Here is an 81,802-nt window from a genome sequence, read left to right as displayed (position 1 = left end):
GTCGGGTTGTGGTTGAGGTAGTCACGCCACAGGACTTCGGCGATGTCCGCCATGCCCATAGGGGCCCCCGGGTGGCCGGAATTTGCTTTTTGTACGGCGTCCATGCTGAGTGCGCGGATAGCGTTGGCAAGCTCTTTACGAGAAGACATAACGAAACTCCAGTGCGATTACAGTTGAGCGGCCAACATGTCTTCCAGCTTCTGCTGGTCGACGGCGAACAGGCGAATGCCTTCGGCGAGTTTTTCCACCGCCATGGCGTCCTGATTGTGCAGCCAGCGGAACTCCGCTTCGGCCAGCGGGGCAGGTTGGTGGAAGCCCTCGGTAGACGGGGTCAGCTTGCGTTCGACCGGCTGCTCGCTGTTTTTCAGCTGTTCCAGCAGGTTTGGCGCGATGGTCAGGCGATCGCAGCCGGCCAGCGCCAGAATTTGCTCAACCTTGCGGAAGCTGGCGCCCATGATCACCGTCTGGTAACGATGACGCTTGTAGTATTCATAGATGGTACGCACCGACTTCACGCCCGGATCCTGATCGGCGTCGTAGTCGGCGGCAGGCTGTTTAGCCTGGTACCAGTCATAGATGCGGCCGACGAACGGCGAGATCAGATACACGCCGGCTTCGGCGCAGGCGCGAGCCTGGGCGAAGGAGAACAGCAGCGTCAGGTTGGTGTTGATGCCTTCTTTTTCCAGCTCCTCGGCGGCTTTGATGCCTTCCCAGGTGGAAGCCAGTTTGATCAGGATGCGCGATTTGTCGATGCCTTGTTCTTGGTACATGGCGATCAGTTTGCGCGCTTTGGCGACGCACATGCCGCGGTCGAACGACAGGCGGGCGTCCACTTCGGTGGAGATGCGGCCCGGCACGCTTTTGAGGATCTCGACGCCGATATTGACCGCCAGCTTATCGCTGGCGTTGATCAGCTGGGTTTCCTTGCTGCCGCCCTGGCGGCGGGCATACTCCAACGCTTCGGTGATCAGCGCCTTGTACTGCGGCAGCGCGGCGGCTTTCAGGATCAGCGAAGGGTTGGTGGTGGCGTCCTGGGGTTCGAACTGGCGGATGGATTCGATATCGCCGCTGTCGGCGACCACCGTGGTCAGCTGCTTGAGTGCGTCTAATTGATTCATTGATAAGCTCCTTGACCAAGCTCAATGTAGGGAAATGAGAACCTTTTTCATCATAGGGGGAACACACTGCATCATCGGATCGAGAATGAAAATGCGCTTTTTCTGATTGTTGCGATGGATAATAACAATGAATGCCGAATAAACCCAGGCGGAGCGCGGCTTGCGCGCGACCGCCATCGAGACGGCAGGCGGTTTAACGCCGTCCGGCCGCGTTTTCGTAATAGCCGATCCGCTCGACTTTCGGCGCCGATCCTCCCCCTTCAAACTCCGATTCCAGCCAGGCATCGACGATGGTTTTCGCCAGTTCGGCACCGATGACCCGCGCGCCCAGCGTGATGATCTGAGCATCATTGCTTTTGCGCGCCCGCTGGGCGGAGTAGGTATCGTGACATTGCGCCGCACGAATGCCGGGCACTTTATTGGCCACGATGCTCATACCGATGCCGGTGCCGCACAGCAGGATGCCCCGCCGATGTTTTTCCTCCCGTATCGCCTGCGCGACGCGATAGGCGATATCGGGATAGATCCCCGTTTCTGCGGCGCGATCCGTCGTGTAGTCAATGACGGGGATGTCCCGTTGTTGCAGGTGGGCAACGATCAGATCTTTCAGTTCAATGGCGGCATCATCGGCGCCGATGGCGATAGGCAGCATAGCGGTCTCCTGATTGGTAACGAAAAGGGTGGCGATCCTTGGTGGCGCCACGTTCATTACCGTATCCCTGTTTAATCAAATGTTCAATCTGCGTTCTTTTGTTTTTTGCCTGGATTTTCAGTTTGCCACTGTAAAAGGTGATATCAGTCACTAAAAAAGGGCTTTTAATCGTTATTCACTCTAGTGGAGACGGGTATTTGAGCGATATCACACTTTGATAAGTTCACTGTGGGCAAATTGAATGCATGGCGTTAGTGTTCATTTGTTCTTTGTTTGTATTAATGATCAGAAAGGTTTCCCTACCAGAGGAGAGTGCTATGTGTCAGACCTGCATAACAGAGGCGAAAATGGCGGCCGGTATCCCCGAGATCATGAAGGCGGTTGTGGCGTACGCCCCGAAAGATTACCGCCTGGAACAGGTGCCGGTACCGAAGATCGGCCCGAAAGAGATCCTGGTGAAGATCGAGGCCTGCGGCATCTGCGCCGGTGATGTTAAAGCGTTCGAAGGGGCGCCCAGCTTCTGGGGCGATGAAAAACAACCGGCGTACATCAAGGCGCCGATGATCCCCGGCCACGAATTTATCGGCCATGTCGTGGGGTACGGTGAAGGCGTCGAGGGCTTCAATCTCGGCGATCGCGTGATATCAGAACAAATCGTTCCCTGCTGGCAATGCCGCTTCTGCAACCGCGGTCAGTATTGGATGTGCGAAAAGCATGACCTGTACGGTTTCCAGAAAAACGTCAATGGCGGCATGGCCGAGTACATGAAGTTCACCAAAGAGGCGATTAACTATCATGTGCCGGCCGACCTGCCGATCGAAAAAGCCATTCTGATCGAACCCTATGCTTGCTCCTTCCATGCGGTGCAACGCGCCAATATCAAACTGGGCGATGTCGTGGTGCTGGCCGGCGCCGGCACCCTGGGGCTGGGCATGATCGGGGCCATCAAAAAGTCCGGGCCCTCGAAGCTGGTGGTACTGGATCTGTCCGACGAGCGTCTGGCGCTGGCGAAGCGCTTCGGCGCGGATGTGACGCTGAACCCGACCCGTGACGACGTGCCCGCCGCGGTTAAAGCGATGACCGACGGCTACGGCTGCGACATCTACATCGAGGCGACCGGCGCACAGAAGTCCGTGGAACAGGGCCTGACGCTGATCCGCAAGCTCGGCACCTTCGTCGAATTTTCCGTGTTCAAGGATCCGGTGACCGTCGACTGGAGCATCATCAGCGACCGTAAGGAACTGGACGTGCTCGGTTCGCATCTCGGCCCTTACTGCTATCCGCTGGTGATCGAAGGCATCGCCAATGGCGATCTGCCGACCGAAGGCGTGGTGACGCATACGCTGCCGCTGGAACAGTTCGCCGAGGGCTTCGAGCTGATGAAGCGCGGCATCGGTTCAATCAAAGTGGTGCTTAATCCAAACCTCTGAAACCTGCGTCGTTCCTCGGGTGCGGGCGAGCCTGCGCCTCCATAATCACATGTGCTGGGGTGTTCTATGTTGCATGGACTGATTCATCGCATTGGTCTGTCACCGAAACTGCTGCTGGGCTATGCCGGCGTGTTGGTGTTCATGATGGGCGAAGGGCTGGAACAGGGCTGGCTGTCGCCTTATTTGATTGGCAAAGGGCTGAGCATTCAGGAATCGGCGCTGCTGTTCAGCGTTTATGGCTTTGCGGCCGCCATCGCCGCCTGGTTTTCCGGCGTGTTGGCGGAAATCTTTACCGCCCGGCGGGTGATGTTGGCCGGCCTGCTGCTGTTTCTGTTCGGTTCGGTGTGTTTTTTGACGTTCGGCCTGCCGAGCAACAACCTGGCGATCATGGTGCCGACCTATGCGCTGCGCGGCTTGGGTTATCCGTTGTTCGCCTACGGTTTTCTGGTGTGGGTGGCGTATGAGGCGCCGCCGGAAAGGCTGGGGTCGGCGGTGGGGATTTTCTGGTTCGTCTACAGCGGCGGGCTCAGCGTGCTGGGTGTGCTGTATTCCAGCATCATGCTGCCTTATCTCGGCGAGCTCCACACGCTGTGGAGTGCGCTGATTTTCGTCGTGCTGGGCGCGGTGATTGCGCTGATGCTCAATCGCGACGACGGCGCGGCACAGAGCAGCAACCGTGAAAAGGCGTCGCTGGGTTACGTCTTGAAGGGCATCACCATCGCGTTTGAAAACCCGAAGATCGGCCTGGGCGGCATCGTGCGCACCATTAATACCTCCGCGGCATACGGCTTCGTCGTATTCATGCCCATGTACATGATGGATATGGGGTTCACCCGCACGCATTGGCTGCAGATGTACGCCGCGCTGTGGACGGTCAACATCATTTTCAACCTGATTTTCGGCGTGATCAGCGACGGGCTCGGCTGGCGCAATGTGGTGATGTGGTTTGGCTGCGTCGGCTGTGCCTTGACCACGCTGATGTTCTACTACGTGCCGCAATTCTTCGGCGCCAACTACCTGTTGACCGTTTGCGCCGCCGGGTTGTTCGGCGCCTGCCTGGCGGCGTTCGTGCCGCTGTCGGCCATCATGCCGTCGCTGGCGCCGGACAATAAGGGCGCGGCGATGTCGATTCTCAATCTGGGCGCCGGCCTTAGCACCTTTGTCGGCCCGGCGGTGGTGGGGCTGTTTATCGGCAGCCTCGGCACCGTTGGCGTGATCTGGATCTTTACCGGTTTGTACCTGTTCAGCGGTGTGCTGATGAAATTTGTCACGCTGCCGAAAGAAAGCGCGACGGCGCAGGAAGAACGCGGCGCGAGTTTGGCGAAAATATCCTGACCGAGGGTGAAGTTCACAGTTTTAAGGGGAAATTTATGATTAATCATCAAACTACGGCGCCGCGCGAGCTCTCGCTGCAGGGCAAGGTGGCGCTGATTACCGGCGGCGCTGCGGGGATCGGTCTCGCTATTGCCGAACGCTATCTGCAAAACGGCGCGCGCGTGGCGCTGCTCGATCGGGCGCCGCAGGTTGCGGAAGTGGCGCGACAGCTGGACGCCGAGGCGGCGGTGGGCGTCGTGGCCGACGTCACCGATGCCGCGTCGGTGGAGCGGGCGATAGCGCAGATTGAGGCGCATTTCGGGCGGCTGGACGTGCTGGTCAACAGCGCCGGCATCGTCGCGCTGCATCCGGCCGAGGAGCTGCCGGAAACGGCGTGGGATGCAACCCTGGCGGTCAATCTGAAAGGCGTGTTTCTTACCTGCCAGGCGGTGGGGCGCCGTTTCATTCGCCAGCGCGGCGGCAGCATCATCAATCTCGCCTCGCAGGCCGGGGTGGTGGCTTTGCCTAATCATTTGGCCTATTGCGCCAGCAAGGCGGGCGTAATCGGTCTGACCCAGGTGTTGGCGCTGGAGTGGGGGCCGCACAACGTGCGGGTCAACGCCATTTCGCCCACCGTGGTTTTGACGGAGCTGGGCCGTAAGGCCTGGTCAGGCGAGGTGGCGGAACAAATGAAGCAGAAAATCCCGCTGCGGCGTTTCGCCGAGCCGCAAGATATCGCCGCCAGCGCCCTGTTTTTGGCCGGCGACGCGGCGGCGATGATCACCGGCGCCAACCTGGTGGTCGACGGCGGTTACACCATTCAATAATTTCTTATTCAGGCGACAGAGAGGCCGCGATGAACAGAATCATTAACGATCCCGATCACGTAGTAGAAGACGCCATTCAGGGCTACAGGCTGGCCCACCCGAACTATTATGCCGCCACCGACAATGCGCGGGTGTTGAAATATCCGCCTGCGCCGATCGCCGGCAAAGTGGGCATCGTCACCGGCGGCGGTTCCGGCCACGAGCCGGCGTTCCTGGGGTATGTCGGCAAAAACATGCTGGATGCCGTCGCGATTGGCGAGATTTTCTCATCGCCTACGGCGGGGGCTTTTCTCGACGCCTTCAAGGCGGCGGACAGCGGTGCGGGCGTCGCTTGCCTGTACGGCAACTACGCCGGCGACAACATGAACGTCAAGATGGCGATCAAGAAGGCCACGGCGGCCGGCATACGGGTGAAAACCGTGGTGGCCAACGATGACGTCGCCTCGGCGCCGGCCAGTGAGATCGATAAACGGCGCGGCGTGGCCGGCGAAATTCTGATGTGGAAGGTCGGCGCGGCGGCGGCGGCCAAGGGATACGATCTGGATGGCGTGATCGGCGCGGCGCAAAAGGCCATCGACCGGTGTCGTTCGATCGGCGTCGGCCTCAGTTCCTGCACCATTCCCGCGGTCGGCAAACCCAATTTTCATATCGAAGACGGCAAGATGGAGATCGGCATCGGCCATCACGGCGAGCCGGGCATAGAGGTATCGCCGATCCAATCGGCGTCGGCGATGGCCGGCACCATGCTCGATTTCGTGCTCAACGACATGCCGCTGGAACAGGGGCAGGAGGTGGCGTTGCTGATCTCCGGGCTTGGCGCCACGCCGGTGATGGAGCTGTATATCTATTATGCCGAAATAGAGCGTCGGTTGACGGCGAAAGGCGTGCGGGTGCACCGGCGCTACGTCGGCAATTACTTCACGTCGCTGGAAATGATGGGCGTGACGCTGACGCTGATGACGCTGGATGACGAACTGAAAACGCTGCTGGACATGCCGGCGCAATCTTTAGGCTTAACCCAGGTGGAGTGAATCATGACGGAACAAATTTCAACCCGGTACGGCAGTGAGATCGTTACGGGGCTGATAGAAACCATTGTCAGCAACCGCGAATACCTGAGCGAAATCGACGGCGCCATCGGCGACGGTGACCACGGCATTAATATGTCGAAGGGATTCGCGATGTGCGGCGATGCCATTCGCGGCCGCGAGCTCACGCTGGCGCAGGCGTTCGATGCGGTATCGGATGCGCTGATGGAGGGCATCGGCGGTTCGATGGGGCCGCTGTACGGCAGCCTGTTCATGGGCATGGCGGAGAGCGTCCGTGAGCGCAGCGTGCTGGACAAGCAGGCATTTTTGGCGATGTTGCACGGCGGGTTGCGCGAACTGCAGGACATCAGCAGCGCGGGCGTGGGCGACAAGTGTCTGATGGATACGCTGATACCGGCGGTGGCGGCATTTGAGCAGGCGGTGGGGCGCGGTGACGACTTCGCCGCTGCGCTGGAACAAATGAAAATCGCCGCAGAGCGCGGGCGGGACTCCACCCGCGAGCTGGTGGCGAAAATCGGCCGTGCCAGCCGTCTGGGCGAGCGTTCGCGCGGCGTACTGGACGCCGGCGCGGTATCTTGCTGCCTGCTCTTGACCCGATTGGCGGACGAGGTGGAGCAACGACTGAATACCGTTGCCGCCTGAACGCGTTATACTAGCGGGCATTCAGCCTTGTCGGAGGGGCGTGTATCGTCCCTCCGCCATCATCAACCGGCCTGCCGTGGGGAAACGTCTAACGGATGGAAAAACAAACTGTGTCCCAGGATAACGAACTGCTGACCGAAATCGCCGTTGCTTATTATCAGGATGAGATCACGCAGGAAGAGATCGCCAAAAAGTTCGGCATCTCACGGATCAAAGTCGGCCGTTTGCTCAAGCGCGCCAAGGAAGAAGGCATCGTCGAGATCAACGTGCGTTATCACCCGGTATTCAGCACCCGGCTGGAACAGCAGATGATGGAACGTTTTCCCATCAGCCGCGCGTTGATCGCGCTCGACCATCAGGACGAAGAGGAACAGCGTCGGCAGGTGGCGGCGCTGGTATCCAATTATCTGGCGATGTCGCTGAAAGACGATATGGTGTTGGCGGTCGGCCAGGGACGCAACGTGGCGGCGATCGCCGATCATGTCGGCAGTGTGGCGGAACGCAACTGCAAGTTCATCTGCGGCATCGGCGGCACCCACCGTCCGGGCGACGCGATCAACGCCGACCATATCAGCCGGCGTCTGGCGAAGAAGTTCGGCGGCAGCAGCGAGACGCTCTATGCGCCGGCCTACGTCGAAAATCGCGCGCTGAAAGACGCCTTCATGCAGAACGGCACGATTAAGGAAACGCTGGATCGTGCGCGTAAGGCCGATGTGGCGTTAGTCGGCATTGGCGACATGAATGAAAACAGTTATATGGTGAAGTTGGGGTGGTTTACGCCGCACGAGATTATCGACGCCAGCCTCAATCAGGGCGTGATCGGCGACATTGCCGGCTATGACTTTTTCAATGCTCAGGGGCAGCATGTCGACACGGTGATGAATGACAGAGTGATCGGGCTGAGCATTGATGAGCTGCGCAAAATCCCTTGCGTGATCGCCATTGCTTCCGAGAATACCAAGGCGTTGGCGATTTTGGGCGCTTTGCGCACCGGCGCCATCGACATTATCGCCACCAGCGCGCTCAATGTGCGCACTATCCTCAACATGTCGCAATAGCGGCACCTGCAAAAAAGGGTTCAGCGCCAGGCTGAACCCTCAACGATCTCCTTATTTGACCGATTATTTGCTCAGGTTGACGTCGATCGCCTGATAGAAGGCGTTAGCGGTGTCGGCTATGTCCCACACGGCAAGGATCACGTGCGAACCGCTGCGATCTGCCGGTATGTTGCACTGGTGGGTGACCTGTGCGGCAGGGATGGCGCCGCCGTCGTTGAACTGGCAGAACGGCGTCAGGTCAAAGGAAGCGCGGGTCAGCGGCTGCGAAGCGTCCCAGTTCGGCTTGGTGATGAAATAGCGCCAGCTGGTGGTGCTGTGACGCGCGGTCAGCTTCCAGGTAAAGGAGTTCGGGCCGGTTTTCAGGTTGAGCTTGTTCCAGCGCGTCGGCGTTTGCTGATCCAGTTCGAAGAAGGTGGACTTGTCGGCGCTGGCGATATGGCCGTCAGCCGGGCCGGCCTGCGGGAAGCCTTTCAGGCCTTCGACGCTCTGCGGTTCATACTGCACGCTGCCGCACTGCGTGTTGAGCTGCAGTTTGCACTGATAGGCGCGGCTGGCCGGCGATTCGACATAACCGTGAGCATTCGCCTGTTGTGAAACGCCGAACATGGCCGCGCTCAGCAGGCCCAGAGAGAGCAGGGTACGGGAAGTTTTGTTCATAAGTCACTCCTGACTGAAATTATGTTGTAAGTTGAGCGTATTTCACCGACAAAATGAGAGACTAATAACGCAATTGGAAATAACCATTTCTGTCGGCTTGTTTTATTTTTACCATTCTGGTTTGGCCGTAGATCGGAATGTTTTACCGACTATTAACGAAAAATATTATGATGACAATCTTTGATCGTTAGGCCGAATTTATTTAACTGTCACAGTGCAAAAGCACGGCGCTATGATGAAATTTATATCAAGTAGTGATGAATAGTATTTAAGATAGCGCTCTCATTTATGAAGTATATTGCTTGTTGCGTTGAGTACCCTTGTTTGATTTGATCGATTTTTGTGCGCCACCACCTTGGGAATTTAGTGTCATTTTTCTTATTTTATTTTAAAGAGGAATTTGTATGACTAGATTATCCCTGGACGCGATTAAAATAATCAGCACCATCAAGAACACCGGATCTTTCTCTATGGCGGCGGAGGCGCTGCATAAAACGCCTTCGGCGATCTCTTATCGGGTTTCCAATATTGAAAGCAAACTCTGCGTGAAACTTTTTCATCGCAATGGCCCCATGATTACCCTGACGGATGAAGGGGAATTTCTCCTGCAGGAAGGCAGTTGGATTTTAAATGCGGTGCAGGATCTGGAAAGCCGGGTGCGCAACATCCCCAAGCTGGACAATAATATCCGCCTGGCGGTAGACACCTTCTTCCCGCTGGAAACGCTGACGCAGGATATCCGCGACTATATTCAACATTGCCCGAACGCCAATATCTCGGTGCAGCGGGAAGCGTTGAACGGCACCTGGGATGCGCTGAAGAACAACCGGGCGGATCTGATCATCGCCATCGGCCAAATTCCCGACAGCGTGCAGGCCAAAACCCTGATGCTCGGCAAGCTCAACTTTGTGCTGTGCGTATCGCCTTCGCACCCGTTCGCGGCGCAGAGAAAGCCGGTATGCAAGAAGCAGCGGTTGAACGACATCGTGGTGGTGATCGCCGACAGCAGCCATGAGCTGCCCAAGCGCAATCACGGCACGCTGCCCTTGCAGCGTCAACTGGTGGTATGCGACGTGGAAAGCAACCTGGCGCTGCTCAAACGCGGCATCGGCCACGCTTTTCTGCCGCCTGCGCTGATCGAAAAGGAACTGGCCAGCGGCGAACTGGTGACGGTGCCGGTGGAGATGCAAAAGGGCGACGAAATGATTTGGCTGGCGTGGCATCCGGCCAGCAAGGGCGCCGGGTTTAACTGGTGGCATGAGCGGCTGACGCGCAAAAGCGATGTCTACAGCCTGATGGGCCGCGAAGTGGTGCGGGATGGCGGTTATCCATGGTGCCACAACTGAAGGAATAGAGACGAAGGGACGCGAAAATCAAACGGTTAACTCAATGAAAACCCCGCAGCATTCGGCTACGGGGTTTTTTTATGGTTTACGCTACGCGGCCCACCTTCAGCCAGGCGCTGTCTGAACCCGGCGCAGAGGTGATGTAACCCCATTTGGTCTGCCAGACGTAACCCTGGTAGGACACCAGCGCGCCCTGTGCGTAAGTGGTGCCCGGCACATAAGCCGGCGCGGTCATGATAGGCAGGTTGCCGGGGCCGACGCCGGTGTAGCGCAGCCCGGTGCCCATATCCAGTTGGCTGTCGTCGTAGTCCGCGGCGTTGAAATAGCGATCCAGCGCGGCCAGCAGATCGCCGTTGCGGTTGTCTTGCCCCAGATGCCAGAACATCACGCCGCCCAGCTGCTGCTGCTTGATGTACTTCGCTTTGTATTTGAAGCTCTCGGCATCGTCATAGGTGACGAACAGCCCGTTCTGCGCATGATACAGATAAGGGGTTTTGGTCTTGTCGTTCCACAACCGCTGATAGCCGTAGTTGCCCTGCAGCATCTGCTCCAACTGGCGATAGGAGGCGATGCGCGGATCCTTGTCGCGCACGCACTCTTCGCAGCCCACCAGCCAGTAGTCGGTGCTCGGATACGGATCTTCGCCCGGCGTGCTGTGGCTGCTGTATTGCCCACCGTTGCCACCGCTGACGCCCTTGAAGGCGCGGCCGTAGAAGGGCACGCCCATGACGATTTTGGCGCTCGGCACGCCTTCCATCATCAGGTGCTGCTGCACGGCGGCGTCGACCGTCAGGCTGAACGGGCTGGGGAAGGCGCGGGTCAGCTCTTCCCAGCTCCAGCCCAGGTTGGCTTCGCGCAGCGCGTTGTAGAAGGTCGGCCCGGCCGCATCGCCGAACAGCGCCGCCTGGTGGTTGGTTACCTTCTCCCAGGGGCCGGCCAGATCGTAGGTCATCAGGTTGATGTAATCGAGCGGCGCGACGATCTGCGCCAGCTTGCTGTAATAGCGCGACAGGAAGAAGGCGCCGCCGGCGCCGGCGATGGTCAACTGATACGGCAACGCCTGGCGGCCGTCCGTGATGGTTTGCTGGTTCAGCAAGGTGCGGATCTCCTGCAGCGCGGCGATGAAACCGTCCACTTCTGCCGCCTGCGGATACTCCCAGTCGATGTCCACGCCGTCGAAGCCGTAATCCTTCATGATGCGCACGCAGGATTGGGCGAACTTGGCGCGCGACGCCGGGGTTTTCACCGCGTTGACGTAGTTGGCGTGCGAGACGCCCAGATCGTTGGAGTAGTACCAGCCGCCGATGGAGAACATGATGCGCAGGCTGGGGTTATGCGCTTTGAGCGCGGTCAAACGGTTGACCACATCGCGCGCCTTGGCGTCGTTGGTGGCCGGATCCCAGGCGCATTCCAGGTTGCTGTTGATATCCAGGAACGAGAAGTTGATGTGCGTCAGCTGTTTGGCTTTGGCCGGCGTAATGTTGGAAACCGGGAACGGCACGATAGAGGTATCGGACTCGGTGTAATTATTGATTTGGTTGGTTGGAATAAAATAATACCCAATAACGGCTTTGCGTGTGGACATAGTATTTCTCCAGAGTGGATGTTTTTATGATGGGGAAGTATTTCCCACCGCCATTAATGTTTATTTTTCGTAAAAACAAAAGTCGAAATAAATCACCATAAGAATGAATTTTTTATTCACTGCCGCCTGTCTTGGCGTTTATGTGTTGTGCCAACGTTCAGCGTGAATGAATTCGACCATAGGGCCTGTATTTATTCATTTGCTTTGTAATAGCATCCTTAACTAGATTCTGATTATCCGATGTCCCACCGGCCGTGATTGGCATTTAATTAAAAATAAAAAGGAGATGAGCTATGTCCAGCATAGAGCCTGACGCTGTTGGCTTAATAGTCCAGCGAGTATGTGAATATCTTCAGCCGGTATTGAACGCCATTCTGGCCGGCGTGATGGCGCTATTACATGGCGCCTACCGCAACGTGGGCATTCGGCGACGCTTATTGAATGCGGCGATGTGCGCGTTATTGGCCTGGACGGTGCGCGATGCGCTGGCGTTGATGGGCCTGGAATTAAAGTGGGCGAATTTGGCCAGCGTACTGATTGGTTTTATGGGGGCGGATTACATCAACGCCTTAATTAAAAAATTCATCGGCAAAAAAACGGGGTTTAAAAATGTTAAATGACATCGAAGAGATTCGCTTTACCGCCCGCAGCGAAGAGAATCTGCGCGGCGTGCACCCGGATCTGGTGCGCGTTATTCGCCTGGCGCTGCGTTATTCGCTGGTGCCGTTTTCCGTCAGCGAGGGGCTGCGCAGCATGGCGCGCCAGCGGGAAATGGTGCGCGCCGGCAACAGCCAAACGCTGCGCAGCCGCCACCTGACCGGGCACGCGGTGGACGTGGTGGCGATGCCGGCGGGCGTGGTCTCCTGGGAGTGGGATTACTACGCGCAAATTGCGGTGGCGGTGCGGCGCGCGGCGCGTGAATGCGGCATCAACGTCGAATGGGGCGGCGAATGGAAGACCCTCAAGGACGGCCCGCACTTCCAGCTGCCGTTTCGGGACTATCCGGCATGAGTGGCTGGCTGCAGAAACTGATGCAGGGCGGGTTGCTGCTGCTGTTGCTGGCGGCCATCTGCCTCGGCGGCTACAGCACGTTGCTGTCGCACCAGTTGGCGTCCGCGCGGCAACAGGCGGCGGAATTGCAAAAAAGCCTGGCGCAGCAGGCGGGGCTGATCGCCACCCTGCAGACCCAGGATGCGCAAAATCGTGCGCTGATGGCGGCGCAGCAGCGGCAGGAACAGCAGCTGCGCCAGCAACACGAGGCTTATCAGAGGAAATACCGTGAAGCGATTAAAAACGATCCCTGCGCCGCTCAGCCTCTGCCTGGCGCTGTGTTTGAGCTCCTGCGCCCGGCCGCCGGCGCCGCAGGCCGTGCCGCTGTTGCCCCCTGAGTCGGTGTTCGCGCCCTGTGAGCAGCCGCAACTGCAGGGGGAGACCTGGGGCGATGCGGTGAGCTATGCCCTGGCGTTACAAACCTCGTTACACATTTGCGCCGGCCAGGTGGAGACGCTCAACGCCTGGCGCGCCACGCTGCCGCCGCGCTGACGGCGGCGTTTCTCTGCTCGTCCCGCAGGCCTTCTTTTTTTACTTTTAAAACGCTCTTTCGACCAAGGTTATGGCGCGCTTCAAAGTTTGTGATGTTTCTCTCACTATACTTCAAGGCTGTGCCCTGTCATTGTAATTGGGCGCCATGGCCCACGGCAGGGCGCAGCCTCAAAGCCTTACCTCAACATAAAAGCAAAAAACAAAGGAATCCATAATGGACGAACAGCTCAAACAGAGTGCCCTTGATTTCCATCAGTTTCCTGTCCCAGGGAAGATCCAGGTTTCCCCTACCAAACCGTTGGCGACTCAGCGCGATCTGGCGCTGGCCTATTCGCCGGGCGTCGCCGCGCCTTGCCTCGAGATCGCCGAAGATCCGCTGGCGGCCTACAAATACACCGCGCGCGGCAACCTGGTGGCGGTGATTTCCAACGGCACGGCGGTACTGGGTCTGGGCAATATCGGCGCGTTGGCCGGTAAGCCGGTGATGGAAGGCAAGGGCGTTTTGTTCAAGAAGTTTTCCGGTATCGATGTATTTGATATCGAAGTGGATGAGCATAACCCTGACAAATTAATCGACATTATCGCCGCGCTGGAACCGACCTTCGGCGGCATCAACCTGGAAGACATCAAGGCGCCGGAGTGTTTCTACATCGAACAGAAACTGCGTGAGCGCATGAAGATCCCGGTGTTCCACGACGACCAGCACGGCACGGCGATCATTACCACCGCCGCGGTGCTCAACGGCCTGCGCGTGGTGAAGAAGAACATCTCCGACGTGCGGCTGGTGGTGTCCGGCGCCGGCGCGGCGTCCATCGCCTGCCTGAACTTGCTGGTGGCGCTGGGGCTGCGTCAGCAGAACATCACCGTCTGCGACTCCAAGGGCGTCATCTATAAAGGCCGCGACGCCAATATGGAACAGACCAAAGCCGCCTACGCCATCGAGGATAACGGCCAGCGCACGTTGGGCGACGCCATCCCGAACGCCGACATCTTCCTCGGCTGCTCCGGCCCGGGCGTGCTGACGCAGGATATGGTGAAAACCATGGCGCGCGATCCGCTGATCATGGCGCTGGCCAACCCGGAACCGGAAATTCTGCCGCCGCTGGCCAAAGCGGTGCGCCCGGACGCCATCATCTGCACCGGCCGTTCCGACTACCCGAACCAGGTGAACAACGTCCTGTGCTTCCCGTTCATTTTCCGCGGCGCGCTGGACGTGGGCGCCACCACCATCAACGAAGAGATGAAGCTGGCCTGCGTGCATGCCATCGCCGATCTGGCGCTGGCGGAACAGAGCGACGTGGTAGCCTCCGCGTATGACGATCAGGATCTCTCCTTCGGGCCGGAATACATCATTCCGAAACCGTTCGATCCGCGTCTGATCGTCAAGATCGCGCCGGCGGTGGCCAAGGCGGCGATGGATTCCGGCGTGGCGACGCGCCCGATCGAAGACTTCGACGCCTATGTGGAGAAGCTGGCGGAGTTCGTCTACAAAACCAACCTGTTCATGAAACCGATCTTCTCGCAGGCGCGCAAAGAGGTGAAGCGGGTGGTGCTGGCGGAAGGCGAGGAAGAACGCGTGCTGCACGCCACGCAGGAGCTGGTGTCGCAGGGGCTGGCTTTCCCGATCCTGGTCGGCCGTCCGAGCGTGATCGAGATGCGCCTGAAAAAGCTGGGCCTGCAGCTGACGCCGGGCAAAGATTTCGAAGTGGTGAACAACGAGTCGGATCCGCGCTTCAACGAATACTGGGGCGAGTACTACCAGATCATGAAACGCCGCGGCGTTTCGCAAGAGCAGGCGCGCCGCGCGGTGATCGGCAACCCGACGCTGATCGCCGCTATCATGCTGCACCGCGGCGAAGCGGATGCGATGATCTGCGGCACCATCGGCAGCTACCACGAGCATTACGACGTGGTGAAGAACGTGTTCGGCTTCCGTGAAGGCGCGCACGTCGCCGGCGCGATGAACGCGCTGCTGCTGCCGAGCGGCAACACCTTTATCGCCGACACCTACGTCAACGACGATCCGACGCCGGAGCAGCTGGCGGAGATCACCCTGATGGCGGCGGAAACCGTGCGCCGCTTCGGTATCGAACCGAAGGTGGCGCTGCTGTCTCACTCCAGCTTCGGCTCGTCTGATTGCCCGGCGGCGCGCAAGATGCGCAAAACGCTGGAGCTGGTGAACGAGCTGGCGCCGGAGCTGGAGATCGACGGCGAAATGCACGGCGACGCCGCGCTGGTGGAAAGCATTCGTCACGATCTGATGCCGGACAGCCCGCTGAAAGGTTCGGCCAACCTGCTGATCATGCCGAACATGGAAGCGGCGCGCATCAGTTACAACCTGCTGCGCGTCTCCTGCTCGGAAGGGGTGACCGTCGGGCCGGTGCTGATGGGGGTCGCCAAGCCGGTGCACATCCTGACGCCGATCGCCTCGGTGCGCCGCATCGTCAACATGGTGGCGCTGGCGGTGGTGGAAGCCCAGACCGAACCGCTGTAAGGCCGGGTTGAATGACTGGCCCCCTGCGCCGTTGGCGCCGGGGGCTTTTTTATGCCTTGCAGCGCGCGGCGATGGCGCGAATATCCTGCGGGGTGGTGCGGCAACAGCCGCCGATCAATTGCGCGCCGAGCGCGCGCCACTCTACCGCCCGATCGGCCAGGCTGCCGTGTTCGCCGCCGCAGGCGTGCCAGGTTTTGCTCACCGCATCGTAATGCTCGCCGGAGTTCGGGTAGACCAGCAGCGGTTTGTCGGTCAGCGCGCTCAGCTGACGCAGCGCCGGGGCGACCTTGTCCAGCGCGATGCAGTTGATGCCGATGGCCAGCACCTGCGGGTTGCCGCGCAGTGCGGACATGACCTCCGTCAGCGGCGTGCCGTCACTGAGGTGTTGGCTGTCGCGCAGAGTGAAGGCGAACCAGGCGCCGAGCGTCGGGAACTCCTGCAGCAGCGTCAGCAGCGCCTGCAGTTCAGCGAACGACGGCAGCGTTTCGCAGGCCAGCAGATCGACGCCGGCGGCGGCCAGCGCGGCGAGGCGCGGGCGGTGGAAGGCAATGAAGTCATCCTGCGCCAGCTGATAGTCGCCGCGGTATTCCGAGCCGTCGGCCAGATAGGCGCCGTACGGGCCTACAGAACCGGCGATCAGCAGCGGCGCGGCCTGCGGGTGTTCGGCCAGATAATCGCGGCGCGCGCGTTGCGCCAGCTGCACGCTTTTGGCGATCAGCGCCAGCGACCGATCCTGATCCAGGCCGCGACGCAAGAAGCCCTGCGGCGTGGCCTGATAGCTGGCGGTGATGGCGCATTGAGCGCCGGCGTTGAAATAATCGAGATGCACCTGATAGATAAGCTCGGGATTTTCAATCAGCACCTTGGCCGACCACAGCGGATCGGTCAGATCGCAGCCGCGCGCTTCCAGTTCGGTGGCCAGCGCGCCGTCCAGGATCAGCGTCGACTGTTCGGCCAGCAGGCGGGCGACGGGGTTGTTAACCGACATGTTGTTCTCCCAAAGCATTTTTTTGCCCGGCGCGCCGGGTCAGGAAATAGGTGAGGTAGCACAGGGCGACGAACGGCAGCCCGCAGTAGAGCGCAATGCGCTGCTCCGGATCGAACGCCAGCCCGATACAGGCCAGCAGGCACAGCGCAAAGCCGAGGATCGGCGTCAATGGATAGCCGGGGGCGCGGTATTTCAGGCCGCTTATCGGCTGGCCGCTGCGCAGATAGGCGCGGCGGAAAGCATAGTGGGCGGCGCAGATGCTCAGCCACACCGCCACCACCGCAAAGCCGGAGATCGCCGACAGGGCGACGAACACCGTGTCCGGCGCGATCACGCTGGTCAGCAGCGCCAGCACGCCGCCGAGCATGCTGAAGGTCAGGGCGTTGATCGGAATGCCGCGCGCATTGACGCGCGCAAAGTAGGCCGGCAGGGTGCGCTGGTGGGCCAGCGACCACAGCATGCGCCCCGAGGCGTACAGGCCGGAGTTGGCGGCCGACAGGATGGCGGTCAGGATCACGAAGTTGAAGATATCGGCGGCGTAAGGCACGCCGATGCGTTCAAACACCAGCACGAACGGGCTTTTGACGATCCCCGCCTGATCCATCGGGATCAACGCCGCCAGCACGAAGACCGTGCCGATAAAGAACAGCATCAGGCGGATCACCGTGGTGCGGATCGCCAGCGGCACGACTTTCTCCGGGTTCTCGGTTTCACCGGCGGCGATGCCGATCAGCTCCGTGCCGGAGAAGGCAAAGTTCACCGCCACCATGGTCATCAGGATCGGCAGCGTGCCGTGCGGCAGCCAGCCGGAAGCGGTCAGGTTGTGCAGGAACGGCGCCGGCGTGCCGTCTTTCATCGGCAGCAGGCCGAACATGGCGGCGCCGCCCAGAATGATGAACGCCAGAATGGTCACCACTTTGATCAGCGAAAACCAGAATTCGCTTTCGGCGAAAAAGCGGGTGGTCACGACGTTAAGCAGGAAAATCGCCGCGCAGAAGATCAGGCACCACAGCCACACCGGCGACTGCGGGAACCAGTACTGCATGCAGAATCCGGCGGCGGTCAGGCTGGAGCCCAGCGCCACCGTCCAGGTGAGCCAATACAGCCAGGCGACGGCATAGCCGGTGGCCGGCCCCAGATAGCGCGAAGCATAGACGTGAAAGGCGCCGGTTTCCGGCATCGCCACCGACAGCTCACCCAGGCACAGCATCACCAGGTACACCACCAGCGCGCCAATCAGGTAGGCCAGCAGCGTGCCGAGCGCGCCGGTGGTGGAGATGATGTAGCCGGTGTTGAAAAACAGCCCGGTGCCGATCACGCCGCCCAGTGACAGCATCACCAGGTGCCGGGCCTTCATGCTGCGTTTGAACTGCCCTGCGGCGGGCGCCGATGCGTGCATAATAATCTATCCGTATAGACGTCTAAATATCTGAATGGCTATTGGTTATACCCGTAATGCCTTTTTAACGCAATGCGCCACCGGCGATCGCCGCGTAAAAAAATCGTTAAGTCGGATCTATATGCAAATGATAATTATTATCTATAATGTCGCCCTTTTCGCTAATGGGGCAACATGATGAGATATCTGATTTTATTGGCGGCCTTGGCGCTCGGCGCCTGCAGCCAAACGCCGGTGAAGGCGCCGGCCAATGACGTCGCGAGTTTGGGGATCATCACCGATCTGCACAGCGGTGCGAGCCTGACGCCGGAGCAGCTGTTGACGCGATTGGCGCAGCAGCTGCGGGTGATCGTCGGGGAAAAACATGACAATCCTTACCACCATCAGATTGAGCAATGGCTGGTGCAGCAATTGCCGCAGCGGCGGCCGCAGGGCAGCGTGCTGATGGAGATGATCAACCCGAACCAGCAGGCGCAGGTGGACAAGGTCAAGCAGTGGCTGCAGAGCGACCCCACAGTGCGTGACGGCCGCGTGGCGGAGCTGATCGCCTGGCAGCCAGGCTGGAAGTGGGAACTGTATGGCGGGGTGACGATGGCGGCGATGCGAGCGCCTTACCCGCTGTGGTCGGCCAACCTGGATCGCAGCGAGATTACGGCGTTCTATCTGCAGCCGCAGTTCCCGGCGGGGCAGCTATCGGCGCAGCCGGCGGTGCGCAAGGCGTTGGAAGAGACCATCCGCACTTCGCACGGCGGCAAGATTGAGGCCGACCAACTGCGCGCGATGTTGGCGATCCAGCAGCAGCGCGATCGGCGCATGGCGGAACGTTTGCTGGCGGCGCCCACGCCCGCGCTGTTGATCGCCGGCGGCTATCACGCCGCCAAATCGGTGGGCGTGCCGCTGCACGTGCGGGATCTGCAACCGGCGGCGGCGCCGACGGTGCTGATGCTGGCGGAGCCGGGCGTACAGGTCGATGCGCACACGGCGGACTACCTGTGGATCACACCATCAGTGAAATGAATACGTTAAGGCAGTGAAAAGGGGTGTTAATTATAGTTGCAAATGATTATCATTAGTAAATGTGATCTGCAATCATTCGCAATTAAGCAAGCTAATGCCCCTATGTTAAGTCAGTCTTATTCCCTTCCGGCCTTTGAGCTGCCGCAGCCGCGCTGGGCGCGCGGCCTGCTGCTCGCCCTGGCGGCGCACGCGGCGTTGGTGCTGCTGTTTTATTGGCCGCAGACGGCGCTGGAGCCGGTGGCGCTGCCGCCGCCGGCGGTGATGATGAGCTGGGCGGCGCAGATTGAAGCGCCGGAAAGCAAACCGCTGCCGCTGGGCGTGCAGCAGGCGGAGTCCGCCGCGGCGCAGCCCGCTGAGCAGCAGCAACAACCGGATCTGCCCAAGCTGGCGCGCGCCGATAAAGCGAAAATCGTGACGGCGGACAAGAAGCGCGCCGAGCACCGCCCCCCGCAAAAAGCGCAGCCGAAGCCGCAGGAACAGGCCAAAGAGACGCGCAACGCCGCCGCGTCCAGCGCCGCCGCGCCGCAGGCGCAGACGCTCTCCCACCACACTGCAGCCCCGATCAACAGCGACGCCAACAGCAGCGCGCAGGCCAAGCTGTCATGGGAGAGCCTGGTGAAAGGCAAGCTGAACCGCATCAAGGAATATCCCCCGGATGCCCGCAACCGCCGGCGCAGCGGCATGCCGCTGGTCAGTTTTAGCGTCGATGCGCAGGGGCGGGTGTCGAACGTGACTCTGCAGATCCGTTCCGGCACCGCGTCGCTGGATCGGGAAGCGGTAGCGGTGGTGTCGCGCGCGCAGCCGTTGCCGCCGCCGCCGCCGGAGATACTGCAGCAGGGGGCCGTCAGGGTGATGATGCCAATCGATTTCAATCTGGCGGAGCTGAATGCCCGCCGTTAATGCCCGCAGGCGCCGCATCGCCGTCGTGCGCCTTTTCAAACTTCGTGAGGGATTATGAATCCGCTGTTATTTACCCCGCGCCGTCGCATCGCGGCCGCGCTCTGGCTTTCTTTAGGCCTCGCCGGCGCCGCGCTGGCGCAACCGCAGCCGCCGTTGGCGGAGCGCGCGCCGAAAGTGCTGACGGCGCACGGCGAGACGCGCACCGACGATTACTACTGGCTGCGCGACGACAGCCGAAAAGAGCCGAAGGTGCTGGACTACCTGAAGGCGGAGAACCGCTACACCGAGCAGATGATGGCACCGTACCAGAAGCTGCGCGCCACGCTGTATCAGGAGATGCTGGGCCGCATGAACCCTGACGATCGTTCGGTGCCGTATCAGCTCAACGGCTATCGCTATCAGGAAAGCTACGCTGCCGGTAAAGATTTCGCGCTGTATCAGCGCCAGGCGCTCACCGCCGACGCGCCGTGGCAAACCTTGCTGGACGCCAATCAGCGCGCGGCCGGCCACGCCTACTATCGCCTGGGGGCGATGGACGTCAGCCAGGACAACCGCCGCCAGGCGGTGGCCGAAGATCTGCAGGGCCGCCGCCAATACCGCATTTCCCTGCGCGAGATAGGCAGCGAACGCTGGTCGCCGGAAACGCTGGAAAACACCTCCGGCAACATGGTGTGGGCCAACGACAACCAAACCCTGTTCTACGTGCGCAACCACCCGCAAACGCTGCTGCCGTACCAGGTCTACCGCCATCAGTACGGTACGCCGCCGGCGGAAGATAAACTGGTGTATCAGGAAAACGATCCGGCGTTCTACCTCAGCCTCGGCCGTTCTTCTTCGCGCGATTACCTGATACTCACCATCAGCGGCAACACCACCTCCGAAGTGCGCCTGATCGACGCCAACCAGCCGCAGCGCGAGCCGCAGCTGTTCACCGCCCGGCAAAACGGCCGCGAGTATTATCTCGATCACTACCGCGGCGAGTTCTATCTGCGTTCCAACCATCAGGATCCGAACTTCGGCCTGTACCGCACGGCGGCGGCGGGCAAACCCTGGCAGACGCTGATTGCGCCGCAGGCGCAGCACGAGCTGGAAAGCTTCAGCCTGTTCCGCGACTGGCTGGTGGTGCAGGAACGCGCCAACGGGCTGGTGCAGCTGCGGCAAATCAGCTGGGACGGCAAAACCGAGCGCGCCATCCCGTTCGACGACGCCAGCTACATGGCCTGGCTGGGCTATAACCCCGAGCCGGACAGCGATCGTTTGCGCTACGGCTATTCGGCGATGACCACGCCGACCCGCACCTATGAGTGGGATCTGAACAAGGGCGAGCGCACCCTGCTCAAGCAACAGGAAGTGAAAGGCGTCGATCCCAGCCTGTATCTCAGCGAACGCATTTGGATCACGGCGCGCGACGGCGTGAAGGTGCCGGTCTCGCTGGTGTATCGCAAATCGCTGTTCAAAAACGGGCATAACCCGCTGTTGGTCTACGGCTATGGCGCTTACGGCATGAGCATGGATCCGGCGTTCAGCGCCAACCGTATCAGCCTGCTGGATCGCGGCTTCGTCTACGCGCTGATCCACGTGCGTGGCGGCGGCGAGTTGGGGCAGAGCTGGTACAAACAGGGCAAGCTGACGCACAAACCGAACAGTTTCAACGATTTCATCGACGCCACCCAGGCGTTGATCAACGGCGGCTACGGCCAACCTGGACGCATCTACGCCATGGGCGGCAGCGCCGGCGGTTTGCTGATGGGGGCGGTGATCAATCAGGCGCCGCAGCTGTACAACGCGGTGGTGGCGCAGGTGCCGTTCGTCGACGTGGTGACCACCATGCTGGATGACAGCATTCCGCTGACCACCGGGGAATACGAGGAGTGGGGCAACCCGCACCAGCCGGCCGCCTATGCGCTGATGAAGTCCTACAGCCCGTACGACAACGTGCGCAAGCAGCATTATCCGAACCTGCTGGTCACCAGCGGTTTGTACGACTCGCAGGTGCAGTATTGGGAGCCGGCCAAATGGGTGGCGAAGCTGCGGCGTTTCAAACAGGGCGATTCGCTGTTGCTGCTCTCCACCGACATGACCGCCGGCCACGGCGGCAAATCGGGCCGCCTGGCGCGGCTGGAAAACGGCGCGCTGGAGTACGCCTTTATTTTGGCGGCGGATCGGCAGACGCAGAAATAACCTTCAGCGCCGCGGCACGCTGCGGCGCAATAAAACAATAACAATCTTTTACCGCGCGTTTCGGCGGGCTTTTTGCTGGGCATTGTCGGCCATCAAACCTTATTGGCTATTTCTGGGGATATATGAAAATCAAAATGATAGCGAGCCTGATCGGTGCGGGACTGGCGCTGTACGGGCCGGCTGCGGCCGCGCAGGAACAGGCGGAAAATAATAAAGGCAGCGTGGCGTTCAGCCCGCTTAACGTCTCGGCCGCCGACGGCGGCAAGAGCAGTGAAAAAGAAGCGTTGGCGAGGCCTGGCGCGTTCAGCTCGCGCGACGAAAACAAAAATCTGGAGTCGGTGGACAGCATTCTGCGCAGCATGCCGGGCACCTATACCCAGATTGACCCCGGCCAGGGATCGGTCAGCGTCAATATTCGCGGCCTGAGCGGCTTCGGCCGGGTTAACACCATGGTCGATGGCATCACGCAGAACTACTACGGCAACTCCCCGAGCGATGCAGCGCACGGCGGCATGCCCACCAGCCAGTTCGGGGCGCTGATCGATCCTAACTTTATCGTCGGTGTCGACGTGGCGCGCGGCAACGCCACCGGTTCCGACGGGGTGAATGCCCTGGCGGGCAGCGCCAATTTCCGCACCATCGGCGTGGATGACGTGGTGTTTTCCGACAACCCCTTCGGCGTGCGCACCAAGTTCTCGGTGGGCAATAACGGCATCGGCCGCAGCGGCATGATCGCCGTGGGCGCCAAAACCGCCGCCTTTGCCGACGGCGGCAGCCTGGGGGCGATGGCGGCGATCAGCGGCAGCTCCATCACCTCCAACTACAAAAACGGCGCCGGTTTCGACAGCGAGATGTTCAACGTCGATCAAACCTACCGCCAGAACCCGAAATCCCAGCTGTTCAAAGTGGACATCAAGCCGGATGCCTTCAACAGCATCGAACTGTCGGCGCGTAGCTACCTGAATAAAATCACCCGCCGGCACATCGACAGCGACGATTTTTACCTCAAATACCACTACGCGCCGTTCTCGGAACTGATCGATTTCAACCTGACCGCCAGCACCAGCCGCGGTGAGCAGAAGTTCATGTCCAACAACATGGCGGGGTTCAGCGACAGCACGGCGAAAAACATTTCCGATGCGCTGGATATCAATAACACCAGCCGTTTCAGCCTGCGGGATATTGATTTCGCCTTCAGCTACGGCGGCAAGCTGGTGCGCAACGAGTATAAGAAAAAGGCATCCGGGCTGGTGACGGATCAGGATCAGGCGGAAAGCATGCCGGTGGGCATTGCCGGCAAACAAGATATCTCCAGCCTGTACAGCGGGTTGCAGGCCAACTACGGCATCTGGCAGGGGAATTTCGACCTGAACTACACCGCCTATCGCCTCTCCGGCTACAAGCCGGCCTGTGATGAGCGCGTAGAGTGCTTCCCGCAGGGCGCCGGCACTATCAACCGCAACGAACACGGCTTCAACCCGTCGGTCATGCTGTCGGCGCAGGTGACGCCGTGGCTGCAGCCGTTCGTCAGCTACAGCAAGTCGATGCGCGGGCCGAATATCCAGGAAGTGTTCTTCGCCAACAGCGGCGGCCAGTCGATGAACCCGTTCCTGAAGGGCGAAAAAGCGGAGACCTGGCAGGGCGGGTTCAACGCCAATGCCCACGATCTGTTGTTCAAGCAGGACAGCTTCCAGCTGAAAGCGGTCTATTTCGAAACCAAGATCAAAAACTACATATCCAGCCAAACCTACCTGGTGTGTAAAAACCGTCAGAAGTGCAACCGTTCGCAGGCGACGCAGGAAGAGTGGGATAACGCGGACATCAACGTCAGCATGACCATGTACAGCAATGCTCCCGATCCGGTCAAAACGCGCGGGGTGGAACTTGAAGCGCTGTACGACGCCGGTTTCGCCTTCACCAAACTGTCGTTAAGCAAGGAGCATACCTCCCAGCCGACCAACCAGGCCAGCAACGTATTCGGCGCGGGCGATATCAGCGAGCTGCCGGAATTTTACTTCACGTTGGACAGCGGGGTGCGCCTGCTGGACGAGAAACTGACGCTGGGCGGGGTGGTGAAATACACCGGCAAGTCGGTACGCCTGTCGCCGGACTCTGATTACGATGAGAATGAGCAGTTGCTGAAAGAGCCGGCGCCGCATATTCCGACCATTATCGATCTGTACGGCACCTATCAGGTGAATCGCAATCTGCTGCTGAAGCTCAGCGTGCAGAACCTGATGGACAGAGACTATTCGGACGCGCTGAACAAGATGAACTCGCTGCCGTCGCAGTCGCAGTATGAGACGCCGACCAACACCGCCCGTGGGCGGACTTATATCTTCGGCGGGGAGGTGCGCTTCTAAACCGCAGCAGAGCAGGGCGCAGTCACTGCGCCCGTTTCGCCTGCAGCAGCCATTTGTCCAGCTCGTTGGCGAACTGCTGGCGGTCGCGCTGGTTCAGGGCGTTCGGGCCGCCGGTCTGAATGCCGCTGGCGCGCAGGGTATCCATAAAATCGCGCATGTTGAGGCGCTCGCGGATGGTGTCCGGCGTATAGCGCTCGCCGCGCGGGTTCAACGCCACCGCCCCTTTCTCTATCACCTCCGCCGCCAGCGGGATGTCGGCGGTGATCACCAGATCGCCCGCTTCGCAGCGGCGCACGATCTCGTCATCGGCCACGTCGAAACCGGCCGCCACCTGCAGCGAACGGATGTACTTCGACGGCGGCGTGCGCAATGGCTGGTTCGCCACCAGCGTGACGGTGATGGCGGTGCGATCGGCGGCGCGGAACAGCACCTCTTTGATCACGTTCGGACAGGCGTCCGCATCGACCCAAATCTGCATCATTTCGGCTCCTGCAGCCAGTCGCGCACCGGCAGGAAGTCGCGCGCCAGCGCCGCTTCCGGGCTGTCGGCCTCCGGCTGGTAGTTATATTCCCAACGCACCAACGGCGGCATCGACATCAGGATGGACTCGGTGCGCCCGCCGGTTTGCAGCCCGAACAGCGTGCCGCGATCCCACACCAGGTTGAACTCCACATAGCGGCCGCGGCGATACAGCTGGAACTGGCGCTCGCGCTCGCCCCAGGTCAAGGCCTTGCGTTTTTCGACGATCGGCAGATAGGCGTCGAGGAAGCCCTGGCCCACCGCGCGGGTGAAGGCGAAACAATGGTCGAAATCAGGGGTGTTCAGATCGTCGTAGAACAGGCCGCCGATGCCGCGCGCTTCGTTGCGGTGCTTGATGAAGAAGTAATCGTCGCACCATTGCTTGTATTTAGGGTAAACCTCGTCGCCGAACGGCGCGCAAAGCTCGGCCGCGGTGCGGTGCCAGTGCACGGCATCCTCTGCGAAACCGTAGAACGGCGTCAGGTCAAAACCGCCGCCGAACCACCACACCGGCGCCTCGCCCGGTTTTTCGGCGATGAAGAAGCGCACGTTGGCGTGGCTGGTGGGTACATAGGGGCTGAGCGGGTGGATAACCAACGAGACGCCCATCGCCTGGAAGCTGCGCCCGGCCAGTTCCGGACGGTGCGCAGTGGCCGAGGCCGGCAGGGTGGCGCCGGAGACGTGCGAGAAGTTGACCCCTGCCTGTTCGAACACCGCGCCGTTGGTCAGCACGCGGCTGCGGCCACCGCCGCCTTCTTCACGCGTCCATTGGTCTTCGGTGAACACGGCGCCGCCGTCGGCCTGGGCGAGCTGCGCGCAGATGTGATCCTGCAGCGCCAGCAGGAAGGATTTTACTTCAGCGATGTTAGGTAAACTCATGCGGGGTCTTTATAGCGTCTGGCTGAACAAGGCGCTGAGTATACTCTTATTCGCCGCTCGCGGCATCAGCGGGGTTTGCGTTGGTGTGCGTCGAAATAGTCGAAGAAGTTGATGATGCCGTCCGCGATGGCGCGGGCGATTTTCTCGCGAAACGCGGTGGTGCCCAGCAGCCGTTCTTCGTTCGGGTTGGTGATGAACGAGGTTTCCACCAGCACCGAGGGGATGGACGGGGATTTCAGCACCGCGAACGCCGCCTGTTCGGTGCTGTCGCTGTGCAGATGGTGCACCGGGCGAATTTGGCCGAGCACGTGGCGGCCGAGCGTCAGGCTGTTGTTGATGGTGTCGGTTTGCACCAGATCGAACAGCACCTGTTGCAGGTAGTTGTCCTGATCCTTGTACTTGCCGCCCGCCACGTCGTCCGCGGCGTTTTCACGGTTTGACAGATAGCGCGCCATGGCGCTGCTGGCGCCGCGGTTGGAGAGGGCGAACACCGAAGCGCCGGAGGCCGACGGGCTGGTGAAACCGTCGGCGTGAATCGAAATGAACAGATCGGCCTGGTGCTGGTGGGCGATCTCCACCCGCTGGAACAGCGGAATGAATTCGTCTTCTTCGCGCGTCAGGCGCGCCTCGACGTGATCGTGCTCATGCAGGAAACGGCGCACGTGGTTGGCGATTTCCAGCACGATATGTTTTTCCTGCGAGCCTTCGTGGCCGACCGCGCCGGAGTCGATGCCGCCGTGGCCGGGATCGATCATCACCCGCTTTTTGCCGCCGGCCGGTTTCGCCGCCGGTTTGCTGTGCTGATTGCGCAGCAGGCCTTCCGCCTTGGCGTTTTGGCTTTTCACGCCGAACAGCGCCACCGCCAGGCCGGAAAGCAAAAGTTGGCGTCGCGTCGGGGAAACGGTAAGCGGTTTAAAATTGAGGAAGGGTTTACCCTGCTTTTTCATGACGCAACGCTCCGTCGACGTTTCTATTTTGCGACGTTATATCGTATTGATAATCATTAATCGACCCGATAACTATTTCCATTTATTACGCTTGTTACCGGCGATTCCCGGGCAAATAGCGCGCTAAATCGCAGTTTGATATTGCGTAAGTGAATAATCACGCGATAATCAGATAAACACCTTAATTAACAGCGGCCAACATCGATGGAAATTCGCGTATTTCGACAAGACGACTTTGAAGAAGTCATTACCCTGTGGGAGCGCTGCGATCTGCTGCGGCCCTGGAACGATCCGGAGATGGACATCGAGCGCAAGCTGAACCACGATCCGGAGCTGTTTCTGGTGGCGGAAGTCGGCGGCGAAGTGGTCGGTTCGGTGATGGGCGGCTATGATGGGCACCGCGGCTCGGCGTATTACCTCGGGGTGCATCCCGACTATCGCGGGCGCGGCATCGCCAATGCGTTGATCAACCGTCTGGAGAAGAAGCTGATCGCCCGCGGCTGCCCGAAAATCCAGATCATGGTGCGCGAAGACAACGACACGGTGGTTGAGATGTACGAGAAGCTCGGCTACGAAATCCAGGGCATCACCAGCCTGGGCAAGCGGCTGATCGAAGATCAGGAATATTGATCGAGCGGCGGACGGCGGTATAGCCCGCCCGCCGCAGCGCATTACGGCAGCTTTTTGACGGTTTTCACGTCCACTTCGAGGCTGTTCCAGTCTTTATCCACTTTACCTTCCAACTGCACCTTGTCTTTCGGCGTAACGGTCTGGCCGTTCCAGCGTTTGCGGTCGATATCGACCGTCAGGGTGCCGGTGGCGTCGCGGAAGGTATAGGTTTCGTCGCCGATGCGCTGTTCGATGTTGCCCTGCAGCATCACCCAGGTGTCGTCGCTCAGCGATTTCACCTTGTCCACGGTGGTCAGCGCCGCGCTGGGGCCGGAGAAACCGCCCTGCGGAGCGGGTTGCGTTTGCGCCTGCGGCGCGGCCGGATCGAGGAACCCGCCTTGTTGCGCCAGTACCGGTGCGCTGCACAGCGCGATCAGAGCGGCCAGAGTCAGTTTTTTCATGTTGCGCTTCCTTATCGTTATCGAAAATCACATCCCGCTGATATCGGGTGCTTGCTTGGTGATAAGGATTAAAACACGCCGATCTTAAGAGCTTCTTAAGCCGACGCATTGAAATTCTCGCTGGCGGCGCCCATCTGTAGCCATAGTCTTTATTCTGTGGCAAGGAACGAGCGTTGAAGCCATTCTCCCCCCGGTTTTCCCCGGACGATTACGATCAGCATGGCGCGCTGCGGCTGCCGCTGGGATTTTGGGCCGTGCTGATTTTGCAGGCGCGCACCTGGCTGTTGTTCGTGATGGCCGGCGTTTCGCGCGAGCAGGGCGAAAGCCTGTTGGCGCTGTTTTATCCGGATACCCAACGTTTTTGGTACGGCATGCTGCTCGGTCTGCCGGCGGCGCTGGCGTTTTTGCTGAGCGGCCGTCGCCACCAATGGCCGCGGCTGTGGCGCGGCTGGCGCTGGGGGCTGGCTGTCTCGCTGCTGGCGTCGCTCGGCGGCTCGCTGTTCAGCCTGTGGCGCCAGGACGGCGATCCGCCGGGGCTGGAGCTGGCGTTGGTGTTGCTCGACGCGCTGGCGCTGAGCTATCTGCTGCTGAATGCGCGCCTGAAAGCCTGTTTCGCGCCGCCGGAGCAGGCCGACTAATTGCCGAGAAGTGCGGCACTTTTCGCATTTTCCGCACTCCAAGCTGGCAACCGTTGGCGTAGTGCGGGCCGTTGTGAGAGGCTGGCATGCAGCAAAACGCCGAGTGCGGCAGGCGCGGGCTACCGCGCCGTGCCATTGATGTCTAAGGAGCTAGAGATGAATATTCGCCCCCTGTTGTTAGGGCTTCCGCTGTTACTGACCGGCTGTTCGAGCATGTCCAATTTCTCCTGGTCCAGTCTGTCGCCGTTCAACTGGTTCGGCAGCAGCCTGGAGGTCGGCGCCAAGGGCGTCGGCAAGCTCAACGCCGGCACGCCGATGTCGGAAAGCGCCATCAATGACGGGCTGGACGGCAACTACCGCCTGCGCGGCGGCATGGCGACCAACAACGGCCAGATCGTCTCTTATTACCAAGCGCTGTCCGGCGACGAAGTGAAACTGGTGATCACCGGCGAACCGAAAGGGCGCCTGCAGCGGGTGGACGTGCTGGATCCGAAAGTGGCGACGGAGTGGGGCAACAAGCTCGGCACGCCGTTCGGCGATATGTACAGCAAGGCGTTCGGCTCCTGTAAGCCGGGCAGCGGCGAAGACGCCGGTAAAGTGGAGTGCGTGGCGGAGCAGAGCAAGTACGTCACCTACATCTTCAGCGGCAAGTGGGCCGGGGCGCAGGATATCATTCCGCCGGACGACACCCTGAAAAGCTGGACGGTCAGCAAAATCATCTGGCACGCCAAGCCGCAGCAGTAATGTGTTCAACGGGCGCCGGTTCGCGGCGCCTGCCTTTTCAAGCCATTACCCCTATTTTCTTTGCGCTGCTGCAAGGCAATCGTCCGCGCTTGCGGTATGATAGCGCGCGTTTGTAACAGGGAACCCGCGCGTCAACCGCCATACCTGTTGCCTGGTTTTGGTATTGAGGATAACAACATGACACAGGTTCAGAGCGGCATTCTGCTGGAGCACTGCCGTTTCGCCATTTTTATGGAAGCCAGCGTACAGGGCGAATTCGCCGACTTGCGCCAGGGCTGCAAGCAGTTTTGTCAGACCCTGAGCGAGCTGCAGCAGCAGTTCCCCGATGCGCGCCTCGGCGCGGTGATCGCTTTCGGTTACGACGTTTGGCACGATCTCTCCAGCGGCCAGGGCGCGAAAGAGTTGAAGCCGTTCACGCCGCTCGGCAAAGGGCTGGCGCCGGCCACCCAGCGCGATATGCTGATCCACATCCAGTCGCTGCGCCACGACGTCAACTTCACGCTGGCGCAGGCGGCGCTGGCGGCGTTCGGCAATGTCATCAAGATTGAAGAAGAAACCCACGGCTTCCGCTGGGTGGAAGAGCGCGATCTGAGCGGCTTCATCGACGGCACCGAAAACCCGCAGGGCGACCAGCGCCCGGCAGTGGCGACGATCGCCGAAGGCGAAGAGGACGCCGGCGGCAGCTATGTGCTGGTGCAACGCTACGAGCACAACCTGCGCCAGTGGCAGCGCTTTACCACCGAACAGCAGGAGCAGATCATCGGCCGCACCAAGCACGACAGCGAAGAGCTGCCGGCCGATCAGCGCCCGGATACTTCGCACGTCAGCCGCGTCGATCTGAAAGAGAACGGCAAGGGCCTGAAAATTTTGCGCCAGAGCCTGCCTTACGGCACCGCCAGCGGCAAGCACGGCCTGTTCTTCATCGCCTATTGTGCGCGCTTGCACAATATCGAGCAGCAGCTGCTGAGCATGTTCGGCGATCTGGACGGCAAACGCGACGCGATGTTGCGCTTCAGCCGTGCGGTGACCGGCAGCTACTACTTTGCGCCATCGCTGACGCGCCTGCTGTCACTTTGACGCCGTCGCCGAAGCCGGCGCGTCCGGCTTCGGTCTGTTTTCCCTTCCCAAAACGCCTCGCATTCCCTGCCTTATAGCGTTTGATGCTTGTAAATCACTAAACGGTATATAAAAGCGTTACAGCTCCGCACCGAGTTATAAATACACTGGTCGTCAATAAGGCGAAAGCCTGAAGGAATGACTCAGTGATAAGGTGCAGAATGAAACAAAACCGGGTTAAAAATCTCGTGCTGAAAGGTTGGCTGGCGGCTGCGCTGTTGGCGAGCGGCGCCGCGTCGGCGGCGGAATTGCTGAACAGCTCTTATGACGTTTCCCGTGAATTGTTCGTCGCGCTGAATCCCGGCTTTGAACAGCAGTGGAATCAACAGCATCCGAACGACAAGCTGACCATCAAACAATCGCACGCCGGCTCGTCGAAGCAGGCGCTGGCGATCCTGCAGGGCCTGCGCGCCGACGTGGTGACCTACAACCAGGTCACCGACGTGCAGATCCTGCACGATCGCGGGCAGCTGATCCCGGCAGACTGGCAGGCGCGCCTGCCGAACAACAGCTCGCCGTTCTATTCCACCATGGCGTTTCTGGTGCGCAAGGACAACCCGAAGGGCATCCACACCTGGAACGATCTGGTGCGTGACGACGTGAAGCTGGTGTTCCCGAACCCGAAAACCTCCGGCAACGGCCGTTACACCTATCTGGCCGCCTGGGGCGCCGCCAGCCAGGCCGACGGCAACGATGCGGCCAAGACCCGCGCCTTCATGACCCGTTTCCTGAAAAACGTGCTGGTGTTCGATACCGGCGGCCGCGGCGCGACCACCACCTTCGTCGAGCGCGGTTTGGGCGACGTGCTGATCAGCTTCGAGTCCGAAGTGAACAACATCCGCAAGCAATACGGTGAAGACAAGTACGAAGTGATCGTGCCGCCGGTCGATATTCTGGCGGAGTTCCCGGTGGCCTGGGTCGACAAAAACGTAGCGCGCAACGGCACCGAGCAGGCGGCCAAAGCCTATCTGAACTACCTCTACAGCCCGGCGGCGCAGCAGGTGATCACCAGTTTCTACTACCGCGTGTATGACCAGAAAGCGATGGCGGCGGCCAAGGGGCAATTCCCGGACACCCAACTGTTCCGCGTGGAAGATCAATTCGGCGGCTGGCCGCAGGTGATGAAAACCCACTTCGCCACCGGCGGCGAGCTGGATCAGCTGTTAGCGGCAGGGCGCAAGTAAATGTTGGCGTTGTCGTCCAGTAAGCGGGTGTTGCCCGGATTTGGCCTCAGCCTCGGCAGCAGCCTGTTTTATACCTGTTTGATCCTGCTGCTGCCGCTCAGTGCGCTGGTGATGCAGCTGGCGCAGATGAGCCTGGCGCAGTACTGGGAAGTGATTTCCAACCCGCAGGTGGTGGCGGCGTACAAAGTGACGCTGCTGGCCGCCGGCGTCGCCAGCCTGTTCAACGCGGTGTTCGGCATGCTGATGGCCTGGATCCTGACGCGCTACCGTTTTCCCGGCCGTTCGCTGCTGGACGGCCTGATCGATCTGCCGTTCGCGCTGCCGACGGCGGTGGCCGGCCTGACGCTGGCCGGTCTGTTTTCCACCACGGGCTGGTACGGTCAGTGGCTGGCGCACTTTGACATTAAGGTCACCTTCACCTGGCTTGGGATCGCGGTGGCGATGGCGTTCACCAGCCTGCCGTTTGTGGTGCGCACCGTGCAGCCGGTTTTGGAAGAGCTGGGGCCGGAATACGAAGAGGCGGCCGAGACTCTGGGCGCCACGCGCTGGCAGAGCTTTCGCCGCGTGGTGTTGCCTGAGGTGGCGCCGGCGCTGCTGGCCGGCACCGCCATTTCCTTTACCCGCAGCCTGGGCGAGTTCGGCGCGGTGATTTTCATCGCCGGCAACATCGCCTGGAAGACGGAAGTGACCTCGCTGATGATTTTTGTGCGTTTGCAGGAGTTCGATTACCCGGCGGCCAGCGCCATCGCCTCGGTGATCCTGGCGGCGTCGCTGCTGCTGCTGTTCAGCATTAACGTCTTGCAAAGCCGCTTCGGCAGACGTTTGGGAGGAGGGCACTGATGGCTGATGTTTCCGCCTTCAACGGCGCCGAGCGCCCGCGCGTCAACTGGGGCAAGTGGACGTTGATCGCCATCGGCACGCTGTTTTCGGTGCTGCTGCTGGTGGTGCCGATGATGTCGATTTTCGCCGAGGCCTTCTCCAAAGGGGTTGGCGCGATGTGGAGCAACTTGCTCGATCCGGACATGCTGCACGCCATCTGGCTGACGGTCTTGATCGCGCTGATCACCGTGCCGTTCAACCTGGTGTTCGGCACGTTGCTGGCGTGGCTGGTGACGCGTTTCACCTTCCCCGGCCGCCAGTTGCTGCTGACGCTGATCGATATCCCGTTCGCCGTCTCACCGGTGGTGGCGGGGCTGATTTATCTGTTGTTTTACGGCAGCAACGGCCTGCTGGGCGGCTGGCTGGATGCGCATAACATCCAGATCATGTTCTCCTGGCCGGGCATGGTGCTGGTGACCATCTTCGTCACCTGTCCTTTCGTGGTGCGCGAGCTGGTGCCGATGATGCTCAGCCAGGGCAGCCAGGAAGACGAGGCCGCCATTCTGCTGGGGGCGTCCGGTTGGCAGATGTTCCGCCGCGTGACGCTGCCCAACATTCGCTGGGCGCTGCTGTACGGCGTGGTGCTGACCAACGCGCGCGCCATCGGCGAGTTCGGCGCGGTGTCGGTGGTGTCCGGTTCGATTCGCGGCGAAACCTACAGCCTGCCGCTGCAGGTCGAGCTGTTGCAGCAGGATTACAACACCGTCGGGGCCTTTACCGCCGCCGCCCTGTTGACCCTGATGGCGATCGTTACCCTATTTTTGAAGAGCGCGCTGCAGTGGCGTCTGGAACGTCAAAACGCGCGTCTCGAGCGGGAGGAAAATCATGAGCATTGAGATTAACGGCATCAACAAGTACTTCGGTCGCACCAAGGTATTGAACGATATCTCGCTCGATATTGCTTCCGGCGAGATGGTGGCGCTGCTCGGGCCATCCGGCTCCGGCAAGACCACGCTGCTGCGCATCATCGCCGGGCTGGAAAGCCAGAGCGGCGGCAAGCTGGGCTTCCACGGCACCGACGTCAGCCACATGCACGCGCGCGACAGGCGCGTGGGCTTCGTGTTTCAGCACTATGCGCTGTTCCGCCACATGACGGTGTTCGATAACATCGCCTTCGGCCTGACCGTGCTGCCGCGCCGCGAGCGGCCGAACGCCGCGGCGATCAAACAGAAAGTCACTCAGTTGCTGGACATGGTGCAGCTTGGCCATTTAGCCAATCGCTACCCGTCGCAGCTGTCCGGCGGACAGAAACAGCGCGTAGCGCTGGCGCGCGCCCTGGCGGTGGAACCGCAGATTCTGCTGCTGGATGAACCGTTCGGCGCGCTGGATGCGCAGGTGCGCAAAGAGCTGCGTCGATGGCTGCGCCAGCTGCATGAAGAGCTGAAGTTCACCAGCGTGTTCGTCACCCACGATCAGGAAGAGGCGATGGAAGTGGCCGACCGCATCGTGGTGATGAGCCAGGGCAATATCGAGCAGGTTGGCTCGCCGGAGGAGATTATGCGCGAGCCGGCCAGCCGCTTCGTGCTGGAGTTTATGGGGGAAGTGAACCGTCTGAACGGCGAAATTCGCGGCTCCCAGCTGTTCGTCGGCGCGCACCAGTGGCCGCTGTCGTTCCAGCCGATGCATCAGGGCAGCGTCGATCTGTTCCTGCGCCCGTGGGAAATGGAAGTGGCGACCGAGAGCAGCGAGCGCTGCCCACTGCCGGTTCAGGTGTTGGAAGTCAGCCCGCGCGGCCATTTCTGGCAGCTGACGGTGCAGCCGATTGGCTGGCACCAGGAACCGATAAGCATAGTGCTGCCGGAAGGTAACGCCACGCCGGTGCGCGGCGGCCGTTATTACGTCGGCAGCCTCAATGCGCGGCTGTATGCCGGCGATCAACTGCTGCAACCTGTTGCGTTAGCCAAAAGCGCCTGATAGGTTTTAGCCAGTCCTTTTCTTTAAGGCAACCCCGGGGTTGCCTTTTTACTTTACGCACACCAACACACAGGCAAAGATCGTGACAACGCTCGAACAATGCATCGGGAATACCCCGCTGGTACAACTGCAACGGCTGGCCGCCCAGGCGGGCAGCGAGGTATGGGTCAAACTGGAAGGCAATAACCCGGCGGGATCGGTGAAGGATCGCGCCGCGTTGGCGATGATCCAGCAGGCGGAGCTGCGCGGTGAGATCAAGCCCGGCGACGTGCTGATCGAGGCTACCAGCGGCAACACCGGCATTGCACTGGCGATGATTGCTGCATTGAAAGGCTATGCGCTGAAGCTACTGATGCCGGAGAACATGAGCCTGGAGCGGCAGGCGGCGATGCGCGCCTACGGTGCGGAACTGATCCTGGTCAGCCGTGAGCAGGGGATGGAAGGGGCGCGCGATCTGGCGCTGGAGATGCAGCGCCAGGGACAGGGCAAGGTGCTGGATCAGTTTAACAATTTCGACAATCCCTATGCCCACTTCACCACCACCGGCCCGGAGATCTGGCGCCAGACCGAAGGGCGCATCACGCACTTCGTTTCCAGCATGGGCACCACCGGCACCATTACCGGCGTGGGCGGTTACCTGAAGAGCCAGAATCCGCAGGTGCAGATCATTGGCCTGCAGCCGGCGGAAGGCAGCAGCATCCCCGGCATTCGCCGTTGGGCGCCCGCTTACCTGCCGGGTATTTTCCGCCCGGAGCTGGTGGATCAGGTGTTGGATATCGAGCAGCGCGATGCCGAGCAGACCATGCGCCAGCTGGCGCAGCGTGAAGGCATTTTCTGCGGCGTCAGCTCCGGCGGTGCGGTGGCCGGCGCCCTGCGCGTCGCGGCGGCTAATCCCGGCAGCGTGGTGGTGGCGATCGTCTGCGATCGCGGCGACCGTTACCTCTCCACCGGCGTGTTCGACTGACCGTTCCTTCCCGGCGGTATGTTCCGTCGGGAGAATCTTTCCCCCTTTCCTTCCGACAGACGGCAGCCTCGCTTGCGTGGTAGCTGCCGCTTGCTCGTGCGCCAATGCCATGACTGAAGTAGAGAAATCGCGCGACAGCGGCCACACTAACGGTGGCGAGACGCCAAGAGCGATGTGTAAGGATTGAGTAAAACCGGCTGCGGGCCGGCGGAATTGGCGGGAAAATAACGAAAATCGGTGAAGGAGCAAGGCATGAAAATTTTACTGGTCGACGATGACCTGGAGCTTGGCACCATGCTGAGCGAATACCTGACGGGCGAAGGCTTCGACGCCACGCTGGTGCTGACCGGCAAGGCGGGGGTAGAGGGCGCGCTGTCGGGCGACTATACCGCGATGATCCTCGACATCATGCTGCCGGACATGAGCGGCATCGACGTGCTGCGCGACGTGCGTAAAAAGAGCCGGCTGCCGATCATCATGCTGACCGCCAAAGGCGACAACATCGATCGGGTGATTGGCCTGGAGATGGGCGCCGACGATTACATGCCCAAACCGTGCTACCCGCGCGAATTGGTGGCGCGTCTGCGCGCGGTGCTGCGCCGTTTCGAAGAGCGGCCGCAAGAGGCGGAGGATGAGGCAGCCATCAGCTTCGGCGAGCTGACGTTGAACCCTTCAACCCGCAGCAGCGAATGGCGCGGTAAGGCGTTTGATCTGACCGCTTCGGAATTCAATCTGTTGGAGCTGTTGCTGCGCGCGCCGGATCGCGTGGTATCGAAGGACGAACTGTCCGAGAAGGGGCTGGGGCGCCCGCGCGAGGCCTATGATCGCAGCGTGGACGTGCATATCAGCAATATCCGCCAGAAGCTGAGCGCGTTGGCCGGCAGTAAGCTCAGCATCGAGACGGTGCGCAGCATCGGCTATCGCATCCGGTAACCTGACATGCGCGGAAGATTGTTCTGGAAAATTTTGCTCGGCTTTTGGCTGACCTTTCTCATCATGACGCAGGCCCTGTGGGTGGCGTTTTCTCTTTATGGCGATCGCTATGTGCCGCCGGAGAACGCCATGGCGCGGCGGGCGATCGGCCTGCAGCTGACCTCCGCCGCCACCCAATTGCGCAGCGGCGGCATGCCGGCGCTGGAAGCGCTGATGCGCGACTGGCCCGAGGATGACAGGCGTCTGCTGTCCGTTACGCCGATGACCCAACCGCCGCCTGAGCCGGAAGAACCGGTGTTTGAAGGGCGACGGATGACGAAAGCGATTTCCGCTTGGGTGCAGACCGGAGAAGGGCAGGGTTACTGGCTGAGTTATAACGTGCGCGGGCTGCGGGAAGAGTATCGGCCGGAGCGGCGTTCCCACTTCTTCAACATTCCTGCGCCGATGTTGTGGGTCGGCGGGCTGGGCGGTTTGCTGTTCAGCGCCGTGCTGGCCTGGAACCTGACCCGGCCGATGCGCCAGCTGCGCGGCGGCCTGGATCGGGTGGCGCAGGGCGATCTGTCGGTGCGGCTGTACCCGAATATGCGGCGGCGTCATGACGAGCTGTCTGACGTGGCGCGCGATTTCGATACCATGGCCGAGCGGCTGGAGCTGCTGGTCAGCGCCCGCGAGCAGTTGCTGCACGACGTCTCGCACGAGCTGCGTTCACCGTTGGCGCGCCTGCAGTTGGCCATCGGTCTGGCGCGGCAGAATGCCGGCAACGTAGAAACCTCGCTCAAGCGCATCGAACATGAGTCGGGGCGGTTGGACAAAATGATCGGCGAACTGCTGGCGCTGTCGCGTACCGAACACAGCAGCTTGCCGGACGAAGAGTATTTCGATCTGTATGGTCTGGTGGACGCGGTGGTGAGCGATGCGCGCTACGAGGCGCAGGTGCCCGGCGTGGATATCGTGCTGCAGGCCGAATCGGACGTGGAGTACACCGTCAAGGGCAATGCGGAGCTGATGCGGCGTGCGGTGGATAACGTCGTGCGTAATGCGCTGCGCTTCTCCAGTCACGGCCAGCGGGTGACGGTGGCGCTGTCGCGCGTCGAGAATCAGTTTCAGATCGCCGTCAGCGATCAGGGGCCGGGCGTCGAGGAGTCGAAGCTGTCGAGCATCTTCGATCCGTTCGTGCGCGTGAAGTCGGCGCTGTCGGGCAAGGGTTACGGCCTGGGGCTGGCGATTACCCGCAAGGTAGTGCTGGCGCACGGCGGCCAGGTTGAGGCGCGTAACGGCGACAAAGAGGGGCTGATCATCACTCTGCGCGTGCCGCGCTGGTCGTCATGACGCAGCGAGATGGGGATACCCCGAAGGGATAAAAAAAACGGCGCCGAGGGCGCCGTTTATCTTGCTCATTCGCGATTACTTCTTGATGCGGATGATCGGGGTTTCGCCAACGGTCACGCTGCCCGACAGTTTGATCAGCTCTTTGATCTCGTCCATGTTGGAGATAACGACCGGCGTCAGGGTAGACTTGGCTTTTTCTTCCAGCAGTGGCAGGTTGAACTCGATAACGACGTCGCCTTTCTTGACGCGCTGGCCTTCTTCGGCGATGCGTTTGAAGCCTTCGCCTTTCAGTTCTACGGTATCGATGCCGAAGTGGACGAACAGCTCAATGCCGCTGTCGGATTCGATAGAGAATGCATGGTTGGTTTCGAAAATCTTGCCGATGGTGCCGTCAACCGGAGCAACCATTTTGTTGCCGGCCGGTTTGATGGCGATACCGTCGCCAACGATTTTTTCAGCGAACACTACGTCCGGCACATCTTCGATATTGACGATTTCGCCAGAAAGGGGAGCGACGATCTCGATAGTGCCCGTGTCTTTCTTGTCATCAGAAACCAGAGATTTCAGTTTATCGAACAAACCCATGATCTTCTCCTAAGCATTAAATTGGGCGGCGTTCCAGTGTCGTGGAAGTTTAGCAGAGCGTTTTTTCTTCGATGAATTTATTGACGCAATTCATCAGGTCTTGTGCCGTTGGCTGTGCCAAGGCCTGCGCTGCCAACGCCTTCACATCTTCGAAATTCGTGTTACGAATAATTTTCTTGATGCGCGGGATTGAAATCGCACTCATGCTGAACTCATCCAGCCCCATGCCCAATAACAACAGTGTAGCACGCTCATCGCCAGCCAGTTCGCCGCACATGCCGGTCCACTTGCCTTCCGCGTGAGATGCATCAATAACCTGTTTGATCAGGCCAAGCACTGATGGGGACATCGGGTTATAGAGATGAGAAATCAGCTCGTTGCCGCGATCTACCGCCAGAGTATACTGGGTTAGATCGTTTGTCCCAATACTAAAGAAGTCGACTTCTTTCGCCAGGTGGTGAGCGATGACCGCCGCAGCCGGTGTTTCCACCATCACGCCCACTTCGATGCTCTCGTCAAACGCCTTGCCTTCTTCGCGCAGCTGCGCCTTCAGCGTCTCGATTTCGCCTTTCAGATCGCGCACTTCTTCCACGGAGATGATCATCGGGAACATGATGCGCAGTTTGCCGAACGCCGAGGCGCGCAGGATAGCGCGCAGCTGGGCGTGCAGGATTTCACGGCGGTCCATCGCAATGCGGATGGCGCGCCAGCCAAGGAACGGGTTCTCTTCCTTCGGCAGGTTCATGTACGGCAGGTCTTTGTCGCCGCCGATGTCCATGGTGCGGACGATCACCGCCTGCGAGCCCATGGCTTCCGCCACGGCTTTATAAGCCTGGAACTGCTCGTCTTCGGTCGGCAGCGAGTCGCGGTCCATGAACAGGAACTCGGTACGATACAGGCCGACGCCTTCCGCGCCGTTGCGCTCTGCACCCGCGACGTCGCGCACGGTGCCGATGTTGGCGCAGACTTCAACCTGATGGCCGTCCAGCGTAATCGCCGGCAGGTCCTTCAGCTTGGCCAGATCGTTTTTCTCGGTGATGTATTGGTTCTGGGCGGCTTTCAGCTGATCGATAACGTCAGCGGTCGGGTTAACGTAAATCTGGTTGTTAACCGCGTCCAGAATCAGGTAGTCGTCGTTTTTCACCTGCTTGGTCACGTCGCTGGTGCCGACGATCGCCGGCAGCTCCAGGGAGCGCGCCATGATGGAGGTGTGGGAGGTGCGGCCGCCGAGATCGGTGATGAAGCCCAGCACTTTGTCCAGGTTCAGCTGCGCGGTCTCGGACGGGGTCAGATCGGTGGCCACCAGGATCACTTCGTCCTGAATGGAGCCCAGATCGACGATAGGCATGCCCAGAATGTTCTGCAGCAGGCGCTTGCCGATGTCGCGCACGTCGGCGGCGCGTTCTTTCAGGTATTCGTCGTCCAGCTCTTCCAGCGCTTTCGCCTGACCTTCGATCACGGTGTAGGCGGCGGCGTCTGCGGAGGCCAGATCGTCTTTGATTAGGGCTATGATTTCCTGCTCAAGCTCTTCGTCTTCCAGCAACATGATGTGGCCTTCGAAGATAGCTTCCTTCTCTTCGCCGAAGGTTTCGCCAGCTTTGGTCTTGATCGCTTCCAGCTGTTCGGACGCTTTCGCGCGGCCGGCCAGAAAACGCGAGACTTCCTGCTCTACTTGATCAGCAGAGATTTTCTTCCGGTTGATGACGATGTCGTCTTCTTTCAGCAAGAGAGCCTTACCAAAAGCGATGCCCGGTGATACTAAAATGCCTGAAATCATAACCCTACCTTACTCTTGACTGGTGTTAACTAAAAAGACGGGCCGATTACTCAAGCTCTGCCATCAGTTTTACCAAGTGCTCAACGGCTTTCTGCTCGTCTTCACCTTCAGCGGAGATGGTCACTACGGTCCCTTGAGTCAGCCCCAGAGTTTGCAGTTTGAACAGGCTTTTAGCGCTGGCGCTTTTGCCGTTGGAGGTCACGGTGATGTCAGACGTGAAGCCTTTGGCTTCTTTAACGAACTGAGCGGCAGGGCGAGTATGCAGACCATTCGGAGCGGTAATAGTAACTTCTTGCTGGAACATTGATGTTTCCCCAACTTATTGGATTAATGTTGTGGAGTTAAAGTTTAGCCCAGGGGGCTGACTTTAACTTGTCTGGTTATAGCGCCTGACTATGGACAGGGGCGAACGTTGATGCAACAGAAAACGACGCGTTAGGCACTTCAGATCAAAAAACTCGGCTTTAGACGTCGTTCCAATCCGCTCCCCATTATGCCCGATTCGCCGCGTCGGCGACAGATGAGTAAATCGATTCAGCCTCGACCGGGCTCGGAGAGTGATTAATTTTGCGCATCGAAATAATGCACCGTTAAATACTAAAGGCGACGGGCAAAAGCAATCTTGGACTGCTATAAAGTTTGATCCAGTCCACAAAAAAGCACCCCACAGGGTGCTTTTTTAGCGATTTGTGCAGTGGCGGAATTACTGCTGCAATTCCTGCTCGGTGAACAGATCGGCGAACAGCGCGGTGCTGAGATAACGTTCGCCGGAAGAGGGCAGGATGACCACGATAGTCTTGTCGGCGAACGCCGGTTCTTCGGCCAGTTTCACCGCCGCCGCGACCGCTGCGCCGGAGGAGATGCCCGCCAGGATGCCTTCTTCGTCCATCAGGCGGCGCGCCATGCTGATGGCTTCGTCGTTGGAGACTTTCTCGACGCGATCCACCAGATCCAGATCGAGGTTGCCCGGAATGAAGCCGGCGCCGATGCCCTGGATCTTGTGCGGGCCCGGCTTCAGTTCTTCACCGGCCAGCGCCTGGCTGATGACCGGCGAGTCGGTCGGCTCTACCGCCACGGTGGTGATGGCTTTGCCTTTGGTGTTCTTGATGTAGCGGCTGACGCCGGTCAGCGTGCCGCCGGTGCCGACGCCGGAGATGAACACGTCGACTTCCCCGTCGGTGTCTTCCCAGATTTCCGGGCCGGTGGTTTTTTCATGGATGGCCGGGTTGGCCGGGTTGCTGAACTGTTGCAGGATCAAGTAACGGTTCGGATCGGTAGCGACGATCTCTTCCGCCTTGGCGATGGCGCCTTTCATGCCTTTCGCCCCTTCGGTCAGCACCAGGTTGGCGCCCAGCGCTTTGAGCAGCTTGCGGCGCTCGATGCTCATGGTTTCCGGCATGGTCAGCGTCAGCTTGTAACCGCGCGCGGCGGCCACGAAGGCCAGCGCGATGCCGGTGTTGCCGCTGGTCGGCTCCACCAGTTCTTTACCGGCGGTCAGCACGCCGCGTTGTTCCGCATCCCAAATCATATTGGCACCGATGCGGCATTTGACGCTGAAGCTCGGGTTGCGTGATTCAACCTTGGCCAGAATGCGTCCGTTGCCGATACGGTTCAGACGAACCAGCGGCGTATGGCCGATTGTTAATGAGTTGTCTTCATATATCTTGCTCATAGCCCGTCCTTTAACTCTATGAAAATGTGGGGAACATCGAAAGCATACGCTAACAGTACCGGCAGGGAAGTAAAGAATTGGTATATCTATATGTTATTAGGAAATAAGTTTTAAGCACAATGATAAGGGCGCGAAATGCGCGCCCTGTCGAAAATTTCCGCGCTGTCGGCGGCAAAAAACGGCGGTTATCGGACGAATTGCGAGCGGTAGCGATCGACCCACATCGCGGTGGCGCCGCAGACGGCGACCGGCAGGATCACCAGATTGAGGATCGGGATCATGGTGAACAGGCTGACCAGCGCGCCGAACTGCAGGTTGTCGGTTTTGTGCTGGCGCAGTGCGCGGCGCATGTCGGCAAAGCTCACCTTGTGGTTGTCGAACGGATAGTCGCAATACTGGATCGCCAGCATCCAGGCGCTGAACAGGAACCACAGCACCGGCGCCACCGTCTGGCCGATACCGGGCACGAAGTACAGCGCCAGCAGCAGCAGCGCGCGTGGCAGGTAATACATCAGCTTGCGCCATTCGCGCGCCATGATGCGCGGCAGATCTTTGGCGATGCCAAGCAGGCCGGTATCCGGCAGCGGTTTGCCGGTCAGGCTGCCTTCGAGCTGTTCGGCCAGCAGGCCGCAGAACGGCGCGGCAATAAGATTGGTGATGGTGCTGAACAGATAGCTGAACACCAGCAGCACCGAAATGACCGCCAGCGGCCACAGCAGGTAGCTCAACCATTGCAGCCAGTCGGGAACGTGGCTCATCATCGCCGGGATCCAGTCGCCGAGGCGGCTGAACAGCCACCAGAAAGCGGAGCCCATCAGCAGCACGTTGACCAGCAACGGCAGGACCACATAGCGTTTAATCCCCGGGCGTGAAATCAGGCGCCAGCCTTCGGCGAAATAGTGAATGCCGCTGGTCGATCGGGGAGAGGGCTGCGTATAGGACATATCTTAAGTTATCTCGTTGTCTGAACAGGCATCATTATCATATAGGGATGATTTTCCACTGGCTAGGGTAGGGTTGGCTGAAAAACCAGCAGAAAAAGGCAGTATAATCATCTTTATTGGCATAAAGTTCAGCACGGACTTGCACTTGTGTGCGCGGGCAAATAGAGTTAAAGAGTGAATGTTTGCCGCGGTGGCAATGTATTGGAACAACAGAGATAGCAATGATGCAGGATTTGCGTCTGATATTAATCGTTGTTGGCGCGATCGCCATAATAGCGCTGTTATTGCACGGTCTGTGGACCAGTCGCAAAGAACGGTCAGCGCTCTTCCGCGATCGCCCAGCCAAACGTTCCCAAAAGGAACGTGAACAAACTCCGATCGACGATCTCGAAGAAGGCGTCGGTGAGGTGCGCGTACGCGCCGCTCACCCGCAAGACGAGCCGTCATTCGGCCATTTCGATGCCGCACGCGAAGAACCTGTGGCCGCGCCGAAGCCCGCTCCGGCGGCTGCGCCTGCGCCCCGCGCCGTTCAGCCGGCCGCTCATCAGACGACGCCTCCGCTGTCTCAGCGGCCGGAGTACGATGACATCCTGCTGAACAACTACGCGCCGGACGAAGAACCGGCCGAACCGCAGCAACCGCAACCGGCCGCGCGCCGTGAGCCGCGCGTCGACGATCTGCCGCATGAACATGAGGCGCCGCAGGGGGCTGAACCGGCATTCCACGCCGAACCGGCCCCTGTGCAGCCCGCGCCGGAAGTGAAGCCGGCGCAGGAGCCTGCGCCACAGCCACAACAGCCGGCGGCTGCGCCAATTCAGGCCAAGCTGAAAGAGACCGTGCTGGTGCTGCACGTCGCGGCCCATCAGGGCGGCGTAATCGGCGGCGAAGTGCTGCTGCAGAGCGTGTTGCAGGCGGGCTTCCAGTTTGGCGAGATGGGCATCTTCCACCGCCATATCAGCCCGGCCGGCAGCGGCCCGGTGCTGTTCAGCCTGGCGAACATGGTCAAGCCGGGGTCGTTCGATCCTGACATGATGTCCGACTTCTCCACGCCGGGCGTGTCGATGTTCATGATGGTGCCGTCTTACGGCGACGCCAATCAGAACTTCAAGCTGATGTTGCAGTCGGCACAGCGCATCGCCGACGACGTGGGCGGCGTGGTGCTGGACGACGAGCGTCGCATGATGACGCCGCAGAAGCTGGAAACCTACAAAGCGCGTATCCGTGAAGTGTTGGAAAACAACGCCTGACCGGGTTGCCGCGCGCACTGAACATCCGTAACAACAAAGCCCCCGCTAGCCGGGGGTTTTTTATCTTTGATGGTGAGCCATGGAATCGATAATCCAACAAATCAATCAACTACGAGCCACACTGCGCCATCATGAATACCAGTATCATGTGCTGGATGCGCCGGAAGTGCCGGATGCGGAATATGACCGCCTGATGCGCGAGCTGCGCGAGCTGGAGAGCGAGCATCCGGAGCTGATCACCGCCGATTCGCCGACCCAGCGCGTGGGCGCGGCGCCGCTGGCGGCGTTCGACCAGGTGCGCCACGAAGTGCCGATGCTGTCGCTGGACAACGTGTTTGACGAAGAGAGCTTCCTGGCGTTTTACAAGCGCGTGCAGGACAGGCTCAAGAGCAGCGATCCGCTGACCTTTTGCTGCGAGCTGAAGCTGGATGGCCTGGCGGTCAGCCTGCTGTACGAAGACGGCGAGCTGGTGCGCGCGGCGACGCGCGGCGACGGCACCACCGGCGAGAACATCACTACCAACGTGCGCACCATTCGCGCCATCCCGCTGCGCCTGACCGGCGACAACATCCCGCGCCGGCTGGAAGTGCGTGGCGAAGTGTTCATGCCGCAGGCCGGTTTCGAACAGATGAACGAAGAAGCCCGGCGCAAAGACGGCAAGGTATTCGCCAACCCGCGCAACGCCGCCGCCGGCTCGCTGCGCCAGCTCGATCCGCGCATTACCGCTAAACGCCCGCTGACCTTCTTCTGCTATGGCGTTGGCCTGCTGGAAGGCGGCGAGCTGCCGCGCAGCCACTTTGAGCGCCTGATGCAGTTCAAGGCCTGGGGCCTGCCGGTCAGCGATCGCGCCCAGCGCCGCACCGGCAGCGAGGAAGTGCTGGCGTTCTATCGCCAGGTCGAGCAGGACCGCGCACAGCTCGGTTTCGATATCGACGGCGTGGTGATCAAGATTGACGATATCGATCTGCAGGAAACGCTGGGCTTCGTGGCGCGTGCGCCGCGCTGGGCGACGGCGTTCAAATTCCCGGCGCAGGAGCAGATCACCGTGGTGCGCGAAGTGGAGTTTCAGGTTGGCCGCACCGGTGCGATTACGCCGGTGGCGCGCCTTGAGCCGGTGCTGGTGGCCGGGGTGACCGTCAGCAACGCGACCTTGCACAACGCTGATGAAATTGAACGCCTGGGGCTGCGCATCGGCGATACGGTGATCGTGCGCCGCGCCGGCGACGTGATCCCGCAGGTGGTGGGGGTGCTGGAAGACCGTCGGCCGCAGGATGCGCGCGAAGTGGTGTTCCCGCTACACTGTCCGGTGTGCGGCTCCGACGTTGAGCGCGTGGAAGGCGAGGCCGTGGCGCGCTGCACCGGCGGGTTGATCTGCGGCGCGCAGCGCAAAGAGGCGTTGAAGCACTTCGTTTCCCGTCGCGCGCTGGACGTCGAGGGCATGGGCGACAAGATCATCGAGCAGCTGGTGGACAAGGAGTACGTGAAGAACCCGGCCGATCTGTTCCGCCTGTCCGCCGGCATTCTGACCGGTCTGGATCGCATGGGGCCGAAATCGGCGCAGAATCTGGTCAACGCGTTGGAAAAATCCAAGCAGACCACCTTCGCCCGTTTCCTGTATGCGCTCGGCATTCGCGAGGTCGGTGAGGCGACCGCCGCCAACCTGGCGGCGCATTTCGGTTCGCTGGAGAAGCTGTTCGCCGCCGATATCGAGGCGTTGAAAGAAGTGCCGGACGTCGGTGAAGTGGTGGCCAAACACACCCGCAACTTCCTCGATGAAGCGCTCAATCAGCAGGTGATCAACGAGCTGGTGGGCGCCGAGATCGGCATTCATTGGCCGGCGCCGGTGGTGGTGGTGGCGGAAGAGATCGACAGCCCGTTCGCCGGCAAAACTGTGGTGCTGACCGGCTCGCTGAGCCAGCTTTCGCGCGACGAGGCCAAAGATCGCCTGACGGCGCTGGGCGCCAAGGTCAGCGGCAGCGTGTCGAAGAAAACCGATCTGGTGATCGCCGGCGAGGCGGCCGGCTCCAAACTGGCGAAGGCGCAGGAGCTGGGTATCGCCGTGATCGACGAAGCGGAAATGATCCGCCTGCTGGGTGACTGATGGAAAAGGAAAACCTGCTGGAGATCGCCAATACCGTGATGCCGTTCGGCAAGTACCAGGGGCGGGTGCTGATCGACCTGCCCGAAGAGTACCTGCTGTGGTTCGCCCGTAAGGGCGAATTCCCCAAAGGCAAGCTCGGCATGCTGATGGAGATGACGCTGGCGATTAAAATCGAAGGGCTTGATCACCTGGTCAAGCCGCTGAAGAAAAGCTGATCTGACGGGCCTCGGCCCGTCTTTTTTTTACCCGCGCGACGTCTGTGCGTTGGGCACCGCCTGTTGCGCCCGTTGCTTGCGCTGGTATCTTTTGGCCAGCACTGCGCAGGTCATCAACTGCACCTGATGAAACACCATCAGCGGCAGCACCATGATCCCCACCGTTGCCGTCGGGAACAGGATATTGGCCATCGGAATGCCGTTCGCCAGGCTCTTCTTCGAGCCGCAAAACACGATGGTGATCTCGTCCGCCTTGCTGAACCCCAGCCAGCGCGCCATGTAGGTATTCACCACCAGCACGATCGCCAGCAGCACGATGCTGCCGCCGACGATAAACGCCAGCGAACCAAGCCCTACCTGATGCCAGATGCCGTGCGTCACCGCTTCGCTGAAGGCGGCGTACACCACCAGCAAAATCGAGGTCTGGTCGGTTTTGCCGATCAGCGGGCGATGGCGCTCGATCCAGCCGCCGATCAGCGGCCGCAGCAGGTGGCCGGCGACGAACGGCACCAGCAGCTGCAGCACGATCGAGCCCACCTGCCGCAGGCTGCCGGTATCGCCGTGCACATTCATCAGTAGGCCGACCAACAGCGGCGACACGAAGATCCCCAGCAGGCTGGAGGCGGAGGCGCTGCACACCGCCGCCGCCACGTTGCCGCCCGCCAGCGAGGTGAAGGCGATGGCCGACTGCACGGTGGCGGGCAGGATGCACAGGTAGATGAAACCGGCGTACAGCTCGGGGCTGACGTCGATCGGCGCCCACCAGGCGAACAGCATACCCAGCGCCGGAAAAATGATGAAGGTGCTGAACATCACCCACAGATGCAGCCGCCAGTTGTTGCTGCCGGCCAGGATGGCCTCGCGCGACAGCTTGGCGCCGTGCATGAAGAACAGCAGGGCGATGGCGGCGATGGTCAGGGCGTTGAGCCAGCCGACGAACTCGCCGCGTGCCGGCAGGAACGACGCCAGCAGTACGGTGGCGATCAGCGTCAGGGTAAAACGATCGGGCAGAAATCTCATGGCGGTGCGCTCAGGGTAGAAAATCGATGGGGCTATTCTCCCGCGCGGGGATATAATAATTAAATTGATTTATTTAATTCATATATGAATAAAACACATGAATTACTCACTCAAACAGCTGCGGGTGTTTGTCGCCATCGCTCGCCACGGCAGTTTCAGCCGCGCCGGTGAGGCGATTGGTCTGACGCAATCGGCGGTCAGCCACAGCGTGAAAGAGCTGGAAGCGGAGGTCGGCGTGCGCCTGCTGGATCGCACCACGCGTGAAGTGGTGTTGACCGATGCCGGCCTGCGGCTGGCCAACCGGGTCGAACGGTTGCTGGACGAGCTGCAGACCACTCTGCTGGATGTGCGCAGCTTTGGCGTACAGCGCAGCGGCACGGTGCGGGTGGCGACGAGCCAGACCATTTCCGCCCATCTGATGCCGCAGTGCATCGCCGCCGGCGAGCGCGAATACCCGGAGATCCGCATCATGCTGCGCGATCAGGCGCAGCAGCAGGTGCTGCACAGCGTGCGCAACGCGGAGGTGGATTTCGGCATCGTGGTTGATCCGGTGCAGGCGGTGGATCTGGAGTGCGAAGCGGTGCTGCATGAACCGTTTCTGCTGCTGTGCCGCGACGATCATCCGTTCGCGGCGCAGCAGGCGGTGCATTGGTCGGCGCTGAACGGTTGCCGCCTGGTGTTGCAGGACTATGCGTCGGGCAGCCGACCGCTGATCGACAGTGCGCTGAGACAGCAGGGCGTGGAGGCGCAGGTAGTGCAGGAAATCGGCCATCCGGCCACGCTGTTCCCGATGGTGGCGGAGGGGATCGGTATCAGCATTTTCCCGGCGTTGGCGCTGCCGTTGCCGGAAGGGGGGCGGCTCCGGGTGCGTCGGCTGGAGCCGGAGATCAACCGCGCGTTGATGCTGGTGCGGCGCAAGAACCGCTCGCTGACGCCGGCGGCGGAGGCCATCTGGCAGGTGGCGCGTCAGCAGGCGGCGCTGCTGCACCAGCGCCGGCAGGAAAACGCGGCATATTGACTCAGATATAGACGTCCACCGCGTTGAGCGGCGTCGGGCGGTTTACGCCGTCGCCGGCTTGCGCCGCGGCTTTTTCCATTTGCTCCTGCTGCTGCTTTTCCATTTCTTCTTTCTGGATACGTGCGATCTCAGCTTGCAACATCTTGATCTGCGCTTCGATCAGCTGTTTCTGCTTTTCGATTTCCTTAGGATCGGCGTCGGAGTCCTTTAGATCCACCAACTTTTGCTGCAGCGACTGAATCTGCCGGTTCAGCGCCTTGATGCGGGCCGAGGCGCGGCTTTCGTTGAGGTTGACCGGTTCGTCATTGCCGTTGGCGCGTTCGTTTTTCTCCATCTTGCCGCCTTGCGGCTGGTTGTTGACCGGTTTGGCCATCAGCAGTTCGCCCTGATGGCCCGGCGCGCTAAACACGTTGCTGACGCCGGGAACGGTATTTTTGATCGGTACGATCATGGTGATGGTGGTCGACATGAATGCTCTCCCTGAGTCTGGATCTCGCTGTTCAGGGTATCGGCAGCGGCGGCTAAATCTTTACCTGCCGCAGGCGCGGCCAACGCTGCAGCCAGCCTTTGTCGAGCACGCGCTGGGCATAGGCCGCGCGATCGCCGTTTTTCGCGTTGAAGGTAATGGTGTCGTCGAACAGCGCCGCGAGCCCGAAGGGGGCCACCAGCGTGATGCTGTCGTCGGCGTTCAGGCGCGCGCCGATCGCCGTTTCCACTTCGGTCCAGAAGCTGATGGCCTCTTCGCTGTCGCGATAAGGCGCCCGGCCGCCGCGCAGGTGCATGCGCGCCTGGTTCTTGACCGACCAAGGTCGCGGCAGCCACTGTTGCAGCCGCGCCTCCAGCATGCGATCGCGCTCAGCGTCCGCACGCTCCGCATCGAAGTGGATCACGTCGATATCGTTGAGCGGCGTGGGCTCCGTATAGCCATGGCGCCGATCCCACACCAGATTGCGCACAAAGCCGGCGCCGAGGCACCAGTCATTCAGGCCGAGCCGGCGCACGGTGCGCAGGGCTGCCATGCGTGCGTTATCTTGTTGCAGCCAGTCGATAATTTGCCGTTGCGGATCCATCACCCCTCCTGTTTTCGCGGCTACTGTAACCCGAAGCGACAACGGGTGAAATGGGGGAAAGCGTGATGGCGGCGATCGCGTGCAAAATAATTTTCTTTTCCCACTGACTACACTTGGTGCAGGGCTTTTATCTCGTCACGCAGGGCAAGGGAGGGGGCTATGTTTCAGGCAACGGTGGGCCAACGCGGCTATCGCTTTGGCGATCTGCGCCAGCTGATGGCGAAAGCATCGCCGGCGCGTTCCGGCGATTATCTGGCGGAGGTGGCGGCGGAGAGCGCCGAAGAGCGCATGGCGGCGCGCATCGCGCTGGCGGATGTGCCGCTCAAGGCGTTCCTGCAGCAGGTGCTGGTGCCGTACGAACAGGACGAGGTGACGCGCCTGATTATCGACAGCCACGACGCCGCCGCCTTTGAGCCCATCTCGCACCTCACGGTCGGCGATTTTCGCGACTGGCTGCTGAGCGAGCAGGCGGACAGCGCCATGCTGGCGCAGGTGGCCGCCGGCATTACGCCGGAGATGGCGGCGGCGGTAAGCAAGATCATGCGCAATCAGGATCTGATCCTGGTGGCGAAGAAATGCCGGGTGGTGACGCGCTTTCGCAATACCATCGGTCTGCCGGGCCACCTCAGCGTGCGGCTGCAGCCCAATCACCCGACCGACAGCCTGCAGGGCATCGCCGCCAGCATGCTGGACGGTCTGTTGTACGGCAGCGGCGACGCGGTGGTCGGCATCAATCCGGCCAGCGACAGCCTGCCGCTGCTGGAAAAGCTCAACTACATGCTGGACGACGTGATCCAGCGCTTCGCCATACCCACCCAATCCTGCGTGCTGACCCACGTGACCAACACGCTGCGGCTGATAGAGCGCGGCGCGCCGGTGGATCTGGTGTTTCAGTCGATCGCCGGCACCGAGGCAGCCAACCGCGGTTTCGGCATCAGCCTGGCGCTGCTGGCGGAGGCGCAGCAGGCGGCGCTGAGCCTCAGGCGCGGCACGCTGGGCGATAACGTGATGTATTTCGAAACCGGGCAGGGCAGTTGCCTGTCGGCCAACGCGCATCACGGCGTCGATCAGCAGACCTGCGAGGCGCGCGCCTATGCGGTGGCGCGCCATTTCTCGCCGCTGCTGATCAACACCGTGGTGGGGTTTATCGGCCCCGAATACCTGTATGACGGCAAACAAATTATCCGCGCCGGGCTGGAGGATCATTTCTGCGGCAAGCTGCTCGGCCTGCCGCTGGGCTGCGACGTCTGCTACACCAACCATGCCGAAGCCGATCAGGACGACATGGACACGCTGCTGACGCTGTTGGCCGCCGCCGGGTTGACGTTCCTGATCGGCGTGCCGGGCGCGGACGACATCATGCTCAATTACCAAAGCACTTCGTTCCACGACGCGCTCTATATCCGTGAACTGCTGGGGCTGAAGCACGCGCCGGAGTTCGCCGCCTGGCTGGCGGCGATGAACATCACCGATGAACGCGGACGGCTGCGCGACGCCGCCGCCAATCACCCGCTATTGCTGGCGCTGCAGGGAGAACGGACATGAGCAAACCGGTTCACGTCAACAGTTGGGACTCGCTGCGCGCCTTTACCGACGCGCGCATCGCGTTGGGGCGCACCGGCGCCAGCCTGCCGACCGACGAGCTGCTGCGCTTCGGCCTGGCCCATGCCCAGGCACGCGACGCGGTGCATCAGCCTTTCGACAGCGAGCGGTTGGCGGCGGATTTGCATCAGGCCGGTTGGCCCTCGCTGGCGGTGCACAGCCAGGCCGCCGACCGCGCCGCCTATCTGCGCCGTCCGGATCTGGGGCGGCGATTGGCGTCGGACAGCCGCAGCCTGCTGCTCGGCTCACCATCGCGCCGAGTCGATCTGCTGCTGGCGGTGGCGGACGGCCTCTCTTCCAAAGCGGTGCACCGCCAGGCGCTGCCGCTGCTGCAGGCGCTTCGGCCCTATCTCGATACGCTGGGGCTGAGCGTCTCACCGGTGGTGTTGGCGCATCAGGCGCGGGTGGCGCTGGGGGATGAGATTGGCGAATGCCTGCAGGCCCGGGCGGTGGCGGTGCTGATCGGCGAACGGCCGGGGCTGTCGTCGCCGGACAGCCTGGGCATTTATTTGACCTGGGAGCCGAATGCGCGCAGAACGGACGCCGAGCGTAACTGCATCTCCAACGTGCGGCCGGAGGGGCTGGATTACCCGCAGGCGGCGTTCCGTCTGGCCTGGCTGCTGGAGCAGGCGTTCCAGCGGCGGCTGAGCGGCATCGAGCTGAAGGACGAGAGCGACAATCCGGCGCTGCACAACCGGGTGACACCGCTTTACCCCCAGCTGGGCGGCTGACCGAGGGTTTGCTGCAGCAGGGCAGTGAAGGCCGCCAGCCGGGCGGACACCTTCGCCATCGGGCGTAGCAGATAGATGCCTTGCTGCTCATGGCGCGGATCTTCGAGCATCTGAACCAGTCGCCCATTCTGCACGTCCGGCCCCACCACCCAGTTGGGCAGGAAGGCAATGCCGAGGCCGAGCAGCGCCGCCTGGCGCTGCGCGGTGAAGTCGTCGCAGCGCAGCGCCATGGTGCAGCGGCTCATCAGCGCCGCGTCGAGGATCTGCGCCCAGCAGGCCGGCTGCTGTTTGTGGTAGCGGGCGATTAGCCGATGCTGCGGCAACGCTTCCAGATCGCTCGGCAGGCCATAGCGGGCGACGTAGGCGGGGCTGGCGCACATCACCCAGCGTTGGGTGGCGATGCGGCTGGCGTACAGCGCGCTGTCCTTCTGCTCGCCGATGCGGAGGGCGGCATCCAGCCGTTCCTGCGTCGGATCGGTCTGGCGTTCGGTCAGATCGAGATCGATAGACAGCTGCGGATAGCGTTCCGCCAGCGTCGGCAGCAGCGGCAGCACATAGGTTTTGCCGAAGGTCGGCAGGCAGCTGATGCGCAGCGTGCCCTGCGGCGTTTCGTTCAGCGCGTTCAGCTCGGCGTGAATGCCGGTAATGTCCGTCATCAGCGCGGCGGCGCGCGTCAGCAGCAGCTCGCCGGCGTCGGTCAGCAGCAGCCCACGGGTGGAGCGGACGAACAGCGTGGCGCCGAGCGCGCTTTCCAGGGCGTCGATATGGCGCACCAGCGAGGAGGGCACCATGCCCAGCCGGCGAGCGGCGGCGGAAAAGCTGCCCAGGCGGGCCACGTCGAGAAAGATCGGCAGATGTTCAACATAACGGGCGTCATTCATTTTTGCATTATATGCAAAAGCGTTTCTTATGAATACCCGCTTCTCTGTCGGCGGCGCTGCGGCTACTCTGGCTGCGGGTTGACGGCGGGCTTCAACGCCGCCGCATCCCGGCCGTATAGAGAGAAAACGCATAAACCTCGCGGCGCTTAGCACTAAATAACAGATGTTTTTCCCAGGCTGCATGAGCCGCCTGCGGAGTTGATTGTCGCTCCAACACCAGATTAACCGTTCAATTTGATATCCGACTCGGCATTAATGATTAGTGAGCCTTTACTTTCACACGTCATGCCGTGGGTTCTGGATATCGGCCGGCCAGCCGTGCCGGTTTTTTTGTCGCCTCAGGCTGAATCGTTCCAACTGATGAACGCGCCTTGGGGGGCATCTTGGCCCACCGTCGGTGGGTCTTTTGAACGCGCAGGATCGCGATCCCGCGCTGGTGGAGGAGTGAGTCATGAACGAAAAACACGGGTGTTCCTGTGCGCGCCATTTGGCGCAGGGTTTTGCCAGGCAGTCGATCAACGCCGGGGAGGGCGAAATCTATCAAATCTCGCTGATGAGCGCGCTCATCGACGGGGTCTACGAGGGTGAAACCACCATTGCCGAGTTGCTCAAACACGGTGATTTCGGCCTCGGCACCTTCAATCACCTGGACGGCGAACTGATCGCTTTCGACCAGGAAATACACCAGCTGCGCGCCGACGGCAGCGCCCGCCCAGCCGGTTTGCAACAGAAAACCCCTTTCGCCGTCGTCACCTTTTTCCAGCCCAGTATCAGCCAGCAGTTCGACCGGCCGATCACCAAGGCGCAGCTGCACCAATGCATCGATGAACAGGTCGCCTCGCCGAACCTGTTTTGCGCGGTGCGGGTTGACGGTGAGTTCAGCCACGTGGAAACCCGCACCGTGCCGCGCCAGGAGCGGCCCTATCGCCCGATGCTGGAAGCGATAGAAGAGCAGCCGACCTTCTCGTTTCATCAACGGCGCGGCACGCTGGTCGGCTTCCGCTCGCCGGATTACATGCAGGGCATCGGCGTCGCCGGCTATCACGAACACTTCGTTACCGACGACCGCAGCGGCGGCGGCCACGTGCTGGACTACCAGCTCGATCATGGCCGCCTGCAGTTCGGCGTCATCACCCGTCTTAATCTTCAGTTGCCGCATGATGCGGATTTCTTGCGCGCCAACCTCTGCCCAGAGGATTTGGATCGCGCGATTCGTTCCGCCGAGGGTTAACCCCGGCGATCGTTTTCTTAGGAGGTGGAACCATGGCACAGGAAAAAACAGGCAATGACTGGCAATGCGGCGCCGACTTGGTGGTGAAAAACCTGGAAGCGCAGGGCGTCAAACACGTTTTCGGCATTCCGGGCGCCAAGATCGACCGGGTGTTCGACTCGCTGGAGGACGCGCCATCGATTGAAACGGTGGTGGTGCGGCATGAGGCCAACGCGGCCTTTATGGCGGCGGCGGTCGGCCGCCTGACCGGCAAGGCCGGGGTGGCGCTGGTCACCTCCGGGCCGGGCAGTTCCAACCTGATCACCGGGCTGGCCACCGCCACCTCGGAGGGGGACGCGGTAGTGGCCTTTGGCGGGGCGGTGAAGCGCGCCGACAGCCTGAAGCAGACGCACCAGAGCATGGATACCGTCAGCATGTTCCGGCCGGTGACCAAGTATTGCGCCGAAGTGCATGCCGGTTCGGCGATTTCCGAGGTGATCGCCAACGCCTTCCGCCGCGCCGAGTTTGGCCGGCCGGGAGCCTCGTTCGTCAGCCTGCCGATGGATATCGTCAATGAACCGGTCAGCGCGCCGGTGTTGGCCGGCTGCCGCTTGCCGCGCATGGGGGCCGCGGCGGCGGACGACATCCAGGCGGCGGTGAAGCTGATCCGCCAGGCCAAATGCCCGGTATTGCTGCTCGGTTTGCAGGCCAGCCGGCCGGAGAACAGCGAAGCGGTGCGCCATCTGCTGTACCGCACCCACATGCCGGTGGTCGGTACCTATCAGGCGGCGGGAGTGATCGACGTCAACCACTTCGCCCGTTTCGCCGGCCGCGTTGGCCTGTTCAACAATCAGCCGGCCGATCAGCTGTTGCAGAAGGCCGATCTGGTGGTGAGCGTCGGCTATGATCCGATCGAATACGATCCCTGCATGTGGAACAGTCATGGGCGGCTGAAACTGGTGCACATCGACGTGCTGCCGGCGGATATAGACACCTGCTATCGGCCGGACGTCGAACTGGTGGGCAACATCAGCGCCACGCTGAACATGATGACCGAAACGTTCAATGAGGCGGTCTGCGTGCCGTCGGAGGTGGAGCTGATCCTCACCGATCTCGGCCGCCAGCGCACAGAACTGGCGGAGCGCGCCGCGCGCCGCGGCGGCATGCCGATCCACCCGCTGCGCATCGTCAAGGAGCTGCAGGACATCGTCAGCGACGACGTGACGCTGTGCGTGGACATGGGTAGCTTCCACATCTGGATCGCCCGCTATCTTTACAGCTTCCGCGCCCGCCAGCTGTTGATCTCCAACGGCCAACAAACCATGGGGGTGGCGCTGCCGTGGGCCATCGGCGCGGCATTGGTGCGCCCCGGCGACAAGGTGGTGTCGATCTCCGGCGACGGCGGCTTCATGCAGTCGAGCATGGAGCTGGAGACCGCGGTGCGGCTGAAAAATAACATCGTGCACGTGATCTGGGTCGATAACGCTTACAACATGGTGGAGATGCAGGAAGTGAACAAATACCAGCGCAAATCCGGCGTGGAGTTCGGGCCGATCGACTTCAAGGCCTATGCGGAATCCTGCGGCGCGGTCGGTTTCGCCGTGCAGTCGGTGGACGATCTGCGGCCGATGCTGCGCAAGGCGATGGCGATCCAGGGGCCGGTGGTGGTGGCCATTCCGGTCGACTACGCCGACAACTATAAGCTGATGGCGCAGATGAACTTCAGCCAGATGATTTAATTTCATCATCGCGTGGTTTCACCGGGGCAGGCCGCTTGCGCGCCTGCCCATTTTTATGCGCGGAATTTGTCCTTTACATCGCTAACTGCATGATTTATTGCTATCCGTTGGGCTGTTTTTTCACCACTGGGGATAGCGCAATGAAAAGAAAAGCAATAACGATCGGGCTGCTGGCGTTGGCGATTGCCGGCGGCGCGCGAGCCAATACGCTGGTCTACTGTTCTGAAGGCTCGCCGGAAGGTTTCAACCCGCAGCTGTTCACCTCCGGCACCACGGTGGATGCCAGTTCGGCGGCGATCTACAACCGGCTGGTGGATTTCAAACCCGGTACCGTCGAGCTACAACCCAGCCTGGCGGAAAGCTGGGAGGTCAGCGAAGACGGCAAGCGCTATACCTTCCACCTGCGCAAGGGCGTGGCATTCCAGAGCAATAAATATTTTACCCCCACCCGCGATTTCAACGCGGATGACGTCATCTTCTCGTTTATGCGCCAGAAGGACGCCAACAACCCGTATCACAAGGTCTCCAACGGTGCCTACACCAACTTCGAGTCGATGGAGTTCGGCACGCTGATTGACCGGATCGTCAAGGTGGATGACCACACCGTGCGCTTTGAGCTCTCCCGCGCCGAGGCGCCGTTCGTTGCCGATCTGGGCATGTACTTCGCCACCATTTTATCGGCGGAATATGCCGACGCGATGCTGAAGGCCGGCACGCCGCAGCGGGTGGACAACGATCCTATCGGCACCGGGCCGTTCCAGCTGGTGCAGTACCAGAAGGACGCAAAAATCCTCTACAAGGCGTTCGACCGCTACTGGGAAGGCAAACCGAAGATCGATCGGCTGGTGTTCTCGATCACGCCGGATGCGACGGTGCGTTACGCCAAATTGCAAAAGAACGAGTGCCAGGTGATGCCGTTCCCCAACCCGGCGGATCTGGCGCGCATGCGGCAGGACGGCAACCTGCAGGTGATGGAAAAATCCGGCCTGAATATCGGCTTCCTGGCGTTCAACACCCAGAAGAAGCCGTTGGATAACGTCAAGGTGCGCCAGGCGTTGGCACTGGCTGTCAACAAGCCGGCGATCATCGACGCGGTGTTCCACGGCGCCGGCCAGCCGGCCAAGAATCTGCTGCCGCCGACCCAATGGGGCAGCAACGCGCAGCTTGAAGATTATCCGTATTCGCCGGAGCGGGCGAAGCAGCTGCTGCAGGAGGCCGGGCTGGGGCAGGGGTTCGATATCGATCTGTGGGCGATGCCGGTGCAGCGGCCCTATAACCCCAACGCCAAGCGGATGGCGGAGATGATCCAGGCCGACTGGGCCAAGATCGGCGTGCGCGCCAAAATCGTCACCTTCGAGTGGGGCGAGTATTTACAGCGGATTAAAAACGGCGAACACCAGACCGCGCTGATGGGCTGGACCACCGCCAACGGCGATCCGGACAACTTCTTCGGCCCGCTGTTCACCTGCGCTTCGCTCGGCGGCTCCAACTCGGCGAAATGGTGCTACAAACCGTTCGACCAGTTGATCCTGCAGGCGCGCGAGGAGAACGATCACGCCAAACGGGTGGCGATGTATCAGCAGGCGCAGGTGGTGATGCACGATCAGATGCCGGCGCTGATGATCGCGCACTCGACCATCTTCGAACCGGTGCGCAAGGAAGTGAAAGGCTACGAGATAGACCCGTTCGGCAAACACATCTTCAAACAGGTGTCGCTGGAGAAATAACCAAGAGGCCGGGGTAACCCGGCCTTTTTCATGCCTGCGGCGCGTCGCAGTGGTAGCGGCCGCGCGGGATCACCAGCGGCGTGTGGGACAGCGGATCGTCGATGATCATGCACGGCATGCCGAACACCCGCTCCACCAGTTCGGCGGTGATGATCTCCGCCGGTTTCCCTTCCGCCACGATCTTGCCGTCGCGCATGGCGATGATGTGATCGGCATAGCGGCAGGCGTGGTTGAGATCGTGCAGCACCGCGATCAGGGTTTGACCGCGCTCGCGGTTGAGCTGGCGGAACAGATCCAGCAGCTCGATCTGGTGCGCGATGTCCAGATAGGTGGTCGGCTCATCCAGCAGCAGCAGCGGCGTTTGCTGCGCCAGCGCCATCGCTACCCAGACGCGCTGACGCTGCCCGCCGGACAGCTCGTCGACGCTGCGATCCGCCAGCTGGTTGACGTTGGTGGCCGCCATGGCGGCTTCCACCGCCTGTTTGTCGGCCTGCGTCCATTGTTTCAGCAGGCTCTGGTGCGGATAGCGGCCGCGCGACACCAGGTCCGTCACGGTGATGCTGTCCGGCGCGATCGAAGTTTGCGGCAGCAGCCCAAGCTCGCGCGCCAGCGCCTTGGTAGCGAAGCTGCTGATGTTCTTGCCGTCCAGCATCACCTCGCCGGCGCTGGGTTTCAGCAGGCGGCACAGGGCGCGCAACAGCGTCGATTTGCCGCAGGCGTTCGGCCCGACAATCACCGTGAAGGCGCCGTCGGGGATCGCCACGCTCAGATCGTCAGCGATGATTTTATTGTCGTAGCCCAGCTTCAGGTGCGAGGCGTGCAGGCGGTGGCTCATGGCATTATCACTCTTCATTATCTGCGGGCCTCTCGGATGAGCAGCCAAATCAGGTACAGGCCGCCGATGCAGACGGTCACAACCCCGACCGGCAGTTGGATCGGCGCGAAAAGATGTTGGGACACCACGTCGGCGCCGAGCAGCAACGCCGCGCCCATCAGCGCCGAGGAGGTCAGGGTGACCGAGGATTGGCCGGCGAGGCGACGGGCGATCTGCGGTGCCGCCAGCGCGATAAAGGAAATCGGCCCGGCGGTGGCGGTGACGGCGGCGGTGAGGGTGACGCCGAACAGCATCAGCCACAGCCGGCTGCCTTCGGCGTTAACGCCCAGCGCGCGCGCCGTGTCATCGCCCATTTCCAGCAGCTGCAGCCGTTTGCCCATCAGCAGCGCGGCGGCGGCCGCCAGCACGATGAACGCCGTGGCGGGCTGGGCTTTTTGCCAGGTCATGCCGTTGAGCGAACCGGCCTGCCACATGGCGGCGTCCATGGCGCGCTCGAGCGAGGCGGTGATGATCAGCCAGGTATTGGTGGAGACCAGCACCGCGCTGATGGCGATGCCGACGATGATCAACCGGAAGCCGGCGATACCTTGCCGCCAGGCCAGCAGATAGATGGCCAGCGCGGCGAGAATGCCGCCGGCCAGCGCGCCGCCGGCGATGTAATAGTAGCCGCCGTTGAACAGGGTGATGGCGATCAGCGCGCCGGTGTAAGCCCCCATGTTAAAGCCGATCACGTCCGGGCTGCCGAGCGGGTTGCGGATAATTGACTGGAAAATGGCGCCGCTCATGCCGAGCGCGGCGCCTAACAACAGCGCCATGGCGATGCGCGGCAAGCGCCATTGGGTGACCACGGTCACCAGGTTTTTCGGCGCCTCGCCGCTGAGCGCGGCAAAAACCTGCTCCAGCGAGAGCTGCAGCGTGCCGTAGCACAGGGCGGCGACGGCCATCGCCAGACACAGCGCCAGCAGCGAAAGATTGACCAACAGCAGGCGCAGCGGCAGGCGCCCGTTGATGACGCCGTCCGGGCGGCCGATATGCAGCGTATGCGGCAGACTCATCACAGACCCCCCAGCGTTTTCTTGCGGCGCACCAGCCAGATCAGCACCGGCGCGCCGATGAAGGCCGCCACGATGGAAACCCGCAGTTCACCGGCCGCCAGCAAGCGGCCGACCACGTCGGCGCACAGCAGTAAAATCGGCGCCAGCAGCATGGAGTAGGGCAGGATCCAGCGCTGGTCGGGGCCGACCCACCAGCGGGCGATATGCGGCACCATCAGGCCGATGAAACTGATTGGGCCGACGGTGGCGGTTGCCGCGCCGCACAGCAGCGTGATGGCGATCACCGCGATCACCTGAGTCAGCACCACGCGCGCGCCGAGTGCGATCGCCAGATCTTCCCCCATACCGATGGTATTCAGCGGCCGGGCGATGAGCAGCGTCAGCAGGCAGCCGAGCAGAATGGCGGGGGCGGTGACCGGCAGCGTGGACAGCGTGCGGATATCCAGCGTGCCGGCCTGCCAGAAGCGGAGTTGGTCAAAGGTTTGCGGATCGATCAGCGACAGCCCGGTGGTGATGCCGAGCAGCACCGCGCCGATAGCCACGCCGGCCAGCGTCAGCCGCACCGGGTTGATGCGCCCGCCCGCCAGCGTGCCGATCAGGTAGACCAGCAGGGTGGTGAGGGCAGCGCCGGCAAAGGCGTAGGCCATGTAGCTTTCGGTGGTGGCGGCGCCGAAAAACATGATGCCGATGACCACGGCGAAGCTGGCGCCGGCGTTGATGCCGAGCACGCCGGGATCGGCCAGCGGGTTGCGCGTCAGCGCCTGAATCAGCGCGCCGGCAGCGCCGAGCGCCATGCCGGCCAGGATGCCCGCCAGCGTACGGGGCACCCGGGCATTGAGAATGATGGTGCTGTCGGAACCGCTCGCGGCACCCTGCAGGCTGAGCCAGACGGTATGGAAAGGAATGGCTTTGGAACCCAGCATCAGGCTGGCCATGATGCACAGCAGCAACAGCGCCAAACCGATACCGAACCCGGCGATGCGTTTGAAGCCACTGGCGTAAGCTGCGTGCGGTGCGGACGAAAGCGTCCGCTCAGTCGGAGTGGGTACGTTCACACCGGTAACTCCTGTATGATTTTTATTCTCATTGTTATTTGCGTTCATGCGGGGGGGCAATAGTAGCACGAGTTTACGCCCGCATGCACCCGCCGGTTGGTGGCAAAGGTGCGTTGACGATGTTAATAACTATTGATATTTCAAATGATTGAATGTGAACGTTCGCCCCGCTTGCGGAAAGTGTCGGCAGGGGGCTGACCTGCCGACGGCGTGATTCAGGGCTTTTTGAACAACCGTTCGATTTGATTCAGCATGTTGGTGGCGCTGTAGTAATCGAGGCGGAAGGTATCGTTGCCGACGGCGTAGACGTGCCGCTGTTCCACCGGCTCCAGATGTTTGAGGAACGGGTTGGTCAGCACCTCTTGCACTTTGCGCTCATTGGTGGCGAACAGGATCAGGGTTTTGCCATTCAGACCTTCGGCCATTTTTTCGCCGGAGATCTGGATGATGTCATGGCGTTTACCCATGCTGGTGTTGCCTTTGGCGCTTTCCGGCGGGGTGGCCAGTTGGAAGCCGAGCTGGGTCAGCAGTTTGCCCTGGGCGGAACCCGGCGTCCACAGCATGGCCTCGCGGCCGTTGTCGGCATACACCAGCGGAGTGGTGGGCTGCGGCGGCAGCGCGATCGCCTGTTTCACTTGCTCCACGCGCTGCTCGAAACGATCTTCCGCCTGTTTGGCGCCGGCTTCATGACCGGTGATCTCGCCGAGCTCGCTGGCCAGCTGTTGCCAGCTTTTATCGCCATAGTCGAGCACCAGAGTCGGCGCAATGGCGGACAGCTGGTCATACAGTTTCAACGCCGAATCACCGCCGGTCGCGGCGACGACGATCAAATCCGGCGCGGCGGCGGCGACGGCTTCGGCATTGGGCTCCACCTGGTACAGCCGCTCGACGTGGCGCTGTTTGGCCACCTCGCTCCACTGGGTAAAGAAACCTTGTTTATCGGCCACCAGGGGATTTGGGCTGGTGGCGGCGCTGGCGACCACCGGGGCGTCGATAGCCAACAGCGTGCCGGTGATGGTGACGCTGGTGGACACGATGCGCTGCGGCGGTTTTTCCAGCGTGAATTTCCCTTTGACGCTGTCGATGGTGCGCGGCCAACTGCCGTCGGCAGCGGGGGCGGACGTTTTCTGTCCGTCGCTCTTGTCGTCCGGGCCGCAGCCGCTGAGCAACAGGCTGGAAGTGGCGATAAATGCAATGAACAGCTGGCGTAAGGATAGGGTCATGAGCGGGCTCTTTCTTTCCTTGAACTAAGGCGTATCAATCCGGCGGCGGATTGGCTGCGTGGTGGATGCCGGCTAATTTACCATTCAAGTCGCCAAAATGATAACCATTCGTATCTCAGCGCGTGGTGAAGGAAAGAATAGAAAGAAGAAGCGGAGGAAGCCGAGTGACAGAAACGAAAAAAGCGCCAAAAGGCGCTTTTTTCTGAATTGGTGGGTCGTGCAGGATTGATTCGGCCTGTGGCCTCACCCTGCGGGCAACGCTGCGCGTTGTCGTATCGCTGCGCGATGCTCGAACCTCTACGGCTATCCGCCTATTTCATAGACGGCCCCTTCGGGCCAGCGCAAGCGCTGTTCAAAAGCATGAATGCTTTTGTCTCATCCTGCACGATTCGGTGAACTCTGTCGGCAAGAAGATGAAGTCGGGAGCAGGTGGCGCAGAAACGAAAAAAGCGCCAAAAGGCGCTTTTTTCTGAATTGGTGGGTCGTGCAGGATTCGAACCTGCGACCAATTGATTAAAAGTCAACTGCTCTACCAACTGAGCTAACGACCCGCAGAAGTGGTGGGTGATGACGGGCTCGAACCGCCGACCCCCTCCGTGTAAAGGAGATGCTCTACCAACTGAGCTAATCACCCACTTCAGGACTTCCAAGTTACTGCTAAACGAGAGAATGATGGTGGGTGATGACGGGCTCGAACCGCCGACCCCCTCCGTGTAAAGGAGATGCTCTACCAACTGAGCTAATCACCCTCATTCGTTCTCATTTTTTCTCAACAAGATGGTGGGCGATGACGGGCTCGAACCGCCGACCCCCTCCGTGTAAAGGAGATGCTCTACCAACTGAGCTAATCGCCCCGTCTTGTTGGAGTCGCATTATAGGGATAGTTCAAAGTGAGTCAACGGTTTTTAAAATGATTTCAATCGTTCGCCGCAAATTTAGGCAGGGCGCGATAATAATCGCCAGCAGCGCCGATTCTTTGCGCGATGCTATGCGAAACTCGCCGCAAAACGCGCGAAATCGACCGGTGCAATATCGTGTCGGCGTTGAGGAATTAGCGCGTGGTGATACAATGTCGTCCACTCTTTTTTCAATTCCGAGCAATCGTCGGCAACCGCCGACACGCGTTGCGTAATAAGGCAGTGAACCCAATGAAAATCAAAACCCGTTTTGCACCGAGCCCGACCGGCTATCTTCACGTCGGCGGCGCGCGTACCGCACTTTATTCCTGGTTGTTCAGCCGCCATGCGGGCGGTGAGTTCGTTCTGCGTATCGAAGATACCGATCTGGAACGTTCTACCCAGGACGCGATCGACGCAATTATGGATGGCATGAACTGGTTGAACCTGGATTGGGATGAAGGCCCGTATTTCCAGACCAAGCGTTTCGATCGCTACAACGCGGTCATCGATGAGATGCTGGAGCAGGGCACGGCCTATAAATGCTATTGCTCCAAGGAACGTCTGGAAGCGCTGCGCGAGAAGCAGATGGAAAACGGCGAGAAGCCGCGTTACGACGGCCACTGCCGCGACAGCCAGTGCAGCCACACCGACGACGAACCGCACGTGGTGCGCTTCCGCAACCCGCAGGAAGGGTCGGTGATCTTCGACGATAAAATTCGCGGCCCGATCGAATTCAGCAACCAGGAGCTGGACGATCTGATCATCCGCCGCACCGACGGTTCGCCAACCTATAACTTCTGCGTCGTCGTCGATGACTGGGACATGGAAATCACCCATGTGATCCGCGGTGAAGACCACATCAACAACACCCCGCGCCAGATCAACATTCTCAAAGCGCTGGGCGCGCCGGTGCCGGAATACGCGCACGTGTCGATGATCCTCGGCGACGACGGTAAAAAGCTGTCCAAACGTCACGGCGCCGTGGGCGTGATGCAGTACCGCGACGACGGCTATCTGCCGCAGGCGCTGCTGAACTACCTGGTGCGTCTGGGCTGGTCCCACGGCGATCAGGAGATCTTCTCCATCGACGAGATGAAAGAGTTCTTCACGCTGGAAGCGATCAACAAATCCGCCAGCGCCTTCAACACCGAGAAGCTGCAGTGGCTGAACCATCACTACATCAACCATATGCCGGCGGAAGAAGTGGCGGTGCATCTGGCATGGCACGTTGAGCAACTGGGCATTGAAACCCGCAACGGGCCGGAACTTAAGGACATCGTCAAGCTGCTGGGCGAGCGCTGCAAGACGCTGAAAGAGATGGCGGAGTCTTGCCGTTACTTCTACGAAGACTTCAGCGAGTTCGACGCCGACGCCGCCAAGAAACACCTGCGTCCGGTTGCGCGTCAGCCGCTGGATGCGGTGCGCGCCAAGCTGGCCGCCATCACCGTCTGGACGCCGGAAAACGTGCATGACGCCATTCAGGGCACGGCGGATGAGCTGGGTGTCGGCATGGGCAAAGTCGGCATGCCGCTGCGCGTCGCGGTGACCGGTGCCGGCCAGTCGCCGGGCATGGACGTGACCGTGCATGCGATCGGCCAGAAGCGTTCGCTGCAGCGCATCGACATGGCGCTGGCTTATATCGCCGAGCGCGAAGCGCAAGCCTGATTCGCTGCTACGCCATAAAGAAAAAGCCCCGAGGAGCAATCCCGGGGCTTTTTTCATGGCGGTTGTCAGGCGTGTTCGCTGGCCGGCAAACCGGGGCGATAGGCGAGGAAATACATCAGCCCGACAAAGCCGGCGCCGCCCAGCGCATTGCCGAGAAATACCGCGACGAAATTAGGCAGGTACTGTTCCCAGACCATGCCGCCGGCGAAGATGGCCGCCGGGATGATGAACATGTTCGCCACCACGTGCTGGAAGCCGATGGCGACAAAAGCCATGACCGGGAACCACATGCCGATCACTTTGCCCGGCACATCCTTGCTGGCGAAGGCTAACCACACCGCCAGGCACACCAGCCAGTTGCAGCCGACGCCGGAGATGAAGGCGTGCAGGAAGTCTGCATCCACTTTGGCCTGCGCGATCGCCAGCGTCTTATGCAAAAACGCGCCTTCGGTCAGGCCCAGCAGGTGGCCGAAAAAGTAGGCGACGGCCACGCTGCCGGCCAGGTTGGCCAGGGTGACCCAAAACCAGTTGCGCAGCACGGCGATGGCGGGGATTTCACGAGCGAACCAGGCCATTGGCAAGGTCATCATGTTGCCGGTCAGCAGTTCGCCGCCGGCCAGAATGGTCAGGATCAGGCCGATCGGGAACACCGCGGCGCCCAACAGCGCGCCGAAAGAGCCCCATTCGGCCGGCAGGGTGCCGATGACGTGAATATCCAGCAGGAAGCCGGTGGCGATAAAGGCGCCGGCGAGAAAGCCCAGAATCAGCAGATTAGCGAGCGGGGCGCGGCTTTTGTTTACCCCGGCCTGAACGGCGAGGGCGGCGATTTCTTTTGGTGAATGCAAAGACATGACGGACTCGGTTTATAGTAATGAAGTTTATGGCGCGGGCAGTCTATGCCGCTCCGGAGTCCGACTCAAGCGCATTTCGCTAACATTCCGTTAATTAAAAATCAACGTGATATGCAGGGTCTTTCGCCATTTTGAGATGTAGCGCGCAAAATGGATGAACTCTGCGCAAAGTGATGATTTTTTGGCGCCAAAGATGCTGATTTGGCGGCTTTTTCAACGCTTGATTCAGTAATTCAATTTAGCCGTTGACAGCTTTGAGCGGGTTTCATATTATGCGCCCCGTTCACAGCACAAAGTGATTGTGGAACGGGGCTATAGCTCAGCTGGGAGAGCGCTTGCATGGCATGCAAGAGGTCGACGGTTCGATCCCGTCTAGCTCCACCAACCTTCTTCTCAGAAAGGTTGAGGATACCGTAACGCCGGTCAAAGTGTACCACTTTTGTGGGGCTATAGCTCAGCTGGGAGAGCGCTTGCATGGCATGCAAGAGGTCGACGGTTCGATCCCGTCTAGCTCCACCACCATTTAAAAAGCCGACCTTAGGGTCGGCTTTTTGCTTTGAGTCATTTAACCTTCGCCGAATGCCGGCCAATAAAAAAGGCGCCCGCAGGCGCCTTGTTATCGCAGTCGGTTCGAGGCTTAGCCCAGCACCAGACCCGCGATGGAAGCGGACAGGATGCTGACCAGCGTAGAGCCGTACACCAGCTTCAGGCCAAAGCGTGACACCACGTTGCCCTGGTGTTCGTTCAGGCCCTTGATCGCACCGGCCACGATGCCGATGGAAGAGAAGTTTGCGAAGGACACCAGGAACACCGACAGGATCCCCAGGCTGCGCGGCGACAGCTCGGCAGAGACTTTCTGCAGTTCCATCATGGCCACGAATTCGTTGGAAACCAGCTTGGTGGCCATGATGCTGCCGACCTGCAGGGCTTCGTGCTTAGGAATGCCCATGATCCAGGCGAACGGATAGAAGAAGTAACCGAGGATTTCCTGGAAGCTCAGGCCGAAAATGGCGCTAAACACACCGTTGAGCGCGGCGATCAGGGCGATGAAGCCAATCAGCATCGCGGCGACGATAATTGCTACTTTGAAGCCCGCCAGGATGTATTCACCCAGCATTTCAAAGAAGCTCTGGCCTTCGTGCAGGTTGCCGAGGTGCAGCTCTTCTTCTTTATTGGTGTCGTACGGGTTGACCAGCGACAGCACGATAAAGGTGCTGAACATGTTCAATACCAGCGCCGCCACCACGAATTTGGCGTCCAGCATGGTCATATAGGCGCCGACGATGGACATGGAAACCGTAGACATCGCGGTCGCCGCCATGGTGTACATGCGCTTTTCCGACATCTTGCCCAGGATATCCTTGTAGGCGATGAAGTTTTCGGATTGCCCCAGGATCAGCGAGCTGACGGCGTTAAACGACTCCAGCTTGCCCATGCCGTTCACTTTCGACAGCACGGTGCCGATAATGCGGATGATGAACGGCAGCACCTTGATGTACTGCAGAATACCGATCAGCGCCGAAATGAAAACGATCGGGCACAGCACCTTCAGGAAGAAGAACGCCAGGCCTTTGTCGCCCATGCCGCCGAACACGAAATCAGTCCCTTGTCCCGCAAACCCGAGCAGTTTGTCAAACAGCGCGGCGAATCCTTTTACGAAGCCCAAACCCGCTTCCGAATGCAGGAAAAAGTAGGCCAGCAGTACTTCGATAACCAGTAGTTGAATAACATAGCGAATGCGGATGCTTTTACGATCGCGGCACACCAACAGGGCCAGGATCGCTACCACCACTATCGCCAACGCAAAGTGCGCAATATGGGACATGTTTGCTCCAAATTTGAGGCAGGCTGAATTTCGGCTGTCATTTTATGTAACGCTACGTTTAAAAACGAGACTTCTATTGCAAATATGGAAAATCATAGTGGGAGTTCTCCTAAAGTGTTGCGCAAAAGCATAAAAAATCAAGATGTTAAAGCAGCAATAGGAAATTCGTATTCTTGTGCTAACCTGTCTTTCAGGGGTATTGCAGCCAAAATCCCATCAGAAAAGCACGGAAATCGGCAAGCTCCGCGCTGAACCCTTCGATAAAACCGTTAATGTTGGCTATTACAGAGATAAGTTTTACCGCTCTAAATGCGCTTGATAATTATTATCATTTATATAGAGTGGAGATAAACGTAATTTCAGTAAGGGTTCAACATATGCTGAACAGTCGCGTGGTTGAAACCACCTCCGGTCGCTCCGCCAGAAAAATCAAACTCTCGCTCATGGGGCCCGCCTTTATCGCCGCTATCGGTTATATCGATCCCGGCAACTTCGCCACCAACATCCAGGCCGGCGCCTCATTCGGCTACAGCCTGCTGTGGGTGGTGGTTTGGGCCAACGTGATGGCGATGCTGATCCAGCTGTTGTCCGCCAAGCTGGGCATCGCCACCGGGAAAAATCTGGCCGAGCATATTCGCGATCGCTTTCCGCGGCCGGCGGTGTGGGCCTATTGGGTACAGGCGGAGATCATCGCCATGGCGACCGATCTGGCTGAGTTTATCGGCGCGGCGATCGGCTTCAAGCTGCTGCTCGGTGTCTCTCTGTTGCAGGGCGCAGTACTGACCGGCATCGCCACCTTTTTAATTCTGATGCTGCAAAAACGCGGGCAAAAGCCGCTGGAGCTGGTGATCGGTGGGCTGTTGTTGTTCGTCGCCGCCGCTTACATCGTCGAGCTGGCGTTCTCCCAGCCGCAGTTGGCGCCGCTGCTGAAGGGGATGGCGCTGCCCGATTTGCCTAACGGCGATGCGGTATTCCTGGCTGCCGGGGTATTGGGCGCCACCATCATGCCGCACGTGATCTATCTGCATTCGTCGCTCACCCAAATCGGCGGCGAGCACGACAAGGCGGAACGCTATGCCGCCACCAAAGTCGACGTCGCCGTGGCTATGACCATCGCCGGTTTCGTTAATCTGGCGATGATGGCCACCGCCGCCGCCGCGTTTCATTTCAGCGGCCACAGCGGCATCGCCGATCTCGACGTGGCTTACCTGACGCTGCAACCGCTGCTCGGGCACGCCGCCGCCACCGTGTTCGGCCTGAGCCTGGTGGCCGCCGGCCTCTCTTCTACCGTGGTGGGCACGCTGGCGGGGCAGGTGGTGATGCAGGGGTTCGTGCGTTTCCATATTCCGCTGTGGCTGCGGCGCGCGGTGACCATGCTGCCGTCGTTTATCGTCATCATGTTGGGAATGGATGCGACGCGCATTCTGGTGCTGAGCCAGGTGCTACTCAGCTTCGGCATTGCGCTGGCGCTGGTGCCGCTGCTGGCTTTCACCGGCAATCGGGCGCTGATGGGGGAAATGGTCAACGGCCCGCTGGTGCAAAATCTGGGCAAGCTGATCGTACTGGTGGTGGTGGGATTGAACGGCTACCTGTTGATCGGCAGCGTGCTGTAAGCGAAAACAGTGCGGGCCGGCGCAACGCCGGCCCGTCGTCGTTAATCGCGGTCGTCATCACCGTGGCGGCGCCAGCGATCGCGGTCATGATCGTGATGGTGCTTTTTCTCTTTCTTCCAGTGGTGCTTATCGTAGTGTTTGTCGTATTTACGATAGCGTCCTTCATGATAGTAATAGTGTTTACGCCAGTAGTCGCCATCGCGCCAGCGATAACCGTCCCAGTAGTAACCGCGACGGCTGCGGTCGCCGAGATAACGGCCCTGATGGCCTTGCCACCAGTCGCGATCCCGCCAATCGTAACCATCCCAATAGCGGCCGCGGTTATCCTGATCGCCGATGCGCAATGAAACGCCCGGCATCAGATCGATGCTGATCCCTTCAGCATGCGCCTGCTGGGCGGCGGGCAGTACCGTCGCCGCCAAAATGGCGGCCAAGAGCAGAGGTTTAAACATGGCTTCTCCTTCCCGCTTGCGCGGCCCGGCCGTTTGTCACTTTATGAAGCGCGTTCATCAGTTTAAAAGCGGCCTTATCGTTATTTTTGCTGCAATATTGGCATCATAGCGCCGGCGTATAGGGTTGAATCTGAGAGCCACTCTGAAAATGATGCAGGAAGTTAAGATTTGAGATTTTTCTGGAGTATCGCCGCTCGATTGAACGGCGGAATTTGTAAGCGATTACAATAAGATGTTCTCGATCTGCGCGAGCTCTTCTTCACTGAAGTGACGATTGGCCAGCATGCCCACCGCGTCTTCTATCTGCGCATTCTTGCTGGCGCCGATCAGCACTGAGGTCACGCGATCGCCGCGCAGCACCCAGGCCAGCGCCATCTGCGACAGCTTCTGCCCGCGTTGCCGCGCCAGCGCATCGAGGCGGCGCACCTTGTCCAGTCGCTCGGCGGTCAACTGCTCCGGCTGCAGGAAGCGGCTGCCGCTGGCGGCGCGGGAATCTTGCGGGATGCCGTGCAGGTAGCGATCGGTCAGCAGGCCACCCGCCAGCGGCGAGAAGGCGATAGATCCGACGCCATGTTCCTCCAGCGTATCCAGCAATGCCGTCTCCGGCCCGCGTTCCAACATCGAATACTTCGGTTGGTGGATCACGCACGGCGTGCCGAGCTGCTGCAGAATGTCGAAGGCCTGTCGCGCGCGCTCGGCCGGGTAGTTGGACAGGCCGACATACAGCGCTTTGCCCTGGCGTACCAGCAGATCCAGCGCCGCCATGGTTTCTTCCAGCGGCGTGTCCGGATCCGGCCGGTGGTGATAAAAGATATCCACATACTCCAACCCCATGCGCTTCAGGCTCTGATCGAGGCTGGCGACCAGGTACTTTTTCGAGCCCCAATCACCGTAGGGGCCGGGCCACATGGTGTAACCGGCTTTGGAGGAGACGATCAGCTCATCGCGCCAGGCCCGCAGATCGGCGTTGAGAATGCGGCCAAAGTTCTCCTCGGCGGCGCCGGGCGGCGGGCCGTAGTTATTGGCCAGATCGAAATGGGTAATGCCGCGATCGAAGGCGCAGCGGATCAGGCCGCGGGCGTTATCGTACAAAGTGGCGTCGCCGAAGTTGTGCCACAGGCCGAGTGAGACGGCGGGCAGCTTCAGCCCGCTGCGGCCGCAGCGCCGGTATTCCATCTCTTGATAACGCGAGGGGGAGGCTGGGTAAGACATAGTTATCCTTGTCGGCGAGAGGTGAAGTGCTTTGAGTGTATACGTTTCCACACCGCGTTGCCGCGGGAGCGATCACGACGCCGGCATGTAACGCCAGGTTGCCGTTCGATGCGGGAGTGGTTGTTCGAAATTTGAACGGCATCTTCGATAATTAAGATAATCGCTCCAGCTGCAGACAGGTGATGATCATGACTCAGACCTATACGGTGGCCGATTATCTGCTCGATCGTCTGGCCCAAATCGGCATCCGTCATTTCTTCGGCGTGCCGGGGGATTACAACCTGCAATTTCTCGATCACGTCCTCGCGCATCCGCAAATCACCTGGGTAGGCTGTGCCAACGAGTTGAACGCCGCCTATGCGGCTGACGGCTATGCGCGCTGCAAACCGGCGGCCGCGCTGCTTACCACCTTCGGCGTGGGGGAGCTGAGCGCGTTGAACGGGGTGGCCGGCAGCTACGCCGAATACCTGCCGGTGATCCACGTGGTCGGCACGCCGGCGCAGCGCGCCCAGCGCGCCGGTGATTTGCTACACCATTCGCTGGGGGATGGCGACTTCACTCATTTCGCCCGGATCGCCAAAGAGGTGACCGTCGCGCAGGCCGACCTGACCGCCGACAACGCCGCGCTGGAGATAGACCGCCTGATCGGCGTCGCCTTGCTGGAGCATCGCCCGGTTTACCTGATGTTGCCCAGCGATGTCGCGCAGGCGCCGCTGCCGAGTAAACCGGCGCCGCTGATGCTGCGCCAGGCCAAACTGTCGCAGAGCGCATTGCAGGCGTTTATCGCCGCGGCGCGCGAAAAGCTGCTGTCGGCACGGCGGGTGTCGCTGCTGGCGGACTTCCTGGCCGATCGCTTCGGCGCCGAAGTGGCGCTGGACGAGTGGCTGCAGGAGGTCGATATGCCGCACGCGACGCTGTTGCTCGGCAAGGGCCTGCTGGACGAGAATCGCGCCGGTTTCGTTGGTACCTACTGCGGCGGCGCCAGCGATCCGGCGGTGAAACAATTGATCGAAAACGCTGATGTGGTGATCAACGTCGGCGTACGCTTGACCGACACCATTACCGCGGGGTTCACGCATCATCTGCCGGTGGAAAAATGCATCGATATTCAACCGTTCGAAGCCTGGGTCGGGCGACAGCGCTTTAGCCGCATTCCGATGCGCGAGGCGGTGCAGGCATTGCACCACCTGAGCCTGTCGCTGGCGTCGCGTTGGCCGTTGCCGCCGATCGTCCGCCCGGCGCTGCCGGAAGGCGATGGGGAAGGGTTGGATCAGCACGCCTTCTGGCGGCAAGTACAGGATTTCCTGCGGCCGGGGGATATCGTGCTGGCCGATCAGGGTACCGCCTGTTTCGGCGCGGCGGCGCTGACGTTGCCGCGTGGCTGCCGCCTGATCGTGCAGTCGCTCTGGGGATCGATCGGCTATACCCTGCCGGCGACGTTCGGCGTGCAGACCGCCGAACCGCAGCGCCGGGCAGTATTGCTGATCGGCGACGGCGCCGCGCAGTTAACCGTGCAGGAACTGGGATCGATGTTGCGCGACGGGCTTAAACCGGTGATCTTCGTACTGAACAATCAGGGATATACCGTTGAGCGCGCGATCCACGGGCCGGAGCAAAGTTATAACGACATCGCGCGCTGGAACTGGACGCAGTTGCCGACGGCGTTGGCCGGTGATCGGCCGGTGAAGGCGTTGCGGGTCAGCAATCCGGACGGATTGCGTCAGGCGCTGCGCGAGGTAGCGGACGACGAGCGGCTGGCCTTCATCGAAGTGATGCTGCCGAAGATGGACATTCCGGAACTCCTCGATACCGTCTCTCGCGCCATTCAGGCGCGCAACGCCGCCGCTTAAGGCAGGGTGTCGCCCAGCAGGCGTTCCAGCATCCAGAACCCCGCCGGGCCCGGCGGGGTCAGTTTGGACCAGACCGCATCTACCGAAATCAGTTTGGGCCAGCCGCGCGGCCGCAGCTGGGTGAGTCTGTCGTGGCCGTATTGCTGCACCAGCCAGTGCGGCAACACCGCCCAACCGAATCCCTGTTCCGCCATCTCCAGCAACAGCAGATAGCTGGGTGCCGACCAGACCAGGCCACCCTGTCTGGCCGCCTCGGCGCCGGTGTAGGTATTCAGGATCAACTGGCGGGTGCTGGACAATTGCTCCGGCGTCGGCGCAGCAACCTGCGCCAGCGGATGCTGATGGGCGACGAACAGCCCCATTTCGGTCTGCTCAGGCAGCCGGGAGAAGGCGATATCCGGCGGATAACTTTTTTGCACTTCCACCATGCCCAAGTGCGCGCGGCCGCTTTGCAGCAGATCGATAACGTCGCCTTCCTCAGCGATCATCCATTCCAGCTCAATCTCCGGGTAGCGCTGTTCGAACAGTTGCATCAACCGATCGTGATGCTTGGGCTGGTAGGTATCGGAAAACACCATGCTCAGGCGCGGTTCAACCTCGCCCGCCAACTGAATGCTCAGGGCGTCGAGGCGTTCGCTGGCGGCGAGGATCGCCTGCACATGTCCCAGCACTTTGCGGCCGGCAGCGGTGAGCACCGGCTGGCGCGCGCCGCGATCGAACAGGGTCAGCGCCAGGTCCGCCTCCAGATTGGCGATGGCGGTGCTGATGGTGGATTGGCTTTTGCGTAATTTGCGCGCGGCGGCGGAAAACGAGCCGAGGGCGGCGGCTTCGACAAACGCGTGCAACGCTTCCGGGGAATAGTGCATAATCTATCTACTTTATCGATGGAACCTATTTTTAATCTACCCAAAAAAGCGATGATAATCACCTGGCTTTCGCAACAACTGTTGAAAAAAAGGTGATGTATGCAACTGCAAAACAAGTCTCTCATTGAACGTATCGTCCACGCCGTCGGTTTCGAGGCCATCGCCGTGATGGTTTGCGCCCCGCTGGGCGCGTGGCTGCTGAACCGTTCAATGGTGCAGGTCGGTGCGTTGGCGGTAATGCTCTCCACCGTCGCGATGCTGTGGAACATGGTTTACAACACGGTGTTCGACCGCCTGTGGCCGGTCAGCCGGGTGGTGCGTAACCTGAAGGTGCGTGCGCTGCACGCCGTTGGCTTTGAAGCCGGTTTTATCCTGATCGGCGTGCCGATCGCCGCCTGGATGCTGAGCATCTCCTGGACGCAGGCGTTTATGCTGGAAATTGGTTTCTTCCTGTTCTTCCTGCCGTACACCATGGCCTATAACTGGCTGTACGACATGCTGCGTCAGCGCTGGTTCGAGGCGCGCCAGCCGATCAATTCCGGCGCCAAATAAGGCGTCGTCAGACCGACGATTCTCAGGTAAGGTCAGAGGATCGTCGGAAATGCTGAGGAAAGAAGGATGAAAGTGTTGGGTCTGCTGGGCGGCATGAGCTGGGAATCCACCATTCCGTATTACCGCACCATCAACGAGCAGGTAAAGGCGCGCCTCGGCGGGCTGCATTCGGCCAAAATCGTGCTCTACAGCGTCGATTTCCAGGAGATTGAGCGCTTGCAGCACCAGGGCGATTGGGACGGCGCCGGCCGGCTGTTGGCCGCCGCCGCGGTGGCTTTGCGCGCCGCCGGCGCCGAAGCTATCGTGATCTGCACTAACACCATGCATAAGGTGGCGGAGGCTGTCGAGCAGGCCAGCGGCCTGCCGCTGATTCACATCGCCGACGCCACGGCGCTGCAGGTGCGGGAAAAAAACATTCGCCGCGTTGGGCTGCTGGGCACGCGCTTTACCATGGAGCAAACCTTTTACCGCGGCCGCCTGCAGGAATTGCACGGCATCGACGTGGTGACGCCGGTCAGTGCCGATCGCGACATCGTACACCGCATCATCTATGACGAGCTGTGCCTCGGTAAAATTCGCGACGCCTCGCGCGACGAGTATCGCCGGATTATCAGCGATCTGGAACAGCAGGGGGCGCAGGGGATTATTTTCGGCTGCACCGAAATAGGCTTGCTGGTGAGCGAGCGGGATGCCTCGGTGCCGGTGTTCGACACCACTGCAATCCACGCTCGCGCCGCCGCGGCGTTCGCGCTGGCCTAATCGTCGTGCGGCGGTTGCCGGCGGTTCACCAGCATCAAGGGTTTGCCCGCCAGCGCCAGCCAGGCAGGCAGCATCACGATGCACAAGATCGGCAGCAGGTGCAGATCCGGCACCACCGCCACCGCCATAAACAGGCTCAGCCAGCCGTCGCGCGTCACTACCAGCACCAGCCCCATGATGGCGCAGGAGACGGTGATCGCCGCCGGCACCGCCGGAACATGCTGGTGCAGCATCAGGCCCAGCGCCGCGCCGACGAACACCGCCGGGAAGATGCGCCCGCCGCGAAAACCGCAGGCGGCCGCGATCACCAGCGCCGCCAGCTTGGTCAGGGTAATGGTCAACAGCGCCGGCACCGAATAGCTGTCGTCCACCGCCAGGCGTTTCATCTCATCCAGCCCCTTGAACAGGGTAATCTCTCCGCCCAACAGCGCCAGCAGCCCCAGCACAAAGCCCCCCAGCCCTAACATCAACACCGGATTCTTCATTGAATGGAACAGGCGGTGAACGTGCGGGAAACACCACAGCGCCACCATGCCGAGCGCGATGGCGATCAGCGCCACGATGGCGCCGCTGAAAATGTCCGGCAGCCGCGTCACGTCGTAGGCATCGAGCTGCAGGGCGAAATTGGGCACGAAGAACATCTGCGTGGTGACCGCGCCGGCGGCGGCAGCCACCAGCGGGGCGAACAGCCGATCCCACAGCGGCGTTTCGTTATTGCCGGCCAGGGTTTGCGAGAAGATCAGCGCGGCGGCGACCGGTGTGCCGAACATTGCGCCGATAGTGCCTGCCGCCGCCAGGATGATCCAGTCCATGCGCGGCACCTTCGGCAGCAGGCGCGCGCCGGCCGCCGCCACCAGCGCGATGTTGATGGCGGTGATCGGGTTCTCCGGCCCCAGACTGACGCCGCCGGCCAGGCCGACAATCAGCGCCAACCCCAACCCCGGCAAGGCGGAGAGTGGCAGCGGCATGCCGATCAGCGATTCCGTCGCCGGATCCGGCCCGGCGTGACCCGGCATATAACGCACGATCAGGCCGACCGCCACGCCGGTCAGCGTCAGCATCGCAACCGGCAACCAGGGCGACTGGGCGTCCAGGCTCAGCGCATCGGGCAGCGTCACCCACAGTAATTGCTGCAATGCGGCGGCAATTTTCATCACCAACAGCAGCACCAGACTGGAAACGGAACCGATAATCAGCGCAGGCAAAGCAAAGGCCAACATGGCATTGGCGCGCGGATGCAGCATGAATAATCCCTTGTCGATGCCTCCCTGCGGGGCAGGGAGAGCGGGTGGTTGGGCAGTGGCCACAGCTTGCCAGACTATCGGCGCGCAGGCACGCATTGATATTGCCCGGCGGCGATGACGGTTAACAGTCGCCGGGGGGCGTTTTTTGCCGCAATTTGTTTCAAATCGCGGCATAGCGGACAAGCTGAAACGTTTTTTGTGATCCGGATCGCTATTGAGGTGCAGATCCGAGGCGGGTGATTGTTGTTTTCGCAGCAGGATTTTACAGTGTGGGCAGCGTTTTATTTTTTATTTTGCGGAGACGAAATCAATGACCTATGCCCTCGTGGGTGATGTTGGCGGCACCAATGCCCGCCTGGCGTTGTGCACTGTTGCGACGGGTGAGATTACCCAGGCGAAAACCTATTCCGGCCTGGAGTTCGACAGCCTGGAGGCGGTGATCCGCCAATACCTGAAAGAGTGCGAGATCGAGGTGCAGGACGCCTGCATCGCGATCGCCTGCCCGGTGACGGAAGACTGGGTCGCGATGACCAATCACAGCTGGGCGTTCTCGATCAAAGAAATGAAGGCCAGCCTGGGGCTGAGTCACCTGGAAGTGATCAACGATTTCACCGCCGTCTCGATGGCGATCCCGATGCTCTCGCCGGACGACGTGCTGCAGTTTGGCGGCGGCGATGCGCAGCCGGGCAAACCGATCGCGGTGTACGGCGCCGGCACCGGGCTGGGCGTCGCCCACCTGGTGCACGTCGATCGCCGCTGGGTCAGCCTGCCGGGCGAAGGCGGCCATGTTGATTTCGCGCCGAACAGCGAAGAAGAAGACATTATTCTGGAGGTGCTGCGCGGTGAAGTGGGGCACGTTTCCGCCGAGCGCGTGCTGTCCGGGCCGGGCCTGGTCAATCTGTATCGCGCCATCGTCAAGGCGGACAACCGCCTGCCGGAGAAACTGGAGCCGAAGGACATCACCGAGCGGGCGCTGGCCGACAGCTGTATCGACTGCCGCCGTGCGCTGTCGCTGTTTTGCGTGATCATGGGGCGCTTCGGCGGCAACCTGGCGCTGAATCTGGGCACCTTTGGCGGCGTGTACATCGCCGGCGGCATCGTGCCGCGCTTTATGGAATTCTTCAAGGCCTCGGGCTTCCGCGCCGCCTTCGAAGACAAAGGGCGTTTCCGTGACTATGTGCGCGACATTCCGGTGTTCATGATAACCCATGGCCAGCCGGGCCTGTTGGGGGCCGGCGCGCATCTGCGCCAGACGCTGGGCATGCGGCTGTAAGCCGCGCGGCGGGGCAATAAAAAAGGGGCGCAACCCGCAGGTTGCGCCCCTTGTCGTTTTCGCGGGGTATCAGGCTTTGGCCAGCTCCGCCGCCTGCGCGGTTTCTTCGCTTTCCATTTCCACCGCTTTCGGCGCTTTGATGAACAGTGTAATCAGCAAAGAAGCGGCGGACAGGACGCCAATCACCATGAAGGTGGCGTGGAAGCCGCCGAAGTATTTGGCGACGAACGAACCGGCCAGCGCGCCCAGGCCGAAGCCCTGATAGATGATGCCGTAGTTCTTGCTGTGGTTCTTCAGGCCGAAGAAGTCGCCGACAATCGCCGGGAACACGGTGATATTGCCGCCGAAGCAGAAGGCCACCGCGCCAACGCAGATGAAGAACAGCGTGTGGTTCAGGGTCATGAAACTCAGCGCGACAATCGCCAGCACGGTAACCAGCATGGTGAAGCTGATGACGCGCATACGGCCTACTTTATCGGACAGTGTCCCCAGGATGATGCGGCCGGCGGTGTTGAAGATGGCGACGGCGGACACGGTGTTGGCGGCGGTGGCCAAATCCATCCCGGCCAGCTGAACGCCCATGTCTTTCACGATGCCAATCAGGTACAGACCGCTCATGCAGGCGGCGAAGAAGATGGTGAACAGCAGGTAGGCTTCTTTGGTGGCCAGCATCTGGCGCACGCTGAAGTCGTTGCCCAGACCATTGGCGCCTGGCTGTGCGGCGCTGGTCGCCAGCACCGGCTCTTTCAGCAACAGGGAACCGACGACGATCAGGCCCATCACGATGGCACCCCAGTAGAAGAAGGCGCCGGAAACGCCGACGTCGGCGATCAGGGCGGCGTTGACGTATTTGAACAGCAGGCTGCCGCTGCCGAAGGCGCCGACGGAGATGCCGGAAATCAGGCCTTTGTTGGCCGGGAACCACTTAATCAGGTTGGACAGGGTGGAGATGTAGGCGATACCGACCGCAAAGCCCACCACCACGCCGGCCAGCAGGTAGATCATGTCGAGCGAGCTGACATGGGCGCTGGCGATCAGGCCCAGGCCGACCAGGATGCCGGAACACAGCGTCAGGTTGCGGATGCCGAAGCGTTCTTGCAGCTTGCCGGCGAACAGCGTGGCGAAAGCCAGGAAGAAGCTGGTGATGGAGAAGGTGGTGGCGACGTCCGCCAGTCCCCAGTGGAACTTGTCGACCAGCGGCTGGTTGAACAGGCTCCAGGTGTAGATGGTGCCCAGACCCATCTGACAGATGATGGTGCCGAGAACGATTAAGCTGCGATTTGCCGGTTTGGTGTTCATGGCCGGTCTCCTTCCAGTGTGTGCGTTGCCGGGCGTGAGCCGCTGGCTGAAATTTGCGGGGTGAATCAGCGTTCCCGCGGTATGGGCTTATTATATGGCCGGCCCCCCCGGCGGACGGCGGATCGGGAATGAGTTGCACCACAGAAGGAATGAAATGCATTTTATACGGCGTGAGTTGCCGTTTTTACGCCTAAAAGCGCGTGAAATGCCGGGAGTAACACGTGATCTACATCAAAGATATCAACGATTTATTGTTAATCGCCGGTGAACGATTGTGGTGAAATTGTGAAGGATGCGTCTGCAAGGCGTAAATCGGCATTGCGCCTATAGAGCGGCGGCGAGCGCGGGACTATGTTATCTGCGATCGGACAAGATCCGCTCTGCAGGAGTCCATGAAATGAAAAAAACGCTGTTGTTACTGGCTGCGCTGCTGGCGCTGCCGCTGGCGAGCCAGGCCGACGTGTCCATCGGCGTGAACGTGCCGGGCCTGTCGTTGCATATCGGCGATCGCGATCATCGCGGCCACTACTGGGACGGCTATCGCTGGCGCGATCCGCGCTGGTGGGCCGATCATCACCGGTATGAACGTTCGCGCGGGTACTATTACGGCCCGCCGCCACGGGTGATTTACTACGGGCCGCCGCGGCGCGACTGGCGAGATCGGCCGCATTACCGCATGCCGCCACCGCCGCCGCCCGGCTATTACTACCGTCCGGGCCCGCGCTGGTAAGCGCTTACAGGCGCATCAGCTTGCGAAATTCTTTCACCTTGCTGCGGCTGACCGGCACTTCAAACTCAAGATCGCTCAGCCGCAGAATGTAGGTATTGTTGAACCAGGGCACGATCTCGCGGATCTTGGCCAGGTTAACGCAGTAAGAGCGGTGACAGCGGAAGAAATGCTCTTCCGGCAGCCGGCCGTAAAACTCGGTGAGGTTCATCGGCATCACGAATTCTTCCCGGCGAGTATAGACCCGCGTCACCTTTTCATCGGCGGCGGCGTAATAGATGTCGTTGATGTCGGTAACGATGATCCGTTCGTCTTTGATCAGGTTGATGCTGTGGCTGCCGCGGCTCGGCGCGCTGGTCGGTTCCGCCGCGCCGGCGGGGCGATGATGCAGCGCCTCCAGTTTTTGCAACATGGTGACGATGCGCGCCTCGTGATAGGGCTTGAGGATATAGTCGAACGCCTCGATCTCGAAGGCTTCCACCGCGTGTTCTTTATAGGCGGTGATGAACACGATCGACGGCCGATGGGCGAACTTGCTGATGTTTTGCGCCAGCAGCACGCCGTCCAGCGACGGGATGTTGATGTCGAGGAAAATGGCGTCGACCTGGTGGGTTTGCAGGTATTTCAGGACGTCGAGGCCATCCTCGAAGGTAGCGACGATATCGATATTGCTGTGTTTCTTGATCAGGTAGCTGAGTTCTTCCTGCGCGAGGAATTCGTCTTCCACGATGATGGCTTTCATGAGGCCTCCCCGACCGGCGGCGCGCTCGGCTCCTGATGCAGCTTGCCGCCGTTTTTGCTGATGTAGAACGCGATTTCGGTGCCCGGCTCCAGGCGGCGGATATGCAACCCTTCACCGTACAGCAGCGACACGCGGTGATGCACGTTGAGCAGGCCGATGTTGTGGCCCGGCATCTCGTTGCGCGCCACCCGGGCGATGGTTTCCTGGTTGATGCCGTGGCCGGTATCCTTCACCGAAATTTTCACCCGATCGCCCTGATCTTTCACCGCGATCACCACCACCCCTTTACCCTTGCAGGGCTGGATGCCGTGCACGATGGCGTTCTCCACCAGCGGCTGGATCAGCAGGCTCGGAATGCGCACCGAGACGTCGTCGTCGATGTCGTAAATCACCGTTAGCTTGGCGCCGAAGCGCGCCTGTTCGATGGCGATATAGTCCTGAATCTGATGCAGTTCCTTACGGATATCGATCAGTTCGTCGTTCAGCTCCAGGTTGTAGCGCAGGTAGCGCGACAGGTTGATGATCAGCTGGCGCGCGGTGTCCGGATTCAGGCGGATAGAGGAAGAGATGGCGTTCAGCGCGTTGAACAGGAAGTGTGGGTTAATCTTGCTCTGCAGCGCGCGCATTTCGGCTTTATCCGCCATCTGGCGCAGATGCTCGATGCGCGAAACCTCCATCTGGGTGGAGATGATCTGCGACAGCCCGACCGCCATCACCTTCAGCGTGTTGGTGATCTGGTGAGCGTGGCAGTAGTAAATTTTCAGCGCGCCGGTCACTTCGCCCTTTTCCCACAGCGGCACCACCAGCTGCGAATGGATCTGCGGCGCGGCCGGGTTTTCCAGGTTGTTTTTGATGATGATTTTGCCGTGGCGAATGCTTTCGCGAGTGACGCGGCTCAGCCCTTCGCGGCCGATCGGGTAGGCTTCGCGCCCCACGCCGACGTAAGCCAGCACCTGATGGGTATCGGTGATCGCCACCGCGTCGGCGCGGATGTCCTGGCGGATGATATCGCAGATGGTGGCCAGCGATTCGCTGTTGATGTTGCGGAAATAGGGCAGCGTCTTGTGGGCGATATCCAGCGCCAGCTTGGCCTGGCGCGCGGCGATCACCTCTTTTTCATCTTCGACGCTCTGCACCAGCAGCACGATCAGGCCGATGCACACCGTGCCGAGGATCATCGGCAGCGCGATCTGCGACACGATGTCGAGCCCAAGCTCGGTCGGCTTGGCCCACAGCACGATCAGCAGCATGGTGAGGGATTCGCACAGCATGCCGCCGACGATGCCGGCGCGCCAGCGCTGCTCTTTTCTCACCTTGAGGTTGATGTAGCCGGCGCTGATGCCGGCGATGATGCTGGTGATAAGGCAGGGCACCGAGGTGATGCCGCCAATGTCGATCAGATAGCGGTGCACCCCGGCGATGATGCCGGTGACGATCCCCACCCAGGGGCCGAACAGGATGCCGCCGGCCATGATGGCGATGACGCGCACGTTGACCAGCGAGCCCTCAACGTTGATGCCGGAGTAGGTGCTGAACAGCGCGAACAGCGAGAAGATCGCCGTGACGATGCCGAGCTCGAGCGGCGTATGGTCTTCTTTTTGCAGCAGTTGGCGGAACAGCCGGGTGCGGGTCAGAAAAAACAGACAGATCAACATCAGCGCGGCGCGATCAAACACCGCCAACAGCATTTCAAAAAAAGGGTGCACGACGGGTTCTCGCTGCGGCCTACGGATGACGGCAGTATACCACAGCGAGAGAGGCCCGTGGCTCAGGCCGGCGGTCAGCGCATGCCGAGCTGCGTTTTGCCCAGCGGCGTCAGCAGATCGGCGGTGGCGCGGCCGTCAAAATCCACTTCGAAGTCGTCGGGAGCGAAGTCCGGCGGCGTTCTGCCGTCGATAAAGCTCGGCAGCTGACGCTGCAGGTAGGCGTCGTTTTTTGCGCAGCCCGGCGCGGCGGCGATGTACATCACGTTGCTGTCGAACTCGCCGTTATGCTCGTTCTCCACCGCGTGGATCACGTCGCAATGCCAAAATACCGTGTCGCCCGGCTCCAGATCGGGAATAGGGGAAATCCCACTTAATAAAAGGGGATGCCATTTTTCCGAGATCGACAGCGCGCGGCCCGGCGCCGCATCGCACAGATCGTCGTCGGCGACGTCGTCCTGCAGCGCGCGCAGCAACACATAGGCCATGGCGTTGGCGATCGGCACCAGGTTCAGCGTGCCGGCGTTGGTGCGTTGCGGCGTCAGCGCCGTCCAGCCCTGGAAGGTGCGGAACATCGAGCAGACTGCCGGGGAGGCAATTTCGCGCACTTCGGTGCGGCCGTCGGCGGCAAAGGGATCGTACTGCTGCCAGTCGCCGGAGAAGACGTGGCGATACACATAGCGGAAATTCTCGTCTAACCAGCGCTCGATGGTGCCGCTGTCGACGTGCGGCGACAGGCCCAGCGACGAGGAGTTCGGCGGGCGGCGGCGGGTGCGATCGGCGTAGGTGGCGACGCGGGTCGGATCGAAATGCTGCTTGCCGTTGCTTTCGGTGGCCCACAGGCTGTTGAGGAACACCTGCACCGCATGCATGCGCGCATCCTGC

77 protein-coding genes and 6 tRNA genes (1 of these 83 cut by a window edge) are annotated in these 81,802 nt (G+C 60.8%); 45 read left to right on the top strand and 38 right to left on the bottom strand.

The window, feature by feature from the left end; all coding sequences use genetic code 11:
- From ACJ8PN_RS20895 to rpiB, 3 genes are all read right to left on the bottom strand, one after another.
- A partial coding sequence (locus ACJ8PN_RS20895) for a hypothetical protein (RefSeq protein ID WP_197665176.1) occupies window positions 1–149 on the bottom strand: 149 nt, incomplete at its 3' end.
- Between the two features lie 18 nt (window positions 150–167).
- Window positions 168–1,118: a transaldolase gene (gene tal, locus ACJ8PN_RS20890; RefSeq protein WP_004936597.1), complete on the bottom strand. Its 951-nt coding sequence runs from the start codon at window positions 1,116–1,118 to the stop codon at window positions 168–170.
- A gap of 193 nt (window positions 1,119–1,311) precedes the next feature.
- On the bottom strand, window positions 1,312–1,770 hold the full coding sequence (rpiB, locus tag ACJ8PN_RS20885) for a ribose 5-phosphate isomerase B (RefSeq protein WP_004936593.1): 459 nt from the start codon (window positions 1,768–1,770) through the stop codon (window positions 1,312–1,314).
- A gap of 317 nt (window positions 1,771–2,087) precedes the next feature.
- Here rpiB and ACJ8PN_RS20880 point away from each other — a divergent pair, with 317 nt between their 5' ends.
- The 6 genes from ACJ8PN_RS20880 to ACJ8PN_RS20855 all read left to right on the top strand — a co-directional run bounded on the left by ACJ8PN_RS20880 (window position 2,088) and on the right by ACJ8PN_RS20855 (window position 8,090).
- Window positions 2,088–3,200 carry an MDR/zinc-dependent alcohol dehydrogenase-like family protein gene (locus ACJ8PN_RS20880; protein ID WP_028127773.1) on the top strand — a complete coding sequence of 371 codons (1,113 nt, stop codon included), beginning with the start codon at window positions 2,088–2,090 and terminating at the stop codon, window positions 3,198–3,200.
- 66 nt (window positions 3,201–3,266) lie between these two features.
- Entirely contained in the window at window positions 3,267–4,535 is a 1,269-nt protein-coding gene (locus ACJ8PN_RS20875; protein WP_442535186.1) for an MFS transporter, read from the top strand.
- 35 nt (window positions 4,536–4,570) lie between these two features.
- On the top strand, window positions 4,571–5,341 hold the full coding sequence (locus tag ACJ8PN_RS20870; protein WP_016926758.1) for an SDR family oxidoreductase: 771 nt from the start codon (window positions 4,571–4,573) through the stop codon (window positions 5,339–5,341).
- A 29-nt stretch (window positions 5,342–5,370) separates the two neighbouring features.
- Complete coding sequence (locus tag ACJ8PN_RS20865) at window positions 5,371–6,372, top strand: dihydroxyacetone kinase subunit DhaK (RefSeq protein WP_004936581.1); 1,002 nt, start codon at window positions 5,371–5,373, stop codon at window positions 6,370–6,372.
- Window positions 6,373–6,375: 3 nt separating this feature from the next.
- Window positions 6,376–7,032 (top strand): dihydroxyacetone kinase subunit DhaL, encoded by a 657-nt coding sequence (gene dhaL / locus ACJ8PN_RS20860; RefSeq protein WP_004936578.1) that lies wholly within the window; start codon window positions 6,376–6,378, stop codon window positions 7,030–7,032.
- Between the two features lie 95 nt (window positions 7,033–7,127).
- Window positions 7,128–8,090, top strand: a complete 963-nt coding sequence (locus ACJ8PN_RS20855) for a sugar-binding transcriptional regulator (RefSeq protein WP_069100658.1) — start codon at window positions 7,128–7,130, stop codon at window positions 8,088–8,090.
- Between the two features lie 63 nt (window positions 8,091–8,153).
- Here the strand turns inward: ACJ8PN_RS20855 and ACJ8PN_RS20850 are convergent, their stop codons facing one another.
- Window positions 8,154–8,747: a lytic polysaccharide monooxygenase gene (locus ACJ8PN_RS20850; RefSeq protein ID WP_004936574.1), complete on the bottom strand. Its 594-nt coding sequence runs from the start codon at window positions 8,745–8,747 to the stop codon at window positions 8,154–8,156.
- 404 nt (window positions 8,748–9,151) lie between these two features.
- On the opposite strand from ACJ8PN_RS20850, the gene ACJ8PN_RS20845 reads away from it, so the two are divergent.
- The gene (locus tag ACJ8PN_RS20845; RefSeq protein ID WP_033645764.1) at window positions 9,152–10,093 is read left to right on the top strand and encodes a LysR family transcriptional regulator; all 942 of its coding nucleotides are present in this window, start codon (window positions 9,152–9,154) and stop codon (window positions 10,091–10,093) included.
- Window positions 10,094–10,178: 85 nt separating this feature from the next.
- Here ACJ8PN_RS20845 and ACJ8PN_RS20840 read toward each other — a convergent pair whose 3' ends face one another.
- A complete protein-coding gene (locus tag ACJ8PN_RS20840; protein WP_060560025.1) occupies window positions 10,179–11,678 on the bottom strand; it encodes a glycosyl hydrolase family 18 protein in 1,500 nt (499 codons plus the stop codon).
- A gap of 293 nt (window positions 11,679–11,971) precedes the next feature.
- Between ACJ8PN_RS20840 and ACJ8PN_RS20835 the strand changes: the two genes are divergently transcribed.
- The 5 genes from ACJ8PN_RS20835 to maeB all read left to right on the top strand — a co-directional run bounded on the left by ACJ8PN_RS20835 (window position 11,972) and on the right by maeB (window position 15,714).
- Complete coding sequence (locus ACJ8PN_RS20835) at window positions 11,972–12,298, top strand: phage holin, lambda family (protein ID WP_004936551.1); 327 nt, start codon at window positions 11,972–11,974, stop codon at window positions 12,296–12,298.
- On the top strand, window positions 12,288–12,689 hold the full coding sequence (locus ACJ8PN_RS20830; protein WP_033643981.1) for a M15 family metallopeptidase: 402 nt from the start codon (window positions 12,288–12,290) through the stop codon (window positions 12,687–12,689). The genes ACJ8PN_RS20835 and ACJ8PN_RS20830 overlap by 11 nt, the downstream gene beginning before the upstream one ends.
- A complete protein-coding gene (locus tag ACJ8PN_RS20825) occupies window positions 12,686–13,066 on the top strand; it encodes a DUF2570 family protein (protein WP_171404111.1) in 381 nt (126 codons plus the stop codon). Before ACJ8PN_RS20830 ends, ACJ8PN_RS20825 begins: the two co-directional genes overlap by 4 nt.
- Window positions 13,047–13,220: an Rz1-like lysis system protein LysC gene (gene lysC / locus ACJ8PN_RS20820; protein ID WP_004936544.1), complete on the top strand. Its 174-nt coding sequence runs from the start codon at window positions 13,047–13,049 to the stop codon at window positions 13,218–13,220. Before ACJ8PN_RS20825 ends, lysC begins: the two co-directional genes overlap by 20 nt.
- Before the next feature lie 214 nt (window positions 13,221–13,434).
- The gene (maeB, locus tag ACJ8PN_RS20815) at window positions 13,435–15,714 is read left to right on the top strand and encodes an NADP-dependent oxaloacetate-decarboxylating malate dehydrogenase (protein WP_016926766.1); all 2,280 of its coding nucleotides are present in this window, start codon (window positions 13,435–13,437) and stop codon (window positions 15,712–15,714) included.
- Between the two features lie 49 nt (window positions 15,715–15,763).
- Here maeB and mmuM read toward each other — a convergent pair whose 3' ends face one another.
- Window positions 15,764–16,702 carry a homocysteine S-methyltransferase gene (gene mmuM / locus ACJ8PN_RS20810; RefSeq protein WP_442535185.1) on the bottom strand — a complete coding sequence of 313 codons (939 nt, stop codon included), beginning with the start codon at window positions 16,700–16,702 and terminating at the stop codon, window positions 15,764–15,766.
- Window positions 16,692–18,101 (bottom strand): S-methylmethionine permease, encoded by a 1,410-nt coding sequence (gene mmuP, locus ACJ8PN_RS20805; protein ID WP_033639696.1) that lies wholly within the window; start codon window positions 18,099–18,101, stop codon window positions 16,692–16,694. Before mmuP ends, mmuM begins: the two co-directional genes overlap by 11 nt.
- A 177-nt stretch (window positions 18,102–18,278) precedes the next feature.
- On the opposite strand from mmuP, the gene ACJ8PN_RS20800 reads away from it, so the two are divergent.
- From ACJ8PN_RS20800 to ACJ8PN_RS20785, 4 genes are all read left to right on the top strand, one after another.
- Complete coding sequence (locus tag ACJ8PN_RS20800; RefSeq protein WP_442535189.1) at window positions 18,279–19,118, top strand: ChaN family lipoprotein; 840 nt, start codon at window positions 18,279–18,281, stop codon at window positions 19,116–19,118.
- Between the two features lie 102 nt (window positions 19,119–19,220).
- Entirely contained in the window at window positions 19,221–20,018 is a 798-nt protein-coding gene (locus ACJ8PN_RS20795; protein WP_171454508.1) for a TonB family protein, read from the top strand.
- A gap of 54 nt (window positions 20,019–20,072) precedes the next feature.
- Window positions 20,073–22,199 (top strand): S9 family peptidase, encoded by a 2,127-nt coding sequence (locus tag ACJ8PN_RS20790; RefSeq protein WP_442535184.1) that lies wholly within the window; start codon window positions 20,073–20,075, stop codon window positions 22,197–22,199.
- Window positions 22,200–22,321: 122 nt separating this feature from the next.
- Window positions 22,322–24,562 (top strand): TonB-dependent receptor domain-containing protein, encoded by a 2,241-nt coding sequence (locus tag ACJ8PN_RS20785; protein ID WP_442535183.1) that lies wholly within the window; start codon window positions 22,322–22,324, stop codon window positions 24,560–24,562.
- Window positions 24,563–24,584: 22 nt separating this feature from the next.
- Here ACJ8PN_RS20785 and ACJ8PN_RS20780 read toward each other — a convergent pair whose 3' ends face one another.
- The 3 genes from ACJ8PN_RS20780 to amiA all read right to left on the bottom strand — a co-directional run bounded on the left by ACJ8PN_RS20780 (window position 24,585) and on the right by amiA (window position 26,907).
- Window positions 24,585–25,040 carry a YaiI/YqxD family protein gene (locus tag ACJ8PN_RS20780; protein WP_442535188.1) on the bottom strand — a complete coding sequence of 152 codons (456 nt, stop codon included), beginning with the start codon at window positions 25,038–25,040 and terminating at the stop codon, window positions 24,585–24,587.
- Window positions 25,040–25,960: an oxygen-dependent coproporphyrinogen oxidase gene (gene hemF, locus ACJ8PN_RS20775; RefSeq protein WP_171454505.1), complete on the bottom strand. Its 921-nt coding sequence runs from the start codon at window positions 25,958–25,960 to the stop codon at window positions 25,040–25,042. The genes ACJ8PN_RS20780 and hemF overlap by 1 nt, the downstream gene beginning before the upstream one ends.
- Window positions 25,961–26,025: 65 nt before the next feature.
- Window positions 26,026–26,907, bottom strand: a complete 882-nt coding sequence (gene amiA / locus ACJ8PN_RS20770) for an N-acetylmuramoyl-L-alanine amidase AmiA (protein ID WP_033632425.1) — start codon at window positions 26,905–26,907, stop codon at window positions 26,026–26,028.
- 204 nt (window positions 26,908–27,111) lie between these two features.
- On the opposite strand from amiA, the gene ACJ8PN_RS20765 reads away from it, so the two are divergent.
- Window positions 27,112–27,537, top strand: coding sequence for a GNAT family acetyltransferase (locus tag ACJ8PN_RS20765; RefSeq protein WP_004936504.1), 426 nt, complete (start codon window positions 27,112–27,114; stop codon window positions 27,535–27,537).
- Between the two features lie 41 nt (window positions 27,538–27,578).
- On the opposite strand, the gene ACJ8PN_RS20760 is transcribed toward ACJ8PN_RS20765, so the two are convergent.
- Window positions 27,579–27,977, bottom strand: a complete 399-nt coding sequence (locus ACJ8PN_RS20760) for a YgiW/YdeI family stress tolerance OB fold protein (protein WP_019453857.1) — start codon at window positions 27,975–27,977, stop codon at window positions 27,579–27,581.
- 173 nt (window positions 27,978–28,150) lie between these two features.
- On the opposite strand from ACJ8PN_RS20760, the gene ACJ8PN_RS20755 reads away from it, so the two are divergent.
- The 10 genes from ACJ8PN_RS20755 to ACJ8PN_RS20710 all read left to right on the top strand — a co-directional run bounded on the left by ACJ8PN_RS20755 (window position 28,151) and on the right by ACJ8PN_RS20710 (window position 37,678).
- Entirely contained in the window at window positions 28,151–28,615 is a 465-nt protein-coding gene (locus ACJ8PN_RS20755) for a DUF2919 domain-containing protein (protein ID WP_171454504.1), read from the top strand.
- Between the two features lie 156 nt (window positions 28,616–28,771).
- Window positions 28,772–29,359: an RpoE-regulated lipoprotein gene (locus ACJ8PN_RS20750; protein ID WP_004936494.1), complete on the top strand. Its 588-nt coding sequence runs from the start codon at window positions 28,772–28,774 to the stop codon at window positions 29,357–29,359.
- A 177-nt stretch (window positions 29,360–29,536) separates the two neighbouring features.
- Window positions 29,537–30,436 (top strand): Dyp-type peroxidase, encoded by a 900-nt coding sequence (locus ACJ8PN_RS20745; protein ID WP_004936493.1) that lies wholly within the window; start codon window positions 29,537–29,539, stop codon window positions 30,434–30,436.
- A 200-nt stretch (window positions 30,437–30,636) separates the two neighbouring features.
- Complete coding sequence (locus ACJ8PN_RS20740) at window positions 30,637–31,659, top strand: sulfate ABC transporter substrate-binding protein (RefSeq protein ID WP_115436372.1); 1,023 nt, start codon at window positions 30,637–30,639, stop codon at window positions 31,657–31,659.
- Complete coding sequence (gene cysT, locus ACJ8PN_RS20735) at window positions 31,660–32,499, top strand: sulfate/thiosulfate ABC transporter permease CysT (RefSeq protein ID WP_004936486.1); 840 nt, start codon at window positions 31,660–31,662, stop codon at window positions 32,497–32,499.
- Entirely contained in the window at window positions 32,499–33,374 is an 876-nt protein-coding gene (cysW, locus tag ACJ8PN_RS20730) for a sulfate/thiosulfate ABC transporter permease CysW (RefSeq protein ID WP_015378675.1), read from the top strand. The genes cysT and cysW overlap by 1 nt, the downstream gene beginning before the upstream one ends.
- Window positions 33,364–34,452 (top strand): sulfate/thiosulfate ABC transporter ATP-binding protein CysA, encoded by a 1,089-nt coding sequence (gene cysA / locus ACJ8PN_RS20725; RefSeq protein ID WP_025303786.1) that lies wholly within the window; start codon window positions 33,364–33,366, stop codon window positions 34,450–34,452. The genes cysW and cysA overlap by 11 nt, the downstream gene beginning before the upstream one ends.
- A gap of 82 nt (window positions 34,453–34,534) precedes the next feature.
- The gene (gene cysM / locus ACJ8PN_RS20720) at window positions 34,535–35,416 is read left to right on the top strand and encodes a cysteine synthase CysM (RefSeq protein WP_004936477.1); all 882 of its coding nucleotides are present in this window, start codon (window positions 34,535–34,537) and stop codon (window positions 35,414–35,416) included.
- Between the two features lie 252 nt (window positions 35,417–35,668).
- Window positions 35,669–36,349 carry a response regulator transcription factor gene (locus ACJ8PN_RS20715; protein WP_021505622.1) on the top strand — a complete coding sequence of 227 codons (681 nt, stop codon included), beginning with the start codon at window positions 35,669–35,671 and terminating at the stop codon, window positions 36,347–36,349.
- Between the two features lie 6 nt (window positions 36,350–36,355).
- Window positions 36,356–37,678 carry an ATP-binding protein gene (locus ACJ8PN_RS20710; protein WP_171454501.1) on the top strand — a complete coding sequence of 441 codons (1,323 nt, stop codon included), beginning with the start codon at window positions 36,356–36,358 and terminating at the stop codon, window positions 37,676–37,678.
- 75 nt (window positions 37,679–37,753) lie between these two features.
- Here ACJ8PN_RS20710 and crr read toward each other — a convergent pair whose 3' ends face one another.
- The 5 genes from crr to cysZ form a co-directional block, all read right to left on the bottom strand.
- Window positions 37,754–38,263, bottom strand: a complete 510-nt coding sequence (gene crr, locus ACJ8PN_RS20705; RefSeq protein WP_004936467.1) for a PTS glucose transporter subunit IIA — start codon at window positions 38,261–38,263, stop codon at window positions 37,754–37,756.
- A 49-nt stretch (window positions 38,264–38,312) separates the two neighbouring features.
- Entirely contained in the window at window positions 38,313–40,040 is a 1,728-nt protein-coding gene (ptsI, locus tag ACJ8PN_RS20700; protein WP_004936461.1) for a phosphoenolpyruvate-protein phosphotransferase PtsI, read from the bottom strand.
- A 46-nt stretch (window positions 40,041–40,086) separates the two neighbouring features.
- The gene (gene ptsH, locus ACJ8PN_RS20695; protein ID WP_004936458.1) at window positions 40,087–40,344 is read right to left on the bottom strand and encodes a phosphocarrier protein Hpr; all 258 of its coding nucleotides are present in this window, start codon (window positions 40,342–40,344) and stop codon (window positions 40,087–40,089) included.
- A 399-nt stretch (window positions 40,345–40,743) separates the two neighbouring features.
- On the bottom strand, window positions 40,744–41,712 hold the full coding sequence (gene cysK, locus ACJ8PN_RS20690) for a cysteine synthase A (RefSeq protein ID WP_004936453.1): 969 nt from the start codon (window positions 41,710–41,712) through the stop codon (window positions 40,744–40,746).
- 185 nt (window positions 41,713–41,897) lie between these two features.
- On the bottom strand, window positions 41,898–42,656 hold the full coding sequence (gene cysZ, locus ACJ8PN_RS20685; RefSeq protein ID WP_033632432.1) for a sulfate transporter CysZ: 759 nt from the start codon (window positions 42,654–42,656) through the stop codon (window positions 41,898–41,900).
- Between the two features lie 221 nt (window positions 42,657–42,877).
- Here cysZ and zipA point away from each other — a divergent pair, with 221 nt between their 5' ends.
- From zipA to ACJ8PN_RS20670, 3 genes are all read left to right on the top strand, one after another.
- Window positions 42,878–43,903: a cell division protein ZipA gene (zipA, locus tag ACJ8PN_RS20680; RefSeq protein WP_351109715.1), complete on the top strand. Its 1,026-nt coding sequence runs from the start codon at window positions 42,878–42,880 to the stop codon at window positions 43,901–43,903.
- A 79-nt stretch (window positions 43,904–43,982) separates the two neighbouring features.
- Window positions 43,983–46,004 carry an NAD-dependent DNA ligase LigA gene (gene ligA / locus ACJ8PN_RS20675; protein WP_442535182.1) on the top strand — a complete coding sequence of 674 codons (2,022 nt, stop codon included), beginning with the start codon at window positions 43,983–43,985 and terminating at the stop codon, window positions 46,002–46,004.
- On the top strand, window positions 46,004–46,219 hold the full coding sequence (locus ACJ8PN_RS20670; RefSeq protein WP_004936441.1) for a DUF3820 family protein: 216 nt from the start codon (window positions 46,004–46,006) through the stop codon (window positions 46,217–46,219). Before ligA ends, ACJ8PN_RS20670 begins: the two co-directional genes overlap by 1 nt.
- Window positions 46,220–46,246: 27 nt before the next feature.
- Here ACJ8PN_RS20670 and ACJ8PN_RS20665 read toward each other — a convergent pair whose 3' ends face one another.
- The gene (locus ACJ8PN_RS20665; protein WP_171454499.1) at window positions 46,247–47,239 is read right to left on the bottom strand and encodes a bile acid:sodium symporter family protein; all 993 of its coding nucleotides are present in this window, start codon (window positions 47,237–47,239) and stop codon (window positions 46,247–46,249) included.
- A gap of 97 nt (window positions 47,240–47,336) precedes the next feature.
- Between ACJ8PN_RS20665 and ACJ8PN_RS20660 the strand changes: the two genes are divergently transcribed.
- Window positions 47,337–48,257 carry a LysR family transcriptional regulator gene (locus ACJ8PN_RS20660; protein WP_351109719.1) on the top strand — a complete coding sequence of 307 codons (921 nt, stop codon included), beginning with the start codon at window positions 47,337–47,339 and terminating at the stop codon, window positions 48,255–48,257.
- A 1-nt stretch (window position 48,258) separates the two neighbouring features.
- Here ACJ8PN_RS20660 and ACJ8PN_RS20655 read toward each other — a convergent pair whose 3' ends face one another.
- Together ACJ8PN_RS20655 and ACJ8PN_RS20650 are read right to left on the bottom strand one after the other, a co-directional pair.
- Window positions 48,259–48,726 (bottom strand): FlxA-like family protein, encoded by a 468-nt coding sequence (locus ACJ8PN_RS20655; RefSeq protein WP_351109721.1) that lies wholly within the window; start codon window positions 48,724–48,726, stop codon window positions 48,259–48,261.
- Window positions 48,727–48,778: 52 nt separating this feature from the next.
- On the bottom strand, window positions 48,779–49,327 hold the full coding sequence (locus ACJ8PN_RS20650; protein ID WP_351109723.1) for a nucleotidyltransferase family protein: 549 nt from the start codon (window positions 49,325–49,327) through the stop codon (window positions 48,779–48,781).
- 159 nt (window positions 49,328–49,486) lie between these two features.
- On the opposite strand from ACJ8PN_RS20650, the gene ACJ8PN_RS20645 reads away from it, so the two are divergent.
- Both ACJ8PN_RS20645 and eutC read left to right on the top strand, forming a co-directional pair.
- On the top strand, window positions 49,487–50,872 hold the full coding sequence (locus ACJ8PN_RS20645; RefSeq protein WP_351109725.1) for an ethanolamine ammonia-lyase subunit EutB: 1,386 nt from the start codon (window positions 49,487–49,489) through the stop codon (window positions 50,870–50,872).
- The gene (eutC, locus tag ACJ8PN_RS20640) at window positions 50,869–51,660 is read left to right on the top strand and encodes an ethanolamine ammonia-lyase subunit EutC (RefSeq protein WP_060560010.1); all 792 of its coding nucleotides are present in this window, start codon (window positions 50,869–50,871) and stop codon (window positions 51,658–51,660) included. The genes ACJ8PN_RS20645 and eutC overlap by 4 nt, the downstream gene beginning before the upstream one ends.
- Here the strand turns inward: eutC and ACJ8PN_RS20635 are convergent.
- Window positions 51,639–52,541 carry a LysR family transcriptional regulator gene (locus ACJ8PN_RS20635; protein WP_351109729.1) on the bottom strand — a complete coding sequence of 301 codons (903 nt, stop codon included), beginning with the start codon at window positions 52,539–52,541 and terminating at the stop codon, window positions 51,639–51,641. The genes eutC and ACJ8PN_RS20635 overlap by 22 nt on opposite strands.
- Before the next feature lie 451 nt (window positions 52,542–52,992).
- On the opposite strand from ACJ8PN_RS20635, the gene budA reads away from it, so the two are divergent.
- The 3 genes from budA (at window position 52,993) to ACJ8PN_RS20620 (ending at window position 57,217) form a co-directional block, all read left to right on the top strand.
- Entirely contained in the window at window positions 52,993–53,772 is a 780-nt protein-coding gene (gene budA / locus ACJ8PN_RS20630; RefSeq protein WP_004936416.1) for an acetolactate decarboxylase, read from the top strand.
- Between the two features lie 32 nt (window positions 53,773–53,804).
- The gene (alsS, locus tag ACJ8PN_RS20625) at window positions 53,805–55,490 is read left to right on the top strand and encodes an acetolactate synthase AlsS (protein WP_171454492.1); all 1,686 of its coding nucleotides are present in this window, start codon (window positions 53,805–53,807) and stop codon (window positions 55,488–55,490) included.
- Window positions 55,491–55,630: 140 nt separating this feature from the next.
- Entirely contained in the window at window positions 55,631–57,217 is a 1,587-nt protein-coding gene (locus ACJ8PN_RS20620) for an ABC transporter substrate-binding protein (RefSeq protein ID WP_004936411.1), read from the top strand.
- A gap of 28 nt (window positions 57,218–57,245) precedes the next feature.
- Here ACJ8PN_RS20620 and ACJ8PN_RS20615 read toward each other — a convergent pair whose 3' ends face one another.
- From ACJ8PN_RS20615 to ACJ8PN_RS20580, 8 genes are all read right to left on the bottom strand, one after another.
- Window positions 57,246–58,052, bottom strand: a complete 807-nt coding sequence (locus ACJ8PN_RS20615) for an ABC transporter ATP-binding protein (protein WP_351109772.1) — start codon at window positions 58,050–58,052, stop codon at window positions 57,246–57,248.
- A gap of 17 nt (window positions 58,053–58,069) precedes the next feature.
- On the bottom strand, window positions 58,070–59,107 hold the full coding sequence (fepG, locus tag ACJ8PN_RS20610; protein ID WP_021505613.1) for an iron-enterobactin ABC transporter permease: 1,038 nt from the start codon (window positions 59,105–59,107) through the stop codon (window positions 58,070–58,072).
- Window positions 59,107–60,162, bottom strand: a complete 1,056-nt coding sequence (fepD, locus tag ACJ8PN_RS20605; RefSeq protein WP_015378660.1) for a Fe(3+)-siderophore ABC transporter permease — start codon at window positions 60,160–60,162, stop codon at window positions 59,107–59,109. The genes fepG and fepD overlap by 1 nt, the downstream gene beginning before the upstream one ends.
- A 215-nt stretch (window positions 60,163–60,377) precedes the next feature.
- Complete coding sequence (gene fepB / locus ACJ8PN_RS20600; protein ID WP_351109734.1) at window positions 60,378–61,385, bottom strand: Fe2+-enterobactin ABC transporter substrate-binding protein; 1,008 nt, start codon at window positions 61,383–61,385, stop codon at window positions 60,378–60,380.
- Window positions 61,386–61,860: 475 nt separating this feature from the next.
- A tRNA-Lys gene (locus tag ACJ8PN_RS20595) sits at window positions 61,861–61,936 on the bottom strand.
- 7 nt (window positions 61,937–61,943) lie between these two features.
- Window positions 61,944–62,019, bottom strand: a tRNA-Val gene (locus ACJ8PN_RS20590).
- A 39-nt stretch (window positions 62,020–62,058) separates the two neighbouring features.
- Window positions 62,059–62,134 (bottom strand) — tRNA-Val (locus tag ACJ8PN_RS20585).
- 29 nt (window positions 62,135–62,163) lie between these two features.
- Window positions 62,164–62,239 (bottom strand) — tRNA-Val (locus tag ACJ8PN_RS20580).
- A 294-nt stretch (window positions 62,240–62,533) separates the two neighbouring features.
- Here ACJ8PN_RS20580 and gltX point away from each other — a divergent pair.
- Window positions 62,534–63,949 carry a glutamate--tRNA ligase gene (gltX, locus tag ACJ8PN_RS20575; protein ID WP_171454490.1) on the top strand — a complete coding sequence of 472 codons (1,416 nt, stop codon included), beginning with the start codon at window positions 62,534–62,536 and terminating at the stop codon, window positions 63,947–63,949.
- 65 nt (window positions 63,950–64,014) lie between these two features.
- Here gltX and ACJ8PN_RS20570 read toward each other — a convergent pair whose 3' ends face one another.
- Window positions 64,015–64,800 carry a formate/nitrite transporter family protein gene (locus ACJ8PN_RS20570; RefSeq protein ID WP_351109736.1) on the bottom strand — a complete coding sequence of 262 codons (786 nt, stop codon included), beginning with the start codon at window positions 64,798–64,800 and terminating at the stop codon, window positions 64,015–64,017.
- A 308-nt stretch (window positions 64,801–65,108) separates the two neighbouring features.
- On the opposite strand from ACJ8PN_RS20570, the gene ACJ8PN_RS20565 reads away from it, so the two are divergent.
- Both ACJ8PN_RS20565 and ACJ8PN_RS20560 read left to right on the top strand, forming a co-directional pair.
- Window positions 65,109–65,184: transfer RNA gene (locus ACJ8PN_RS20565), tRNA-Ala, on the top strand.
- Between the two features lie 59 nt (window positions 65,185–65,243).
- Window positions 65,244–65,319: transfer RNA gene (locus ACJ8PN_RS20560), tRNA-Ala, on the top strand.
- A 118-nt stretch (window positions 65,320–65,437) separates the two neighbouring features.
- On the opposite strand, the gene ACJ8PN_RS20555 is transcribed toward ACJ8PN_RS20560, so the two are convergent.
- Window positions 65,438–66,625: a NupC/NupG family nucleoside CNT transporter gene (locus ACJ8PN_RS20555; RefSeq protein WP_004936373.1), complete on the bottom strand. Its 1,188-nt coding sequence runs from the start codon at window positions 66,623–66,625 to the stop codon at window positions 65,438–65,440.
- Between the two features lie 377 nt (window positions 66,626–67,002).
- Between ACJ8PN_RS20555 and ACJ8PN_RS20550 the strand changes: the two genes are divergently transcribed.
- Window positions 67,003–68,238 carry an Nramp family divalent metal transporter gene (locus ACJ8PN_RS20550; protein WP_004936371.1) on the top strand — a complete coding sequence of 412 codons (1,236 nt, stop codon included), beginning with the start codon at window positions 67,003–67,005 and terminating at the stop codon, window positions 68,236–68,238.
- A gap of 41 nt (window positions 68,239–68,279) precedes the next feature.
- On the opposite strand, the gene ACJ8PN_RS20545 is transcribed toward ACJ8PN_RS20550, so the two are convergent.
- Window positions 68,280–68,690 (bottom strand): DUF2502 domain-containing protein, encoded by a 411-nt coding sequence (locus ACJ8PN_RS20545; protein WP_004936369.1) that lies wholly within the window; start codon window positions 68,688–68,690, stop codon window positions 68,280–68,282.
- A 222-nt stretch (window positions 68,691–68,912) separates the two neighbouring features.
- Entirely contained in the window at window positions 68,913–69,902 is a 990-nt protein-coding gene (mgrA, locus tag ACJ8PN_RS20540) for an L-glyceraldehyde 3-phosphate reductase (RefSeq protein ID WP_351109738.1), read from the bottom strand.
- 188 nt (window positions 69,903–70,090) lie between these two features.
- Between mgrA and ACJ8PN_RS20535 the strand changes: the two genes are divergently transcribed.
- The gene (locus tag ACJ8PN_RS20535) at window positions 70,091–71,752 is read left to right on the top strand and encodes an alpha-keto acid decarboxylase family protein (RefSeq protein ID WP_351109740.1); all 1,662 of its coding nucleotides are present in this window, start codon (window positions 70,091–70,093) and stop codon (window positions 71,750–71,752) included.
- On the opposite strand, the gene ACJ8PN_RS20530 is transcribed toward ACJ8PN_RS20535, so the two are convergent.
- Window positions 71,749–72,618, bottom strand: a complete 870-nt coding sequence (locus ACJ8PN_RS20530; RefSeq protein ID WP_031300563.1) for a LysR family transcriptional regulator — start codon at window positions 72,616–72,618, stop codon at window positions 71,749–71,751. The genes ACJ8PN_RS20535 and ACJ8PN_RS20530 overlap by 4 nt on opposite strands.
- A gap of 99 nt (window positions 72,619–72,717) precedes the next feature.
- Between ACJ8PN_RS20530 and ACJ8PN_RS20525 the strand changes: the two genes are divergently transcribed.
- Together ACJ8PN_RS20525 and ACJ8PN_RS20520 are read left to right on the top strand one after the other, a co-directional pair.
- Window positions 72,718–73,170, top strand: a complete 453-nt coding sequence (locus ACJ8PN_RS20525; RefSeq protein ID WP_004936357.1) for a multidrug/biocide efflux PACE transporter — start codon at window positions 72,718–72,720, stop codon at window positions 73,168–73,170.
- A gap of 66 nt (window positions 73,171–73,236) precedes the next feature.
- Window positions 73,237–73,929 (top strand): aspartate/glutamate racemase family protein, encoded by a 693-nt coding sequence (locus ACJ8PN_RS20520; RefSeq protein WP_044030750.1) that lies wholly within the window; start codon window positions 73,237–73,239, stop codon window positions 73,927–73,929.
- On the opposite strand, the gene ACJ8PN_RS20515 is transcribed toward ACJ8PN_RS20520, so the two are convergent.
- Entirely contained in the window at window positions 73,926–75,173 is a 1,248-nt protein-coding gene (locus tag ACJ8PN_RS20515) for an ion channel protein (RefSeq protein WP_351109743.1), read from the bottom strand. The genes ACJ8PN_RS20520 and ACJ8PN_RS20515 overlap by 4 nt on opposite strands.
- Window positions 75,174–75,483: 310 nt before the next feature.
- Here ACJ8PN_RS20515 and glk point away from each other — a divergent pair, with 310 nt between their 5' ends.
- Window positions 75,484–76,446 carry a glucokinase gene (gene glk, locus ACJ8PN_RS20510; RefSeq protein ID WP_082996531.1) on the top strand — a complete coding sequence of 321 codons (963 nt, stop codon included), beginning with the start codon at window positions 75,484–75,486 and terminating at the stop codon, window positions 76,444–76,446.
- Window positions 76,447–76,515: 69 nt separating this feature from the next.
- On the opposite strand, the gene ACJ8PN_RS20505 is transcribed toward glk, so the two are convergent.
- Entirely contained in the window at window positions 76,516–77,745 is a 1,230-nt protein-coding gene (locus ACJ8PN_RS20505) for an L-lactate MFS transporter (protein ID WP_004936347.1), read from the bottom strand.
- 397 nt (window positions 77,746–78,142) lie between these two features.
- Here ACJ8PN_RS20505 and ACJ8PN_RS20500 point away from each other — a divergent pair, with 397 nt between their 5' ends.
- On the top strand, window positions 78,143–78,475 hold the full coding sequence (locus ACJ8PN_RS20500) for a DUF2502 domain-containing protein (RefSeq protein ID WP_033632450.1): 333 nt from the start codon (window positions 78,143–78,145) through the stop codon (window positions 78,473–78,475).
- A gap of 4 nt (window positions 78,476–78,479) precedes the next feature.
- Here the strand turns inward: ACJ8PN_RS20500 and ACJ8PN_RS20495 are convergent, their stop codons facing one another.
- From ACJ8PN_RS20495 to ACJ8PN_RS20485, 3 genes are all read right to left on the bottom strand, one after another.
- Complete coding sequence (locus tag ACJ8PN_RS20495; RefSeq protein ID WP_004936341.1) at window positions 78,480–79,214, bottom strand: LytR/AlgR family response regulator transcription factor; 735 nt, start codon at window positions 79,212–79,214, stop codon at window positions 78,480–78,482.
- Entirely contained in the window at window positions 79,211–80,902 is a 1,692-nt protein-coding gene (locus ACJ8PN_RS20490) for a sensor histidine kinase (RefSeq protein ID WP_301340723.1), read from the bottom strand. The genes ACJ8PN_RS20495 and ACJ8PN_RS20490 overlap by 4 nt, the downstream gene beginning before the upstream one ends.
- 92 nt (window positions 80,903–80,994) lie before the next feature.
- Window positions 80,995–81,802, bottom strand: the 3' portion of a protein-coding gene (locus ACJ8PN_RS20485; RefSeq protein WP_171454485.1) for a DUF1479 domain-containing protein. It continues 437 nt past the right edge of the window; the window shows 808 of its 1,245 coding nt (coding positions 438–1,245); its start codon lies beyond the right edge, outside the window; its stop codon occupies window positions 80,995–80,997.

Source organism: Serratia sp. CY76391, from assembly GCF_052166695.1.
Taxonomy (GTDB): domain Bacteria; phylum Pseudomonadota; class Gammaproteobacteria; order Enterobacterales; family Enterobacteriaceae; genus Serratia; species Serratia nematodiphila.
Note: the sequence above shows the minus strand (reverse complement) of the source record. Positions and strands in the feature narration are given on the sequence as shown.

Excerpts from the sequence above, each read along its gene's own strand:
- tal (WP_004936597.1), bottom strand. The coding sequence starts at position 1,118 with ATGAATCAATTAGACGCACTCAAGCAGCTGACCACGGTGGTCGCCGAC.
- rpiB (WP_004936593.1), bottom strand. The coding sequence starts at position 1,770 with ATGCTGCCTATCGCCATCGGCGCCGATGATGCCGCCATTGAACTGAAA.
- ACJ8PN_RS20880 (WP_028127773.1), top strand. The coding sequence starts at position 2,088 with ATGTGTCAGACCTGCATAACAGAGGCGAAAATGGCGGCCGGTATCCCC.
- ACJ8PN_RS20875 (WP_442535186.1), top strand. The coding sequence starts at position 3,267 with ATGTTGCATGGACTGATTCATCGCATTGGTCTGTCACCGAAACTGCTG.
- ACJ8PN_RS20870 (WP_016926758.1), top strand. The coding sequence starts at position 4,571 with ATGATTAATCATCAAACTACGGCGCCGCGCGAGCTCTCGCTGCAGGGC.
- ACJ8PN_RS20865 (WP_004936581.1), top strand. The coding sequence starts at position 5,371 with ATGAACAGAATCATTAACGATCCCGATCACGTAGTAGAAGACGCCATT.
- dhaL (WP_004936578.1), top strand. The coding sequence starts at position 6,376 with ATGACGGAACAAATTTCAACCCGGTACGGCAGTGAGATCGTTACGGGG.
- ACJ8PN_RS20855 (WP_069100658.1), top strand. The coding sequence starts at position 7,128 with ATGGAAAAACAAACTGTGTCCCAGGATAACGAACTGCTGACCGAAATC.
- ACJ8PN_RS20850 (WP_004936574.1), bottom strand. The coding sequence starts at position 8,747 with ATGAACAAAACTTCCCGTACCCTGCTCTCTCTGGGCCTGCTGAGCGCG.
- ACJ8PN_RS20845 (WP_033645764.1), top strand. The coding sequence starts at position 9,152 with ATGACTAGATTATCCCTGGACGCGATTAAAATAATCAGCACCATCAAG.
- ACJ8PN_RS20840 (WP_060560025.1), bottom strand. The coding sequence starts at position 11,678 with ATGTCCACACGCAAAGCCGTTATTGGGTATTATTTTATTCCAACCAAC.
- ACJ8PN_RS20835 (WP_004936551.1), top strand. The coding sequence starts at position 11,972 with ATGTCCAGCATAGAGCCTGACGCTGTTGGCTTAATAGTCCAGCGAGTA.
- ACJ8PN_RS20830 (WP_033643981.1), top strand. The coding sequence starts at position 12,288 with ATGTTAAATGACATCGAAGAGATTCGCTTTACCGCCCGCAGCGAAGAG.
- ACJ8PN_RS20825 (WP_171404111.1), top strand. The coding sequence starts at position 12,686 with ATGAGTGGCTGGCTGCAGAAACTGATGCAGGGCGGGTTGCTGCTGCTG.
- maeB (WP_016926766.1), top strand. The coding sequence starts at position 13,435 with ATGGACGAACAGCTCAAACAGAGTGCCCTTGATTTCCATCAGTTTCCT.
- mmuM (WP_442535185.1), bottom strand. The coding sequence starts at position 16,702 with ATGTCGGTTAACAACCCCGTCGCCCGCCTGCTGGCCGAACAGTCGACG.
- mmuP (WP_033639696.1), bottom strand. The coding sequence starts at position 18,101 with ATGCACGCATCGGCGCCCGCCGCAGGGCAGTTCAAACGCAGCATGAAG.
- ACJ8PN_RS20800 (WP_442535189.1), top strand. The coding sequence starts at position 18,279 with ATGAGATATCTGATTTTATTGGCGGCCTTGGCGCTCGGCGCCTGCAGC.
- ACJ8PN_RS20795 (WP_171454508.1), top strand. The coding sequence starts at position 19,221 with ATGTTAAGTCAGTCTTATTCCCTTCCGGCCTTTGAGCTGCCGCAGCCG.
- ACJ8PN_RS20790 (WP_442535184.1), top strand. The coding sequence starts at position 20,073 with ATGAATCCGCTGTTATTTACCCCGCGCCGTCGCATCGCGGCCGCGCTC.
- ACJ8PN_RS20785 (WP_442535183.1), top strand. The coding sequence starts at position 22,322 with ATGAAAATCAAAATGATAGCGAGCCTGATCGGTGCGGGACTGGCGCTG.
- ACJ8PN_RS20780 (WP_442535188.1), bottom strand. The coding sequence starts at position 25,040 with ATGCAGATTTGGGTCGATGCGGACGCCTGTCCGAACGTGATCAAAGAG.
- hemF (WP_171454505.1), bottom strand. The coding sequence starts at position 25,960 with ATGAGTTTACCTAACATCGCTGAAGTAAAATCCTTCCTGCTGGCGCTG.
- amiA (WP_033632425.1), bottom strand. The coding sequence starts at position 26,907 with ATGAAAAAGCAGGGTAAACCCTTCCTCAATTTTAAACCGCTTACCGTT.
- ACJ8PN_RS20765 (WP_004936504.1), top strand. The coding sequence starts at position 27,112 with ATGGAAATTCGCGTATTTCGACAAGACGACTTTGAAGAAGTCATTACC.
- ACJ8PN_RS20760 (WP_019453857.1), bottom strand. The coding sequence starts at position 27,977 with ATGAAAAAACTGACTCTGGCCGCTCTGATCGCGCTGTGCAGCGCACCG.
- ACJ8PN_RS20750 (WP_004936494.1), top strand. The coding sequence starts at position 28,772 with ATGAATATTCGCCCCCTGTTGTTAGGGCTTCCGCTGTTACTGACCGGC.
- ACJ8PN_RS20745 (WP_004936493.1), top strand. The coding sequence starts at position 29,537 with ATGACACAGGTTCAGAGCGGCATTCTGCTGGAGCACTGCCGTTTCGCC.
- ACJ8PN_RS20740 (WP_115436372.1), top strand. The coding sequence starts at position 30,637 with ATGAAACAAAACCGGGTTAAAAATCTCGTGCTGAAAGGTTGGCTGGCG.
- cysT (WP_004936486.1), top strand. The coding sequence starts at position 31,660 with ATGTTGGCGTTGTCGTCCAGTAAGCGGGTGTTGCCCGGATTTGGCCTC.
- cysW (WP_015378675.1), top strand. The coding sequence starts at position 32,499 with ATGGCTGATGTTTCCGCCTTCAACGGCGCCGAGCGCCCGCGCGTCAAC.
- cysA (WP_025303786.1), top strand. The coding sequence starts at position 33,364 with ATGAGCATTGAGATTAACGGCATCAACAAGTACTTCGGTCGCACCAAG.
- ACJ8PN_RS20715 (WP_021505622.1), top strand. The coding sequence starts at position 35,669 with ATGAAAATTTTACTGGTCGACGATGACCTGGAGCTTGGCACCATGCTG.
- ACJ8PN_RS20710 (WP_171454501.1), top strand. The coding sequence starts at position 36,356 with ATGCGCGGAAGATTGTTCTGGAAAATTTTGCTCGGCTTTTGGCTGACC.
- crr (WP_004936467.1), bottom strand. The coding sequence starts at position 38,263 with ATGGGTTTGTTCGATAAACTGAAATCTCTGGTTTCTGATGACAAGAAA.
- ptsI (WP_004936461.1), bottom strand. The coding sequence starts at position 40,040 with ATGATTTCAGGCATTTTAGTATCACCGGGCATCGCTTTTGGTAAGGCT.
- ptsH (WP_004936458.1), bottom strand. The coding sequence starts at position 40,344 with ATGTTCCAGCAAGAAGTTACTATTACCGCTCCGAATGGTCTGCATACT.
- cysK (WP_004936453.1), bottom strand. The coding sequence starts at position 41,712 with ATGAGCAAGATATATGAAGACAACTCATTAACAATCGGCCATACGCCG.
- cysZ (WP_033632432.1), bottom strand. The coding sequence starts at position 42,656 with ATGTCCTATACGCAGCCCTCTCCCCGATCGACCAGCGGCATTCACTAT.
- zipA (WP_351109715.1), top strand. The coding sequence starts at position 42,878 with ATGATGCAGGATTTGCGTCTGATATTAATCGTTGTTGGCGCGATCGCC.
- ligA (WP_442535182.1), top strand. The coding sequence starts at position 43,983 with ATGGAATCGATAATCCAACAAATCAATCAACTACGAGCCACACTGCGC.
- ACJ8PN_RS20670 (WP_004936441.1), top strand. The coding sequence starts at position 46,004 with ATGGAAAAGGAAAACCTGCTGGAGATCGCCAATACCGTGATGCCGTTC.
- ACJ8PN_RS20665 (WP_171454499.1), bottom strand. The coding sequence starts at position 47,239 with ATGAGATTTCTGCCCGATCGTTTTACCCTGACGCTGATCGCCACCGTA.
- ACJ8PN_RS20660 (WP_351109719.1), top strand. The coding sequence starts at position 47,337 with ATGAATTACTCACTCAAACAGCTGCGGGTGTTTGTCGCCATCGCTCGC.
- ACJ8PN_RS20655 (WP_351109721.1), bottom strand. The coding sequence starts at position 48,726 with ATGTCGACCACCATCACCATGATCGTACCGATCAAAAATACCGTTCCC.
- ACJ8PN_RS20650 (WP_351109723.1), bottom strand. The coding sequence starts at position 49,327 with ATGGATCCGCAACGGCAAATTATCGACTGGCTGCAACAAGATAACGCA.
- ACJ8PN_RS20645 (WP_351109725.1), top strand. The coding sequence starts at position 49,487 with ATGTTTCAGGCAACGGTGGGCCAACGCGGCTATCGCTTTGGCGATCTG.
- eutC (WP_060560010.1), top strand. The coding sequence starts at position 50,869 with ATGAGCAAACCGGTTCACGTCAACAGTTGGGACTCGCTGCGCGCCTTT.
- ACJ8PN_RS20635 (WP_351109729.1), bottom strand. The coding sequence starts at position 52,541 with ATGAATGACGCCCGTTATGTTGAACATCTGCCGATCTTTCTCGACGTG.
- budA (WP_004936416.1), top strand. The coding sequence starts at position 52,993 with ATGAACGAAAAACACGGGTGTTCCTGTGCGCGCCATTTGGCGCAGGGT.
- alsS (WP_171454492.1), top strand. The coding sequence starts at position 53,805 with ATGGCACAGGAAAAAACAGGCAATGACTGGCAATGCGGCGCCGACTTG.
- ACJ8PN_RS20620 (WP_004936411.1), top strand. The coding sequence starts at position 55,631 with ATGAAAAGAAAAGCAATAACGATCGGGCTGCTGGCGTTGGCGATTGCC.
- ACJ8PN_RS20615 (WP_351109772.1), bottom strand. The coding sequence starts at position 58,052 with ATGAGCCACCGCCTGCACGCCTCGCACCTGAAGCTGGGCTACGACAAT.
- fepG (WP_021505613.1), bottom strand. The coding sequence starts at position 59,107 with ATGAGTCTGCCGCATACGCTGCATATCGGCCGCCCGGACGGCGTCATC.
- fepB (WP_351109734.1), bottom strand. The coding sequence starts at position 61,385 with ATGACCCTATCCTTACGCCAGCTGTTCATTGCATTTATCGCCACTTCC.
- gltX (WP_171454490.1), top strand. The coding sequence starts at position 62,534 with ATGAAAATCAAAACCCGTTTTGCACCGAGCCCGACCGGCTATCTTCAC.
- ACJ8PN_RS20570 (WP_351109736.1), bottom strand. The coding sequence starts at position 64,800 with ATGTCTTTGCATTCACCAAAAGAAATCGCCGCCCTCGCCGTTCAGGCC.
- ACJ8PN_RS20555 (WP_004936373.1), bottom strand. The coding sequence starts at position 66,625 with ATGTCCCATATTGCGCACTTTGCGTTGGCGATAGTGGTGGTAGCGATC.
- ACJ8PN_RS20550 (WP_004936371.1), top strand. The coding sequence starts at position 67,003 with ATGCTGAACAGTCGCGTGGTTGAAACCACCTCCGGTCGCTCCGCCAGA.
- ACJ8PN_RS20545 (WP_004936369.1), bottom strand. The coding sequence starts at position 68,690 with ATGTTTAAACCTCTGCTCTTGGCCGCCATTTTGGCGGCGACGGTACTG.
- mgrA (WP_351109738.1), bottom strand. The coding sequence starts at position 69,902 with ATGTCTTACCCAGCCTCCCCCTCGCGTTATCAAGAGATGGAATACCGG.
- ACJ8PN_RS20535 (WP_351109740.1), top strand. The coding sequence starts at position 70,091 with ATGACTCAGACCTATACGGTGGCCGATTATCTGCTCGATCGTCTGGCC.
- ACJ8PN_RS20530 (WP_031300563.1), bottom strand. The coding sequence starts at position 72,618 with ATGCACTATTCCCCGGAAGCGTTGCACGCGTTTGTCGAAGCCGCCGCC.
- ACJ8PN_RS20525 (WP_004936357.1), top strand. The coding sequence starts at position 72,718 with ATGCAACTGCAAAACAAGTCTCTCATTGAACGTATCGTCCACGCCGTC.
- ACJ8PN_RS20520 (WP_044030750.1), top strand. The coding sequence starts at position 73,237 with ATGAAAGTGTTGGGTCTGCTGGGCGGCATGAGCTGGGAATCCACCATT.
- ACJ8PN_RS20515 (WP_351109743.1), bottom strand. The coding sequence starts at position 75,173 with ATGCTGCATCCGCGCGCCAATGCCATGTTGGCCTTTGCTTTGCCTGCG.
- glk (WP_082996531.1), top strand. The coding sequence starts at position 75,484 with ATGACCTATGCCCTCGTGGGTGATGTTGGCGGCACCAATGCCCGCCTG.
- ACJ8PN_RS20505 (WP_004936347.1), bottom strand. The coding sequence starts at position 77,745 with ATGAACACCAAACCGGCAAATCGCAGCTTAATCGTTCTCGGCACCATC.
- ACJ8PN_RS20500 (WP_033632450.1), top strand. The coding sequence starts at position 78,143 with ATGAAAAAAACGCTGTTGTTACTGGCTGCGCTGCTGGCGCTGCCGCTG.
- ACJ8PN_RS20495 (WP_004936341.1), bottom strand. The coding sequence starts at position 79,214 with ATGAAAGCCATCATCGTGGAAGACGAATTCCTCGCGCAGGAAGAACTC.
- ACJ8PN_RS20490 (WP_301340723.1), bottom strand. The coding sequence starts at position 80,902 with ATGCTGTTGGCGGTGTTTGATCGCGCCGCGCTGATGTTGATCTGTCTG.